Source organism: Mycobacterium gordonae (genome assembly GCF_001417955.2).
Taxonomy (GTDB): domain Bacteria; phylum Actinomycetota; class Actinomycetes; order Mycobacteriales; family Mycobacteriaceae; genus Mycobacterium; species Mycobacterium gordonae_B.
Map to the genome: position 1 here is coordinate 57672 of NZ_LKTM01000361.1, position 115343 is coordinate 173014.

The following is a 115343-nucleotide window of genomic DNA, read 5'->3' on the forward strand; positions in this document are numbered from 1 at the left end:
CCGCCGGCTTCTACGACACCCTGCGTCTGGACAGCGTCAAGGCCGACCCGGTCAAGGGCCTGTACTTCGACCAGGAATGGGCGTCGATGCCCGGCGTCATGCCGGTCGCCTCCGGTGGTATCCACGCAGGTCAGATGCACCAGCTGATCCACTACCTGGGCGAGGACGTGGTGCTGCAGTTCGGCGGCGGCACGATCGGCCACCCGATGGGCATCGCCGCCGGCGCCGAGGCCAACCGGGTCGCGCTGGAAGCCATGATCAAAGCCCGCAACGAGGGCCGCGACTACTACCAAGAAGGCCCCGAAATCCTGAAGAAGGCGGCCTCGCGCAACCGCGCGCTGGACACCGCACTGGCCACCTGGGGCGACATCACCTTCAATTACGAATCCACCGACACCCCCGACGTCGTCGCGACACCGACCCGGGTCTAAAGGAGCTCAGCCATGCGAATCACCCAGGGCACCTTCTCGTATCTGCCCGACTTCACCGACGAGGAGATCACCGCCCAGATCAATTACGCGCTCGACCACGAGTGGCCGCTGTCGGTGGAGTTCACCGACGACCCGCACCCGCGCAACATCTACTGGGAGATGTGGGGCCTGCCGATGTTCGACCTCAAGGACGCCGCAGGCGTGCTGCTCGAGGTCAACGCCTGCCGGGCGGCCAACCCGAACAGCTACATCCGCCTCAACGCCTATGACGCGAGCTTGGGCCGGCAGACGACGGCACTGTCGTTCATCGTCAACCGGCCGGCCGACGAGCCCGGATTCCGGCTGGACCGTGCCGAGCGGGCCAACCGCCAGATCGGCTACAGCACGTTCGCCTACGCCACCGAGCGACCAAGCGGGCAGAGGTACGAGTCGTCATGACCGCGTTCGGCTACCGGCCGGCGCCCGTCGAACCGGACCCCGAACCCGAGCCGGAGATCCTGGACCCGGATGCCGTCGTCGACCTGGCGGCGGCCCGGGCCAGCTCCGGGGTGGACGAGGTGCTGTCCGGGCTGGACCGCGAGCTGGTCGGCCTGGAGCCGGTGAAGACCCGCATCGCCGAGATCGCGGCGCTGTTGCTGGTCGACCGCATGCGGGAGAGGTTCGGTGTCCAGGCGGCCCAGCCGACTTTGCACATGTGCTTCACCGGCAACCCGGGCACCGGCAAGACCACCGTGGCCACCCGAATGGCCGACCTGCTGCACCGGCTCGGTTACCTGCGCCGCGGTCATCTGGTGAGCGTCACCCGCGACGACCTGGTCGGTGAATACGTGGGCCATACCGCGCCGAAGACCAAGGACGTCATCAAGCGGGCAATGGGCGGGGTCCTGTTCATCGACGAGGCGTACTACCTCTACAAAGTCGAGAACGAGCGGGACTACGGTGGCGAAGCCATCGAGATCCTGCTGCAGGTGATGGAGAACAACCGCGACGACCTGGTGGTGATCCTGGCCGGCTACGCCGACAAGATGGACCAGTTCTTCTCCGCCAACCCCGGCATGCAGAGCCGCATCGCCCACCACATCACCTTCCCGGACTACACCGTCGGCGAACTCGAGGACATCGCCGGGCTGATGGTCGACGGGCTGGGGTACCGGTTTTCCGACGAGGCCCGTGCGGTGCTGCATCAATATCTGCACCGCCGCCGGGACCAGCCGTGGTTCGCCAACGCGCGCAGCGTGCGCAACGCGCTGGAACGAGCGCGGCTGCGCCACGCGCGCCGATTGCTGGCCAATGCGGACACGCCGGTCGGCTTGGCCGAGCTGACCACGATCGAGGCGGTAGACCTGTTGGCCAGCCGGGTGTTCGAGACACGGGAGAGCGCATGACCACCAACGCACGTTTGCGGGCCCTCGTCGAAGTGGCCGATACCGGCTCGGTACGCGGGGCCGCCGAACGCCTGGTGGTCACCGAGTCGTCGATCTCCTCAGCGCTGCGCGCGTTGAGTCAGGACATCGGCATCACGCTGGTCGACCGGCACGGTCGGGGAGTCCGGTTGACGCCCGCGGGCTTGCGCTATGTGGAGTACGCCCGCCGCATCCTGGGCCTGCACGACGAGGCAATCCTTGCCGCCCGCGGCGAGGCGGATCCGGAGAACGGATCGATCCGGCTGGCCGCGGTCACGTCGGCGGGGGAGTTGCTGATCCCGGCCGCGCTGGCGTCGTTTCGCGCCGAACACCCCGGGGTGGTACTGCACGTCGAGGTGGCCGCGCGCAGCGCGCTCTGGCCGATGCTGTCCCGGCACGAAGTGGACCTGGTGTTTGCCGGACGCCCGCCCGAGGATCTGCGCAAGAAGGTGCGGGTTCGCGCCATCAGCCCCAACACGCTGATCGTGGTCGGCTGTCCGTCGGTTGCCGACGGGTTCGTCCCGGCGGCGGCCACCTGGTTGCTGCGCGAGCAGGGGTCGGGCACCCGCTCGACCCTGATGACGTTGTTGGAGGATCTCGACGTCGCGCCGCCGCAGCTGGTGCTGGGCTCGCACGGCGCGGTGGTGTCGGCGGCCGTCGCCGGCCTGGGCGTGACTCTGGTGTCACGGCAGGCGGTGCAGCGCGAGTTGGACTCCGGCGCGCTCGTCGAGTTGCCGGTGCCGGGTACGCCGATCAAGCGGCCCTGGCACGTGGTCAGCCAGCCGACGCCGCCGATGGCCACCGAGCTGCTGATTCAGCATCTGGTGTCGCACCCCGAACTGGGCTGGCGGCAGGTCAGCGCGGTGCGGCGGGCGTCATAGCCTGGCCCCGGCCCTTGCCCCGGCCCTTGCCGCGCGACACTGACACCACGCACACGACACGCCGCGGCGGGTATGCGTGGTGTCAGTCTGGCGGCGCGTGGGGCAGTACAGCTCAGCGCCGCAGCGTCTCCGACGGCGCCTCACCCCACCGCTTGCGGTACTCCACGGCGAAACTGCCCAGGTGGTTGAACCCCCAGCGCTCCGCGACCGCGGTCACCGTCACGCCGTCCGACGGCATGGCGTCCATCAGCTCCTCGTGAACCCGCTCCAGTCGGCGCTCCCGGACGTAGGTCATCGGCGTCATGTTCAGCTCCTCGCGGAACCCCTGTTGGATCGACCGGACGCTCATGTGCACCGCCTTGGCGAGGTCGTCCATGGTGATGCGCTCGGCCAGGTGGTCGTCGATGTAGTTCATCGCGTCGTGCACCACCGCCCGGCGCGGATCGGGCTGCACCGGCTGCAGGAACTCCTCGTAGTAGTTGGACGGCTGTAACTGCAGCAGCGTGCTCATCACCAGCTCCTCGATCGCGCCGATGCCCTGTCCGCGCTGGATCAGCGAACCCGGGTGGAACACCTCGCTGTGGATCAGTTGCACCACCGTGTGCCAGCGCATCGCGGCTTCGCTCGCCAGGTCGAACTCCGGGTCGAACTCCAGCGGCTTGGTCAGACTGCGGCCCAGCAGCCGAGTGAGGTGCGCGGCCATCGCGCGCTGCTCGATCCGGATCAGCAGCTGGGGCGAGTCGTGGTCGAACTGGATGCGCAGGGCCTCGCCGGGACTGGTCACCAGCGCCCGGATGGTGTTGGACTCGAAGCTGTGCCCACGATGGTCGACCAGGGCGCGGCCGTTCATCGGCATGTGCACGCCGAAGTACTGGCCCAACGCCGGGATGTCGACGGTCGCGGCCACATGGACGTCGAGGTACAGCATGCTGACGTTGCGTAGCCGCACGCCGTGCATCGTCGCAGCAAACCCCTCGACGTCCTCGGGGCCCACATGCAAAGACAGCGGGGCCAACGCCTTGGCCATCAGCCGCACGGCCTCGGTCGGGTTTTCCGTATAGAAGATCTCGTTGTCCGCCAAGGCCGGCGGGACACCGCGCGAGCGCACCTTGCGGCGCACCGGATGAGCGGTCCGGCGGACGTCGATGTACCCGAGTCGGGTCAGCCGCGACATCGCTTCGAACCCCGGTAACCGGCAGGTAAATCCCCTGGCAGTGGCCACCGTGAACGTGAGGCGTTCACTAAAGAATCGGTGGCGATCATGCAAGCCTCTCGGTCGGCCAGCGCGCGCCAACGCGCTTAACTGTTCGCAATCCTGACAGCTGCTGCGCGAAAGCGATAGGCACAGTCCGAAGCGGCGGCTAGTTTGTGATCGAGGCCACAGTCCCTGTCGAATCGGGACGCAGCCCTCTCGATTCGCTTAGGAGGTTCCCATGTCGGCAAACGGTCAGGTTGTCGCCTTGTCGCCGGGCGACCAGCTGCGCGACCGGCTTGACGACCCCGCGATCGCCGCGTCGCTCAACAGCCTGCTGGACCACGCCGACCTGTTGGCGATCCTGGTGACCGGCCTCGACGGGTTCGTGCGACGCGGTGACCAGATCAGCGAGTCGGTGGCCTCGGCCGTCGGGGAGATCCGGGGTGCCTCGTTGACCGTGCCGGGCTTCGACCAGGTCAAGGCCGAGTTGGGGTCGGTGGACGTGCAAGCGCTGGCGGCGACTCTGGCCTCGCTGGCATCGGCGCTGGTGGCCGCCGCGCCCACGCTGAACAAGATCCTCAATTCGCCGCTGGTCGACCCGCAGGCCGCCGATGTCCTCGCCGAGTTGGGGGAGGCGCTCGTCGAAGGCAAGGCGGCCGCCGCCGCGGACCCGGGCGGTCCCAAGGGCCTGTTCGGGCTGTGGCGGGTCAGCAAGGACAAAGACATCAACCGGGGCCTGGGATTCCTGATTCAGGTAGCCCGGGCATTCGGCCGGCAATTGCCTAAATAAAAAAATACTTTCCAGGCCCAATATCAACGTGGTCGCGCCCTCGGCCGCAATTCGAGAGGAGTTCCTATGGCTTCCGTTTTATGGTTTCAGGGCGGGGCGTGTAGTGGCAATACCATGTCATTCCTCAATGCCGAAGAGCCCAATGTCGTCGATCTGATCGTCGATTTCGGGCTCGATCTGTTGTGGCACCCGTCGCTGGGCCTCGAACTCGGAAAGAACGCTCAGAAGGTGTTCTGGGACTGCGCCAAAGGCGAACGTCCGCTGGACATCTTCGTGTTCGAGGGCACCGTCATCGAGGCGCCCAACGGCACCGGCCGGATGGACATGTTCGCCGACCGCGCGATGAAGGACTGGGTCACCGACCTGGCCGCCGCGGCCCAGATCGTGGTAGCCATCGGTGACTGCGCCTGCTTCGGCGGCATCCCGGCCATGGAACCCAACCCGTCGGCGTCCACGGGCCTGCAGTTCCACAAGCGGGAGAAGGGCGGGTTCCTGGGCCCGGACTTCCGGTCCAAGATGGGCTTGCCGGTGATCAACATCCCGGGTTGCCCCGCCCACCCGGACTGGATCACTCAGATCATCGTCGCGCTGGCCACCGGCCGGGCCGGCGACATCACCCTCGACGAACTGCACCGGCCCGAGACGTTCTTCAAGACGTTTACCCAAACCGGTTGCACCCGAGTCCAATTCTTCGAGTACAAGCAGTCCACGATGTCGTTCGGCGAGGGCACCCGCACCGGTTGCCTGTTCTACGAGTTCGGCTGCCGCGGGCCGATGACCCACTCGCCGTGCAACCGCATCTTGTGGAACCGCCAGTCCTCGAAGACCCGGGCCGGCATGCCCTGCCTGGGCTGCACCGAACCGGAATTCCCGCACTTCGACCTGGCGCCGGGAACCGTGTTCAAGACCCAGAAGGTCAGCGGCATGATTCCCAAGGAAGTGCCCGAGGGTTCGGACCACCTCACCTACATGGCACACGCCGCGGCCGCCCGGATCGCGGCCCCGCAATGGTCCAAGGAAGACATGTTCGTGGTCTGACGACCAGCACGCCAACAGCCCTGGTAGTGCACGAAATCATTTGGGAGGATTCATGACCGCGCTCGACCTGTATGTCAGCCCGCTGGGCCGTGTCGAGGGAGACCTCGACGTCCGCGTCACCGTCGAAGACGGTGTCGTCACCTCGGCCTGGACCGAGGCGGCGATGTTCCGCGGCTTCGAAATCATCCTGCGGGGCAAGGACCCGCAGGCCGGCCTCATCGTCTGTCCGCGCATCTGTGGCATCTGCGGTGGCAGCCACCTGTACAAATCTGCGTACGCGCTGGACACCGCATGGCGAACGCACATGCCGCCCAACGCAACCCTGGTGCGCAACATCTGTCAGGCGTGCGAAACGCTGCAGTCCATTCCGCGCTACTTCTACGCGCTGTTCGCCATCGACCTGACCAACAAGAACTACGCCAAGTCCAAGCTGTACGACGAGGCGGTGCGCCGCTTCGCTCCCTATGTCGGCACGAGTTATCAACCCGGCGTGGTGCTTTCGAACAAGCCCGTCGAAGTTTATGCGATCTTCGGTGGCCAGTGGCCGCACTCCAGCTTCATGGTGCCCGGCGGGGTGATGTGCGCGCCCACGCTGTCCGACGTCACCCGCTCCATCTCGATCCTCGAGCACTGGAAGGACAACTGGCTGGAGGGCCGCTGGCTGGGCTGCAGCATCGACCGCTGGCTGGAGAACAAGACCTGGGAGGACGTGCTGGCCTGGGTGGACGAGAACGAGTCGCAGTACAACAGCGACTGCGGGTTTTTCATCCGCTACTGCCTGGACGTCGGCCTCGACAAGTACGGCGCCGGCGTGGGCAACTACATCTCCACCGGCACCTACTTCGACCCCTCGCTGTATGAGAACCCCACCATCGCCGGGCGCAACGCCGCGCTGATCGGCCGGTCCGGCGTGTACGCCAAAGGTCAGTGGCACGAGTTCGACCAGGCCAACGTCCGCGAGGACGTCACCCACTCGTTCTACGAGGGCAGCCGGCCGCTGCACCCGTTCGAAGGCGAGACCATCCCGATCGACCCTGAACAGGGCCGCAAGCAAGGCAAGTACAGCTGGGCCAAATCTCCCCGCTACGCGGTCGGCGACCTGGGCAACATCCCGCTGGAGGCCGGCCCGCTGGCACGCCGGATGGCCGCCGGCGGCCCCAACGCCGCCGCGCACCAGGACAACGACCCGCTGTTCGTCGACATGTACAACAAGATCGGGCCCAGCGTCATGGTCCGCCAGCTCGCCCGCATGCACGAAGGGCCGAAGTACTACAAGTGGACCCGTGAGTGGCTGGACCAGCTGAACCTCAAGGAGAGCTTCTACTCCAAGCCCGTCGAGCACGCCGAGGGCATGGGTTTCGGTTCCACCGAGGCTGCCCGCGGTGCGCTGTCGGACTGGATTGTGCTGGAAGACAACAAGATCAAGAACTACCAGGTGGTGACACCGACGGCCTGGAACATCGGGCCGCGGGACAGCTCGCAGGTGCTCGGCCCGATCGAGAGTGCTCTGGTGGGCTCGCCGATCGTCGACCCGGAGGACCCGGTGGAACTCGGTCACGTGGCGCGCAGCTTCGACTCGTGCCTGGTGTGCACCGTGCACGCCTACGACGGCAAGACGGGACGTGAACTGTCCAAGTTCGTCATCAACGGGATGGTGTGATCCTGACTGCTTACGACTGCGGACTAGGCGCCCCCGACGACACCCAGGACCTGGCACCCCCCGGGTGCGAAGTCCTGGTGGTCGGCTGCGGAAACCTGCTGCGCGGTGACGACGGCGTCGGGCCGGTGCTGGTCCGGCACTTGTGGGAGCGCGGGGTTCCGGGCGGGGCGAAGCTGGTCGACGGCGGCACCGCGGGCATGGATGTGGCATTCCAGATGCGCGGCGCCCGGCGGGTGGTGATCGTCGACGCCGCGGCCACCGGCTCGGCGCCCGGCACCGTCTTCAAGGTGCCCGGCGAAGAACTGGCGGACCTGCCGCCCCTGCAGGGCCTGCACACCCACTCGTTCCGGTGGGATCACGCCATCGCCTTCGCCCGCTGGGCGCTGGGCGACGACTGTCCGGCCGACATATCCGTCTACCTGATCGAGGTCGCCGGCGTGGAACTCGGCGCCGAGCTGTCCGAATCAGTACAGGCGGCAATGGAACTCGTCATCGACCGGATCGAGGCCGAGTATCTCGCCGACCTGCGGCCGGCGCCGGACACCGAAGTCACCGTCGAGTTCACCGCCGACGGCTACCTGCGTCTGGACGCGTCGCTGGCCGCCAGCCGGTTTCCGTCCGACGCGGTGGTCGCCGTGGTCCGCGACGGAGATCTCTGGTTGATCCCGCTGCGGGGCCCGCGCAGCGGCGGATTGCTGCTCAAACAGCGCAACCCCGCCGGCGACCGCTCGCTGCTCATCCGCGAAGTGATCGAAGGCAGGGTCGGCGTGACTGGTGCATTCTGGGACGATGCACAGAAGTCGCTGCGGATTCCCCTGGGTGAAGAACTGCGTGACGCGCCGGAGCCGCCGGGGTGATTCTGATGGCTGAGCGTCCGACCGTCGGGGGGCAACAGGAGGAGCCGGAGCGCCCGCCGACGGTAGTGCGCGCCGACAGCGCAGCCGACGAGGCGCTGGACGTTCAGACCGTAGTCGTGGAAGAAGACGGCCGGTGGGCCGTGGAGATCGTTGTGGTGTTCGCCGACGGCGTCGTGCGCCGCCGCATCGACACCCACCACACCAAGCGGCGCGCCGAGATATCGGCGAGCCTGATCAAGCGCGCCGCCGAGCGCAATATCCGAGGACCGATCAATGGGTGAACGTCATGACCACAGCGCCTGAACTGGCCCGGGGAGCGCTCGCTACCCGGCCGCAACCGCTCGGCGCCTTCCCGCTGCCGCTGGGCTATCTCTTGGTCCCACCGGGTGCCGACGATGTGCGAGCAGCACTGCTGGACGGGAATGAGCCGGAGGTGTGGCCGGAAGACCTTCGCGCGCTTGAGCTTGCGCATGCCGGCGACGTCGACGCCGCACTGAAAAACCTCACCGAGGACGATCCCGTCACCCGTTACAACCGGTTCGTGCTGAGCCCCGAGGGCGTCGACACCGACACGTTGCGCGCTGACCTGGGGGAGTTCGGTGTACTGGTCGACCTGGTGCTGTTCACCGTCGGGCACCGGGACACCCCGCCCGACGCCGACGGGACCACCGGTGAACTGGCCGCCGTCACCCTGTCCGCGCAGGCGAGTCAGGCGCTGGCCGAGGCCAACCCGCTCAAGGCCCGGGCCCTGCTGGAGCGCGCCGCGGAGGCCGCCGCGACGGTGTCGCGGTGTCTGGAGGGCACGATGATCGCGGCGGCCGGATCGATCTGCCGCGATCTCCGCGACCCGTCGGCCCAACAGCATCTCGAGCGCGCGCTGCGGCTCCTCGACGGAGCCGAGGGCCTGCGCGTCGCGCGCGCCGAGCTGCACCTCACCGTCGCCGGGATGATTCACGAACGCGCCCAGGACAATCCGGGCCTGCTCGCCCAGGCGATTCCGCATTACCACTCCACGCTGCAGCTGGTGCTGCGGGAAGAGGCGCCGCTGCTGTGGGCCTCTGCGCACGCCAACCTCGCGACCGCCTACCTCACCATGCCGATGGTGGAGGCCTCCGGACAGCTGCGCCTCGGCGTGGCGGCACAATCGCTGCGGTCCGCGCTGAAGGTCTACACCCGCGAGGAGTATCCCGAGCAGTGGGCCAGCGTCCAATTGAATCTGGCCAACTCCCTGGTCTACACGCCGTCGAAACACCAGGCCGAAAACCTCATGGAGGCAGTGGAACTCTACGAAGGCGTGCTCGCCGCACGGGGCCGGGAGACCGACCCGATGGGCCGGGCCAGGGTGCTGGCCAACCAGGGCAACGCGCTGGCTCACCTGGGAATCTTCGACCAGGCCAAGGCCAAACTGTACGAGGCGCGATTCCTGTTCGAGGAGCAGCAGGACGACGACTCCGTGCGGGCCGTGCGCGGCGTGCTGGACGAGATCGCCCGACAGGTCGCGCTGTCGCGCACCGGAGACGCACGATGACCACCGTGTTCGAGCCCGGTCTGGAGGAACTGGCCAAACGGGTCGACGACGCGGTCGCGGCTCTGGCCGACCTCGACCCCAAAGCACGCGCCGTCGCCGAGGAGCTGAAGTCCGCGCTGGAAGCGGTGCACCGCGCCGGTCTGGTGACCATCGTGCGCCGGATGCGTGAGGACGACGGGGCGCGGGCGGTGCTGTTCGAGTTGGTGGACGACCCGGTGGTGCACCTGCTGCTGTCGTTGCACGAGATCATCCGGCCGGACCCGGTCACCCACGCCAACCGGGTGCTGGTCGGCGTGCGCCCCCAATTGCAAAGCCACGGAGGCGATGTCACCCTGGTCCGGGTCGAGGACGGTACGGCCTACGTGCGGCTGGAAGGAGCCTGCAACGGCTGCTCGATGTCTTCGGTGACGCTGCGCAACCTGGTGCAGGAGGCGCTGGTCGAGGGCGTTCCGTCGATCACCGCCGTCGAAGTGCTGCCCAATGAGCCGTCACCGACGCTGATCCCGCTGGAGGCGCTGCGGATCGGTCCGTCCCGGGACGGCTGGGCCAGGCTGGGACCGGCCGCGGACGTGGCCGACGGCGACCTGACCGTGCGCAGCCTGACCACCGACGCCGGCGAGAGCGCGGACGTTCTGGTGATCAGCGTCGAGCACCGGCTGTCGGCTTACCGCAACGAATGTGCCCATGAGGCAATGCCTTTGGACAACGCGATCCTCGACCTGGACAACGGCACCCTCACCTGCCCGTGGCACGGCTTCTGCTACGACGCCTCCTCGGGTGAATGCCTCAGCGCGCCCGGAGCGCAACTCGAGCAACTGCCGCTGCGGATCGACAACGGAGACGTCTGGGTCCGAGTGGGCGGATGAGCCGCTACACCGTTCGGCACAATATCGCCGCACTACCACCGCGCGTCGACCCCGTCGCCACCACCGACCTCACCGGCGGGTGGTCACCGGAGGTGTGGCTGGGCGCACCCGCACCCGGCGGCCTGAGCCTTCCGGCGGCCAAACCCACAATGGCGTGGATGTATTCACCGCGCGGTGTGTTCCTGGGCGACGAGCACCTGGTGGTCGCGGACTCCGGTAATCACCGCGTACTGATCTGGCACGGAATCCCCGCCGACGACGAGCAACCGGCCGACGTCGTGCTGGGACAACCGGACGGCGAGACCGAAGGCCGCGCCGCCGGCGGCCGGGGACCCGAACGTGGCATGAATCTGCCCACCGGCGTGCTGGTGCACGACGGGCGGCTCATCGTCGCCGACGCCTGGCACCATCGAATCCTGATCTGGAACAACGTCCCGCGGGCCAACGATGTCGCACCGGACGTCGTCCTCGGGCAAGCCGACGCGTCTGCCGTGGAGCCCAACGCCGGGGCCGAATGCTCCGCCTCGTCCTTCTACTGGCCGTTCGGCATCGCGATCATCGGCGACACCTTCTGGGTCGCCGATACCGGCAACCGGCGGGTCCTCGGCTGGCACAACGGGATTCCCTCTCCGGGCCGGCCGGCCGACGTGGTGCTGGGCCAGCCGAGTGCGTCCCACCGGGAGGAGAACAGGGGAGCGGTGCCCGGTCCCGCCAGCTTCCGCTGGCCACATGACATCGCGGGACGCGAGGATTTGCTGCTGATCGCGGACGCCGGAAACCACCGCATCCTGGGGTGGTCGCCCGCACCCGACACAGACCGCCCCGCCGACATCCTGCTTGGGCAACCAGATTTCGCCAGTGCGGAGGAATGGCCGTACGGTCCCCACACCGGTGACCGGTTCCGGTTCCCCTATGCCATCGGCCTGGCCGATGATCGCCTGGCCGTCGCCGACACGGCCAACAACCGAATCCTGTTGTGGGACGGGGTTCCCGCTGATGGTCGTGCGGCCGATCATGTTCTGGCTCAGCCGGGTTTCGGCGCCAACGGCGAGAACCGCTGGACATCGGTGCAGCGCGACACGCTGTGCTGGCCCTACGGTCTGTCATTGCACGGTGACCGGCTGGCCGTCGCGGACTCCGGCAACAACCGCGTCGTGATCTGGCGGCGCCGGTGAGACCGCGAATCGTCCAGTCCGACGGTCAGATCGGGTTCTTCTGGGCCACTCCGGGAGGTAGGCGCACGTCCCTGCAGGCATTGGTGGTCGGGGACGACGAGGCCGACCGGTTGGTCGCCACCCACCTGGAAGCTCTCGATGACGCGTTGATCATCGCCGCGGAGCGGTTCGGCGAAATACTGGGCGGCGGGAGAGGTCCCGCGAACGCTGACGAGCGCGACGATCTGGTCGACTTGCACCGCACCCTGGACCGGCTGTGCTTCGAGTACGCCGCGGCCATCGAGTCGACCGGTGCGGCGCCGGACCTGCGGGCCGGAAAGATCATCGGGACGGCCGCCCTGTTCTCCATTTGTGCCCGCCAGCCGCTCGGCCTGTTGGGCCCGGCGCCCCTTGACGGCCAACTCGACGAGCCGACCCTGGGCGTGGTGGGCGGATTCGGCGAGCTGCAGCAGGTGGATCCGGACCGCCCCTGGCTGGGTGGCCGGTGGGTGGTGCGAACCGAAGCGGGACAACGTTTTCCGCTGACGCTGTCGATGCTCATGTTCGACAGCTCGGGGGTGAACAAGGATGCCGCCCGCAAGGAGCATCTGGAAGCTTTGCGGTCGGTCGTCGCGTCGGCGCAGCGCGCGGAGGCCGACCCGCTGGCCGTCACCTGTGCGGTGGACTGGCTGCTCTACGACTGGCTGATGGCGCACCGCGACGGACCGGACAGCGCCGAAATCGTCTTCCCGAAAGGACATGAAGCCGACGCCGGTGTCGTGGTTGCGGCGGCCGCCACTTCGGTGACAGCGCGGGCGACGTTTGACCCGGGCCTGGTGGGACTGGGCTGACCCCGGATCCCATTCACCTTGCAATTCCCCCGATTCGGGGTGAAGGCGATCCATCGCATCGCGCAGGCTATCCGGTGTGAACCTCTCTGTTGTGATCATGGTCGTGGTGGCCATCGCCGGTGCGTACGGGTGCGAGGTGCTGGTCGAGTTGGCCATCGCCGTCTTCGCCAAACCGAGGGACTGAGCGCGGTGGCCGTGTGGTGGTTGATCGCGCTGCCGCTGACCGGTGCGGCGGTGCTGTTGCTGGGTGGTCGACGCGTCGACGCGTGGGGACACCTGCTGGCATGTGCGATGGTCGCGGCCTCGTTCTGCTGCGGCGCAATACTTTTCGCCGACCTGTCACAGCGCCCGGCGCCGGACCGGGCCATCCACGAAACGCTGTTCACCTGGGTGCCCTCGCTGCGGGTCGACTTCGGGCTGCAGCTCGACGCCCTGAGCGCGTGTTTCGTGTTGTTGATCACCGGTGTGGGCGCATTGATCCACGTGTACTCGATCGGCTATATGCGCGAGGACCCCGGACGCCGTCGTTTCTTCGGCTACCTCAACCTCTTCGTGGCCGCGATGCTGCTGCTGGTGCTGGCCGACAACTACCTCGGGTTGTACTTCGGCTGGGAGGGCGTGGGTTTGGCGTCCTATCTGCTGATCGGCTTCTGGTCACACAACCCTGCGGCCGCGACCGCGGCCAAGAAGGCTTTCATCGTCAACCGGGTAGGCGATGTCGGACTGGCACTGGCCCTGATGATCATGTTCACCCAACTCGGAACACTCTCCTACGCTGGCGTTTTCGCCCGTGCATCGGGAGCGTCCGGGGCCACTGTGACCGCGATCGGATTGGCCCTGTTGCTGGCCGCCTGCGGCAAGAGCGCACAGGTGCCCCTGCAGTCCTGGCTCGGCGACGCGATGGAGGGCCCCACTCCGGTCAGCGCGCTGATCCACGCGGCCACCATGGTCACCGCCGGGGTGTATCTGATCGTGCGTTCCGGCCCGGTGTTCAACCAGTCGCCCACCGCACGGACGGCGGTGGTGGTCGTCGGGTCGGTCACCCTGCTGGTCGGCGCGATCATCGGCTGCGCCAAGGACGACATCAAGAAGGCCCTGGCCGCATCCACAATGTCGCAGATCGGCTACATGGTGCTGGCCGCCGGCCTGGGGCCGCCGGGATATGCGGTGGCGATCATGCACCTGTTGACGCACGGGTTCTTCAAAGCCGGACTGTTTCTGGGGGCCGGATCGGTGATGCACGGCATGAACGACGAGACCGACATGCGCCGCTACGGCGGTCTGCGCACGGCCATGCCGATCACGTTCGCGACCTTCGGGCTCGGCTATCTGGCGATCATTGGGGTGCCGCCATTCGCCGGCTTCTTCTCCAAAGACGCCATCATCGAGGCCGCCTTCGCCACCCATTGGGCGCTCGGCGCGGTGACACTGGTCGGCGCCGGCATCACCGCGTTCTACATGACCCGCGTGATGGTCATGACCTTCTTCGGTGAAAAGCGTTGGCAGCCCGGCGCGCATCCGCACGAAGCCCCGGCCGTCATGACCGCGCCGATGCTGGTGTTGGCCCTCGGTTCGCTGGGCGGCGGGGCGGCACTGGCCGTGGGTGGCACCTTGCAACGCTGGCTGCAACCCGTGACGAACCCCACCGACGGCGCGGAGCCACAGCACGCCATGTCCGGAGGGGCGCTTACCGCGCTGACCCTGACCGTGGTGGGCGCCGGAATCCTGGTCGCCGCACGCAATTACGTCGCCCAGCCGGTGCGGAGGACCGCTTCGGAATGGGCCTCGGGCGCGGTGATCGCCGCTCGCCAGGACCTGTTCGGCGACAGCGTCAACGAGGCGGCGTTCATGCGGCCGGGCCTGCGCCTGTCCCGGGCGATGGTCGACGTGGACCGGGTGGGCATCGACGGTGTCGTGGAGGGCGTAGCCCGGCTGATTGGTACGGCCTCGACCGGTGTCCGGCGGATGCAGACCGGGTTCGCCCGGTCGTACGCGCTGACGGTCTTCTTCGGAGCCGCCGCGTTGCTGCTGAGTGTCGCGTTGGTGGGTTCGACATGATCTTGACCGCATTATGGCTGGCGCCGCTAGCCGGAGCGATGATGGTGGCGGCGGTACCCGCCGGCCGGCCGCTGGCTGCCAAGTGCACCTCCCTCGGCGTCTCGGCCGGGGTGCTGGTGATCGTGGGCGTGCTGGTGGCGGGGTTCGATCCGGCGGACCCGCAGTACCAGTTCGTCGAAAATCAGTCCTGGATAAGGTCATTCGGTGCCGGCTACACCGTCGGGATCGACGGCGTCGCACTGGTGCTTATTCTGTTGACCACTGTCCTGATGCCCTTGCTGCTGCTTGCCGGCTGGAATGACGCCGTCCGGCCCAGCGGCTACCTGGCGCTGATGCTGGTCGTCGAGTCGATGATGCTGGTCGCCCTGGTGGCGTTGGATGTGCTGCTGTTCTTCGTGTTCTTCGAGGCCATGCTGATTCCGATGTACTTCCTCATCGGCCGGTACGGGGGAGCCGGGGCGCCGCGGGCAGCGCTGAAGTTCCTGCTGTACAACCTGTCCGGTGGACTGTTGATGCTGGTCGCGTTGATCGGCCTGAATCTGGTTTTCGGAACGTTCGATTCGCGCGCCATCGCCGCCGGGATGTCGTCGGGTGACATGACGGCCGATCCGGACGTCGTGCATCTGCTGTTTCTCGGGTTCCTGCTCGCGTTCGCCGTCAAGGCGCCGCTGTGGCCGCTGCACACCTGGCTACCCGCGGTGGCAGCGGAGTCGACGCCGGTGACCGCGGTGCTGATGATGGCCGTCGTCGACAAGATCGGCACGTTCGGGATGCTGCGGTACTGTGTGCGGCTCTTTCCCGACAGCGCGGTCCTGTTCCGGCCGTTCGTGATCGCGCTGGCCGTGGTCGCAATCATCTACGGCGCCCTGGTGGCGATCGGGCAGAGCGACATCATGCGCGTGATCGCCTACACCTCGATAAGCCACTTCGGCTTCATCGTGCTGGGCATTTTCGCGATGACGAGCCAAGGGCAGTCCGGCGCGACGCTCTACATGGTCAATCACGGGCTGGCCACCGCCGCGCTGTTCCTCATCGCCGGGTTCCTGGTGTCACGCCGGGGAACCCGGCTGATCGCCGACTATGGCGGGGTGCAGCAGGTCGCGCCGGTGCTGGCCGGGACTTTCCTGGTCGCCGGCATGGCGTCGCTGGCGCTGCCCGGCCTGGCGCCGTTTGTCAGCGAATTGCTGGTGCTTATCGGCACTTTCAGCCGGTATCCGCTTGTCGCCGTGCTGGCGGCGACCGGACTGGTGCTATCGGCGGTGTACATCCTCTGGCTCTACCAGCGGATCATGACGGGCCCCCGGAGAGACGCGGTGCGCGACCTGGTGCCCCGGGAGCTCAGTGTCGTGGTGCCGTTGCTGGCGATGCTGATAGTGCTGGGGGTGTACCCGAAGCCGGCGCTGGATGTGATCGACCCGGCGATCGCACACGCGGTCGCCGGCAAGTAGCCCGCATAGTCACATCCGTCACTTCAGCATCGGAAATGTGAGGCACAAAGCCGTCAGGAAAGTGATATCGCATGCGTCATCACATTTCGTAGCAGAGTGGGTCGACTCCGGCAGGGGCGGCTGTGACTGATGTGACTGACAGCGCCGCGCCGACCCGCGCCGGCGCTAGCGCGCCGCCGCCAGCAGCGCCCTGCGACGCTCCAGCAGCCGCAACACCATCGGGGTGAAGATCAGCTGCATGGCCAGATCCATCTTGCCGCCGGGGCACACGATGGTGTTGGGCCGGGACATGAACGAATCATGCAGCATGGCAAGCAGATACGGAAAATCGATACCGTGCGGGTCGCGGAAGCGGATGATCAGCATCGACTCGTCGGCGGTCGGGATGGACCGGGCGATGAACGGATTCGAGGTGTCCACCACCGGCACCCGCTGAAAGTTGACGTCGGTGTGCGAGAACTGGGTGCACATGTAGTTCACGTAGTCGGGCATCCGGCGCAGGATGGTGTCGGTCACCGCCTCAGAGGTGTAACCGCGGGACACCTTGTCGCGGTGCAACTTCTGGATCCACTCCAGGTTGATCACCGGCACCACGCCGATCCGCAGGTCGGCATGTGCGGCGACATCGACCTCGTCGGTGACGATCGCGCCGTGCAGCCCCTCATAGAACAACATGTCGGTGTCCTCGGGGATCTCCTCCCACGGGGTGAAGGTACCGGGCTGCTGCCCGAACGGCTCGGCTTCCTTCTCGTCGTGCAGGTAGCGGCGCACCTTGCCGGTTCCGGTCTCGCCGTAGGTCGCAAAGAGGTCCTGCAACTCCTCGAAGAGATTCGCCTCCGGCCCGAAGTGGCTGAAGGTATGGTCGCCGCGGGCATGCGCGTCGGCGATCGCCGCCTTCATCGCCACCCGGTCATACCGGTGAAAGCTGTCGCCCTCGACGAACGCCACATTGATGTCTTCCCGGCGGAAGATCTGGTCGAAAGTCCGCATGACGGAGGTGGTTCCGGCTCCCGAGGAGCCGGTGACGGAGATTATCGGGTGCAGGCGTGACATGTGTGTTCTCCTTCCGGCTCAGCCGGCCACGACGCGGTAGAGGCCCCGCACGCCGTACAGCGGCGAGCTGGACGGCCGGACATAGTCTTTGCGGTGGTATTCCTCGATCAGCTCGACCTCGTCGGCCGCGCCGAAGATCAGCGGCACCCGCTGGTGCAATCCGGTCGGAACCACGTCCATCAGCCGCGCACGGCCCGTGCTGGCCAGACCGCCGGCCTGCTCGACCAGAAACGCGATGGGGTTGGCCTCGTACAGCAGTCGCAGGCGTCCCGGCTTGGCCGGGTCCTTGGCGTCACGCGGGTAGAGGAACACCCCGCCGCGGGTCAGGATCCGATGGGTCTCAGCGACCAGCGATGCGACCCAGCGCATATTGAAGTCCTTGCCGCGCGGCCCCGTGCGGCCCGCCAGGCATTCGTCGATGTAACGCTGCACCGCCGGCTCCCAGAACCGCCGGTTCGACGCGTTGATCGCGAATTCGCCGGTCGTGCTCGGAATCCGGATGTCAGCACGGGTCAGAATGAATTCACCGAGCGCCGGGTCCAACGTGAACGCGTGCACGCCGGTGCCCACCGTGAGCACCAGCATCGTCGACGGGCCGTAGATCGCATAACCCGCGCACACCTGCTGTGAGCCGGGCTGCAGAAAGTCCTCGACGGCTGGGTCGGCACCCGGCTCGGGAGCACGCAGAATCGAAAAGATGCTTCCCACTGAGACATTTACGTCGATGTTGGACGAACCATCGAGCGGGTCGAAGATCAGCAGGTACTTTCCGCGCGGGTAGTGCGCCGGCAGTTGGTAGGGCTCGGCCAGCTCCTCGGAAGCCATCCCGGCCACCTGCCCGCCCCATTCGGTGGCCCGCAGGAAGTAGTCGTTGGCCAGCACATCGAGCTTCTGCTGGACTTCGCCCTGCACATTCACCACGTCAGCGGCGCCCAGCACGCCACCGAGTTCGCCCTGGGCCACCCGGGTCGAGATGGCCTTGCAGGCCAGGGCGACGTCGAGGATCAACGAGTTCAGTTCACCGCTGGCATCTGGGTGACGGCGTCTCTCCTCGATGAGGAACTTCACCAGCGTCGTGTGGTGGGTGAGCATGCGCGGTACCTCCAACGGGCAGCAAAAGACCTCGTCACATGGTCTGATCGGGGCGCCCACAGCTCATCCCCCGGTTGGGTGGTCCGCTGGGGGTATCCGCGCGCGTCCTCTGCCGGGCACACCGAAGCTGCCCTAATGTCACTCCCGTGACCGTGTGTGCCGTGGTGTACAGCGACGACAACAGCCTGCGCCGCTACGTCGTCGGTTCTCTGGGCAGCGCAACGCGCCTGGCATTCGTGGACTCATATCCGGCGCTGCTGGCCCGCATGACCCTGGGTGGCGTCGACCTGCTGATCCTTGACGGTGACGCCACACCGGCCGGCGGCATCGATGTCGCGCGGCAAGTCAAGGACCGGATCGGCGACTGCCCACCGATTCTGCTGGTGGTAGCTCGCGCCGCCGACGCCTGGTTGGCCCTGATGTCCAAAGCCGACGCGACAGTGGGGCCGGGCCGCGACCCGCTCGCACTGGCCGCGGCCGTCAGGCGGTTGGTGACACGTTCGGGCCCTCGACCCGCAGCCTGAAAATCTCTCCGCGCCAGAGTATTCCGGAAGAGATCGGCGCAAAGGCCTGCCGACGACGCGCGCTGTGTGACAAGTTCGCCGCGCGCACGGCCGCGACGAGTGAGCCGTTTCCGGTGACCAGACCTCGCTCGGTGGGTAGCGTGACATCGAGGTTGGTTGCCACCCAACGGTGAAAAATCTACTCCGACAATAGTTCCGGCCTCAGCAGCATGCGGGCCAGGGCGTCGGCCAGCCACTTCTCGTATTGGTCTGGTGACCGACCCAAATCAACGGTAAACAGGGAAAACAGGTAGGGCGCCATGATGGTGACCAGGATGTCGGCAGCGTCGTCTTTGGTCAGGCTCGGGCGCAGCGCCGGCCCCAGTTGCTCCACCCATGACGCACAGTCAGCGCGTATCTCGTGAGTCACCCTCATGCGCAGTTCGTCCAGGCCCGCCTGCAGCATCACCTGTATCAACGGTGCCACCCGTTGGTGCAGCTCCCGGGCGAAGTGCGCTGCGGTCGCGAAGAACATGCGCTTCGGCACGCTGGACATATCGGGGAGCGGCGGCATTCGATCAACCAAAGTTTCGGGCCCGTAGTCACCCAGGACTGCGACGTCGATTGCCTTCGAGAGCACACCGGCCTTCGATCCGAATGCCGCGTAGACCGTTTGCGGCGAGACGCCTGCAGCTTGCGCGATCTGGTCGATAGACGTCGCGGCGAAACCCTTTTCCACGAAGAGAGCCGTCCCCGCCGTGACGATCCGGCGTTGACGAGCCTCGGCATCGGCCTGCCGACGGCTGTTGTCATATGTTCGCCGCGATTCGCGTTCAGACGTTGACACCCGCATCCCAACTTCCATATAGTTGACTCTATTCAATGTAGTTAACTCTGGCTAAAGATTACTACAGGAGGGTGAGCGCCATGCAAACCACGCGCGTACCACCGGTTCGGTTGGTGAAACTGGTTGACCGCCTGCGGTATAGCTTCTATCGATTGCATCAGCGACTTGCGCCACGCCCAGTCGTGATGATTGAGCTCATTCTGGCGGGCTGGGTCTCGCAGGCGATAGAAGCAGCCGCCGAACTGGGTATCGCGGACGCGCTCGCAGAGGGCCCGCTGCGGCCCGACGATCTTGCTGCAAAGGTTGGTGGCGACCCCGACGCGGTAAGCCGACTTCTGCGGGCGCTGGAAAGTCGTGGCATATTTCGTCGGCACCCAAGTGGGGCTTATGGCCTCACGCCGCTCGCGGACACGCTGCGGACAGACGCTCCGGGGTCGATGGCTGCGGCAGCCAAGTTCTACGGATCGCCGCAGCATCGCGAACACTGGAGCATGCTTGCAGAGTCCATCAGAACCGGCAGGGCGAGCATTCCACGCCTTCGCGGCAAGGAATTTTTCGACTACCTCGGCGACAATCCTTACCTGGCAGAGCTTTTCAACGGTGCCATGACCAGTATTTCGGAGATGGCTGAGTTCCCCGTGGTTGCCGCCTACGACTTCACCCCATACCAAACGATCATGGATGTCGGCGGCGGACACGGCCGATTGCTGGCCGCAATCCTGGCGGCAGCGCCGACCGCTCGCGGTGTGCTGCTGGAAATCCCCGAAGTTGCGGCCGGGGCACTACCACTGTTGCGAAAACTGGGCGTGGCAGAGCGGGTTCGCATCGAGACAGGGTCGTTCTTCGATGGCATCCCGGCAGGGGCCAACCTGTACTTCCTGAAGAACATCATTCACGACTGGCCCGATGACAAGGCTGAGGCTATCTTGCGCAACCTGCGTACCGCGGGCGGAGTGGACTGCACCGTTGTCCTGGTCGAACTCGTGATACCGGAGCACAATCGCGAATTCGTCGGCAAGTGGGTTGACCTCGAGATGCTCTTGGGTACGGATGGCAGCCGCGAACGCACTGCGGAGGAGTACCGGACGTTGCTCGCGAGCGCTGGATTCAGGATGACGCGGGTGATTCCGACCGCTTCGCCGTTCAGTCTCGTGGAGGCCAAGGCGTGCTGATAAACAGGGAGGCCGCCAGTCGTTGCGCGTGCGAGCCGGAGTAGCGGCCAGCCACGCTGACCGCTAGGTTGTCGCCCGGTCATTCGTGGCCGCCTGGTCGACACGCTCGACCCGCAGCGAGTCGCTGTCGGCGTTGATTCCGCTGAGGTCCGCTGCGACGTAGGTCGGTCGTTGCGCGGGCGGCGCGGCCAATGCCTCGGCCGCCGTCGTCACTCCGCTGAGCACCAGCAGGCTGGGCAGCCCGGCCGAGTTGGCGCCGGCGATGTCGGTGTCCAGCCGGTCACCGACCACCAACGGCCGGTGAAAGTCGCCCCGTGACAGCGCGTTCCGGAAGATCGGTGCATACGGTTTCCCGACCACGCGCGGGGTGCGGCCGGTAGCCGCGCGCAACGCCGCGATCAGCGAGCCGTTTCCGGGGACGAGGCCGCGCTCGGAGGGCAACGTGAGATCCGGGTTGGTCGCCACCCAGGGTGTGCCGGCGCGGATCGCCAGCGCCGCCTCGGCAAGGTCGTTCCAGCAGATGTCCGGCGAGAACCCCTGCACGACGGCGACCGGGTCGTCCCCCCATCGACGCACCGGTCGCAGGCCGACGCCGGCCACCTCGGCGGCCAACGCCTCTGAGCCGACTACCAGCACCGCTGCGCCAGAATTCAATTCGCTGCCCAAAGCCTCTGCGGCGCACTGGCCACTGGTGATGACGTCGTCGGCGTCTGCGGCGAACCCCAACCGGCACAGATGATCTGCAACCTGGACAGCGCTACGCGATGCGTTATTCGTCAGAAACAACGCGCGCGAGGTCAGGCCGGAGAGTGCCTCAACGGCGCCGGCGATCGGTCGCGAACCCCGGAACAGCGTGCCGTCGAGATCCAGCAAGAGGCAGTCGTGCAGGGCGGCCAGTGTCACCTGTTTCTCCCGAGGTCCCGGACAATTCCGAGAATCTACGGCCCAATCGCACGCGAAATCATCCCCCCGGCGGGGGAGCCTCAGCGGAAGACCGTCTCACTCAGCATGCGCCGGCACCAGGTGCGGTAGTGCTCAACGGACCACCCGTGCGCGAGTACTACGCAGATAGGTGTCGACATTGGCGATCACCCCGACCGTTTGGACCAGATCGTCGAAGGGCACATCGGCACGCAACCATCCTCGGTTCCCTTCGGCGCGGCCACATTGATCAGCACCCCGCCCGCCCGGCGGCGGTAGCCCACCGGTATTTCGAATGTCTTGCCCGAGCGGTGGCCCTCGTAGCGGATCACGACAAGACCGCGGCGAACCACGCCCCCGATTACCGGCGCATTGATGAGCGCGACGGCCAGAGCGTTGACGGTCCGGCCCAATGCCGAGTCGGACATTCCGGCAGCCATCGGGCGCTCGGCCGAAACCACCCCGTCACATCCCGTACCCGCGGATCACGGCAGATTCCCGTCTCGCTAAATTCAGGACCGGTCGCCCTTTCCCGGGCCGAGTACGTCTCAGGAGGAATCTCATGAACGCGCAGGTCGAGCAGCTGGAATTCCAGGCAGAAGCCCGGCAACTGCTGGATTTGATGGTCCATTCGGTCTACTCCAACAAGGACTCGTTCCTGCGGGAGCTGATCTCCAACGCCTCCGACGCGCTGGACAAGCTGCGCATCGAGGCGCTCCGCAACAAAGAGCTCGAGGTGGACACGTCCGACCTGCACATCGAACTCGAGATCGACAAGGAAGCCAGAACGCTCACCATCCGCGACAACGGGATCGGCATGACGCGCGCGGAGGTGGTGGATCTGATTGGGACGCTGGCCAAGTCAGGCACCGCGGAGTTGCGCAAACAACTCAAGGACGCCAAGGACGCTCAAGCGTCCGAGGAACTCATCGGCCAGTTCGGCATCGGCTTCTACTCGTCGTTCATGGTGGCCGACAAGGTCGAACTGCTGACCCATAAGGCCGGCGAGAGTGAAGCCACCAGGTGGGAATCCAGCGGCGAGGGCACCTACACGATCGAAGCGGTCGAGGGTGCCCCGCAGGGCACGTCGGTCACCCTGCATCTCAAGCCCGAGGATGCCGAGGACGAACTGCACGACTACACCTCGGAGTGGAAGCTCAAGAGCCTGGTCAAGCAGTATTCGGACTTCATCGCGTGGCCCATCCGCATGGAGGTGGAGCGACACATCCAGGTCCCGGTAGAAGAAGGCTCCGAGGAGACCAACGAAGAGGTCGTCGTCGAGACCGAAACCCTCAACTCGATGAAGGCCCTGTGGGCCAGGCCGAAGGACGAGGTCTCCGAGGAGGAGTACAAGGAGTTCTACAAGCACATCGCGCACGCCTGGGATGACCCGCTCGAGGTCATTGCGATGAAGGCCGAAGGCACCTTCGAATACCAGGCGCTGCTGTTCCTCCCGTCGCAGGCGCCTTTCGACCTGTTCAACCAGGACGCCAAAGTCGGCGTGCAGCTCTACGTCAAGCGCGTGTTCATCATGGCCGACTGCGAAGAGCTGATGCCGGTCTATCTGCGCTTCGTCAAGGGTGTCGTCGACGCACAAGACTTGTCGCTCAACGTTTCCCGCGAGATCCTGCAGAAGGACCGGCAGATCAACGCGATCCGCCGGCGGCTGACCAAGAAGGTGTTGTCGACGATCAAGGAGATCCAGGCGGAGCGGCCGGACGATTACCGCACCTTCTGGACACAGTTCGGCAAGGTCCTCAAGGAGGGCCTGATGTCGGACTTCGACAACCAGGAAGCCCTGTTGTCCATCTCCTCGTTCGCCTCCACCCACAGCGAGGAGGAACCCACCACTCTGGCCCAGTACGTCGAGCGGATGAAGGAAGGCCAGACGCAGATCTTCTACGCCACTGGTGCGTCCCGTCAGCTCCTGGAGAAGTCGCCGCACCTGGAGGCGTTCAAGGCCAAGGGTTACGAGGTGCTGCTGCTCACCGACCCGGTCGACGAGGTCTGGGTGGGCGTGGTCAACGAGTTCGACGGCAAGCAGTTGCAGTCGGTGGCCAAGGGTGAAGTGGATCTGGACTCCGGCGAGGAGACCTCGGAGGCGGAGCGCGAAGAGCAGCAGAAAGAGTTCGCCGACCTGCTCACCTGGCTCAAGGAGACGCTGAGCGAGCACGTCAAGGAGGTGCGGTTGTCCACCCGGCTGACGGACTCGCCGGCCTGTCTGATCACCGACGCCTTCGGCATCACCCCCGCTCTGGCCCGCCTGTACCAGGCGTCCGGGCAGGACGTTCCGGTCGGCAAACGGACCCTGGAACTGAATCCGAACCACCCGCTGGTCACCGGTCTGCGGCAGGCTCATGCCGACCGCCCGGACGACACCTCGGTCGGCGAGACGGCCGAATTGCTCTACGGCATAGCACTGCTGGCCGAGGGTGGGTCGCTGGACGACCCGGCGCGCTTTGCCGGGCTGTTGGCCGACCGGCTGACGCGTACCGTGTAGGTCGCCGACACGCCTGCCGCCAAACTGACGCTGCGCACACGGGCCGCGGCGTGTCGTGTGCGCACGTTCAGTGTCGCTGTGCGGATCTGGTGCGGGATCGGCGATTGAAAGCCGGCCGGAACGGATATCCGCATCTCATGACTGTGTTTCGGGCCATCGATCCGCACGGTGTGATCGTCGCGACCAGGAATTTCGACAGTGCCGAGGACGCGCACCGGTGGTTTGCTGATACGGTCTCCGGCCGCTATCAGCTGGGATGGCGTATGGAGGTGTGCGACGACGGGCAATGGGCCGGCTTCGACGACACCGGCGGCTTCACCGCCCCGTTGAGCCGCCGCCGCGTCTCCCGCTGACCTATCGGCCGAGTTTCTCGCGTACCAGGTCGGTGAGGAAGCGTCCGGTGGACGCCGGCTTGAACGCGCGTGCCGCTGCGGTGAGCGCGTCGCGGGACTCGGTGGGCAGCTCGACCTCGGCTGCCGCCACGTTGAATTCCAACTGTTCCACGCTGGACGCGCCGGGAATGGCGACCACGCCCGGCAGACTGATCAACCAGGCCAGCGCCACCTGTGCGGGCTGGGCGCCGACGTCGGCCGCGACGTCCCGCAGCGTTTGAAGCAGCGGTTCGATGCGGCGCAGGTTTTCGGTGCCGAACAGCGGGTTGACCGCGCGAACTCCGCCCGGACGGTTGTCGACGCCGTACTTGCCGCCCAGCAGGCCCTGAGCCAGCGGGCTGTAGGCGATCACGATGCGGTTCTCGCGTTCGGCGAAAGGAACCATGTGGTCCAGAGCGCGCGGGTGAGCCAGCGAGAAGTGCACCTGGTTACTGATGACCGGGCGCCCGAGCGCTTCGTCGGCCTGCTGCCAGCGGGACAGTGAGTAGTTCGAGACACCCGCGGCGCCGATCTTGCCTTCGTCGAGCAGATCACGCATACCGGGCATGATCACCGAGTCCGGGACCACCGGATTGGGCTGGTGGACCTGGTACAGCGGAATGCGCTCCAGTTGCAGGCGCCGCGCGCTGGCACGTTCACGCTGCTTGATGATCGCCGGGAACGGTGCGACCGGGAAGATCTTGCTGGCGACCGCTACCTCGGCGCGCTCATCGCCCAGCGCTTCGCCCAGGATCCGTTCGCTCTTGCCCAGGCCGTACACCTCGGCGGTGTCGAACAGGGTGACGCCGAGGGCGCGGGCGCGCTGCACGATGTCGCGCGCGGCTCCGGAGGCGTAGTTGTCCCCGTAACCCCACTCGCGCGAGCCGAACTGCCACGTGCCCAGTCCGATGCGACTGACCTGGCCGACACCCTCGACCTGAACGTATTTCATAGGCTCACCGTATACGGGCCCTGCCCGGCGTGCGGCCGTGGTAGAACTTCGTGGGTCGACCCGACGAAGGGGAAACCTGTGAGCCGAATATTCGGCAGTATCAACCAGCTTGGCTATGTGGTGCGCGACATCCAGGCCGCCATGGACCGCTGGATTCGGCACGGCGTGGGTCCGTGGTTCTACATCGAGAACGTCATGCCGGAGGACTTCCGGTATCGCGGAACGGATTCCGACTTGAGAATGAGTGTGGCCCTGGCCAACTCGGGGGACCTGCAGCTGGAGCTGATCCAGCAACGCAACGACGCGCCGTCGATGTACAAGGACTTCCTCGACTCCGGCCGGGAGGGGGCCCAACACATCGCCTACTGGACCACCGACTACCAGGCCCTGTACGACCGTGTGCTGACGGCCGGCTACGCGGTGGGCCAGGAAGGCGACATCGGCGGCCGGTTCGCCTATCTGGACACCGAGCAGGAGCAGGGCACCGTCATCGAGATCAGTGACATCAGCGGGCCCAAGGGTCACCTGTTCGCCTATATCCGGGAGGTGGCCACCGAATGGGATGGCGCAGAACCGATCCGGGTGCTCGGATGAAAGTTCACCATCTGAACTGCGGCACCATGAACACGCCGGGGGCCCGCATGGTGTGCCACGTTCTGCTGCTGGAGCTGGACAACGCACTTGCCCTGGTGGACACCGGATTCGGCGTGCAGGACTGCCGCGATCCCGGTCGTGTCGGGCTGTTTCGTCATGCCATCCGGCCGGTGTTCCAGACGAGCGAAACGGCGATAAACCAGATCGTGGGACTTGGGTTCCAGCCGTCCGACGTTCGTCATATCGTGTTGACCCACTTCGATTTTGACCACATCGGCGGGCTCGCGGACTTTCCCGACGCGAACGTGCACGTGACTGCGGCCGAGGCGTGTGGCGCCGTGCATGCCCCTTCGCTGCGCGAACGGCTCCGGTACCGCAGTGTGCAGTGGGCCCACGGGCCCAAGCTGATTGAGTACGACGCGACGGGCGAGTCGTGGCGCGGGTTCGCCTGCGCCAAACCTCTCGACGCGATCGGCGAAGGCGTGGTGCTGGTGCCCATGCCGGGTCACACCCGCGGGCACGCCGCGGTGGCCGTCCAAAACGGTGAGCAGGCCGGTGAGCGTTGGGTGTTGCACTGCGGGGACGCCTTCTACCATTCCGGCACTCTGGACCGGTCGGGTGTGCCGTTGATGCTGCGCACCTACGAAGGGATGTTCGCCTTCGATCGCCGGCAACTGCGCGACAACCAGGAGCGACTGGCCGAACTCTACGAACGCGGCGAACCCGGGTTGACCATCGTGTGTGCGCACGATCCCGGACTTTTCGAGCAGGCTCGCCGCTGAGTCCGTTGAACAATGACATGCTCCATAAACGGTAACCCCGTTCTCGTCGGGTTCCGGTGGTGTGACATGCTCGGCGGCGGAGGTCGCTATGGCAAGAACAGTGGTGATTGGAGCCTCGAGCGGGCTGGGACGCTGCATCGGTGTCGGCTTGGCCCGGCGCGGAGACCAGGTTGCGCTGCTTGCCCGGCGTCGCGAGCGGATCGAGGCTGCCGCGCAGGAAGCGGGACCGGGCGCGTTCGCCGTCGAGTGTGACGTCACCGACCAGTCGTCGGCCCGGTCCGGCATCGACGCGGCCGCCGAAGCGCTGGGCGGTATCGACAACCTCGTATATTCACCCGCGATCAGTCCGCTGGTCCCGCTGGCCGAGACCGATGCCCAGACCTGGCGGCGCATCTTCGACACGAACGTCATCGGGGCGTCGCTGGCGACGGCGGCGGCGGTGCCGCATCTGTCGGTATCAGGCGGCAAGGTGATCTATCTGTCGTCCGACGCAGGTACATTCGGGCCGCCCTGGCCCGGTCTGGGCGCCTACGGGGTCAGCAAGGCGGCGCTGGAACGGCTGGTCGAGGCGTGGCGGGCCGAGCATCCCGGCATCGGCTTCACCAATCTGATCGTCGGCGAGTGCGCGGGCGGCGAAGGTGACGCGCAGACGGGGATGAACGCCGGGTGGGACCGCGACCTGGCGATGCAGGCGTATCCGTTGTGGGTGTCGCGCGGCTGTATGCCGGGCAAGCTGATGCCGGTTGAGGACCTCGTCGAGGTGGTCCACACCATCCTGCGCACCAGCGCTTCGACGTCGATGCCGGTCGTGGTCGCCAGAGGCGCGCCCGCCGCCGCAGCAGCGGTGCTCGAGCACGGTAAGCGGCCTTAACTCCCCGGACCGACCACGAAGCAGCGGCCGCTGCTGCTGTCGAACAGCACTTCGGCGACGGTGGACTTGTCGATTGCCGGAAACTCGAATCGGTGCACCTGCTGGCCGGCTTCGATTGCGGCGACCTGGGTTTCGGTGCTGCCGTCCTTTTTGCGGACCACCGCGGTGACCTGGTCCGGCGTCGACATGTTCTGCGGCTCATGGAAATACCAGACCTCGATGCCGGTGCCCGAGGAGATGGCCTGCCAGCCGTCGGAGTAGAAGCACGCCGGGTTCCCGTCGGCGTCCGGCGGCGGTGGCGGGCAGATGGAGAGCCCGACGCAGTCCGGCGCGCTGGTGGACGCCGTGGTGGACGGTGGTGTCGGCGCGGCGGGCTTGGTGGCGGACACCATGGGAGTGGCCGGCTTGGCGGAGGTGCCGGAGGAGGTGGCCGGTGCGGCTTGTGGGGACCCGCATGCCGTCAACCAGCAGCTTGCGAGGACGGCCAGCAGCCCGATCATCTTCGTCATCGACGGATCATAGGGCCGCTGCCCGCTCAGCCGCTCAGATTCCGCGGATGAATGAAGATGCCTTCGGCGGACACCATGACGCCCGCGGCGCCGCTGATCTGACCGACCGCAAACGTCTTGACGCCCTCCACCCGGTCCACCCACGCGTCCGCCCGCAACGGCTCCAGCAGCGGGGTTCGTTGGTGGTACCGCAACGTCAACGTCCCGGTGTAGGCCGGCCGACCGGGCCGGTGCGCGGTGGCTCCGAGGATGTGATCGAGGATCATCGCCGAGACACCGCCGTGCACGTGGCCCATGGGACCTTCGAACGCGGCGCCGAGATTGAACTCCGTCCACACCGATCCGTCGTCTTCATGGTGGACGACCAGCGGGGGAGCTGATGGATTGCGAACGCCGACAACGACATTCCCTGAGGCAATGCCCTGACCGTCATCGATTCCGCGTTGGCCGAACGTCCCGGGCATCAATTCGGCGCTGAGTTCCGCTGTGACGCTGTCGATCTTGGCGGCCGCGGCGGCGATGACCTCGTGGTCCACCTCGGTGCGTATCGTCGCGTCGATCAACCGCCGCACCGACGCCGCCAGTGCCTCGTACACCGGCAACGAATCAGTCATCGACTCAAACGAATCCACCATGTCCGTCACCCTAGAGCAGTCACTGATGTCCCATTGAGCGGTCCGTCGTCAGGCAACGCCGACCTGCGGGTTGTTAATCTGGCGGCGTGAACGCGCCCAGCGACAAGGTGAAGTCGGCACTCGCTGCCACCAGTTGGGCCCTGCTCGGCATGATGTCCTACGAAGAGGAAGTCTCGGGCTACGACCTCAAGAAATGGATCGATTGGAGCGTCGACCTCTACTACTGGAGTCCGTCCTACAGCCAGATCTACACCGAGCTGAAGAAGCTGGAGGGCCTCGGGCTGGTGACCTCGCGCGTGGAACGCGACGAAGGCACCCGCAGCCGCCGGCTCTACAGGATCACCGAGGCGGGCATGGCCGCCATCATTGACTGGACCAACAACGCGCCCCTGGATCCGCCAGTGCTCAAGCACAGCATGCTGTTGCGGATCACGTTCGGCCATCTCAGCAACCCGGCCCGGCTCAAGGAACTGCTGCAGGAGTACGTGGCGTACGTCGAGGCCCGGCACCGCAAGGCCGTGGAGGACGCCGAGGGTGCCGAGGCCGAGCCGGGCTGGGCGTACTCGGTGATCGCCCTGCGTTGGGCCGCAAAGCATTACGCTGCCGAACGGGAGTTCGCCCTGGAGCTGATGAAAGAGATCGACGAGACCGATGCGATCCTCGCGAAGGCCGGCAAGGGCAGTTTCGGCAAGCCGCGCCCCGCTCCGGGTTACTGGCGTGAGGTGGAGAGGCAGATCGAGGCCAAACGCACAACCGAGTGACTAGCTCGCCGCGTCGTGCGCCGCAATGTATCCGTACACCAGGCCCTGCGCGATCGTCGCGCCCGCGCCCGGGTAGGTCGTTCCGAACGCATTGGCCGCGGTGTTCCCGATGGCATAGAGCCCGGCGATGACGCTGCCGTCTTCGCGCAGGACCCGGGCCCGCTCGTCGGCCCGTAGCCCGCCGCAGGTCCCCAGGTCGCTGAGCACCATCCGCACCGCGTAGAAGGGTCCGTTGAGCAACGGGCGCAGGTTGGGATTGGGCTTGACGGTGGGGTCGCCGTAGTACCGGTCATAGGCGCTGCGCCCCCGCCGAAACTCGGGATCGATTCCGGCAGCGGCGTTGTCGTTGAACCGCGTCATCGTCTGCGTGAATTCTGACACCGGAACGCCGATCTGCGCGCCCAGATCCGGCAGGTTGTCGGCGCGGGCGGCGATGCCGGCCGCATACCAGGCCTGCGGTACCCGCATCCGCGGAAATAGCTCTGCGCCAAAGACATAGCTATTACGGTACTGCTGGTCGAAGATGATCCACATCGCCTCGACGGCGTTACCGGACCGCTCCAGCTCCAGCAGTCGCTGACCGAACGTCATGTAATCGGAAGCCTCGTTGGCGAACCGGCGACCATGCTGGTTGACGATCAGCGAGCCCGGCAGTGAACGTTCGGCCAGCATCACCGCGGGCGGCTTGCCGGGCAACGGGGCGATGGCCGGGAACCACCACGCCTGATCCATCAGACCGATGTCGGCCCCGGCCTCCTGGCCCACCCGTATCCCGTCGCCGGTGTTGGAGTCGGCACCCAGGCTCAGGTTGGCACCCAGCGACTCCGACTGGAACTTCCACCGCATATCCATGCTGTGGTCGAAGCCGCCCGTGGCCAGCACCACCCCGCGGCGCGCCGTCACGGTCACGTCGTGGCCGGTGTGTTCGACCACCGCGCCGGTCACCCGGTCGCCGTCAATCACCAAATGCCGCAGCGTGGTGTCGGTCCATATCGGGATGCGGGCTTGCAGCACACCGGCGAACAGGCCCGCGGTCAGGCCCTGCCCGCCCGCTGCGTAGCGCCGTCCGATCAGTAACCCGCCGGCCCCCTGGGCGATGCGTTTGGCGAACGTCGGAATTCCCTTGCGCGGCACCCGGGCGACCAAATTCATCCAGCGATAGTCGGCACCCGTCGTCGGGATGGCGAACGCGGCTTCCAGCACACCGGGCCGCAACCGGCTGCGGTACTCACCGAGCTTCGCGGTGTCGAACGGATAGCACTCACAGGTACGGCCCTCCGCGCTACCCCCAGGCTCCTCCGGGTGGTAATCGGAGTACTCACGGGCCCAGAAGAACCGCAACGGTGTGGTGCGGCGCAACATCTCGACCGTCGCCGACAGGTTCTGGACGAACCCGGCCGATCGCTGCGGCGGCGCCGACCCCGCGACCACCGCGTCCAGGTAAGTGGCGGCCCTGGCCGGTGAGTCGCCCGCAGCGGCCTCGCGCAACACCGGACCGGCGGGCAACCACAGGGCGCCGCCGGAGCGGGCGGTGGACCCGCCGACGTAAGACGACTTCTCCACGATCAGCACCGAGAGCCCAAGCTCCCGTGCGGCCAGTGCCGCCGCCAGCCCGGTGCCCGAGCCGACCACCAGCAGGTCGACGCTTGTGTCGATTACGGGTAGACCCGACGGGATCGTGGTGCTGTGCTGGCTCACGCCTGATAACGGTAGGCCGGTGCGGCGCCGTCGCGGAATACTTCTCCTGGTCAGTGGAACGACTGAGGGACGGGCGGTGGGAGAAGCGTTCAATGGTCGGTATGGGGACGCAATCCGAGGCCGGGGAAATTCGGTTCATCGAGGCACAGGCCGCGCCGGCCAGGTTCGCCCGCGGCTGGCACTGCCTGGGCCTGATCAGGGACTTCGGCGACGGTAAACCACACGCGGTCAACGCATTCGGTCAGAAACTCGTCGTCTTCCGCAGCGGGGACGGCAAGATCAATGTGCTCGACGGGTACTGCCGCCACATGGGCGGGGACCTGACGAAGGGTGAGGTCAAGGGCGACGCGATCGCGTGCCCGTTTCACGACTGGCGCTGGGGCGGTGACGGCCGCTGCACAAAGGTGCCCTATGCCAAGCGCATGCCGCGGCTGGCGCGTACCGCGACATGGACCACGCTGGACCAGGACGGCATGTTGTTCGTCTGGAATGACCCCGAACACAACCCGCCGCCGCCGGAGGTCACCATCCCGCGCATCGAGGGCGTCGCCAGCGACGAGTGGACCGACTGGCACTGGTACACCACGGTTGTCGAGAGCAACTGCCGCGAGATCATCGACAACGTCGTTAACATGGCGCACTTCTTCTACATCCACGGGTCGCTGCCCACCTACTTCAAGAACATCTTCGAAGGGCATGTCGCCACGCAGTACATGAACGGTGAGGGCCGGCCCGACATGGGCAGCGAGGGTGCGAAGATGCTCGGCACCACCTCGGTCGCGTCGTACTTCGGCCCGTCGTTCATGATCGACGACCTGACCTACCATTATGCGGCCGGCGACCAGCAGACGGTCCTCATCAACTGTCACTATCCGATCGATGCCAATTCCTTTGTGCTGCAATACGGCATCATCGTCAGGAAATCGAAGAGCCTGCCCGCCGAGGAGGCCGTCAAGGCCGCCACCCGGCTCGGCGACTACGTCAAGCTGGGCTTCGAGCAGGACGTCCAGATCTGGCGGCACAAGGCCCGTATCGACAATCCGCTGCTGGTCGAGGAGGACGGGCCGGTCTACCAACTTCGGCGCTGGTATGACCAGTTCTACGTCGACGTCGGCGACGTGCAGCCAGACATGGTGGACCGCTTCGAGTTCGAACTGAACACCAGTAGGCCCTATCAAGCGTGGATGAAGCAGATCGAGGCGAACATGGCGGCGAAGGCGGCCTCGGTGTCATGAGCCGGGCCGAGCGGGCCGACAACCGTCTTGCGGACATGCCGATGGCGCCAGTGGACTGTCATCGGTGTGGTGGGCAGGTGTTGGTCCGCAAGAGCAGCTGGAACCAGACCAGCGTGCAGTGGAACGCCCGGGCCAGCACGTCATGCCTGGAACGTGCGCAGGCTCTGGCGGATCAGCACCGGGGGTTGTTCCTGGCGTGTTCGGCGTTGCGTGAGTCCATCGAGGCCGCCGTGGCGGCCGGAAGACTGGCCGTCGTAGATACCGGTTAGGGTTGCTGGCGATGCGAATCGCGGTGACCGGCGGCACCGGCTATGTCGGCGCCCATATCGTGCACGCGTTGCTGGCCGCGGGCCACACCGTGCAGCTACTGGCCGAGCCCGGCTGGTCCAACGACCTGCTGCTGCACCGGTTGCAGTCGGTCGGGGAGGTGTCGGTGCTGCGCGGGGACCTGCGTGCACCGGAGGTTCCCGACGGGCTGTTGGACGGTTGCGACGCCGTCATCCACGGCGCCGGGGTGGTAGGGACCGACGACCGCCACGAGCAGTTGATGTGGGATATCAACGCCTATGCCGGCGAACGGATCATGCTGCGCGCTGTCGCGCTGGGGCTGGACCCGGTGGTGTTGCTGTCCAGCTACAGCGCGCTGTTTCCGCCGCCGGGGCCGGTGATCGGTCCCGATTCCCCCACCGCACAGGGCAAATCCGCCTACGCACGCACCAAGTCCTACGCCGACCGGGTGGCGCGGCGGTTGCAGCGTGACGGCGCTCCCGTCGTGGTCACCTATCCGTCCAGTGTCGTCGGGCCGGCGATGTACACCGCGCCGGGCATCACCGAGCAGGGCTGGGGCACTATCGTCCGGTTCGGGGTAGCGCCCAAGGTCGCGCATGCGGGGATGATGATGATTGATGTCCGCGATGTCGCCGATGTGCACGAACGGTTGATGCGGCCGGGGCGGGGTCCGAAGCGTTACCTGTGTGGCGGCCAGTTGCTGACGTTCGACGACATGATCGCAGCGATCGAGCGCGGCAGTGGACGCCGTGTCCGGCGGATTCCGCTGAGCCCCAGTGCGTTTCGACTGGTGGGCAGGCTGTCCGATCTTGCCGCGTCGGTGCTGCCGCTGGGCAGCGGCTTCAGTTACGAAGCAGCGCAACTGATCACCGCCGCGATACCGACCGACGATTCCGAGACGCTGCGGGATCTCGGGCTCACCTGGCGGTCGGCTCGGGACGCGATCGTGGCGACTTTTGCCCAGCCACTAGTCTGACCGCATGAGCGGTCGAATTGCGGTGGTGACGGGAGCAAGCCGCGGTGCCGGACGTGGCATCGCCGCCGCATTGGCCGCCAAGGGCTGGCGGGTGTACGCGACCGCTCGCAGTATCTCCGAGGCGCCGCCGGGTGGCGTCGCGGTTCGGGTGGACCACGCCGACGACGACGCCGTGGCGGGGCTTTTCGAGCGGGTGGGCACCGCTGAAGGCCGGCTGGATTTGCTGGTCAACAACGCCGCCGTCGTATCCGATGAACTGGTCAACCCGAAGCCATTCTGGGAGAAGCCGCTTGCGCTGGCGGATGTGCTGGATGTGGGGTTGCGCTCGTCTTACGTCGCATCGTGGTACGCGGCTCCATTGCTGGTGGCCGGCGGGCGGGGCTTGATCGCCTTCACTTCCTCCCCGGGATCTGTGTGCTACATGCACGGTGCGGCCTACGGGGCGCAGAAGGCCGGGGTCGACAAGATGGCCGCCGACATGGCCGTGGACTTCCGGGGCACCGGAGTTGCGACGGCGTCGATCTGGATGGGCATCCTGCTGACCGAGAAGCTGCGCGGTGCGTTCGCTGGTAATCCCGAGGCGCTGGCAAAGACCGCTGAGCATGCCGAAACACCCGAATTCACCGGCATTTTGATCGACGCGCTGTTCCACGATCCGGCGTTGCCCGAACTGAGCGGCCAGACGTTCATCGGTGCCGAACTGGCCGAGCGCTACGGGATCACGGATGAGGGTGGGCGTCGGCCGCCGTCGCATCGCCACCTTGGTGTTCCGCGTGAGCCGAGCACGGTCGTCATCAGGTAATCAGACATCACACTCGTCACTCAGGCACCGGGAACGCGAGGCATGATGCCGGTTAAAAAGTGATAGCGCATGCGATATCACGTCCCTAACCGGTGATCAGACCCCATAGTCCGCCAGCACTGGCATACAGGGCCGAGTCCGTCACCTTCTCGTCCCAGTACCGCAGGGAACCGAACTCCGAACGCCAGGCCAGCGCGGCACGGGTGAACTCGTGCAGCCGATGCTCACGGGTGGTGCCGATCGCGCCGTGCACTTGATGGGCATTCCGCACCACCACCGACGTCGCGTGTCCGGCGCAGGAACGAGCAACGGCGACAAGGAATTCCAGGTCGTCAGCCGACCATTGGCTGGTGACTCCGAGGGTGAGTGCCGCTTCGGTGGCCGCCCGCGCGAGGGCGGCCTCGGCGGCGACATCGGAGATCAAGTTCTGCACCGCCTGGAATTTGGCCAGTGGGCGGCCGAACTGGATGCGGGAGCTCACATGCTCGATGCACAACTGCAGTATCCGGTCCAGCGCGGCGCACACCTGGATCGATCGCACCAATCCTGACTTCAGCCTCAGCTGGTTGATCAGGGCCAGGGTGACTGGTGTGCCTTGCAGGGCGGCGAGGTCGGCGCTCACCGCGTCGCGCGGCTCGTCGATCATGTTGGCACCCGGGGTGATTGTGACGTCTCCGGCCGCGACGTCGGCGACACGGAATCCGCCCTCGGCCCGCCAGACCAGTACTACGCGCTCGGCCGCGGATGCCCAGGGCACGTCGGTCGCGTGTCCCTGCTTGTCGAGCATGCACACCGTACGCACCGCATCGTCGACCGGTTCCCCGGCGGCTTCCAGCAGCCAGCAGGCCAATAAATCGTGCTCGGCCAACGGGATTCGTACCCCGTGCCGGGCGGCGGCGGCGAGCAGCTCCGCGGCCTCGAACCACCCGGCGCCGCTGCCGCCCTGCTCTTCGGCACCGGTGAGCCGCACCAACCCGAGCTCACCGAGCTGCTGCCAAAGATCGGCCCCGGGGGATTGCTTCTCGCGGTGCTCCGCGAAGACGGCGTCCATCATCTCGACGAGGTCGGCATCCACGGCCGGTCCGGAGTTCATCGCATGCCCAATCCACGCGCCATGACTCCGCGCAGTACCTCGTTGGTGCCGCCCCGCAGGGTGAAGCCCGGCCGCTGATCGAGGGCAGTGCGAACCAGCTCGGCAAAGATCGTGTCGGGGGAGTCCTGCATGTCCGCGAACTCGGCGATGTCGCCCTCGGTGGTGGTGCCCAGAACCTTGACCACCGCGGCGGGGACATCCGCGGCTTCGTGCCGTTCCAGTGCCCCGGCCACCGCGGTGGACATGTGATGCAGGCCGGCGACGCGTGCGACCAGTCGGCCCAGGTTGGGGTCGCGGGGGATGGCGTTGGCCGCCATCCGGTCGGCGCAGGCAGCCAGCAGGACGAAGGTGGACAGGAACCGCTCGGGGCCGCTGCGTTCGAACGCGAGTTCCGACGTCACCTGTCGCCAGCCGTCGCCGATCTCGCCGAACACCATGTCGTCGGGCACGAACGCCCCGTCGAAGATCACCTCGTTGAAGTGGTGCGCGCCGTTCATCGAGATGATCGGCCGGATCTGGATGCCGGGTCCGTGCAGGTCGACGAGGAACTGGCTCAGGCCGGCGTGCCGGTGCTGCGCGTCCACCGGAGCCGTGCGGGCCAGCGCGATGAAGGCGTGCGCGAGGTGGGCGCCGGAGGTCCAGACCTTGGTGCCGGACAGTGACCAGCCACCGTCGACGCGCTCGGCCCGGGTGCGCACGCTGGCCAGGTCGGAGCCGGAGTCCGGTTCGCTCATGCCGATCGCGAAGAAGCATTCGCCGCGCACAATTCGTGGGAGGAAGTGTTGCTTCTGAGTCTCGGTGCCGTACTTGAGCAACGACGGCACGATCTGGCGGTCGGCGATCCAGTGCGCGGCCACCGGCGCACCGGCGGCCAGCAGTTCCTCGGTGACGACGAAGCGCTCCAGGAAGGACCGGCCGTGTCCGCCGTACTCGACCGGCACGGTCATGCCCAGCCAACCTTGCGCCGCCAGCGCCGCGGTGAACTTCTCGTCCCACCGCGACAGCCAGGCGTCGACGGACGGTGTGAACGTGCCGGCGGCGAGTTGTTCGGCGACGAACGTGCGGACCTCGTCGCGGAGCGCGCCGGTCGCCTCGTCTTCGATTCCGGCGGGTGGGACCAGTCGGGGCGCGGCCATCAGGTCGTCCGCCACTTTGCGATGCGCTGTTCGTGCTCCGGGTCCCGGTGGGCCAGCGGCTGCATGGCCGCGGCCATCCCCAAGGTCGACTCCAGCGAGCCGGTGCGCGATTCCTGCAGCAGCCGCTTGGCCATCCGCAGGGCGTGTGACGGGTTCTTGGCGATGCGTTCGGCGAGTTCCTGTGCGGCGGCGAGAAGCTCGTCGTGCGGCACCACGCGGCTGACCAGACCCCACTCGAGAGCCGTTGCGGCGTCGACCCGGTCGCCGGTGAGGGTCATCTCGGCGGCGCGCTGGTAGCCGATGATCCGCTGCAGAAACCAGGTGCCGCCGTCGCCGGGGATGAGCCCGAGTTGCACGAAGCTTTCGGCGAAAGACGCACGCTCTGAGGCGATTCGGATATCACACATCATGGCCAGGTCGCATCCGGCGCCGATGGCGGCGCCGTTGACGGCAGCGATCAACGGGACTTCGAGTCGTGACAGTGCGCGCGGGATCCGCTGGATGCCGTCGATGTAGGCGTAGCGCTGGTCGAGTGCGCTCAGGCCGAACATGCCGGACTGGTCGGCCATCTCTTTGACGTTGCCGCCGGCCGAGAAGATCTTGCCCTCGCCGGTCAGGATGACGGCGCGGATTGCGGTGTCGGCGTTGGCGTGGTCGACCGCGTCTTCGAACGCCGCGATGACGTCCTTACCGGTGATCGCGTTTCCGACGCTCGGCAGGTTGATCTTCCATGTCTGGATCGGTCCGGCACCGCTGATTTCCAGAGGATTGCTCATGCAGGCCACTGTAGGGAGTCCGCGCCAGCGGGTGGTCGCGCGGGTGAAGTCCGCGTCCATGGGTGGCGACGTCAATCGGGTTCGTCGTCATCGGGGGCGAACAGTTTCTCCGGATGGTGGAACGTGTTTATTCGCGGTTGGCCGTGATCCAGATGGGCGGGCGGGAGCCATTCGGTGTCGCTGTTGGCGTTTTTGCGGGTGGTCCAGCCTTTTTCGGCGAGGCGGTTATCGATGCCGCAGGCCAGGGTGAGGTCGTGGATGTCGGTGACGTGGGTGTTTGTCCAGCCGCTGGCATGGTGCACCTGGGCGTGGTAGCCGGGGACGTCGCAGCCCGGGCGGGTGCAGCCGCCGTCTTTGGCCAGCAGCATCAGTCGCTGGGCGAGGTTGGCAAACCGCTTGGCGTGGAACAGGGCCAGCGGTTTGGCGCCGTCGAAGACCGCGAGATAGTGATGCGAGGTGGCGGCCCAGCCGATCAGGGTGGGCAGCGGGATGCGGGTGCCGCCGCCGGTGCGGGCGCGCCCGGCCCCGGCTTCGAGGTCCTTGAGGGTGGTGGTGACGATGATGGAGACCGGTAGGCCGTTGTGGGTGCCCAACTCGCCGGAGGCGAAGAGTTCGCGGATGGCGGTGATGATGGCGTCGTGGTTGCGTTGGGGTTGGCTGCGGGTGTCGGTGTCTCCGTCGGGGATGCCGGCGCCGGGGGCGGCGAGTTTGGCCCAGGCGGCTTCGAGCAGTGCCCGTAGTTCGGGGGTGATCAGGCCGCTGAGCCGGGACATGCCGTCGTATTGCTGGGGGCCCAGGGTGAGGCCGCGTGTGCGGGCGCGTTCTTCTTCGGTGTAGTCGCCGTCGGGGTGCAGCAGCGCCATGAGTTCGTGGGCGTATTTGGCGACTTGGTCGGGGCGGAAGTCACAGGCTTTGCCGGCCAGGTCTTTTTCGGCGGCCTCCCAGGTCCCTACATCCACCGTGCTGGGCAGGTGGGCGATGAAGTCGCGGATCACCTTGATGTGGGCGTCGCCGATCAGGCCCCGGCGTTGAGCCTGCGCGGTCGCGGTCAGCAGCGGCGCCAGCTGCTCTCCCGTGAGGGCGCGGCGCGGGCCGAGGTCGTCGGCTTCGGCGATGCGGCGGTTGGCGTCGGCTTTGGTGATGCGCAGGCGCTCGGCCAAGGCTGCGGGGAGTTTGCCGCCGAGTTCTTCCTCGGTCGCTTGGGTTTTGAGGTGGTTGATCAACGTGTGCTGGGGTGTGCGCATCCGGCGGTGCACCTTTTCCAGGCGCTCCATGCCGCGCAGGAACTCTGTGGTGGTGAGCGCGTCGAATGTCAAGTCGCACAGGCGATCAACAGCGGCGTCGAGTGCGTTGAAGGCCTCGATGATCTCCTCGCGCGTACTCGATGCCATACCCCCGATGTTAGGAAAGGGCACTGACAACTTTTCGCGCCAAACCCGCTCAGAAGCGGCGTATTTCGCCCACAGCAGAACCGCGATGCCGAGAGTGCGCACAATCCCGCTCGGCCCGGCGTGTTGGAGCATTCGATGCACGCTCACGCCCGAAACGTGTTGATATCAGCGGCGATATCACTTTCCACGGACTGGTGCCACCCAGCTCACGATGCGCGACCGCCCAATCCACAGCGGCGCAGATCATCCCGCCTAACCGACCACCGCCGCCAGCTGTGCGCACACCCGCTCCCGCGCTTCGCGCGCAAGATCCAGCGTCGGAATGGACATGAAGCCGTGTATCGCGCCCTCAAGGTAAATCTGCGTCACCGGGACTCCGGCCGATTCGAGCCCCGCAGCGTAGGCAAGTGCCTCATCCCGCAGCGGATCATGACCGGCGATCACCAACACGGCCGGCGGCAGTCGGCGCAGATCACCGTGGACCGGTGCGACGTAAGGGTGCGCCCGATCGGCGACGCGCGGCACGTACTGGTCCCAGTACCACCGCATGGCCGGCTTCGGGTTGTAAAAGCCACGGCCGAACAGGCGGTAGGACTCGGTGTCGAAGTCAGCCGCGAGCACGGGATAGATCAGCATTTGTGCCGTCAGCTCAGGGCCATCGCGATCACGCGACATCAAAGCGGTCACCGCGGCGAGGTTCCCGCCCGCGCTGTCACCTCCGACCACCAGCCGGCCGGGGTCTCCGCCAAAGATCCCGTTGGCCGCCATACTGGCAATCGCATACACATCCTCGGCCGCCGCCGGCCACGGATGCTCCGGCGCCAGCCGGTAACCCACCGAAACCACCACGGCTGGAATCAGATTCGCGATGCTGCGGCACAGTCCGTCGTGGCTGTCCAGGTCACAGAACACGAACCCGCCGCCGTGCGCATAGATCAGGACGGGCAGCTCGTCGCCGACAGGTCGGTAGATCCGCACCGCAATATCCCCACCGGGTCCGGGAACCACGTCGTCGATAATTGCGGCGACCGGCTCCGGATCGTCCGGCAGCACCAGTCGGGAACGGATGACCGCCCGCGCCTGCGCACCCGTCATCGTGTGCACCGGAGGGAAACCGGCGTCCAGCGTGTCGAGCAGCGCCGCGACCTGAGGGTCGAGCTTCACGCGTACTGCAGCGCGGGACGCAGCGGACGCAACGGCTGCAACGTCGGCGCCACTGAGTCGCCCTCGAGGTTGCGCCAGATGCCCATCGCGGTCATGCGTACCGGCGCCGTGAGGCGTTGGTCGAATCGCATGCGGTTCATTGGGCCGCATACCGAGACCGCGGCGACAGCTTCGCCAGTAACGCCGATAGGTGCTGCGACACAACCGAACCCGAGCAGCGACTCCTCTCGCTCGAACGCGACACCGTGCGCGCGCACCTTCGCCAGTTCGGCCGCCAACTGCGAACTATGGGAGATCGAGTACCTGGTCCTGCGGACACCCAGATCGACCTGGGAAGCGTCGTCGCGGTACGCGAGCACGGCCTTTCCCACCGCGGTGCAGTGCGCGGGCTGACGGCCGCCGACCCGGGTGGGAAGCCCGTTGCAGACCCTGTCGCCGATCTTGTCCAGGTAGACCACGTCTGAGCCGTCGAGCACCGCAAGGTGCACGACAAGTCCGGTGGCACGGTGCAATTCACCCAGGAGCGGCTTGGCCGCACGCACCAGGCGGTCCTGGTGGACGGCCAGCGATCCCAGCTCGACCAGGCGCATGCCCAGTTCGTAGTCGCGTCCGCTGCGACGCAGCCAACGCAATTGCACCAGCCGCTCGAGCATCCGGTGTGCCGAAGACCGGGGCAGGCCGGTCCGCCGCACGATCTGCGCGAGCGTGAGCCGCCCCGGCCCCTCGAATGCGTCGAGGACAAGAGAAATGCGGTCGATGACGGCGCTGGGGGTGGTGGTGTCGACGCTGGCTGTCATGGATCCTCCGGTGCGCTCGTTATAGTCCTAATAGGAATATGCCTACTTGTATCACACCGCTGTGGCCCCTGTCACTCACCTCTCCTGCCGAGCAGACGCAAAATCGCACATTTCCGCTGGGAAATGTGCGATTTCGCGTCTGCTCGCGGGGGGTTGCCCCGCCTAGATCAGTGCACGCAGCGGCCCCATCGGAGGCTCGACGCCGAACGAGCTCAGCGCGGCGGCATGGTAGGTGGAGCCCGGCACATGGATCGCGTGCATCTGACCGACATGCACGTCGCGCCAGTAACGCTGCAGCGGCTTGTCCATCCGCGAGGCGTTGCCGCCGGACCGGGCGAAGATCTCGTCAACGGCCGACACCGCGCGCCACACCGCGCGCACCTGGGTGCGGCGTCCGGCCGCGCGGTCGGCGAACGACACCTCTTTCCCGGCGGCGACCATGTCGTAGATCCGGTCGGCATTGGCGAGGAGTTCCTGGCGGGCGGCGTTGATGTCGGCGGCGGCTTCCCCGATCGCGTACATGACGTAGGGGTCGTCCTTGATCGCGGTCCCGGTGGCCCCGACCCGCTCGCGTTGGTAGTCCAGGTGGGCGGCCAGTGCGCCCTCGGTAATGCCGATAGTCGCCGCCGAGATGCCCAGCGGGAACATCGTCGACCACGGCATCAGGTACAGCGGTTCGGTCATGCCGGCCTCGCGCTGGGCGGTGCCGTCCATCACCTTCGTCGCGTCCATGGTCCGGTAGCCGGGCACGAACGCGTCTTTGACGATGACGTCCTTGGAGCCGGTGCCGCGCAGCCCCACCACGTTCCACGAGTCGTCGACGATCTCGTAGTCCTTGCGCGGCAGGATCATGTGCAGCATCCGGGGCGGCATCAGCGGCAAGCCCTGCGCGTCACCGAGCATCGCGCCCAGGATGATCCAGTCGCAGTGGTCGGTGCCCGAGCTGAACTGCCAGCGGCCGTTGAAGACATATCCACCATCTACCGGCCGGGCCACGCCCTGCGGCGCATAGGGCGAGGCCATCCAGGTGTCGACGTCGTCGGCCCAGATCTCGGCGGCGACCTTCGGGTCCGCATACGCCAGCTGGTACGGGTGCACACCCACCACGCCGACGATCCAGCCAGCGGCCGGGTCCAGCGCCGCCGTCGCCATCGTCGTCTCGGCGAACTCCCGGGGGTGCACCTCGAACCCCTGGTACTGCTTGGTTTGCAGCAACCGGATCAACCCGGCCGCCTTCATCATCTTGACCGTGTCGTCGGTGAGCCGGCCGATGCGCTCCGCCTCCGGCGCCTGCTCGCGCAGTTGGTCCGCCATCTCCACGACCCGGTCGAGTACCCGCTCGCTCATGCTGTCGTCCTAACGTTCTGTGGGGCTGTCTTCTGGTCTACCGCAGTCGGTGCCCAAAATCGCCCCTACGGCCCGATGACCGGGATTCTGCTATCGACGGATGGCCGAGACGCCTTAACGTGGGTCCCTGTGAGTGCTGAGCAAGCGACGGATGTTGTGGTGGTGGGTGCCGGATTCGCCGGTCTGTACGCACTGCACAAGTTTCGCACCCAGGGGCTGCGGGTCCGGGTGATCGAGGCCGCCCCCGAGCTTGGCGGCACCTGGTACTACAACCGTTACCCCGGCGCCCGTTGCGACGTCGAGAGCGTCGACTACTGCTACTCGTTCTCCGAGGAGCTGCAGCAGGAGTGGCACTGGACCGAGAAGTACGCGACCCAGCCCGAGATTCTGCGCTACCTGAATTGGGTTGCCGACAAACTCGACCTGCGCCGCGACATCGAGTTCCAGACCCGAGTCATCTCGGCCAGCTTCGATGAGGACGCGCTGAACTGGACCATCAGCACCCACAGCGGAAACCAGCTCACGACGCGGTTCGTGGTGATGGCGACCGGCCCGCTGTCGGATGCCATGACGCCGCAGTTCCCCGGACTCGACACGTTCGCGGGCGAGATTTACCACACCGCGCACTGGCCGCACGACCCCGTCGACTTCACCGGCAAGCGGGTCGCCGTCATCGGCACCGGATCCTCAGGCATTCAGTCGATTCCGATCATCGCCCAGCAGGCCGCGCACCTGACCGTTTTCCAGCGCACCCCGAATTTCAGCGTCCCGGCCGGCAACCGGCCGCTGTCCGCGCAGGAACTAGACGAGATCAAGCGCGGCTACCCGGAGCGCCGCCGCCTGTCGTGGCGCAGCGGTGGGGGATCACCGCACATCACCGCGGCCAAGCCGGCGATGGAGCACAGCGCTGAAGAGCGGCGTGCCGCGTTCGAAAAGCGTTGGCAACTGGGCGGAGTGCTGTACTCCAAGACGTTTCCCGATCAGACCATCGACCCTGCTGCCAACGAAGCGGCCCGCGAGTTCTATGAGGAGAAGGTCCGCGCGGTCATCAGCGACCCGGCGGTTGCCGACCTGCTGATCCCGACCGACCACCCGATCGGGACCAAGCGAATATGCACCGACAGCAACTACTTTCAGACCTTCAACCAACCCAACGTCACGCTGGTCAGCGTGCGGGCCACCCCGATCGAATCGGTGGACAGCAGCGGTATCAACACCACCGACCAGCATTACGACCTCGACATGATCGTTTTCGCAACCGGTTTCGACGCACTCACCGGGGCGCTGGCCAAGATCGACATCGTCGGAAGGGACGGCGCCAGACTGCGCGACCGGTGGGCGCACGGGCCGCGCAGTTATCTCGGCCTGGGCATCGACGGCTTCCCCAACCTGTTCGTGATCTCGGGCCCCGGGGCACCGGCCGTCCTGGCCAATATGGTGTTACACGCCGAGGCGCAGGTGAATTGGATCGCCGACGCGATCGAATACCTGGACGCCCGCGGTTATGCCGCAATCGAAGCCGGCGCCGAAGCGGTCGACAGCTGGGGCGCCGAATGCGCGCGACTGGCCGATGCGACGCTGTTCACTAAAGCGGACTCGTGGTACATGGGGGCGAACGTGCCTGGGAAGCCAAGGGGTTTCATGTTGTTCATCGGCGGCTTCGCCACCTACAACCAGATCTGCGCGGAGGTCGCCGCCGCCGGCTACAAAGGGTTCGAGCTCGTCAAGAAACTTGGTACGACATGACCGATGCGGCGCGGTACGGGCCGTGGGCGGTGATCGTGGGTGGCTCCGAGGGCGTCGGCGCGGAGTTCGCCGCGCAGTTGGCGCATGACGGGTTCGACCTGGTGCTTATCGCGCGCAAACCTGGACCGCTCGAAGAGACCGCGCGCCGCTGCCGTGACCTCGGAGTTCAGGTGCACACCATCGCCGTGGATCTGCTTGAGCCCGAATCGGTCTCACGTATCGCCACCGACACCGCCGACCTCGAGGTGGGGCTGCTGATCTACAACGCCGGCGCCAACACCTGCCGGGAACAGTTCCTGGACGCTGACCTCACGGCGATCCAACAGGTGATCGACCTCAACGTGACCCGGATGCTGGAGCTGGTCCAGCATTTCGGACGTCTCATGCGGGATCGGCGCCGCGGTGGCGTCATCCTGGTCGGCTCGCTGGCGAGCACGTACGGGTCGATGCAGCAGTCGGCCTACGCCGGCGTCAAAGCCTTCGGCCGGCTTTTCGCCGAGAGTCTCTGGCTCGAACTCCGCGAGTACGACGTCGACGTGCTGGAGTTGATCCTGGGCGTCACCCGCACGCCGGCGATGGAGCGCGCCGGGTTGAATTTCGACGTGCCCGGCCTGGCGGTGTCCGAGCCCGCGGACGTGGCCCGTCAGGGACTGGCGAACCTGGCGAACGGCCCGGTGCTCGTCGCCGGTGACAACGCCGCGGCATTCCGATGGGGCAATGGACCCGACCGGGCCGCGATAGTCCTTGGCGCGCACCACCGAGTCCAGGCCCTGCTGGGGGAGAAACAATGACCGACATCACCGACCTGCTCGGCCGCATCCAGCGACTGGAGGACGAGCGCGACATCGCCCGGCTGATCGCCTCCTACGGCCCGGCGGTCGACGCCGGTGACTCCGGCGCGACCGCGCGCCTGTGGGCGGAAGACGGTGTCTATGACGTCGACCTGATGCGCATGGAGAGCCGCGACGAGGTGCGCGCGATGGTCGACTCCAAGGCGCATCAGAAGATGGTGGCGCACGGGTGCAGCCACTTCCTGGGCCCGGCTGTGGTGACGGTGGACGGCGACACCGCAGTGGCGGTGTGCGAGTCGCTGGTGCTGGTGCGAGACGGCGACGGATACCGCGTATGGCGTTCTACCGCAAACCATTTCGCGTTGCGGCGGATCGACGGGCAGTGGCGGATCAGCGTCCGCACCAGCCGCGTGCTGGACGGCAACCCCGAGGCACACGCCTTGCTGGTCCGGGACCTTTAGAGGCGCGAAAGAAACGCCAGGACGGTGCTCTCGAACGCCGCCTTCGCCTCGATCATCGCCCAGTGCCCGCAGTTGGGAAACACATGCAGCTCCGCGTTGGGGATGGTGCGCATCGGGATGATCGCCATGTCCAGGGGGCTCACCCGGTCGTCGCGCCCCCACGTCAGCAGCGTGGGGGCGGCCACCTTGTGCATGACCGCCCACGGCATCGGCCGGTCGGTCGCACCCATCGCCGCGATCATCGCCGCGTATGCGGCCTTGCCGTACATGCGACGGGCGGAGGCCAGCGTCTCGGGGTCGGTGGCCAGGTGCCAGCGCTCCTCGATCAGTTCCTCGGTGACCAGCGACTGGTCGTAGACCATCGACTTGAGCCAGTCGACCAGCCGTTGCCGGGTGGGGTCCTCGGTGAACTCCTGCAGCAGCCGGATGCCCTCGCTCGGACCGGGGCTGAAGGTGTTGGTGCCGATGCCTCCGATCGTGACCAACCGGTCGATGCGGTCGGGGTAACGGATGGCGAAGTTGATGCCGACGCCGCCGCCCATCGAGTTGCCGACGATGTGCACGCGGGCCACCCCGAGTGCGTCCAGGAACGGCGCCACGACCCCCTGGGCGGTGATCATCGGGTGACCGCCGAAGTCGTCGGTGACGCCGAAGCCGGGGAATTCCAGGATCAGGCACCGGAAGTGCCTGGCGAACGTCGGCAGCACCCCACGAAAGTTGCGCCAGCCACTGACACCGGGACCCGATCCGTGCAGGAACAACACCACCGGTCCGGTGCCGCCGGAGTCGTAGTAACGCAAAGTGCCTACCGGAGTGTCGATTTCACGCAGGTTGTGCTCGGCTGATTCACCACTGTTGGACACGGCGTTCACTGTGCCACGTCCACACGGTGAGCGGCAGAGGGTTTGCCGCGCAAAGGGTAAATAATCGACGGGTGAGCATTAGGAAATTCCGGTGGATGGCACTGCAGCGCCAAGTCTGATAGCGCGCTTACGCCTGGTGTTCGGGCCGCTCTTGACCGTGTTCGTCGTCAGCGCCCTGGCGCTCGGCGGCGCCGCCTGGCTGGCGGGCTGGCACACTGTCGCCGACGCGTGCTGGATCGCCGGCACCATTGCCGCGACCGGACCGGCACTGTTCTGGGTCTTGGTGGCGTTGCGCAGGGGCCGGGTCGGCGTCGACGTCATCGCGGTGCTGTCGCTGGTCGGCACGCTGTGGGTGCGCGAGTATCTGGCCGGCGCGCTGATCGCGGTGATGTTCGCCGGCGGCCGGGCGCTGGACTCCGCGGCCGAGCGCCGGGCGACTCGCGACCTGCGGGCGTTGCTGGACCGCGCGCCGCGTTTCGCCCGGCGGCGGGTCGGGACGCAGATCAGCATGATCGACCTGGCCGAGGTAGCGGTCGGGGACGTGCTGGTGGTCGGACCCGGCGAGGTGGTGCCGGTGGACGGGCGGGTCACCGACGAGGTCGCGGTCCTCGACGAGTCCGCGCTGACCGGTGAGCCGCAGCTGGTCGAGCGTGCGACCGGTGACACGGTGCGCAGTGGTGTGGTCAACGCCGGCAACGCTTTCGAGTTCGAGGCCCGCGCCACCGCCGCCGACAGCACCTACGCGGGAATCGTGCGGCTGGCGCAGCAGGCCGGCGCGCTCAACGCGCCCATCGTCCGGTTGGCCGACCGTTTCGCGGTCTGGTTCCTTCCCCTGACCCTGGTGGTGGCCGGTGCCGCGTGGCTGGCCAGTGGGTCAGCGGTGCGCGCCGTCGCGGTGCTGGTCGTGGCGACCCCGTGTCCGTTGCTGCTTGCCGCGCCGGTGGCGATCGTCTCGGGGTTGTCCCGGGCTTCGCGGGCCGGGGTGGTGATCCGGGGTGGGGGAGCCCTGGAAAACCTGGGTCACGCCAAGACTCTGGTGATGGACAAGACCGGCACCCTGACGATGGGACGCCCGACCGTGGTCGACGTGGTGGCCGGACCGGGGCGGGACGCTGCCGAGATCCTGCGGTTGAGCGCCTCGGTGGATCAGTTCTCTCCCCACGTGCTCGCCGAGGCCATCGTCACCGAGGCTCTGAGCAGGAAGCTGGAGCTGTCAGTACCCGCCGACATGGTCGAGCAGCCGGGGCAGGGCGTGACCGCGACGGTGGACGGGCATCGCGTGATGGTCGGCAAGGTGCCCGCGGGCGAGCTGGCCGGCGGATGGACCACATCGGTGATCAGTCGCGCCCGGCTGGACGGAGCCGGGATCGCGTGGGTCAGCGTCGACGGCGCCGCCGCGGGAGCGGTGTTACTGCGGGATCCGCTGCGCAGGCACGCGCCGCGGACGGTGCGCCGGTTGCGCGAGGCCGGACTCGAGCGGCTGCTCATGCTCACCGGAGACCGCGCCGAACCCACTCGCGACGTCGCCAACATTCTGGGACTGGACGAGGTTCGTGCCGACCAGACGCCCGAGGACAAATTCGCCGCCGTTCGCGAGGAGAGCGAACGCGCGGTGACGGTGATGGTCGGCGACGGAATCAATGACGCGCCGGCACTGGCCGCGGCCACCGTCGGCGTGGCGATGGGCGCGCGGGGAGCCACCGCGTCCTCGGAGGCCGCCGACATCGTGCTGACCACGGACCGCCTGGACCGGCTCGCCGACGCGATGGACATCGCCCGCTGGTCCCGCCGCATAGCCGTGCAGAGTGCCGTCGTCGGCATGAGCCTGTCGCTGATCGCGATGGTGATCGCCGCGCTGGGCTGGCTGCCCCCGGCCGCGGGTGCGCTGCTGCAGGAGGGCATCGACGTCGCGGTGATTCTCAATGCGCTGCGGGCCCTGCGCGGCAACCCGGCCAACGACGTGCAGGTGGACCCGCAGACCGAGCAGATGCTGCTCCGCTTCGCCGCTGAGCACGACGCCTTGCGGGACACCATCGGCCTGCTGCGCGACAGCGCCAATCGGCTGGCGAGCGGGACGGACGCTCTTCCGCTGGAGTCTCTGGCCGCCGTGCACACCCTGCTTGTCGACCGGATCCTGCCGCACGAAGAGGCCGAAGAGACCGAGCTGTACCCGGCCCTGGCCGGCCCACTCGGCAGCAGCGAGGCGACCGCCACGATGAGCCGCACCCACGCGGAGATCAAACGACTTGCCGATCGCATCGGCACGCACCTGGCCCAGGCGCAGGCGGCTGGGGCGATACAGCCCGACCAGGTCGACGACCTGTTGGCGTGCCTGTACGGGCTCTACACCCTGCTGCGGCTGCACTTCGTCCAGGAGGAGGAGAATTACTTCACTCTTGCTGAGGACGAGTCCGCTCCGGAGAAGTGAATCGCTTTACGCGGCGTGTCGCAGATTCCGTGGCGCCGCTTCGGCTTTCGGCTCCGGTGCCGCCGGAACCGGGCGCCACCCGACGTAGGTCAGGTACAGGCCGGCCACCGCGAGCAGGACGCTTGCCGTCATCCACATGCCGTCCATGCCGATCGTCGCGTCGGCCGCTGCCTTGAAGGCCTTCGGGAAAGCCAGCAACAACATTCCGCGCAAGGTCATCGCCCAGCCCAGCACCGACACGATGATCGCCGCCGCGCCCCGCCAGTACGGGTGCAGTCCCACGGTGATCAGGCCGCAGATGAGGACCAGGGCGCCGGTCACCCAGAACCATACCGGGCTGGACTCGAAACCGGTTAGCAGCGTGCGCATTTCGGATCCACGTGCCACCGTCGTGATGCCGATGATGGCGAAGAAGGGGCCGAGCACGCGGGCGAACTCGCGCGTGCGTGGCTGCAACTGTGAAGTGCTCATTGCAATACCTCCGATTGGAGACGCTCGTCTCCATACCACCATCTGAGCACTTCGGCCGGTCCAGCGGGAGGGACCGAAGTCCTGAATCGGCCGGGACATTCGTCCAGCTTGGTGACTTAAGCCTCACGACCGGCACCGCCCGGGCGGCTAGCGTTCTCCAGGGGTAAGGGAGTACGGAATGAAAGTCAGGCAGCGCGGTCGTCGTGCCACCGCCGCGCTCGCGTCCGAACGCATCATCCTGCGGACGGACCGGCGTGCGGCGCGGTTGGCCAGTTCGCTGCTGCTGGGCTGCGTGCTGACTTGGCTGACAATATTGACGCTGCACGAACACCCGGGCGCGAATTGGCATGCGGTGGGCCGGTTCGGCTGGTCGCTCGCGCTGCTGGCCGCCGTCGTCCTGATCGCACGCGGGGTATTCCTCGGGCGACCGGTCACCCCGCGGCACACCGTGGGCGCGGCCGCGCTGCTGTCGGCCGGCACCTTCGCGCACTTCCTGGACTTCGGCGGCTGGGGCAATGTGCTGGTCGGTGCCAGCGGGCTGGCGCTGATGTGGCCGACTTCGGCTGAGCCGCAACCGGAGTTGCTGCAGCGGGTGTGGGCGCTGGTCGATGCCACACCGAACGATCCGTTGGCGCCCTTCGCAATGCATTCGCTGAAAAGCTACTACTTCAACGCCGCGGGCACGGCGACGATCGCTTACCGCACCCGGCTGGGGTTCGCCGTCGTCAGCGGTGATCCGATCGGCGACAGCGCGCAATTCGAGCAATTGGCAACCCAATTCGCTGTCCTGTGCCGGTCTCGCGGCTGGCGGATCGTCGTGTTGGCAGGTGCGCAGCGAAACCTTGGTCTGTGGACCAGGGAGCTGATCGGTCAGGCGATGCTGGCGGTCCCGATCGGGCGCGACGTGGTGGTCGACGTCCGGCACTTCAGCCTGGCCGGTCGCCGGAACCGCAATGTGCGTCAGGCCGTGCAGCGCACCCACAATCGCGGTGTGACCACCGAGATCGTCGACGAACGCGATCTGGACGCCGGCCTGGTCGCCGAACTCAGTGAGGTGCTCTACGCCTCGCACGGCGGGGTGCGCACCGAGCGCGGGTTCTGCATGAACCTCGACGGCGCGCTGCAGGGCCGTTGCCCCGGCGTCAAACTCGCCATCGCCCGCGACAGCGCCGGGCGGGTGGTCGCCTTTCACCGCTACGCGAGCGCCGGTGCCGGCTCGGAGATCAGCCTGGATGCGCCGTACCGTCGCCCGGACGCTCCCAACGGGATCGACGAGCGGCTCAGCGTGGACATGATCGCGGCGGCGAAAAGCAATCATGCACAGCGTCTTTCGCTGGCCTTCGCGGCGTTCCCGGAAGTATTCGACGCGGCCGACCCTACTCTTCCGCAGCGCCTCGCCTACCGGTTGATCCATCTTCTGGACCCGCTGATCCGGCTGGAATCGCTCTACCGTTACCTGCGAAAGTTCCACGCGCTCAACGAGCGTCGGTATGTGGTGCTGTGCACGCACCACATACCGAGCGCGCTGGTGGTGCTGTTGTCGCTGGAGTTCACACCCCGGCGCCGCCGGTTACGGCCGGCGCATCACCGTGCTGAGGCCGGCGCGTGAGTCTCGACGTAGCCGACCACGTCTGACAGGGTGCGCAATGACGCGTAGTCGGACTCCGGTATGTCGACGTTGAATCGCTTGTGGATGCCTAGCAGGAAGTTCAGCCAGTCCATCGAGTCCAGGTCGACCTGGTCGCGCAGCAGGTCGTCATCGGTGATGTCGTCGGCATCCACTTCCGGGGCGATGGTGGTCAGGACCGACAGGACCACGCCGCGAGTGTCTTCGTTCATTGTCATTCTTCACTTCTCCAGTACGTCGGGTTGTTGCAGCAGTTCGTTGATCGCGGCCAGGAACATGGCGCCGCGGTGTCCGTCACTGGCCCGGTGGTCGGCGGCCAGGGTGCCCTGTACGGCATTGACCACCCGGATACCGCCGTCGATCACGCACACCTTCTGCGTGGTCTTGCCGAAGCCGACCAAGGCGACCTGCGGCGGGTAGATCACCCCGAACACGGTGTCGACGCCCTGATCGCCGAGGTTGGTGACGGTGATGGTGGGGTCGGACATCTCGGAGCTGCGCAGGGACCCGGCCCGCGCCCGCGCTACCAGGTCGGTGAGGTCGTTCATCAGCTCGTCGAGCTTCTTCTCGGCCACGTCGTGGATGGCGGGTGCCACCAGACCGCCGCCGCGCAACGAGATGGCGACACCGACATGCACGGCGGGCGCGGGCTGGAAGCCGTCTTCCCGCCAGAAGCCGCTGAACTCCTTGAAGCGCTGCGCGGCCAGCGCGACGGCCTTGAGTTGCAGGACGGCCGGCAGTACGCGTTCGGTGATGGGCCGCTGCGCATTTCGGGCGGTGAGCCAGGTCAGCGCGGTGTCCATCAGGATCTCGTCGGCCAGGTAGTAGTGCGGTATCTCACGCTTGGACCTGCTCATGGCGGCCGCGATCGACTGCCGCATCGCGGCGCCCCGCTCGGCCATCGACATGCGTTCGCCGGCGGGTTTCGGTGCCGGCTTCTTGACCGGTTGCCTTGTGGCGGCAGCGTGTTCGACGTCGACGATCGTCACCGCGCCCCCTGGGCCGGTGCCACTGACCCCGTCGAGGTCGACGTTCAGGTTGGCCGCCAGCCGCCGCGCGGCGGGGGAGACCCAGCGGCGGTGCTGTGGCCCGGACGGTCGCGCCGGCGCCGGCCTCCCGGACGGCGACGCCGCCGCGGCCGGCTTCGGCGCCTTGCGCGGTGCCTTCGCGGCGCTTTTGCGGGGTTCCTTCTTCTCCGGTTTCTCGGCGGCCGCCGGGACGGTCGCCGCAGCGGTCACCGGGGCGGTCGCCGGGGCGGGCGCAGCGGCCGTCTCGCCCGCCGCCAGCAGGGTGGCCAGAACCGTCCCCACTTCCACTGTTTCGCCGACCGGGACCACCAACTCGTCGATGATGCCTTCCTGCCAGCACTCGATCTCCACCGCGGCCTTGGTGGTTTCGATGACGGCGACGACCTGGCCGCGCGTGACCTTGTCTCCCGGCTTGACCAGCCACTCGTTGAGCGTGCCTTCGTCCATGTCGGAGCCCAGCGCGGGCATTTTGAACTCGATCATCATCGATCCCCGAACAGTTCGTGCACGGCGGCGACGATCTTGTGCGGCTGCGGAAGTGCAGCTTCCTCAAGGTGTTTCGCGTACGGGATCGGGACCTCTTCGCTACACACCCGGCCCACCGGCGCGTCCAGATCGTAGAAGGCGCCCTCCATGATCACCGCGGAGATCTCGCCCGCCAGGCTGCCGCTGCGCCACGCCTCGTCGATGGCGACGGCGCGGTGAGTCTTGCGGACCGATTCCAGGATGGTGTCGGTGTCCAGCGGCCGCAGCACCCGCAGATCCACCACCTCGCAGTCGATTCCGGCCAGGGACAGCTCGTTGGCCGCGTCCAGTGCCTTGCCCACGCATCCGCCGTACGCGATCAACGTGACATCGTCGCCTTCCCGGCGTACCGCTGCCCGACTGATGTCCGTCGGCTCCAGCGTGTCGATATCGGTGGAGGTGTTGTAGAGCTGGACATGTTCGAAGATGATGACCGGATCCGGGTCGGCCAGCGCCGGTCCGAGCATGCCGTAGGCGTCCTCGACCGTCGCCGGCGCCAGAACCTTGATCCCCGGGATGTGGGCGTACCACGGTTCGAGACTGTGCGAATGCTGCGCGGCGAGTTGCCGTCCGGCCCCGGTGGCCATCCGCACCACGATCGGCACCGAGAACTGGCCGCCGGACATATGCCGCAGCGCCGCGGCGGTATTGACGATCTGGTCGAGCGCCAGCAGGCTGAAGTTCACCGTCATGACTTCGACGATCGGCCGTAACCCGTTGAGGGCGGCGCCGATACCGATGCCGACGAAGCCGAGTTCGGACAGCGGGGTGTCCCGGACCCGCTCCTCGCCGAATTCTTCCAGTAGCCCTTTGGACGCCGCGTAGGTTCCGCCGTAGCGCCCGACATCCTCACCCATCAGAACCACGTGCGAGTCGTCACGCAGGGCGTCGCGGATCGCGTCGTGAACGGCGGTGCGGTAGGTGGTTTTCATCGGGCCGCCGCCACCGGGGTGAGCACGTCACGGGCCAGGTCGGCTATGTCTTCCCGGGTTCCCGCGTCGGCGTAGGCAACCGCGTCGGCGATCTCCGCGGCGGCCGACTCCTCGATGTCACGGACGTCGTTGTCGGTCAGCAGTCCGTCGGCCTTCCGTCGCTGCACGAATAGATCGATGGGGTCTCGCTCGCGCCACTGCTCGACCTCGGCCTTGGTCCGGTACAAGTCCGGGTCGAACATCGAGTGAGGGCGGAACCGGTAGGTGCGGAACTCGATGAAGAACGGGCCGCCGGTGCTGCGCACGTGCTCGACACCTTTGCGGGCGGCCTCGTAACACGCCTCGACATCCATCCCGTCAACGGCCAGCGCATCGACGCGGTAGGCGGCCGCCTTCGCGGTCAGGTCGGTCTGCGACTGGGCCCGATCCAGTGCGGTGCCCATCGCGTAAAGGTTGTTCTCGCACAGGAACAACACCGGCAGGTTCCACAACACGGCCATGTTCAACGACTCGTGGAAAGCGCCCTCGGCGACCGCTCCGTCGCCGAAGTAACACGCGGTCACGCGCTTGCGCTTCAGCTGGGCGTCGGCGAGCGCGATGCCGACCGCCAGCGGCAGTCCGCCGGCGACGATCGCGTTGCCGCCGTAGAAGTGCCGGGAGGCGTCGAAGAGATGCATCGATCCGCCGCGACCACGGGAGCAGCCCTCCTGCTTGCCGAACATCTCGGCCATGATCCGGGTCATCGGGATGCCGCGCAGCAGTGCGTGCGCATGCTCGCGGTAGGTCGCCACCACCGCGTCGTCGTCGGTCAGTGCGCGCAGGGATCCCGCGGCCACCGCCTCCTCACCGACGTAGAGGTGCAGAAAGCCGCGAATCTTGGCCGCACTGTACAGTTCCGCGCATTTCTCTTCCATCCGGCGCACCCGCACCATGTCTGACAACAGCGCGTGCGTCAGGTCCTTTTCCGTCACAGCGACGCTCCTTGAGGTTGGTTATGTGGTTGTTCGATCGTCGACGTGTCCCCTTCGGGCAACCCGAGTTCACGGGCCTTCAGCAGGCGGCGCATGATCTTGCCGCTGCTCGTGTGCGGCAGGGAGTCGGCGAACTCGATCTCCTTGGGCGCCACGGCAGGTCCGAGGCGTTTGCGGGCATGACCGAGCAGCTGCAACCGGAGTTCCTCGCTCGGCGCGTACCCGTCCTTGAGCGTGACGAAGGCTTTGATGACGGAGCCGACCGTTGGGTCGGGCTTGCCGATGACGGCCGCCTCGGCCACCGCCGGGTGATCGGTCAGCGCGCTTTCGACCTCGAACGGGCCGATCAGGTGCCCGGCGGACTTGATCACGTCGTCTTTGCGCCCGATGAACCAGAAGTAGCCGTCGGCATCCCGTTTGGCCAGGTCACCGGTGAGATAAAGCCCGTCGCTGAAGCACTTTCGGTATCTCTCTTCGGCGTGCAGGTAGCCGCGGAACATCGACGGCCAACCGGGTTTGAGTGCAAGCTCGCCCTCGACGTCGGGTTCATCGATAACGGTGACGCTGCCTTCATCGCTAACGGTGTCGTTGTCGCGCACGATGCACGCCTCGACGCCGGGCAGCGGCCGGCCCATCGAGCCGGGCTTGATGTCGAAGGCCGGGGTGTTGGCGATCATGATGCCGCCGGTCTCGGTCTGCCACCAGTTGTCGTGAATCGGTAGGCCCAGTACCTCTTTACCCCACCACACGGCTTCGGGGTTGAGTGGCTCGCCGACGCTGGCGATGAACCGCAGATGCGGAAAGCTGAAGCGGGCGGGCAGTTCTGGACCGGCCTTGATCAGCATCCTGATGCCGGTGGGCGCGGTGTACCAGACCGACACCTGTTCGTCCTGCAGGATCCGGTACCAACGTTCGGCGTCGAATTCGGTCTGGTCGACGATGGAGGTCACCCCGTGCAGCAGCGGGCTGATGATCCCGTACGAGGTACCGGTGACCCAGCCGGGATCCGCTGTGCACCAATAGATGTCGTCGGGATGAAGGTCGAGTGCGTACAGTCCCGTGACGTAGTGCATGGCGACGGCGCCATGCACGTGAATGGCGCCTTTCGGGGTGCCGGTGGTCCCGCTGGTGAAGTGCAGCAGCGCCGGGTCTTCAGCGGTGGTGGGCTCGACCGGGGCGTGCTTGTCGGCGAGGTTCATGCAATGCCAGAAGTCCAGCGTTCCCGAGGGCGGCTCGCCGTGCGTGCCGTCGTCGACCACGATGACGTGTCGCACCGAGGTGAGCCGGCTGTGGATCTTGGCGATCTTGCGCTGATAGAGCGCCCTGGTGGTGACCAGCACGTCGGCCTGTCCGATATCCACCCGCGTGGCAATCGGTTCCGGCCCGAAGGCGGAGAACAGCGGTGAGACGACGCTGCCGTTGCGCAGCGCACCCAGCATGGTGATGTACAGCTCGGGGATGCGGCCCATGATGGCGAAGACCCGGTCGCCCTTGCCGATGCCCAGGGCGCGCAGCACGCCGGTGAATCGGGTCACCCGGTCGCTCAACTCGGCATAGGTCAGTTCGTGCGACCCGTCCTCGGTGAGAAAGCGAAGTGCGGTGTGCGTGCTCTCCGGTCCGCTCGCGTGCCGGTCGACGGCGGCGTAGGCGATGTTGCATCTACCCTCGCCCATGCCTTCGCACAGCCGTGGCACATCGGACCATTGGAAGTGCGCCCGGGCCTGCTCGTAGTCGGCGAGATTGGGTGAGACGCGGTAGTCGCGGGGGGTCTTGTGAATCACATCCATGTGCGGGTCCTGATCCCCAGGGGTCTGGCTCCTCAAAGCCTCTTGCGCAGACACCGGGCGCAATAGGGGACAAGGTCACTGATCACCGTGGCCGGACGTCGCTTGCCCGTGCCCTATGGCGTGACGATGGTGACCAAGGACCCTGGCACCGGAGTGTCTGCATGGCGCACGGTCGTGAATGCAAGACGTCGTACTCAGAGCGGAAAGGTGGGTGCGATGACGCGAACGCTGGTCGAAACTGCGGTGATCACGAACGCAGTGGAGTTGGCGTGCCACGCTCCTTCACTGCACAACACCCAGCCGTGGCGGTGGGTGGTCAGGGGCGCGACCGTCGACCTGTTCGTCGACCCGTCCCGCATGGTGACCTCGACCGACGCCTCCGGCCGGGAGGCCGTCCTCAGCTGTGGCGCCGTCCTCGACCATCTTCGGGTGGCGATGGCCGCCGTCGGCTGGGACACCCACGTCGACCGCTTCCCGAACCCGAACAATCTCGATCACCTGGTTTCGGCCGACTTCACGCCGATGGCATACGTGGGCCGGGCCCGCCGCGACCGCGCCGAGGCGATCACGGTCCGTCGCACCGACCGGCGCCCGTTCCGCGCGCCCAACGACTGGCCGTCACTGCAGCCGCTGCTGCGCAACTGTGTGGACCAGGACCTGGTGGGGCTTGAGGTGCTGAGCGACGACGCGCGCCCCCGGCTGGCCGAGGCCACCCGGCTCAGCGAGGCCCTGCGCCGCTACGACGACAGCTACCAGAACGAATTGAGTTGGTGGACAGCGCCTTCCAGAGAATATGACGGTATACCGCCGGCCGCTCTGGTGACGGGTGCCGAGGCGCGCGGCGTCGGTGTGAACCGGGAGTTCCCCACCGGCGCCGACAGCGAGCACGCCAGCAGACACGATCAGGCGAAGATCGTGCTGTTGTCGACGGCTGACAACACCCGCGCGGACGCGCTCAACTGTGGCGAAGCCCTCTCCTCGGTGCTGCTGGAATGCACTGTGGCGGGCCTGGCGACGTGCCCGATCACGCACGCCACGGAACTGCAGCCCGGTCGTGACATCCTTCGCGAGCTCACCGGCGGACGCGCGGCCGTCCCCCAGGTTCTGATCCGGGTCGGCATCTCACCGTCGGGTCCGATCCCGGCGGCGACCCCGCGGCGTCCGCTGGATGAGGTGCTCGAGGTCGTCGACTGACGCGGAAAGCGGCTCAGTAAATGGCCTATGTCAACCTCATGCCGGGACTTCGGTCCCTACCGACCGCGCCCGGGGATTGGTCGAATGAGGCATTGCTATTGGGGGCAATGTGAAATCTAGGAGGGCGTCATGACAAGTGCAGCCGAAGCCGGCCGGCCCGCACCACGGCGGGTGTTTCGCGACCGCCGCGAAGCCGGCCAGGTGCTGGCGAACCTGCTGAGCGCCTACCGCGACAACCCGAACGTGATCGTCCTCGGCCTGGCCCGCGGGGGATTGCCGGTGGCCTGGGAGGTGGCGGCGGCGCTGCGCGCCCCGCTGGACGCCTTCATCGTCCGCAAGCTCGGCGCGCCCGGCCATGAAGAGTTCGCCGTCGGCGCGCTGGCCAGCGGTGGCCGGGTGGTGGTGAACGACGATGTGTTGCGCGGGTTGCGCGTCACGTCCGCGCAGTTGCGCGACATCGTCGAGCGGGAGGGCCGCGAGCTGGTCCGGCGCGAGGCCGCCTACCGCGGGGGCCGCCCACCGGTGCAGGTGACCGGCCGGACGGTGATTCTCGTCGACGACGGATTGGCCACCGGCGCAAGCATGTTCGCCGCCGTACAGGCTCTGCGCGACGCCGAGCCGGCGCACATCGTGATCGCCGTGCCCGCCGCCCCGGAATCGACCTGCCGGGAATTCGAGGATCTGGTCGACGAGGTGGTCTGCGCCTCGATGCCGACACCGTTTCTCGCTGTGGGGGAGTCGTTCTGGGACTTCCGTCAGGTCAGCGACGAAGAGGTGCGCGAGCTGCTGGCCAAGCCCACCACGGGGCTTGCGTTGATCAAGCCCGCCGCACCGACAGCGGCCGAGATGATCGCCGACGTGGCGGTCGATGCGCCGCAGGGCATTCCGCCGCGCGAGATCCTCGAGCAGGTCATCGGCGACGCGCGCGTCGTCCTGATCGGTGAGAGTTCGCACGGCACCCACGAGTTCTACGAGGCGCGTGCGGAGATCACCAAGTGGCTGATCGAGGAGAAGGGCTTCTGCGCCGTTGCGGCCGAAGCCGACTGGCCTGACGCCTACCGGCTGAACCGTTACGTCCGCGGCCTGGGCAAGGACACGACGGCCGAGGCGGCGCTGAGCGGGTTCGAGCGCTTCCCGGCATGGATGTGGCGCAACACGGTCTGTCGTGACTTCGCCGACTGGCTGCGCGCATACAACCAGCGCGCGCCGCGGCAGGCCGGGTTCTACGGGCTTGATCTGTACTCCCTGCACCGGTCGATGCACGAGGTGATCAGCTACCTCGACACGGTGGATTCCGCGGCGGCGGCGCGGGCCCGGGTCCGGTACGCGTGCTTCGACCACCCCGCGGGCGACGATGGACAGGCATACGGTTATAAGGCGGCGTTCGGTGCGGGACCCAAATGTGAGCGCCAGGCGATCGAGCAGTTGGTCGAGTTGCAGCGCAATGCGCTCGACTATCTGCGCGCCGACGGCCTGCTCGCGGAGGACGAACTGTTCTACGCCCAGCAGAACGCGCAGACGGTCCGCGACGCCGAGGTCTACTACCGCTCGATGTTCAGCGGCCGGGTCTCCTCGTGGAACCTGCGGGACAAGCACATGGCGCAGACTTTGGAAGCCCTGCTCAACCACCTGGACCGGCACGGCGATGGTCACCCCGCGCGAATCGTGGTGTGGGCGCACAACTCCCATGTCGGTGACGCCACCGCCACCGAGGTGTGGGCCGACGGCCAGCTCACGCTGGGGCAACTGGCACGGCAGCGGTATCACGGCGAGGCACGCCTGATCGGGCTGAGCACCTACACGGGTACGGTCACGGCCGCCAGCGAGTGGGGCGGAATCGCCGAACGCAAGGTGGTCCGGCCGGCGCTTCCCGGCAGCGTCGAGGACCTGTTCCACCAGACCGGCAAGGACGCCTTCCTGGTGTCCTCGCGGATCAACCAGAAGGCAGCCGAGCCGATGTCGGCCGTTCGCCTCGGCCGCGCCATCGGCGTGATCTACCAGCCCGCCACCGAGCGGCAGAGCCACTACTTCCACGTCCGGCCCGACGACCAGTTCGATGCCATGATTCACATCGACACCACCCGTGCGCTGGAGCCACTCGAGACGACGAGCGTGTGGATTGCCGGCGAGACGCCGGAGACCTATCCCAGCGGTCTCTAGTCCCACCAAAGTCCGACGAGCGGAGTTCACAATGCACGCCGGTTTCGCACCGGGGCTACCGCGGATCGTCACGTTGACGATGAATCCCGCGCTCGACATCACCACCAGCGTGGAGGTGGTGCAACCCACCAGCAAGTTACGTTGCAGCGCAACGCGTTACGACCCGGGTGGGGGCGGCGTGAACGTGGCGCGGATCGCCCACGTGCTCGGCGGGTCGGCCTTCGCGGTGTTGCCCGCGGGAGGCTCCCACGGCGGAATGCTGACCAGGTTGCTCAGCGATGCGGGGGTTCCCTTCGGTGAGATCCCGATCGCCGGGGCCACCCGGGAGAGTTTCACCGTCAACGAGACCAGCACCGGACGGCAGTTCCGGTTCGTCCTGCCCGGACCGGTGCTGACCCCGGCCGAACAGGCCAGGTGCCTGCAGGAGCTGCGGATGGCAGCGCGGTCCGCCGACTTCGTGGTGGCCAGCGGGAGCCTGCCGCCCGGCGTTCCCGCCGACTTCTATCAGCGGGTGGCCGACGTCGCGCGCGACGTGGGCGCCCGGCTCGTCCTGGACACCTCCGGTGGTGGACTGCGGGGTGTCTCGTCCGGGATCTACCTGCTCAAGGCGAGTGTGCGGGAGTTACGCGAATGCGTGGGGCGCGAATTGGCCACCGAGCCGGAACAGATCGTCGCCGCGCGTGAACTCGTGGACAGCGGACGCGCGGAGGTTGTCGTGGTGTCGTTGGGGTCATCGGGTGCGATGCTGGCCACCCGGCAGACCTGCCAGCGCTTTGCGGCGGTGCCCATGGAGGCCGGCAGCGGCGTGGGTGCCGGTGACGCGATGGTGGCGGCGATCGCCGTCGGTCTGACCCGCGGGTGGCCGTTGGCCAAGTCGGTGCGCCTGGGGATCGCCGCCGGCGCGGCGATGCTGCTGACGCCCGGAACCGCGGTATGCGAGCGCTCGGACGTGGAACGGCTTTTCGAGTTGACCGGCGAGCCGGTGGAGGTGGGCGACGGCCCGTCGGGGACGAAGGGCAGTGCAAACTCAGGCCAAACGACCCCTGCGGAAACGGCTGATCGCGCCATAGATTGATGGTGAGCGAAAGTCAGGAGCCGACATGAACCAGCTGGACGCGAAGTCGGTGGTGGTGGGTGTCAACGGTTCGCAAGCCGCGGTCAACGCGGCCAAGTGGGCGATCGACGAGGCGCTGAGCCGGCAGATGCCGCTTCGCCTGGTGTATGTGATCACCGGCGGGGACGTGGGGCAGGCTTCCGAGTGGGAGCTCGAACGCGCCGAAATGGTGCTGTCGCAGGCGGAGAGCGCGGTACTCAGCGCCGCGCAGGCCCAGGGAAAGCCGGTCGAGATCGAGACCGCCATCCGCTCCGGAGACCCGGCACAGGCCCTGATCGACACGTCTCAGGACGCGGCCCTGGTGTGTGTGGGTACCTCCCGTCGCGGCTGGGCCGCTGACGGGCTCCTGGGCCCGACGGCCGCCGCGCTGGTCACCCACGCGCACTGTCCGGTAGCGGTGATCCGCACCAACCCTGACGGGTCGCCCACCCAGGTGGGGGTGATCGCCGTCGTCCTCAACGACGACCCCGACAACGACGAAGTGGTCCGGCTGGCGATGGAGGAAGGGCGACGCCGGCACGCGATCGTGCGGCAGATCGACCGCCGCCTGGACAGCTGGGTCCGCCGCTACCCCGACGTGCCGGTGCAGATCGTGGCGTCCGGAACCGGCGCCCGAGTGGTGGACGAGAACCACAGTCGGGCAATTGATCTCGCGATTGTCGGCGAGTCCGAGGCGGCTGAACTACCGGGCCTGGCGATCCCGAACTGCCATCCGATCCTCGGGTATCCGGACTGTTCGGTATTGCTGGTCCGGCACTAAAGGTCTAACCGACCTCGATCGTGCTGCCCGGCAACAGCCGGTGAATCCGGCCTCGGCACTCGACGTCAATCGGCCCGGCGCCGCCGGATTCCGCGGTCAGCGTGGCACTGCGCCCGCTGAGTTCCAGATGCAGGCGGTGACCGCGGTAGACGAACGGAAACTCGATCGGCCCAAGGCCTTCCGGCCACTGCGGGCTGAGGATCAGCCGGTCGTCCCGGGTTTCCAGGCCGGTGAAGCACCGCTGCAGCAGATCGATGCTGCCCGCCATGGCCGCCAAGTGGATCCCTTCGGCGGTGGTGCCGCCCTGGATGTCGGTGATGTCGGAATCGAGCACCTGCTGGAAGTACTCGAGGGCGTTGGCGCGGTTGGCGCGGGCCAGGACCCAGGAGTGCACGACCGCGCTCAATGTCGACCCGTCGGAGGTCCGGGCCAGGTAGTAGTCGACCGTCTTGGGAATCTGCGCGGGCGCGAAGTGGTAGCCGAGCCTGCCGAACAGGCCGAGCAACTCTTCGGATGACAGCAGGTAGAACAACATCAACGCGTCGGCCTGCTTGGACGCTTTGTAGTTGTTGACGCTGTCGTTCTCGGCTTCGAGAATGCGGTCGAGTCGCTGGATGTTGTCGTACCGCTGGCGGTAACCCTCCCAATCCAGCTCGGCCAGTTCGGAATAGCCTTCGAACTGACTGATGACGCCATCGTGGAACGGCACGAACATGCGACGGCTCACGTGGTCCCAGCGCTCCCGCTCCTGGGTCGTCAGGCCGAGCTTCGCGACGAGTTCGAGGCGGTCGCGCAGTGGCAACAGGTCCAGCGCCTCCATCGCCCGCACGATGACCCAGACCGCCATCACGTTGGTGTAGGCGTTGTTGTCGATCCCGTCGTATTCCCGCCCGGGATAGCCGGAATGGAACTCATCGGGCCCGATGATGCCGCGGATCGTGTAGCGGCCCAGGCTGGCGTCGAACTTGGCCAGGCCCACCCAGAAACGCGCGATCTCGACCAGCATCTCGGTGCCGTAGTCCACCAGGAACTGGCGGTCGCCGCTGACCTGATAGTTCTGCCAGGTGTTGTAGGCGACGGCGAGCCCGACGTGGTGTGCCCGGGCACTGGCGTCGGGAAGCCAGCGACCCGACTGCGGATTGAGATGGACTTCCTGACTTACTTCGCGTCCGTCGCTGCCCGACTGCCACGGAAACATGGCGCCCAGATGGCCGGCGCGGCGCGCCGCGCGGCGAGCTTCCGGGAGGCGCCGGTACCGGTACAGCAGCAACGAGCGGGACACGTTCGCCATCCGCAGGCTCAGCACCGGGGAGATGAAAAGTGCGTCCCAGAACACATGTCCGCGGTAGGCCTCACCGTGCAGTCCCCGGGCCGGGACGCCGGCGTCGAGTTCGGCGGTGTGCGGCGAGAGGGTCTGCAGCACGTGCACCAGATGCAGACGCAGGATCCGCAGCGCGCCCTCCCGGTCGGAAAGGCCGATGTTGCACTGCTCCCACAGCCTCGCCCACGCCCGCGCGTGCGCCTGGTGCAACTCGTCATAACGCCCGGCGGCGTCCAGGCTTTCGGCCGCGGCGCCGACCGGTTCGGCGATGGCGGCGTCCCGGCCGGTGAAGATGGTCACGATCTTTTCCAGCGTCACCGGCCGGCCCGCCGACACCGCGACTTCGATGTGTTGGCCGCCGCGATTGTGCTCGCGGATGGTCTCCGAGCGCGCGTCGGCCGGAGTGTCGCCGTGCCACGCACTGCTGCGGGCGGCCAGCGCGATCGCGATGCGCGATTGCGAGGTCTCGGTGCGCAGAACCACGCCGTTGGGCGCGATCTCGTCGATCACCGCTTCGGACAGGTGCGCGCTGGACAGCGGCTTGTAGCGCTCCACCATGGTGTTGCGTACGGTGGCGTCCACCAGCGATTCGAATTCGACCGTGCCGGACCAGTTCTCGGGGTGGACCGTGGTCTTCATGGCCAGCAGGTGGGGATCGTGCATCGACGCGAAGCGCTGCTGTTCCAGTGTCGTGATCCGGCCGGCGCCGTCGGTGAACCGGACCCGCCGGGACAGCGTGGCATGGCGTAGGTCGAACACCTGCCGGTAGGACAGAATTTCGGCCTGGTCGATGTCGAACCAGGGTCCACCGTCGATGCGCAAGGTGAGGGACAGCCAATTGGGCAGGTTGACCAGGCTCTCGTTCTCGATGGTCCGGCCCGCGATCTGGTCGGCGAGGATGTTGTAGACGCCGGTCGCGTAGGTGCCGGGGTAATGGTGCTGCGACGCGGTGGCTTCGGCGGCGCAGCCCCGGGTGGCGACGTAGCCGTTGCCCACGGTGCACAGCGTTTCGCGCAACCGCTCGCTCGCCGGGTCGTAGTGGTCGTAGACGAGTTCCCACGCATGGTGCGGAGCCTGCGACTCCTCTTTCAGGTCATCGGCCAGTCGTTGCAGGAATTCGGCTACTGCAGCCGGGTTTTCGAGGCTGAAGCTCGCGGACGACGGCCGGTCGCCGCCCTCGAGGTGACGTACCGCGATGCCCATGCCGTCGAAGCGAATCGCGTCGAACGCGTCCTCGTCGCTGATGTCGTCGCCGATGAAGATCGGCAGGGCGGTGGTGGATGTCGAATCCTCCTGCGCCGCCAGGTGTTCCAGGATCCAGTGCAGCGCTCTGCCCTTGTCCCAGGCGACGTTCGGGCGCAACTCCACCAACTTTCGTCCGGTGGTGACGCGCAGCCCCGTCGCACGCCCGAGCCGGCGCACCGCCGCGATCACCTGATCGACGGCCTGCGGATCGGTGTTGCGGTAGTGCACGGCCACCGCATAGCGTTTGCGTTCCACGATGGTGCCGGGGATGTCTTTGAGTTCTTCGGCCAAATGTGTTGCCGCACGGACCAAGACGCCGATCGACGCCGCGGCGTCGGTGTTCCGGTGCAGCGTGCCGTCCGGCGCGACGAGTTCGAAACCGTGACTGCCGGCGAACCACAACCCGTCGACGTCGACCTTGTGGCGAAGGTCGGCCAGGTCCCGGCCGCTGATCACCGCCACCGGGCACTGCCGGCTCAATGCCCGCAACGCCTCGGCGGCGCCGGGCACCAGCTTCGCCGAATCCGGCTGGCCGACGATGTCGGCCAGGGTGCCGTCGAAGTCGACGAACGTCACGGGCTGGCGCGCGGTGACGAGTTCCTTGAGCTGGCTGTAGACCTGCAGGGCGTCGGTGATGGCCGAGATCACCGCGTCCACGTTGCGCACCGAGATCTCGGCAAGGTCCGCGATGACCGCGTCGGCCCCGTGCGCCGTGAGTTCCTCGCCGCCGTGGTCGAGCCCGATCACCAGGCTGAAACCTGCGGCGCAGGCGTCTTCGACCGCCGCGGGATCGTGCTCGATGACCGCGCAGCGGTCGGGGCGGACCTTCAGCCGGGCCGCGGTCCGGGTCAGCACCGACGAGTCCTGCTCGTCGGCGAGCTCGACCGCGTCGACATCGACCAGTTGATCGATGACGCCGTTCGACAGTTGTGCCCCGCCACGGTTGGTCGAGTAGACGGCCGTACCGATGCCGGCGTCGCGTAGCCGGCGCAGCAACGGTCCGGTCGAATCGGAGGCCTGAAAGCCACCGGAAACCGCCGCGGAGACTAACCCGTCGAGGTTCAGGATCACTGCATCGTGGTAGCGCCGGTCAATGGTCGCGGGCCATTCGGTCACGTCAGTGACGATGCCACAGGGTGGCCCCCGATTGGCCGCCGAAAAGGCAATGAAGGTCGCACGTCCCTGTACTTGGTGACTAAAGCCCCACGACCCAGGTCGGTTCGGGCAATAGCGTTTTCGGTAACGGAGGGAGAACGGAATGGACGCGATGGCTGACCGCCACGGCATCCTCGTCGGGGTGGACGGATCGGAACCATCGAACGCTGCGGTGGTGTGGGCCGCGCATGAGGCGGCGCTGCGCCACGTTCCCCTGACGCTGGTCCACATGGTGACCGCGGCAGTCCCGATGTACCCGGAGATGCCGCTGTCGATGGGCATGGGCATATGGCGGGATGAGGACGGCCGGCGGGTGCTCAAACACGCCGTCAAGGTGGCCGAAGACATCGTCGGTGCGGCCACCCGGCCGGTGCCGATCTCCACCGAACTGAAGTGCTCGCCACCGGTTCCGACTCTGGTTCAGCTGTCCGCGCAGGCGGAAATGCTGGTAGTGGGCAGCCACGGGCGCTCGGCGTTGGGGCGCGGACTGCTCGGGTCGGTGAGCTCGTCGGTGGTGCGACGCGCGAATTGCCCCGTAGCGGTGATCCGCGACGAAGACACCCGGACGGGAGCCCCGGTCGTCGTGGGGATCGACGGGTCGCCGGCGTCCGAACTGGCGACGGCGATCGCGTTCGAGGAAGCCTCCCGGCGCGGGGCCGAGCTCAGAGCGGTCCATGCGTGGAGCGACATCGAAGCGGTCGAACTGCCCGGCCTGGACTGGACGATCTTCAAAGAGGACGCGGATCTCATCCTGGCCGAGCGCCTGGCGGGATGGCAGGAGCAGTTCCCGGATGTGACGGTGCACCGCGTGGTGGTGTGTGACCGGCCAGCCCGACAGCTGATCGAGCAGGCGGAGTCGGCGCAGCTCGTGGTGGTGGGCAGCCATGGCCGCGGCTCGGTGGGCGCCATTCTGCTGGGGTCGGTCAGCAACGCGGTGCTGCACTCCACCAGCACGCCCGTTATCGTCGCGCGACCGGTGCAGGCCCCGTCCCGGCGACTGACAGTCTGAAGTCATGGAGTTTGCGATCACCGCCGAACGGTCAGCCGATGCCACTACAGCCCCGTTTCTGGATGTCCGGGAGACGCACACCGGCGTGGTGGTGCTCGCCGGAGACCGGGCGTACAAGGCCAAAAAGCCGGTGCTGACCGATTTCGTCGATTTTCGCACCACCGAGCAGCGCGAGCATGCCTGCCGGCGGGAGGTCGAGTTGAACCGCCGCTTGTCGCCCGAGGCCTATCTGGGGGTGGCCCATCTGTCCGATCCGGCCGGAGGCGCCGATGAGCCGATCGTGGTCATGCGCCGCTATCGGGATCAGGATCGGCTGGCATTTCTGGTCACCGGCACCGGGCCCGGCGAATCAGCCGAGAGCCTGCTGGACGCTGTCGCCGCCGTGCTGGCGGAGTTCCACAAGGGGGCCGAGCGCAGCCCGCTGATCAGCACCCAAGGCGAGGCCGGCGCGGTGGACCAGCGTTGGCGGGCCAACCTCAAGGAACTGCACCAGTTCACCGCGATTCCCGGTGTGACGCGGGAAGTCATCGACCGTATCGAACGTCTTGCCGCGCAATACATCGCCGGCCGGGGGCATCTGTTCGCGAGCCGGATCGACCAGGACAACATCGTTGACGGCCACGGCGACCTGCTCGCCGACGACATCTTCTTCGTCGAAGGCCGCCCGGCACTGCTGGACTGCCTCGAATTCGACGACCAACTGCGTCATCTCGACCGGATCGACGACGCCGCCTTCCTGGCCATGGACCTGGAATTCCTGGGGCGTAAAGACCTCGGCGACTACTTCCTGGCCCGCTACGTCGCGCTGACCGGCGACAAAGCGCCGTCCTCGCTGCATCACTTCTACATCGCTTACCGCGCGGGGGTACGGGCCAAGGTCGATTGTGTGCGGTTCCTGCAGGGCAGGGCGGAGTCGGCCGACGACGCCGCCCGGCACCTCGAGATCGCCGCGGATCACCTCGCCGCCGGAGCCGTCCGGCTGGCACTCATCGGCGGAAACCCCGGCAGCGGGAAGTCCACCGTGGCCCGGGGACTCGCCGAACAGGTCGGCGCGCATGTCATCTCCACCGACGATGTGCGCCGGGAACTGCGGGATTCGGGCGCCATTTCCGGGAGTCCGGGGGTGCTGGACTCCGGTCTCTACAGCCCCGACAATGTGGCCGCTGTCTACGAAACCGTTTTGCGGCGGGCCCGCATCCACCTGGGTGAGGGGCAGTCGGTGATCCTCGACGGAACGTGGCAGGACCCGGGTCTGCGCGCGCAGGCCCGCCGGATGGCCGCCGAAACCCATTCGCGTGCAGTGGAAATCATGTGCGCCGTGCCGGTGGAGACGACGGCGGGCCGAATCGAACAGCGGGCGGCGGGAAACTCCGACGCCACCCCGGACATCGCCGCGGCGCTGGCTGCCCGCCGCGACGCCTGGGAGTCAGCAGTCCGGCTGGACACCTCTCAGCCGCTGAAAGTTTCGGTGGCACAGGCATGTAACGCCTGGCGCCAGGCGACCGACGTCAATCTTCTGCACTGAAAGGAACGCGCATGACCACAACCGACAGCTACGTCGCCGATATCTCGGCGCTGCGTTTGACCGACGCCGAGGAGGCCGGTGGTAAGGGCGCCAACATGGGCGAACTGGTCGCCGCCGGCCTGCCGGTTCCACCGGGGTTCGTCCTGCTGCGCGGCGGCTACCAGGCGGCGATGCGGGCCGGCGAGGTAGATGCCGAACTCGCCGCGCTGCACCGCGAAGCGCTGGCGCAGGTCGACAACAGCGCCCGGTTGGCCGAGCTGTGCCAGCGGATGCAGAAACTGGTGAGCAAGGCGGGCGTCAGTGACGACGTCCGCGCGCAGCTGCTCGACTCCTATGCCAAGTTGGGATCCAACTGCGTTGTGGCTGTTCGCTCTTCGGCAACAGGTGAGGACGGCGCCGACGCATCATTCGCCGGGATGAACCGGACGCTGACCAATATCACCGGTGGCGAAGACTTGATCGACGCCGTCACGCAGTGCTGGGCGTCGCTGTTCAGCCCACGCGTCATCACCTACCGGTCCAGCCGCGGATTCACCGCCGACCCGGCCATGGCCGTCGTCATCCAGCAGATGGTCGCCTCGGAGAAGTCCGGCGTCGCGTTCAGCGCCGACCCCAGCACGGGGGAGCGCGACCACCTCGTCATCGAGGCCGCGCTGGGTCTCGGCGAGGTCGTGGTGTCCGGGAAGGTCCAGCCCGACACCTACGTCGTCGACAAGAAGACCCTGCAGGTGCGCGACTTCTCGATCGGGTACCAGGCTTTCAAGATCGAACGTGGTGCCGATGGGCACGACGTCATCGTCGACCTGACGCCCGAACAGGCGCAGGCGCGCGTTCTCGACGACGACGCGCTGCGCCGGGTCGCCGAACTCGTGGTCGCCACCGAGAACCACCACGGCTGCCCTCAGGACGTTGAATGGGCGATCGCCGACGGCAAGACCTGGTTGGTGCAGGCCAGGCCCATCACCATGCTGTACGACCACGAATCGGAGGATTCCGGCGAATCCGGTGTGTTGGTGCGGGGGCTGCCGGCGGCCCCCGGGGCGGCGTCCGGGCGGGTCCGGGTGCTGCGCACGCCTCAGGAAGGTAACCGGCTGCAGGACAACGAGATTCTGGTCGCGCCGATGACCAACCCGGACTGGCTGCCGGCGATCCGCCGTGCGGCGGCGCTGGTGACCGAGACCGGCGGCATGACCTGTCACGCGGCCATCGTCGCGCGCGAACTGCGGGTGCCCTGCGTGGTCGGCGCCCGCGACGCGACGACGATCCTGCACGACGGCCACATGGTCACCGTCGACGGCGCCCGCGGCACCGTCACCGCCGGAGCTGCCGCCGCACCAGCGCAGGTGACGGCGGCCACGCCCGCCCCGATCACCACGGTCAGTGAAACCACCGGCACCAAGATCTACGTCAACCTGGCGATCCCGGACACCGCCGAGGCGGTTGCCGCGCAGGATGTCGACGGAGTCGGCCTGCTGAGGGCCGAATTCCTGCTCACACAGGCTCTTTCGGGACGGCACCCGCGCGATCTGATCGCGCGTGGCGAGCAGGCCGGCCTGGTGGACGCGATGGTGGCCTCGATCGGCCGCATCGCCGCCGCGTTCGGCCACCGGCCGGTGGTCTACCGCGCCACCGACTTCCGCAGCAACGAATTCCGCGGATTGCAGGGCGGCGAGGCCTACGAGCCGGTCGAGCACAACCCGATGATCGGCTACCGGGGCTGCTACCGCTACGTCAACGAGCCCGACCTGTTCGCCCTGGAACTGGAGGCACTGGCGCGGGTGCGGGAACGCAACCCCAACGTGCACCTGATGATTCCGTTCGTCCGGACGCGGTGGGAGCTGGAATCCTGCCTGGCGCAGGTGGATGCGAGCCCACTGGGCAAGCAGCGCGGCCTGCACCGGTGGGTGATGGCCGAAGTGCCGTCGGTGATGTTCTGGTTGCCCGAGTACATCGCGATGGGCATCGACGGGGTGTCGATCGGCAGCAACGACCTCACCCAGCTGGTTCTGGGGGTCGACCGCGACTCCGACATCTGCGCCGAGCTGTTCGACGAATCCGATGGCGCGGTACTCGATGCGATCGGACGGATCATCTCGACGGCCCGCAAGCACGGCATCACCTCGTCGCTGTGCGGCCAGGCGCCGTCGACCAACCCGGCCTTCGCCGAACACCTGGTCCGGATGGGCATCACCTCGGTGTCGGTCAACCCGGATGCGGCTGCGGCCACCCGGCGCACCGTCGCGGCCGCCGAACGCCGGCTGTTGCTGGAATCGGTGCGCGGTTGACGAGCTAACCGTCCCGCACGCAAGGAGGTACCGCCATGACACGGCACTGGCTGGTGATGGAGACCGACGGGCAGGGCGCCCGGGCGCCCTATGTCTCGCGACTGGCGGGCGCCGGCCGGCACCTTCCCGAGACCCGCTTGACCACAGACGATTTGATGGCATCCACCCGCCATCACACCCACATCGACCTGGAGAAGCTGACCGGTATCCGCGAGCGCCGGGTGTCCACCGGCGAGGAGGATTCGCTGTCCCTGGCCACCTCGGCGGCGCTGAACTGCCTGGCCACGGCACAACAGGATCCCGCGGATATCGATGTGGTGATCAGTTGCAGCATCACGAAATTCCGCGACGGGCTCACCCAATGGCTGGAGCCCACCATGAGCGGTGCGGTGGCCCGCAACGTCGGGGCAAAGCGGGCGATGACCTTCGACGTGTCCAACGCGTGTGCCGGAATGCTCACCGGTGTAACGATTCTCAACAACTGGATCCGGCAGGGCATCGTACGGCGCGGACTGGTCGTAAGCGGCGAATACATCTCGCAGCTCAGCCAGAACGCGGCCAGGCACATCCGCAACATCATGAGCAAGGAACTGGCGTGCCTGACGCTCGGTGACGCCGGTGCGGCCCTCTTGCTGGAACGGGCCCCGGCCGGCTCCGCGGGTATCGAACTCGCCGGGTTCACCACGGTCGCCGACTACAGCCGGCTGTGCCTGGCCTATCCGCAGGGCCATGACCCGGGGGCGCGGATGTTCACCAACTCACGCGCCATTCAGAAGGCCGCGATCGCCAACACCCCGTTGTTGCTGCACGAAGTGCTGGACACGGTGGGCATTTCGATTCACGACATCGACCACGTCATCACCCACCAGACGTCTGCCCGCGCCATCCGCAAGGGCATGACGCGGATGAAGGAGTCGTTCGGTGACAGCCCGCAGCACGATGCGGTGATCACCGTCGACCGGTACGGCAACACCGCCTCGACAACGCACACGGTGGCGCTGGTGGAGGAACTGGAGGCCGGACGGATCGTGGCCGGCGAGCGGGTAGCGCTGCTGGCGCTGGCTTCCGGCCTGGAGATCGGCGTGGTCTTGTTGACCCTGGACGAGGATTTGGTGAGCCGCTATGGGCACAGTGATTGATCGGGTCGACGTCGCGCGTCCACGGCTGCGTGGCCGGCACAGCGCTCTGCATCTGGCCGTCGCTGCGGCGAAAGACTGTCTGAGGCACGCCGGATGCGAACCGCACGAACTCGATCTGGTGGTCAATGCGGGCATCTACCGCGACAAGAACCTGGGTGAGCCGGCGCTGGCCGCACTGATCCAGGACGATATCGGGGCCAACCCGGAGGATCCGCACGGAAACGACGGCCACGGAAATGACGCCCACGGCACCTTCTCCTTCGACGTGGCGAACGGCGCGTGCGGCGTGCTGACCGCTCTGCAGATCGTCGACGGGTTCCTGCGGACCGGAAGCGTGCAGCGCGCGTTGGTGGTGACCAGTGACGCCGACCCCGGTCACGGAATGAGCGAGAACTTCCCGTTCTCCGCTACCGGGGCGGCACTGCTGTGCGGCTGGACCGATGCCGACTACGGTTTGAGCGACGTGTCCTGGGCCAATGCCGGCGATACGACCGATGATGTCGAGACATCCTCTGCAACAGTCGGATTCGCCGACGGACGCAATGTCCTGCGGTTCCGCCAGTCGCCCGACGCGGACGATCGTTTCGCGGCGGTGGCCGCCGAGGCGGCGCGGTCCTGCCTCGAGCGGCAGGGCGTGCAGCTGGCCGAGGTCGACCTGATCATCGCCGCTCCGGCGCGCCCGCGATACCGGGAGGCGCTGCGCACACTGCTGGGGTTGCCCGCCGAAAAAGTATGCGTCGCAGACGATCACCGCATGCATACCGCGGCGCTCGCTGCGGCGTTCAAGCAGCGGAGCGCGCAACCGGGCAGCCAGATGCTGTTCGTGGCCGCAGGCGCGGGTGTCGTGGCCGGTGCGGCACTCTATCGCCCACCCCCCGCGCACTAGCCGTTCACCCTGGCAGGACCCGATGTTCACATAGTCGAGGACTTAAGGCCCACGACTGAGCGGCGTTCGCGCAATAGCGTTTTCGTGAGTCGAGCGCTAGGAGAAGGAAATGACGACATCGAAGTTGGGCCTCGTCGTCGGAGTCGACGGGTCGTCGGCGTCGAACGCAGCGGTGGCATGGGCCGCCCGCGACGCGGCGATGCGGAACGTCCCGCTGACCTTGGTCCATATGCTCAGCACGTACGTGCCGACGTTTCCGCAGATTCCGCTGCCCGGCGGCGTCGCGGTCTGGCAGGAAGAAGACGCGCGGCTGGTGCTCGAGGAAGCTGCCAAGCTGGCGCGGGAATCGGCCGGCGGCTCCGTCGTCATCGGCACCGAGCTCAAATCGTCGCCGCCCATACCGACGCTGGTGCAACTGTCCGAAGACGCCGACATGGTCGTCGTAGGCAGCCACGGGCGCGGTGCGGTCGGCCGGGCGCTACTGGGTTCGGTCAGCTCGGGGGTGCTGCGCGGCGCGGCCTGCCCGGTCGCCATCATCCCCGCCGATGAACCCGACATCCGCGAGGACGCCCCCGTGCTGGTGGGCATCGACGGGTCCCCGGCTTCTGAGCTCGCCACGGCCATCGCGTTCGACGAGGCATCGCGTCGCGGCGTCGATCTGCGAGCGGTGCACGCGTGGAGCGACGTCGAGATCCTCGACCTCGGCGGCCTGGACTGGCCCGCGCTCCAGGAGGAGTCGGAGCAGATCCTCGCCGAGCGCCTCGCCGGCTGGCAGGAACGCTATCCCGACGTGGCCGTGCAGCGACTCGTGGTGTGTGACCGGCCGGCCCGCGAGCTGGTCAACCAGTCGAAGTCCGCGCAGCTGGTGGTCCTGGGCAGCCGTGGCCGGGGCGGCATCGCCAGAGTGCTGCTCGGCTCGGTGAGCAACGCGGTGGTGCACTCGGTGCACACGCCGATCATCGTGGCCCGCGCGGTCGATTAAGAAGCCAGAGCGCTGCGTTCGCGGCGCCGGACCGCCCGGGTGCTCAACAGCGTGCCCCATGCGCGAGCAGCGTTGTGGCGCATGGCATCAGGATCGCCAGTGGTGAGAAACACCTTACCGGCGGGCTCCGTCGCCCCGGCCGCTTCGGGATAGCGGTAGGCGATCGCCGTGGCCAGGTGCTCGGCCGGATCGATCAGCCGCGCGTCGGGCAGGGCGGCCGCGAACCACCGACTCGCCGCGGGGTAGTGCGTGCAGGCCAGCACCAGCGCCTGCACCCGTCGCAACGGGGCGACGATGTCGGCCAGGTCGGCATGGAACTGCGCGGAGCCGGTGCGGCCCGCCTCGATGTGCGCGGACAACGGCTGCGCCACCCTGGCCAGCACCTCCCGGCCCGGTCGGGCCAACCCGCGCTGATAGTGCCCGGCGTCAATGGTGCGCTGTCCGCCCACCACCCCGATCGAGGTGAGGTCTTCGGGCACGGAGGCCAGTCCGTGGGCGATGATTCCCTCGACAAGCACCGGCGCCGCCCCCAGCTCGGCCACCACCGTGCTGGCCGCGTTGCAGGCCAGCACCACCTCCGTCGCGCCGCGCTCGGCCAGCGCGGTGACCACCCGCATCAGCCGGTCGGTCAGCTCGTCGGCACTCATCCGTCCGTAGGGGGTGGCTCCAGCGTCGGACCAGTACACCACCGGCAGTCCGGGGACCAATCGGTCCAAGGCGTTGACCAGGCCTACGCCGCCGATGCCCCAGTCGATGATGCCCAGGCAGGCTTCGGTATCCATGGCGGTCACGGGTAGGACAGCGGGGTGGTCTGCCCCTTGGCCAGTGGACCGGAATCGAACGCCACCACGCGGGCCGACCTGGTGGTGGTCAAGGTCTGCAGCTCCCGCTCGGGAAAGCGACTGCCGAAATACCAGCGGTATTCGTGTTCAGCGCGGATCGGGTTGTGCTGCAGCATGTTCCGCCATTCCGGGTGGTTGGTCAGGGTGGCCAGGTCGTGGGCGAACTGCGGACGCCGGCGACGGCTGCGCAGGTGCGCGACGGCCGACCGGGCCAGTACGTGCAGTTCGCGGATGCGCACCGGTCGCTCCACCATGTCGACGACCCACAGCCGGCCGCCGGGGGCCAGCACCCGGCGGATCTCGGCCATCACCGGGTCCCAGTCCAGGTAGCGGAAGGACAGGAAGGAGATCACCACGTCGACGTGGTTGTCGGGCACGTCGAGCACAGGCCCGTTCACCATGCCGAAGCGCAGCCGGGACCGGTCGCGGCTGCGTTCGCGAGCCCGCGCGAGCATCCCGGCGGAACTGTCCACGCCGACGGCGAAGTCGATATCGCCGTTGTCATCCAGTGCCCGCAGCAAAGCCCCGTTGCCGCAACCGATTTCCAGCACGCGCACCCGGCGCCCGAGGTCGGCGTGGACAGCGGCCAGCCGGCCGGCCACCCACTTCCATTCGGCCTCCCGGACACGGATGTCGGCGTAGGCGCGGTCGTAGAGATCGGCGACACGATCGTAGGAGCGTTCGTGTTGTGTTGCGGCGGGGCTGCTTTCGACCATCGGTTCGGCGGCGCAACCCAGGTACTTGCGCACGCTGCCGGTCAACCCGTGCGATTTCCGGCCCGGAGCGGCGATCAGATAAAGACTCGGGCGAGCCGTCGGTCGACGGCCCGCCCACGCAAACCGGTCCTTGCGTGCGGACACGGTCGTGTAGTTGTGGTTGCCGAAGGCGGTGACGCCGAAGACGTCGGCGAAGAACGGCGTGAACCAGCGCGCCGTCCGGCAGGCGTGGAAGTACGCCTGGCCGTCCGGGGCGAAGAGGATCGTCATATCCCGCCACTCATGCGGGGAGAACTGTTCGGGCCAGTCCGTCGACCCGAACATCGGGCCGTACATTCCCGAGTGGCAGATCAGGTGCAGCTGGCTGACCACCCGGCCGGACGCGGCGAACCCGGCCAGTTCGGCGGTGAAGTCGGCCTTGCGGTGCAGACCGGAGACCACCACCTCCGCCTCGGGGTGCGCGGCGGCCAGTTCGCGGCCCATGGTGGCCGCGGCCACGGCGAATTCCGCCGATCCGCCGCGGTATCTGGTGGTGTGAGCCACCCAGATCAGCGGCTTGTGCGGCGCGAGAGCGGCAAACGGGATGCGCGGGTGCTCACCCGAGGGAATCCAGGCACCGTAGTTGCCGACAAGTTCGAGCACCTCGGCCCGTTCCAGGTCGAAAACCCGCATGCCGGCCGGCGGCGGGCTGTAGAGATGGAGCGACAGCCCGCCCGACGGGGCGGACATGTCGTGAATGACATCCGGTGAGATCGGAATGGCGCCACCCTGTTGGCGCGCAAACTGTTCGGTGACAGCCAACCCTGTTCCCGCCCAGCCGAACCGGCGTTCGCTGAACTCGCCTTCGACCGCGATCACGAAACCCCCCGCGCCGCCGTGGTCATGCGGCGCGCACCCGTGGCCCGGACGCCAGCGGGCCAGCATGATCTCGACCTGATCGTCGACCCGCAGGATCGAACGCGAATACGGCTCACCGTCACCGGGTTCGCCGGCCAGGGCCGACAGCGCCGGACCGGCCGCCGCGGCGCGGGCCGACAGTTCGGCGTCCGGCGCCTCACCGCGCACCGCGACGGCTGCCAACGCGTCCAGCAGTGGAGCAAGCTCCGCGAGGTAATTGCGCGTGGCAGCCGTCAGTCGGTGCGCGGTGTCGGTCATGTTCTTCCCCCTTTGACGAGCCTGGCCGGGGTAGCCGCCGTGCTGGTGTCGGTTTGGTAACCACACGGTCTCGCCGGGCTCTTGGAGGATTCTTGGAGGATTCTTGGAGCCGGGGTCGAGCCCGGGTCAGCGCTCCCCGACCGCGTGGGCGTCGAGCGGATTGCGCCGGTCGACGATCAGCGGGTCGGCGTTGGTGAACGGGAAGTCGGGCAGGTCGTCGACGTGGGTGTTGAACGTCGCCGCGAGCACTTCGCGTGAATAGGCGCTGACCGATGCCCGGTAGCCGATGTCAGCGGGAGTGGGCTGGTCGAAGAAGATGCAGAAGTGCATCTCCGGGGCGTCGAAGACCTCGATGTGGTGCGGGTAGGCGCGGGGGATGAAGTACACGTCGCCCTGGCGCAGGTACCACGTGTCCAACTCACCGCCCGGCCCCATCACGGTCATGCGCGCCGCGCCCTGATTGACGTAGCCCATCTCCGCGGTGACCGGGTGCCAGTGCGGCTCACGCATCCCGTCCTCGCGGATGCGCAGGGAGTACATCGACAGGTCCTTGAGGGCCGGCCAGTATTGCAGCCGCGCGGTCCTGGCGGAGCCCACCGCGATGCCCACCGGCGGGGCCATCGCCTCCACGGCGAATTTGTGCGGGTCGTTGAAGAACGCCGACGCCGGCACGTCCGGCGCCCCGGAGCGTGCCGCCAGTGCCCGGTCCGTCGTGCTGCGGCGCAGCGCCGCGAAGTCCGAGGCCGGCAGGTCGTAGGTGTTGCCCAGCACCGCGTCGGTCATCGCGCCGAATGCGGCGCCCAGGCCGAAGTCCTCGGGCCGTTCGCTGCGGAACGCGATGATGAATTCGGCGACGTCGGTGCCGATGTTCTCGATGTGGTGCAGCGAGCCCGAGTCGATGTGGAACATCTCACCGGCGCGCACCACGAAAGAGCTGAATTGGCTGCCGGTGTCGAGCACCGAGACCAGGGCGGTGCCCGAAACGCAGTAGGTGAGCTCGTTGGCGTTGGCGTGCCAGTGCGGTGTCCGCATGGCGCCCGGGTTGATCAGCAACCGCTTGATCGACATGCCCCGCAGGATCGGGAAGTTGTCGGCCGTCAGCCGCTGAATCGAACCCAGGTCGGACTCTTCCACGACCTCGCCGTTGATCAGTGATGCGACGTGTGTGCTTGTCTGCGTAAGCATTTCGTCCTCCTCTTGATTTCGCCGTAATGTGCTGCCTTCAGCATCCCGGCGAGGCCGGCGCGCCGTCCAACACCCGTTTTCGATGCGTTGATCGGCGGTGGTTATCAAGCGGCCTCGAGCGCGGTGTCAGACTCTTGCCATGTCCGACATCGAATTCACCTCGGCGGCAGCGATCGTGCCGGTACGGCACCTCGACGCGGCACTCGACCGATACCGCCGGCTCGGGTTCGACGCCCGTGGCTACGAGGGTCCGGAACGCTACGGCTTCGTCGACCGGGGTTCCGTTCAGCTGCATCTCACCGAATGGTCCGAGCATGACCCGTTGACCACGTCGTCCAGCGTGTACTTCTACGTCAGCGACGCCGACGCCCTCTACGCCGAATGGAAAGCCCTGCCAGATCTCGGCGGTCGGCTGCACCCGCCGCACGACACGCCTTACGGGCTAAGGGAATTCGCCTACGTCGACCCGGACGGCACCCAGCATCGCGTCGGCTCTCCGCTCTAACTGGTGCGGTAGACCTTGATCGCCGCCGTGATCATCGGGAACTGCAGCGGCAGGCGGGCCAGCGCCAGGATGCGCATCGGCCACGGCTTGCCCCACCACAGCCGAACCATGTTGAGGTTGCCCGGGTACACCCCGATGAACAGCGCGGCCGCTGCGGCCGCCGCGGGTCGCCGGGTGCCGCGCGGTAGCAGCAGCGCCCCGATCACCAGCTCGGCCACCCCCGAGGCGTAGGTGTAAAACCGCGCGCTGAACGGCAATTCGGCCGGGATGATGTCGTCGAACGGCTTGGGTGCGACAAAGTGCAGGGTGCCCACGCCGAGCAACATCGCCGCAAGCCGGTAGGCCGTGGTCTGGGCGGGGGCGCGTTCGGCGAGCGATTCGGTGGTCATGGCGCTAATCATGCCCTGAGCGTTCCCTGTCGTGGCGCTGCCACGGCGTGCACATCAGACCTGGCCGGCGCGTTACCATCCCGGAGTGTCTACTCGGCCGGGGGGAGCGGAGCGGCGTGTGGCCGGCTGGCAGCGGGCGCTGCGATGGGCCGCGTGGCTGACGTTCCTGGGCCTCGCGGTTGCCAACTCCGACCGGGCCGCCTTCGGGGCCGTGGAATTCCTGAGCCTTGCGGTGGCGGTCGGCGTCAGCATCTGGTGCCTGGCCCGGCCGCTGGGTGGCCCCAAAGTGGAGATCGACGACGCGGCACAGGTATTTGGCACGTTCGTGTCCCGGACCAGCTGGGGGCTGGTGCTGCTCGGCGCGTTGCTCACCATCGGTGGCGTCGGCGCTATCGGCGCGATCGTCTACGACCTGACCAGCGGCCGCGCCACGGTACGCGACGTGCTGCACGACATGGCGATCTTCGTCGAAGGCTGGACGGCCGAGCTCCTCACCAACTCCGCCTACGACGCGGAACTGGAGAAGACCCACGCGTATGCGCTGTTCGTGTTGATCGTGCCCGGGTTGCTGCTCGTCAGCGCCAACCTCGTTCCGTTCATACGGCGCGGCCGCGAGTTCCGGGTTGAGCCCGATGCCATTTCGGTCCGCGACAAGCAGGGATGGTCGCCGCTGCTGGACTACGAATACTCCGCAATCGCCGCAGACGGAACCACGATCCGCTACACGCCGGCCTCCGATGCGGCGGCGCCCGTCGTCCTCCCGCAGGCCCGGGTTTTCTGCCGGGAGAACGGTGCGCGGTTGCACCGCGAGGTCAGCGGCCAGTTGTTCGCGCAACGGCTGGCGCGGCGCGGCTTCACCATCGAAGACGTCGATGCCAAGCACGGTCGTTTCCGTGCCCGGCGCGGCGTTTAGCATGAAACCCCATGGTTCAGATTCACGTGCAGCGAACGATTGCCGCACCCTTGGAACAAGTCTTCGACTGGCTGGCCGATCCGGCCAATCTGGTTGCGGCGCCGCTGGTTTTGAAGTCCGCATGGACGAAGGACACCAAGGGGCCCGGTGTCGGCGCCGTTCGTGAGGTACTGGGCACCGGCATGTGGTTCCGGGAGGACATCACCGCCTATGACCGCCCGAACAGCTACACCTACCTGATCGTGCGGTCGGTCCCGGCCTTCAATCATGACGGCGGCACCCTGACGTTCACCTCGTCCGGGGACGGCACCCACGTCGACTGGCTCACCAATTACACCCACCCGGGCTATGCGGGAGGCAAGTTGATGGAGAAGGTCAGCCGACCGCTGCTGCGATGGAACTTCCTCGCCATCCTGGCAGCTTGCGACAAAGCGCTTGTGAGTCAGCTGTGAAAGTGCATTTTCGGTTGGAAAAACTCGAAACCTCGCGGGGATGCGGTGTAGGACTACCCCTACCTGCCCAATGCGATTGCCGAGGGGTCAGCCGTATTGGCAGGACAGCTCGGGAGCGCCAGTGAGCGCCCAACGCGCCCAGGGGCGCACTTTTGTGGTGACCGGCGCCGCGTCGGGCATCGGCCTGGCGACCGCCCGGCGACTGCTGGACGAAGGCGGCACCGTCATCGGCGCCGATCTGGCGTCGCCGCCGGAACTGGGTCCGCGATTCCACTTCGTGACCGCCGACGTCAGCGACGAGACCGCGGTCGCCGCGATCTTTGCCGCAGTACCCGACCGTTTAGACGGGGTGGTGCACTCCGCCGGGGTGGCCGGCGGCGGTCCGGTACACCTGCTTCCGCAGTCCGAATGGGACCGGGTCATCAGGATCAACCTCACCGCCACGTTCCTGGTGGCCAAAGCCGCGTTGGCCAGAATGATCGGGCAACCCCGGGAAGCCGGCGAACGCGGCTCCATCGTGACACTGGCCAGCGTCGAGGGCCTGGAAGGCACCGCCGGCGGCAGTTCGTATAACGCGGCCAAGGGGGGCGTCGTGCTGCTGACCAAGAACATCGCACTCGACTACGGGCCGAGCGGCATCCGGGCCAATGCGATCTGCCCCGGTTTCATCGAAACACCGCTTGCTGAAAGTGTTTTCGGCATCCCCGGGATGGAGGGCCCGCGGGCGGCGATCACCAGGGAACACGCCCTGCAGCGGCTGGGCCGACCCGAGGAGGTGGCGGCGATGGCAGCTTTTCTGTTGTCCACCGACGCCTCGTTCGTGTCGGGCCAGGCCATCGCGGTCGACGGCGGCTACCTGGCCGGCCGCGACCATGAGGTGGTCAAGTTGTTCGGCCTGCCCGACTGATCAGTCGCCCTTCGGGCCCTTCGGCTTCTTGCCGGGTTTGCCGGGGGGCGCCTGCGGCGGCGGCGCTGGTTCCGGCGTGCTGGCAATCGCCGACGTCTCGGTCGTCGGCGGCGGCAGCGGCGTCGTCGTGCCGACCGGCGCCGGTGGTGGTGCGGAGAAGGGTGCGCCGAGCGCCATCAGCATGATCACCAGCAGGAGCACGGCGACGATAGCGGCAGCCCACAGCTTGCGACTTACCCGTGTCGGCTCGGATTCCACCGGGATATACGCGGAGGTGCCCGCCGGCGTGGGCATGACCCGCGTGCGATTGGGTATCGGTGCCGGGCGGGGAGCTGGGGCGTTCAGTGCCTCGCGCATGGCGCCCGCCTGGTAGAACCGCGCGGCTGGGTTGCGTGTCATCGCCCGCTCGAACACCGCCGCCAGCTCCGGTCGCACATCGGGGCGCAGCGCGGCGATCGGCGGTGGCGTTTCATGCAAGATCGCGTTCGCCAGCGCCGGGAACGCCTGCTGAGGGAACGGCCTGCGCCCGGTCAGAGCCTCGTAGCCCACCACGCCGACGGCATAAAGATCGTCGGCCGGTGTGGCCGGCTTCCCGGCCAGCCGGTCCGGGCTCAGGTACGCCATGGTGCCGACGACATGGCCCGTCATGGTGTGCGCGCCACCGGCCGTCTTGGCGATGCCGAAATCCGCGAGCTTGGCTTCGCCGGCGGCGGTGAACAGGATGTTGCCGGGCTTGACGTCGCGGTGCAGAATTCCGGCGTCGTGTGCCGAGGCGAGCGCGGCGAGCACAGAGTTGAGCACCGTCTTGACGAACGGTTGCGGGAGCGGGCCGCGCGCGATGTGGTCGGCCAGCGACACGCCGGGCAGCCGCTCCATCACGATGAACGGCAGCCCCTGGTGTTCGCCGACATCGTGGACGATCACGATGTTCGAACTGCTGAGAGCGGCGGTCGCCCGCGCCTCCGTCTCGAATCGCAGCCGGGTGTCAGGCCCCTCCTCGTCGCCCGGACCCGATTGCAGCAGCTTGATCGCCACTGGGCGGCTCAGCTTGAGGTCCCAACCTTCGCGGACTTCGGACATGCCGCCACGGCCCAGGACCTTGCCCAGTTCGTAGCGACCACTGAGTACGCCGAGCGGCTGAGTCAGCGTTTCGCGATACTCCATCGTCATTTCTCTTCTCAAATAACCACGGATGTTCGCGCCGAAACTTGTGGCGTACGGTCGACGTGTCGTTAGTCGGGGCCCGGCAGTGGTCGGCATTCGCGATGGGAAATCACCAATGACGTCGACAACCGAGGTAGGTGGTCAGGTCGTCTCACTCGCCCGCGGCATGCGGGATCTGGTGCGGGCCGAGGCGGGTGAATCCGAACAGCTGCGCACCCTGACCGGCGCCGTGGTCGAGGAGATGTGGGACTGCGGGCTGATGACCGCGCTGAGCCCTGCCGAGGCCGGTGGCATCGAGCCCTCGCTCGCCGAGATGATCGATACCTGGATCGAAATGGCTTGGCAGGACGGCTCTTTCGGATGGATCGGGATCGCCAACCTGCCGTCCAGATTTGCCGCGGCCAGCTACCTCGACGACGAAGGTTTCGCCGAGGTGTTCACCGCGCACGACAACCACGTCACCATGGGCGGCCAGTTCTTCCCCAACGGGCAGGGCGTCGTCGTCGACGGCGGGTACCGGCTGAGCGGATCATGGAGCTTCGGCTCGGGCACCGGCCATTCGCAGTACGTGGCCGCCGGTTTCTTCCCGATGGACAACGGCGAGATGCGCTGGGTCAGCGAGGGCATTCCCGACATGCAGGTGGCCCTGGTGCCCCGGGAGGAGATTCAGTTCAACGACGGTTGGCACGTACAGGGCCTCAAGGGCACGGGTTCCTACGACTACAGCGCCCAGGACGTGTTCGTACCGGGCAGCAGGACGTTCGGGCTCTTCGACCGCCGGCCCTACCGGGGGAAGTCGCCGGCCGCGCACATGGGATTGATGCCGGTGACCGCCGCCGGTCATGCCTCGTGGGCGCTGGGGGTGGCCAAGAGCATGCTCGACGACGTCGCGGAACTGGCCGCGACCAAATACCGGATGAGCGACATGGCGTCGTTGGCCAGCCGCCCGACCTTTCAGAAGGGTCTGGCACACCATGTGTCGGCCTGGCGGGCGGCCCGGCTGCTGGTGCTGGACGCGTTCGGCGCCGCTGAGGCCGCCGTCGCGGACGGCGACGAACTCAGTCCGATGCTGCGGGCGGACATGCGTGCCGCCGCCGTCTTCGCCACCGACATATCGCGCGAGTGCGCGGAGTGGGCGCATCTGGTGGCGGGGACCAGCTCGATCCGCGAAGGCAGTCGTCTGGAACGGGCCTTCCGTGACATCTACACCGGTACGCAGCACGCCTTCATCAGCGAGAAGGTCGCCATGGACTCGGCGCAGATCTGGCTCGGCATCATCGAGGACCAGTTCGGGCTCTGAGTATCGGCCCCTGTTGCGCCGAGCGTGACCTGAGGGCGCAAAAAGGCCCGAATTCTCGCCCTGGGTTCACGCTGGGCGCACGGGTTCACCGCCAGGTCAGGATGCGTTCGGCGAGTTCCGGTCCGCTGTCCTCCTGAATGAAGTGGCTGGCGTTGATCCGGGCGTGCGGCTGCCCCTTCGCGCCGGGGATGTGCTCGATGAGCGGACGGTCGGCCTTTCCGAGGATCGGGTCTCGATCTCCGAAGATGGCCAGGCACGGCTTCTCCCACCGGCCCAGCGCGTCCCAGGCGGCCCGGTTGGCGGGTATCGCGGGATCCTCGGGCGAGGTCGGCACCAGCTGCGGGAACGCGCGGGCGCCGGCCTGGTACTTCTTGCCGGGGAACGGCGCGTCGTAACCGGCGCGCACGCGGGCCGGAACCTTGCGGACGGTGCCGACCGCGACGATGCGGCCCGCCGACAGCATCGGGGTGTAACGGGCGAACGCGCGCCAGATGTAGAACGCGGGCGGTGTTCGCCGGGTCGCGGTGGGCAGGAACCCGTTGGCCACCACCAGTCGCGCGATGCGGTCGCTCTGCTCGGCGGCGATGCGCAGCCCGATCAGCGATCCCCAGTCCTGTACGACCAGCGTCACCTCGCGCAGGTCGAGCTTCTCGAACCACGACGTCACCCACTCCACGTGCCGCAGATAGGTGTAATCCGCTCTGTTCGCCGGCTTGTCGGACTTTCCGAACCCGATCAGATCCGGTGCCAGCACGCGGTGCCCCGCGCCGGACAACGGCGGGACCATGGTGCGATACAGGTAGCTCCAGGTGGGTTCGCCGTGCACCAGCACGATGGGGGAGCCTGTCGGCGGCCCCTCATCGACGTAGTGCATGCGCAGCGACGGGGTGTCGCTGGCCGTGACGTCGACGTAGTGCGGCGCGAACGGGTAGCCCTCCAGATTCTCGAAGCGGGAGTCCGGGGTTCGCAGGACGTCCATGGCGTTGCTCCTTTGCGTTGACCGCGCGTGTTCACCACCGGTGATATCGCACCATGCGTAGCCGGGTAAAGTCGGTTAACGTAGCCAACATTTCCCCGGACAGGTGAGGGACCCGCTTGCCATGAATGACCATGCACTGGCCGCCCAGTTGGCCTCCGAAGCCGGCCGGCTGCTGCTCGGGGTTCGCGCGGAGTTCGCCGAAGCCGACCCAAGCGAGCGTAAAGCCGCGGGGGACAAGCGATCTCACGACTTTCTAATGGAGGCGCTGGGCCGGCAGCGCCCTGAGGACGCGGTGTTGTCCGAGGAGGGCGCCGACGACCCGGTGCGGTTGCGCAGCGAGCGGGTGTGGATCGTCGACCCGCTGGACGGCACCAGGGAATTCTCCGAGCTCGACCGCGAGGACTGGGCGGTGCATGTCGCGCTGTGGGAGTCCGGCGAGCTCGTCGCCGGCGCGGTCGCGCTGCCCGCGCAGGGGGTCACCCTGGCGACACCGGACGTCCTGCCGCCGCCCGAGGCTTCGGACAAGCCGCGCATCGTGGTGTCGCGCACTCGCCCGCCCGCGATCGCGCTGGCCGTCCGCGACGCGCTGGACGGGCAGTTGGTCGAAATGGGCTCGGCGGGAGCCAAAGTGGCGTCCATCGTGCAGGGTTTGTCAGACGTCTACGTGCACGCCGGCGGCCAGTACGAGTGGGACTCGGCCGCACCGGTCGCGGTCGCGCGGGCCGCGGGACTGCACACCTCCCGCATCGACGGGTCGCCGCTGGTGTACAACCGGTCCGACCCCAAGCTGCCCGACTTGGTGGTGTGTCGCCCCGAACTCGCCGAGTCGGTGCTGGCCGTCACCCGCCGGTCCTGAGCGGCGCTCTGCGGATTGCGAAGGAAGGCAACGGGTTCCGGTCAGGGTGACGACCGCGGCGGCGACGACGACCGTGACCCAGGGCAGCGCCGACGGCAGGTGCGCCAAGGCGGCCAGTGCGGAACCGGCGCCGCATACGGCTATTCCCATGGCCTGGCCGACCTGACGTGCGGTCGCGGCGAAGGCGCCGCTGGCACCCGCGTACTCGACCGGCAGCTCGGACATGGCCAGTGCGTTGGTCGGGGTGTTGGCCATCCCCATCCCCGCGCCGAGAACGGCGGCGACGGCGCTGACCAACGCGGTGCCGGCACTGATGGCGACGAGCACGGCGACGGCGGCGCTGGATGCCAGCATGAGTAGCCCGGCGGCGATGACGGCCTGAAACGGCCCGGACCGAGCCATGATGGCCGGTGAAATCCGGGCGCCCAGCGCGTATCCCACCGCCAGCGGGACCAGGGCCGCGCCGGCTGTCAACACCGAAAGATGCCGGCTTGCCTGAAAATAACTGGTCGCCAGCAGAAAGATGGCGCCGCCGACGCAGAAGTAGTTGCCGATCGCCACCGACATCGCGGCCCGGAATTCGCGAGAGTGGTAGGCCTGCTGCGGGATTGGGAAGCGGCCGACCCGTCGGCGCCGTATCGCCAGGCAGGCCGACACCATGGTCACACCGACGAACAGACTGGCGGCCATGGCCAGATGGCGCTGCCCGACGGCGATGAAACCGCCGATCATTCCGAACATCACCACACCCAGTGCAGCGATGCCCGTCCAGTCGTGGCTCGGGGAATTGCGCACCGGAGTGGACGGCAGGAACGCGACAGCCAGCACCGCGAAGACCGCGGCCAGGAGCGCGGTTGCCAGGGGCAGTATGCGCCAGCCCATGGTTCCGGAAATGAACCCTCCGGCCAGTGGCCCGCTGGCCATACCGAGACCGACGACCGTGCCCCAGGCGCCGGTGAATCGCTGCAGTTCCCGCGGAGTGCGAGCGAGCACCCGGACCATGGCCAACCCGACCGGCACCAGGATCGACGCGCCGACTCCCGCCACCACCCGCGCCGCGATCAGCGCAATGGCGTTGGGCGACATGGCCGTAAGAACCGATCCAACGATGTAGACGAGCAGTCCGGCCACCAGCAGATTGCGTTTGTCGAGTCGATCGCCGAGGGCGCCGGCCACGAAATAGAGGGCGGCCAGTGTCAGGATGAAACCGTTCAGGACCCATTGGCCCTGGGCGAGGGTGGCCGGCAGAGTGTCGCGAATCTGCGTCAAAGCCACCTGATACGCGGTGGTGTCGATGTTGATGATGAACGTCGACAGACTGCAGACGGCGACCGCGAGGCCCCGATGACGGATGCTGATCATGATGCGGTAGCTCCCACCGGTTGGCCCTCGACGGTGCGGGACAGGGTGTCAAAGCCCATGCGCCGCCGCACCGTGCACTTGTCAGCGAGCACTTCGGACCCGCAACTTTCCACCATTGCCTTCACCTGATGGGCCAGTCCGAGGTTGTCGGTCAAGGTCACTTCGCCGGCGGGCGTGACGATGTAAGGGGTGTCTTCCATACCCGACCGGATCACGTCGACCTCGCTGTCGGCCTGAGCGGCATAGCAGGCCAGCCGTTCCATCGGACCCGCGAGTTGCCCTTTACGCGAACCGAATTCGAGTGCCTTGACATGCGCCTGCGCGTGCTGCGGCAGGACGGCGGCACCCGCGGAGATGGTGACGTTGCGGACCCGTCGGCCGGACAGGTCGTATTCCAGCGACTTGGCCAGCGACACCGCCCGGCGGAATTCGGCATAGTTCTCCGGGAAAGGGAAGCGCGGTGAGAAGCCGAACAGCAGTGTGATGTTGAGCTGACCTTCGGAGCCCAGTCCGATCAAGGGATTTTCGGTGGCAAAGCGGGTCATGGCGTAACTGCGGTCCAGCTGGACCCATTCCACCTCGTGCAGCAGGTGTAGCCGACGACGTGCGTCTATGGCTTTGCGGTACACCTCGAACTGGGTGTGCGGCGAGGTGCTGCCGTAGTTGGCGCCCCCGGAGGTGGAATGCACGTCGAGCCCGGCTTCGCTGTCCCGCGTCGACGGGACATGATGACGGACCAGGCGCGCGAACTCGGGCCGCGATGCCGCCTCGATGCCGATGCCGTGGCCGTTGCGCTCCATGTCGAGAACGACCTGCAGCTCCACAGCGGCCTGACTGGTCACGAAGTGGGCGCCGCCGAGGTGCAGCGGCAACGCCGCCTGACTGATGCGCTCCCACTCCCCATGCCGCTGGATAGCCTCTTTGACTTCGACTCCGTTGCGGCTGGCGCCGAAGCTGATCAGCATTCCCGGCAGCCGGTCCTGAACCGCGAGGCTCACCTCCCAGTAGAGCGAGTTGGCGGTGCTCTGCTCCTGCGTCACCGGGTTACGCGCGTGGTAGTGGTAGTAGCGGACGCCGATGTCGAACAGTGCGGCAGCCTCAGCGACGAGTTGGCCCACGTCGGACTTGATGGTCTGCCCTTGGGAAACCAGATCGATGAACGGGTTACCGGTCTTGGCATGGTTGCGCGGAGTGAACTTCGCGCCCGTTACCGCTGACCCGAGGATGATGTCGCCTCGCATCGGAATCTCCTTAATATTCAGGTAGTAGCTACTGGTTGCCGGAGTGCTCGATTCGTCAGATCTTGGCGAGGATTCCGGACACGACGCTGCCGCCCGCGATCATTGCGATGGCCACGGCGACGCCGATCGATCCGGTGATCAGCCCCACGACTCCCGCGGTGACGACGAAACCGGGCAGCCAGTCGATGATCTGCAATACCGAGGGCACATCCGCTTCCTCGCCGTTGTCGAGGGCGAACATCGCCGAGGCGTAGTCCGGATAGAACTCGGTGAACGCGACGGCGAAGAAGATGGCCGCCAGTTGCAGGATCCAGCCCGTCCAGAAGTTCTCGGGGTCGTGCAGGATCCAGTTGCCGGCCAGGCCGATTCCGGCGGCGAAGGTGAACGCACCCGCCCATACGCCGGTGATCACGTTGTTGATCCGCTTGAACAGTGGGCTGTGCCAATGCTCCTCAGGTGTGCTGTCTTTGGCGTAGGCCAGCGTGAACGGCCGGCCGATTAGCAGAGTCAGCCACGCGAACATCGCCAGCGCGACGTTGGTCAGCTCGCCGGACCACATCTCCAGAAACCGGATCACCGCCGCGTCGGCGAACAGGCCGACCACGGCCAGCGTCGCGAAAACCACCGCGCCGAAGACTTCCAGTGCGTGAGTCTTCACGCCGCGAAGCAGCCCGACCAGCATCACCAGCACCGAGAAGCCGAGTGCGGACAGCACCGCGATCTCGAAGTGGCCCGGCGTGGCGAGGATGGACAGCAGCGCCCACGGCGCAATGCCGGCGAACGGTGACGTGAGGAACCCATCCAGGATGCGCGTGATGCGGTTCGTGCTCTCCTGCGACGGCTGCGCGCCGCGGTTGACGTGTGCTGGCTGTGTCATGGTCAGCTCCTTGATCTTGACATTCCTAAATTGACATGTCGATACTGACATGACGGTCAGTGACATGTCAATTGTGGAAGGTTAAGATGGGTCTCGTGAGTTTGCGACATGCTGCGCTGGGCCTGCTGTCCCAGGAGCCGGGAAGCGGCTATGACCTGCTAAAACGGTTCAAAGAGTCGATGGACAACATGTGGCCGGCAACGCAGAGCCAGCTGTACGGCGAGCTCAACAAACTCGCCGCCGCGGGGCTGATCACCGTGTCCGACCTGGGGCCACGGGGCCGCAAGGAGTATGCGATCACGGATGCGGGGCGTGCGGAGCTGCATCGGTGGATGTTGTCGCCGGAGGAGGATCCGCCGATCCGCAACGCCGCATTGTTGCGGGTTTACCTGCTCGGCGAACTGAAGCCGGATGAGGCACGTGAGTACCTGCAGTCGTTGCTGTCACTGTCCGAGCGCGAGCATGCGCACTATGCCTCGATCCTCGAGGCGCACGACTGGACGGCCGACGACGCCTTCTTCGCCCGTGCCGCGCTCGAGCAAGGGCTGCGCTGGACGCAGCACGAGATCGAATGGGCTAACTGGGTGATCGACGGCCTGAACAAGCGCGGACTCAAGTCCTAGACAGGGCATCGCCCAACGTCCAGACCGCGACACCCAGCAGCACAACATCTTTGAGTAGAAACTGACCCGGCTGGGCCGTCAGCACAGGCACACCCGCCGCATGCGCGGCGACCAACCCTGGCGCGGTGAACAGGAAACTCAATGTGCCCAGGAATAATACGATTGCCAGGGCGCTGCCCACCGCTGAAGTTCTCGGCCACACCGGGCGGACCGCAATAAGCACTGCCGCAACGATTTCCAACGATCCCAACGTCCGCGCGACCGTCGCCACGCCGGCGTAGTCGTAGATCCAGCTCATCAACGGGCTGTGCTCGATCAGCACGCGGGATTCCATCTTCACGTACTTGCCGAACCCGATCCAGGCCAACACCAGTACCAGTCCGTAGCGACTGATCAGCGCGCCGACATGTTCGACCCGGGAGCCGCGGTAGGTGGAGTGCACGCTGTCGTAGACGGAGTACGGGTGCCGCGGGTTCAACGTTCGGCGGCGTCCCGGTCGGTTAGCGATTGCTGCATCCGTAGTACGGCCTCGGTCAGAATCGCCTGGGAGGTGGCGAAGTTCAGGCGCACGTGTCCGGCGCCGCCGGTGCCGAACACGTGGCCGGAGCTGAGGGCTACCCGAGCGTGATCACGGAACCAGCGGGCCGGTCCGGACAGGTCTGATACCACCTTGATGCCCTCGACGTGCTCGTCGTCGAAGCCGAGTTCGCGGCAGTCCAACCATGCCAGATAGGTGCCCTGCGGGCGCAGCAGCCGGACGCCGGGAAGATGTTTCTGCACTAAATGTTCCAGTAGCGTGCGGTTTTCGTCGAGGCCGAGCAACAGCGCGTCGAGCCAGTCCCCGGCGTCGCGGAAGGCCGCGGTGTGGGCGATGAGGCCCAGATGACTGGCGCCGTGGCCGACTTCTTCTGGCATGCGCCGCAATTCGGCCGCGGACTCCGGACCCGCGATGGCCAGCGCTGCCTTGAGCCCGGCGAGATTCCACGCCTTGGACGCCGACGTCAGTGCCAACGCGTTCTCGGCTCCGGGGACGCTGAGGTACGGCGTGAAATGGGCGCCCGGCAAAACAAGCGGCGCGTGTATCTCGTCGGCAACGACTCTGATGTCGTACTGTCTGGCCAGTTCGGCTATGGTTTGCAGTTCCTCGGCGGTGTGCACGGCGCCCGTCGGGTTGTGCGGATTGCACAGCAGATAGCCGACTTTGCCGTTCGGACCGGCCTGGGTGCGGGTCCGGATGAAGGCATCTTTCAGCGCGTCGAAATCGATTCGCCCGTCGGCGCCCAGCGGGGCTTCGGCGACGGTCCGGCCGTCATGAGAGACGAACGCGTAAAACGGCGCGTAGACAGGCGAGTTGACGATGACGGTATCGCCACGATCGGTGACCAGGCGCAGCATCTCGACGACACCCAGCATCACGTCGGGCACCACCCGGGTGCGGCCGACCGACAGACCGTCCCATTGCCAACGCCGCGTGGCGAATTCGCTGACCGCCTGCGCGTAGCCCTTGCCGTGCGGGTAGCCGGTGTCGCCGGCGTCGACGGCGCGGTGAATGGCCTGGGCCACCTCGGGTGCGAGATTGACGTCCATCTCGGCGACCCACAGCGGCAGCACATCTTCCGGGTACGCGCGCCACTTCATGCTGGTGCGGCGGCGCAGCTGTTCCAGCCCCACCTCCTCGAGCGGGTTCCCTTCCCTGCGCGAGAAGTCGCAAACTCGCACTGTTTCGTCGCCCATCATGCGATTTTGCGTCTGCTCGGCGGCGGTGTCCACAGGGGTGACTGGCCGGTTGGAAGTGGTCTGAGCATGCTCACGCTGTGCTTGCCGACGCGATAGCGCTCCTGGAGCAGTGCGGGGGAGTTGCCACAACCGCTCAGGTCTTGACGGTGATGACTCGCCAGCAACTCGACGTTGCGGTGAAAGCGGGCCGCATACACAAGGTCTGGCACGGGATCTACGCAGCCCAGGACCCAAATCTGTTGGAGCGCTTGAGCGCACTGGATCTCTTCGCCGGACGGCGGGTGGTCGTGTGTATGGGGACTGCGGCCGGCTCGTACGGGTTCGATACGGAAAACACCTTGAAGATTCACGTGCTGGACCCCGGCATTCGCATGCGTCCCACTGTCGGCCTGATGGTTCATCAGCGTACCGGGGCGCGGCTGCAACGGATCTCCGATCGCCTGGCAACGGCACCGGCTTGGACGGCGGTTGAGGTCGCCCGGGAGTTGCGGCGTCCGCGGGCGTTGGCGACGCTGGATGCCGCATTGCGTTCGAGGTATTGCAGTCGCGAAGACCTCGAGTGCGCGGTTGCCGAGCAGAAGGGCCGCCGCGGCATCGTCGCCGTGCGCGGCCTGTTGCCCTTTGCGGACGGACGCGCCGAGTCAGCGATGGAAAGCGAGGCCCGGCTGGTCATGATCGACTACGGGTTACCGCTTCCCGAACTTCAGTACGAGATCCGTGGCGTCGACGGCGAGCTCTTCCGCGTCGACTTCGCCTGGCCCGAGCTGCGGCTGGCCGCCGAGTACGAAAGCATCGGCTGGCATTCGGGCCGCGTCGCGATGCTCAGGGACAAGGAGAGGTGGGGCCTGGTCCAAGAGGTCGGATGGACGATCATCCCGATCGTGGTCGACGACGTCCGGCTGTATCCGGCGCGCCTCGCCGAGCGGATCCGCAGCCACCTCAACCGCGCGGCGTAGCGTCGGCCGGCGAGCAGTCGCAAACTCGCACATTTTGCGGACAAAACGTGCGAGTTTGCGACTGCTCGCGCAGCCCGCGTTACCCCGCAGGGCTCGGGGAGTGCCATTGATCGGAACAAAGGTTAGGTTATGGTGCAGTGGTGTCAACGCGCGTCGTCGTATGGTCCACCGGGGGTGTCGGGTCCAACGCGATCGAGGCCGTCCGGATTAGGCCCGATCTGGAACTCGTTGGCGTGTGGGTGCATTCACCGGACAAGGTGGGCAGGGACGCGGGCGAGCTCGCCGGCGGCGAGCCGCTGGGACTCCGTGCGACCGATGACGCGGAGGAGTTGATCGCATTAAAACCCGATTGCGTGATCTACGCCGCCAGCGGTCCCGAGCGCGACGCCGCCGCGATACCGGACTACCTGCGACTGCTGTCCGCCGGCATCAATGTGGTGTCGACGTCGTCGACGAGTTTGGTGTACCCGCCGTCGTACTTTTCTCCGCAGTGGCGCGATGAGCTGCAGCAGGCGGCGCTCGCCGGTGGGGCGTCGTTCTATGCCTCGGGTATTTTTCCCGGCTTCGCCTCCGACCAACTCGCTTTGCTGCTGACCACCCAGTCCAGGAGCATCCGTCGTATCACGGTCAGCGAGGTGTCGCTGAATGACCACTATCCGGTCGCCGATGTGATGGTGAACGGCATGGGTTTCGGCCGCCCGCTGGATTTCGAGCCGATGCTCAAGACGCCCGGGTTCATCGAATTGGCTTGGAAAGCACCGCTATACCTGATCGCCGAAGGACTGCAGGTCGAGATCGAAGAGGTGCGTGGCACCCTGGACCGCCAGCTGACCGCTCGCGATATCGAGGTCGCGTTCGGCACCATTCCCGCGGGCGCCTGCGGCGCCGTGCGGACGCGCGCCGCCGCGGTGGTCAACGGCCGGGAAGTGATCGTGATCGAGCACGTGATCCGGATGGCGCGCGATGTCGCACCCGACTGGCCGGCTTCGGACAGCGACGCCACCTATCGCGTCGACATCGAGGGCGATCCCGACGTGCACTGCGTGCTGACGCTCGGCGCGGCCGAAGGGCATGGTGCCGGGCATGCGGCGATGTCGGCCACCGCCATGCGCGTGGTCAATGCCCTCCCGTATGTCGTCGAGGCGCCACCCGGTCTGCTCAGTTCGCTGGATCTGCCGCCGACCCTGCCGCGGCATGTGGTCGCTTAACCCCCGCCCAGCAGACGCAAAGTCGCCCTGGAACGCCTGTTCCAGGGCGACTTTGCGTCTGCTTGCCGAACTCAGGCGAGCTGGACGCGGCCGGTGATCAGGTCCATGATCGCCTTGCCCGGGGCGAACGACCCGGTGATCGACGCCATGGCGTGACCCTGGTCGACGTTCAGCGTGATCCCGTTGACCGACGCCGCGGCATCACTGTTGAGCATGATCATGGCCTTGCCGATGTCCTCGGGCGTCAGCGTCGCGCTGCCGGTGTCATCGCGATAGTCCTGGGCGAAGGTCAGCCACAGGTCGGCGTTCGCCCGCGCCAGCGGGGTGTCGGTCGGCCCCGGGCAGACGGCGTTGATCCGCACACCCTTCTTCTGGAACGGATAACCCTGCCACGCGACGTAACCGTTGATCGCCTTCTTGCTGAACCCGTAGTGGATGATGCCCTGCGGTTCGCGCTCCGCACACCAGTCGTGGGCGGACTTGTAGTCCGGCGCGGCCAGGAAGTCCTGCACGAGTTCCAGGTCGTTCTCCCAGCCCATTCCGGCGACCGACGAGATGAAGCAGATGGCCGCGCCACGGGGGAGCAGGTCCTTATCGAACAGCCGCTCGATCAGATGCCGGTGCCCGATGAAGTTGACCCGCATCAGTTTTGGCCCGTCAGCCACACCGGCGGCGGAGAACAACTTGTGCACCGGCCCGTCCAGCTCGTCGACCGCACGGTCGATCGAGTCCGGGTCACTGAGGTCGAGTGAGATCACGCGATCGACGTCGAAGTCCAGGGGCGCGAAGTCCATCACGGTCACGTGCGCTCCGAGCGACTTCGCGATCTGTGCCGCCGCCGCGCCCATCCCGGTCGCGCCGCCGACCACCAGGACGCGCTTGCCCTCGTAGCCCAATAAGTCTGACGCCGTTGTCATCTTCAGCCCCTTATTCCCTGGTGGTTCGTGCCACGACGTTACAGTATCCGGACAAGATGTAAGTTTCAATCGCGGTGGTTGACCGTTGTCGCGGATCCCACGTAGCCTACGTGGGACAAATTTTAGGTCAGGCGGAATCAGCTGTGTTCACCCTGCGCTTCGACATGCGGGCTCCGGCTTTCGGGGCCGATCCGGCGGCCTTGTACGCCGCCGCGCCGGAGATGTGTGCGTGGGCCGAAAGCCACGGCTGGCCGCCGTGATGTGCGAACATAACGGGTCGCAGGACGGCTACCTGCCGTCGCCACTGCTCCTGGCGTCGGCGGTGGGCGGCACGGACGCAACGGCTGGCATTGAGCCTGACCCTGATTCTGCCGTTCTACGATCCGGTGCGGCTGGCCGAGGACATCGCGGTGCTCGACATCCTCAGCGCCGGGCGGGCCTCCTACATCATGGCGCCGGGCTACCGGCCGGAGGAAGAGGCGATTTCGCGGGTGCGTGCCCGCGAGATGCTGGCCATGTCACCGTTGGGTGGCGGGTTGCCGCCGGATATCGCGTGGCCGTATCTCGAGCGGGTGGGAAAGGTTGTGCTCCCGGAGGCTTCCGGGTCTGCCGAGGGCGCCCTCGGCGAATTGCTGTCGAATAAGAAGGGGTGATTGATGACTGAGGCCAGTACCACCGAGATCTATTACGACCCTTTTGATTTCGATATCGACGACAATCCGTACCCGATCTGGAAGCGGATGCGCGACGAAGTTCCGTTGTATTACAACGAGAAATACAACTTCTACGCGCTGAGCCGCTACGAGGACGTAGCTCCGGAACTGACGAACTGGGAGACGTACCGCTCGGGCCGCGGTACCACCATGGACATCATCATGAGCGGGATCCAGGTGCCGCCCGGGGTCATCCTGTTCGAGGACCCACCCCTGCATGACCTGCACCGCCGTTTGCTGTCCAGGGTTTTCACGCCGCGGCGGATGGAGGCGATCGAACCGCTGACCCGCGACTTCTGCGTGCGTGCACTCGACCCGCTGGTTGGTACCGGCCGGTTCGACTTCATCGAGAACCTCGGCTCGACGATCCCGATGCGCACCATCGGCTACCTGTTGGGCATTCCGGAGGAGAGCCAGGCGCATATCCGGGACCGTGGTGGACGCGCCATCAACCTCACCGAGGGCACCTTCCGGGCCGTCGAGGAAGACCTCTTCGAGAAGAGCTACGAGGTGTTCTCCGACTACATCGACTGGCGGACCGAACATCCCTCCGACGACCTGATGACGCAACTGCTCAACGCCGAGATCGAGGACAACGGGGTGACCCGGCGCCTGGATCGCACCGAGGTGCTGATGTACACCAGCATGATCGCCGGCGCCGGCAATGAGACGACCACCCGGTTGATCGGGTTCATCGGCCAGTTGCTGGCCGAGCACCCCGACCAGCGCCGCGAGATCGTCGCCGACCCATCGCTGATCCCGATGGCCATCGAGGAGGTGTTGCGTTACGAGGCGCCGTCCCCGGTGCAGGCGCGCTACGTCGCCCATGACGTCGAGTGTCGTGGCACGCTGATTTCGGAGGGGTCAATCATGTTGTTGCTCAACGGATCGGCCAACCGCGACGAGCGCCGGTATGTCGACGGGGAGCGGTTCGACATCCACCGCGGCGGCGCACACCTTAGTTTCGGGCACGGTCTGCACTTCTGTCTGGGCTCGGCGCTGGCCCGCATGCAGGCGCGGGTGGCGCTCGAAGAAGTGATCAAACGCTGGCCCGAATGGGACGTCGACTACGACAACGCCGTCAAGGCGCACACCAGCAGTGTGCGGGGCTGGGCGAAACTGCCTGTCATCACGGGGTAATGTCGGCCGGTGTCCGCCAACCGGTTGCCAGCCGCCGAGCTGATCGTGGTAGCGCTCGCCGTTGCGGCAGTGGGATGCAGCCATTCGAGCCCGGCACCGAGGACCAGCAACGCGGTCAAGGTGACGATGTCCAACAACGGCGGCAGCAATCGCTGCGTGCTGGACACCACGACCGTTCCGGCCGGCCCGGTCACCTTCACGGTGTCCAACGCGAGTGCACTGGGCATCTCCCACGTGGAACTGCTCAAAGACCAGCGTGTCATCGGCGAGAAGGAGAGCGTGGACCCCGGGGAGGAGCCTGTGTCCTTCACCGTCAGCCTGGACGGTGGCGCCTACCAGATCTATTGTCCCGCAGCGGAGATCGAATACCAGACCCTGACGGTGACGGGACGCCTGCCGGCACCGGCCACCGGACCGGTCGCGGCCACCTTCGCCCGCAGCGCCAAGGACTTCGCGCCGTACGTCGTCAATGAAATGGGTCACCTCAACGAAGCGGTGAAGGCACTCGATGCGGCCGTGCAGTCAGGCAACGTCGACGGCGCCAAAGCGGCCTACGCGCAGGCGCGTCCGTTCTACGAACACATCCAGTCAAGCGTGAACGGTTATCTGCTACCGGGTTTCACCGTCGGTGACAACAGGGGGAACCTCGATTACCTGATCGACATGCAGGAGGCCACCCCGGTCGACCCCAAGGTCGGCTGGACAGGCTTCCACGCCATCGAGCGGGACCTGTGGCAGGCCGGTGCGGTCACCGCCGCCACCAAGGCGCTGAGCACCGAATTGGTCAGCAACATAAACACATTGACCACCACGGTCACCACCGTGCAATTCCGGCCCGAGGATGTGGCCAACGGCGCCGCCGATCTGATCGAGGACGTCTACAACACCAAGATCACCGGCGAGGAAGAAGCGTTCAGCCACCTCGATTTCGTCGACTTCGCCGCCAACGTCGAAGGCGCACAACACGCCTACGCTCTACTGCGCTCGGGCTTGAACGACATCGACAGCGGCCTGGTGCAGCAGATCGACCAGCAATTCCAGGACGTCCTGGCCATGTTGGAGCACTACCGCGACCCGACGAAGCCGGGCGGCTACCGGATCTACACGGCCGACGTGCGCGAGCGCGACACTCCCAAGCTGACCGCCGTGATTCAGCCGCTGCATCAGAGCCTGTCCGCCATCGCGCAGAAGGTCGTCACGGCTAACTGACCGATCTAAGCCTGATCCACCAGGACCGTGCCCTCGGGCCGGTCCCCGAGCGTCTGCAGTTGCAGCGCAAGGCTTTCGCCCTGCGCGGTCAGCCGCACGATCTGCGCCAACTCCGCGGGTGCGTCGCACTGCATGTAGTGGTCGGCGCCCGGCACCACCCAGTAGCGGCTGCGGCCCGGCATGCCGCGCAGATACTTCTGCCACACATGGTTCGCGACCCGCAGCGGGGCCACCGTGTCGTGCAGGCCCCACACCACCGTCACGTTGACCGGAAGGGTGGAAAGCCGCTCGAGCCAGTTCTTTTCATCCGCGGCGCGCTCATGCAGATACTGAATGGTGTCCGGCAGCACCCGCATCCCGTCGTTGAATGCGAAGCACTTTGCCAGGGCGGCGATCTCGGGGTTGTCCGGGGTGCGCCGCGGCATGAACGTGGTGAACCCGAGGCCGGCGGCCAGCAATTCCGGCGTCGTCTCCGCCGCGGTGGCCCGGGCCGTCTTATCGTTGAGCAGCGCGGTCTGGAATGCGGTGAGGTTCGACAGCGGCAGGTAGATGTTGCCGTTGGTGAGGATCAGATCCTTTGGTAATGCCGACTTTTCGGCGAGCAGGCCCACCGCGATCATGCCGACGCTGCAGCCGCGGTCGTGCGTGATCATGTGGTAGTCGGTCAGTTTCCACACCTCGGTGATGGCGTGTACGAGCAGACGCGCATCGTCGTAGAGGGAGTAGACGTAGGGTTGGGGCGGCTTGTCGGACACGCCGTAACCGGGGAAATCCAGCGCGAAGATCTCGAACTCGTCTTTAAGCTCACGCGCCAGCGGGAAGTAGTCGATGCTGGATGTCGGAAAACCGTGCACGCATACCAGCGCCGGTTTGCCCGGCGTGCCGTAGCGGCGCAGGAACACCGTGACCGATTGCCCGTCGTTGGCTTCGGTGGTTGAGCGCCAGCGCAATTCCGTTCCGCCGTTGTTCCATTCCACGAAGATGTCCATCGCTGCGGCCTTTCTAGGTTTGCGGGAACGTCACGACGGCCAGCAGAACCGGTAACTGGTTGCCCTTGAGTTGAGGGGTCGCCAACATGTCCGGGCCGAAGAACGAGCCGCTCAGGTAGTTGTCGGCATTCCACACCTGGGCTGGGTTGACCTGGCCCTGATAACTGAAACCCTCGATCACGTAGGGCTGGCCGTCGGCCTCGAACAGCGAAGGGCCGTTCATCAGTTGAAAGTGCAGGTGCGGAGCGTTGGAGTTGCCGGTGTTGCCCAGCTTGGCGATCTGCTGGCCCTTCTTCACCTTGTCCCCGGGTTTCACCAGCAACGAGCCCTGGATGAGGTGGGCGTACATGGCGTAGAGGCCGTCGCCGATGTCCAGGATGATGTGGTTGCCGTCGACGTTGTCGACGGTCAGCTTGGCGGCCAGGACGGGGTCGGAGGCCGGCAGGATGCCCGGCACGTTGGCTTCGACGTTATCGAGGGTGGACACCACGGTGCCGTCGGCCACCGCGTAGATCTCCGACCCGTAGTCGATGAAGCTCTCGTTTTTGGTCTGATCGCCCGCATAGAAGTTGCCCTGGTCGTTCATCCGCATCCAGTCGATCGCGAAGCGCTGACTGTTGTTCAGCTTCATGTTCAGCGGCAGGATGGCGTCGCGGTGCGCCCAGCCCGGGTCGCAGCAGCCGTTGAACGCCACCCAGTTGTTGCCCTTCAACGGCGCGGCGATGATGCGCGGCATACCGGCGGAGATGTTGAACGGCGCGCCCAGGGTGTCGAAGGGGCCCGGCTCTTTCGAGGCCGGATTGGCGACGCCGTTGCCGTGGAACCGCAGCATCACCGCCTTCGGGAAGTCGGACAGGTTGTCCTGGCGGAAATCGATGAGCAGCGACCGCGAGGTACCCGGTGCGATGGTGAAGTCGGGCGCCGGGGCGGCGGGCAGCACGCGCAGCCGGTTGCAGTTGCCGTAGTTGCAAGCGGGATCGACCAATTGGGTGCCGGAGAACGTGGCGAGGACCTTGTTGGGGTCCTTTCCGTCGACCACGTCGACGGCGTCCAGCGTGGCGGGCTGCGCGCTGGAGTTGGTGACCTGCATGTCGAACGCCAGGTGATACTTGTCGTCGGAGCCGGGGAACGGGAATGTCGGCCGGCTGATCGGAGCGACCGTCAACGGTGTGAACGCGTTGGGCACCGTGACGCCGTTCAGCGGGTCCGCGGCGACGGGTGCACTGGTGGCGGCGGGTTGCTTTGGCGATGACGAACACCCGGCGAGGACGAGCACGCAACCAAGGACCGCCAAACTCCGCCGTTTCGCCATCGGGTGAGCATAGTATTCCCGCTCGGCATTTCGGCTGCTTACCATGCTGGGCATGTTCAACACGCGGGTGATCGGGCTTGCGGAATACCGGATCAGCGCCGGGCAGCCCGGCGTGCTCACCGCCCGCTACCTCACTGCCGGGTCCCGGTCGCTGGGCTCCGGGCGCGCCGTCGGGGACACCACGGCCGGCTTTGCGGGTCACTACCGCGTCCAATACTTCGATGGCGCAGGCACATTCGCCGGAGATCTCGATTTGCAGATTCAGCGCGCCGGGGAAGGCTATCGCCTGACCTGGCGGCACCGCCCGGAGAATGTGCGGCTCCCGGTGGCTGTCGGGGAGGTGGTCTACGAGGGCATCGGCTTTCTGACGAGCGAGGACACCATGGCCATCACCTACTGGATGGCGGAAAAGCCGACGTCGGCGATCGAGCTTCGGCCCTTGTTGTGAGGGAACGGATGACATCGTCGCGTAACGGCGGGAAATCGCTAGCCCAAAAATACGATAACGATTCTCTGAGTGCAGGCCGTGTCGCGCGAAAATCATTCGTGAAGTGCACCAGCCACGCCCATGAGATAGGGGGATCGTGCTCAGACGGTTCCGCGCTGCTCTGGTTGTGGCCGTCGCGTTCTGTGTCGGAGGTGGGTTGGCGACGGCTGATCCCGGAGGTCTGCGGACCGTGGTGACGTCCGCTTGCGAGCAACGGACACTGGTGCTGTCGGCGTTCCCCGCCGAAGCCGACGCGGTGCTGGCCCATACCCTGCTCGAGCCGAATCCCGTTGGGGTGTATGACAGGCAGTACTACTACCGCGGTTCGATCGCGGGCAAGAAGGTGCTGGTGGCGATGACGCGTATCGGCCTGGTGAACGCGACCACGGTCACCGAGGCCGCGCTCAGCCGCTTCACCTGCGCATCGGGCATTTCGATTGGCGCTGTGGTGTTTTCGGGGGTTGCCGGCGGAGCCGGGCGGACCAGCGTCGGAGACGTGGCGATACCGGCGCAGTGGACACTGGACAACGGTGCCACGTACCAGCCCGTGGATCCCGGCATGCTGGCGGCGGCTCAGACGCTGACCGTCCAGCTCAGCAACGTCAACAACCTGGGCAATCCGATGTGCCTGTGCCGGCACGTGCCCACCGTCAAGCTGAACGAGCTGCCCCGCCAGCCGCAACTGTTCGTCGGTGGGAACGGCTACAGCCACGACGCCAACAACGGGCAGGCGTTTCCGTGTGTCCCCAACGCCGGTGACGTCTTCGGATGTCAGCCCTGCAGTCCGCCCGGCCGCTCGCTGCTCTACACCGGCAACTTTTTCCAGGCCATCGGACCGTGGCTGGCCAAAGGGTTGCTGAGCAACTTGAACATTCAGACCGCCGATAACCCGGCCTACGATGCGGTGGACCAGGAGACGGCCGCGTCATTGGCGGTCGCGACGGCACACGGGGTGCCGTTCCTGGGCATCCGTGGGATGTCGGATGGGCCGGGCGATCCGCTTGGCCTGCCCGGGTTTCCGTTTCAGTTCTTCTTCTACAAGCAGATCGCCGCGGAGAACGCCGCGCGGGTGGTAGAGGCATTCATGGCGAGCTGGGCGGGTCCGTGACGCGCCGATGTTCCTGGTGTGAACTGCCCGCCTCGCAGCGACAACTATTCCGCCCCGCGCGCCACCGGCCGCGCGGGATCCGAGCACCACTCCGACCATGACCCGGGATACAACGCCACTTGCCGGCCCGCGGCCGCGAACGCGGCGACCACCACGGCGGCGGTGACACCGGACCCGCAGTAGACCCCGACGGCACCGTCGGGCAACAGGCGATCCTCGGCGGCCAACGTGCCGTCCTGCGTCAACACCCTCCCGAACGGCAGGTTCTTGGCGCCGGGAATGTGACCGGCCACCGGGTCCAGGGGTTCGGTCTCACCGCGGTAGCGCTCGGGCGCCCGGGCATCGAACAGAGCCACGTCCGCCGTCTGGTCCGCGGTCAGCGTGGGTTGCGCACCGGCATACAAATCGTCATGTGCCACAGTCACATTGCCCGGCCGTGGCTCGACTGGGCCAGTCTCCAGGCTGCCGCCCGACGAGCGCCAGGCTTCCAGTCCGCCGTCCAGGATGCGCACGTTCTCCAGGCCCGCCGCGGTCAGAACCCACCACGCCCGCGCCGACCCGACCCGGTTCCAGTCGTCGTACACCACGACGAGCTGCTCCGCGCGAACGCCCGAGCGCCGCAACGCTTCTTGCAATCGATCACCGGAAGGCAGGGGATGCCGGCCCCGTCCGGTCACCGTATGGTCGCTCAGGTCGTCCTCCAGCGACACGTACACCGCGCCGGGCAGGTGCCCGCCCAAATAGGCCGGGTGGCCGTCGGGAGCGTCGAGCCGCCACCGCACGTCGAGAACCGTGACCGGTTCGCCGGACTGAAGCAGGCGGGCCAGCTCGGCGGCCGTGATGAGAACTTGGTCGCGCGTCGTCACCCGTTCACCCTATCCTCGACTGATGGTGCGATGGTCCCTCGCGTACTGGGCAGCGGGTGCGCTGGCGCTGAGTCTGGCGACGGCAGGCCCGGCCGGTGCCGTGCCCAACACGAACTGCACGCTCACCACTCCGGTGCGGGAAATCCAGCACGTGTCCGAGCTGCCGGCCGAGCTGCGTGGCCTGCTGCCGCCGATCGCCGACATCGGTGCGCCCTTCAACAGCACCGATTCGGTCAATGACCCGAACCTGCCGTTCCGGCGGCTGATTCGCGCCGGCAGCCGCGGCAGCGACTGGTTCGTCTGGTACGAGCACGGCGGGATCGGCTACTTCTGGCAGGCCGTGGTCGCGCGCGTCACGCCGGGTGGTCAGCCGACCGTATTGGCCAATGCGGGAACGATTTCCGACACGCTGTGTTCGTTGACCGACGGCGTCTACACCGGCCAGGTGCCGCCCTATCCGCCGGGCGCGTGGGAAGCCGGCGACTTCTAGGCCGGCCAGGCGTCCCACCTGATCATGCTGCGCAGCGGGCCGGCGAACAGCGGCCGCACGGCTCCCGATCGCCAACGCTCCTCGATCACCGGCGCCAGGGCCGCGCTCACAGCCAGCGGGTCGTCATCGAGATAGACCACGGTCACGTAGTGCGGTTCGGTGCGCCACCCGCGGGGCGCGGGCGTACAGACGGAGCCGTACGTCCACACGCCGGCCACGCCGGCGCCGGCGAGCAGGGCCGGATAGTGCTCGGCGCGCAGCCATTTCAGCCAGGCATCGGGCCGCTCGCCCACCGGTTCTTCGAGGATCAGCAGCACGCCGCGGTGCGGCCGGAACGGCACCACTTCGGCCGACACCAGTGCCTGCGGTGCCGAATCCCATTGCAGCAGAGAAAGACCGGAGATCTGCAGCAGCGGACGCATGGCCGGCATGCGGCCGTTCTCCCGCAGCACGCGGCCGAGTTCGACAAAGTCGCGCAGCGTTTCGGCGACGGGTTCACCGACCAGGTAGTGGACGACGTTGCCGATCTCGCCCAGCGGTCCGTGCGCGGCGATCCGGTGCATGGGATAGTCGCCGTCGGCGATCCAGCGCAAACCGTGCACGATGCCGGGCAGCTGATACTGCTCGGGCATGTGGTCGAGTAGATGCCAGCGCAGATATCCGTCGTCGGCGGGCGCCGCGGCGGTGAGGCTGAAGACGCCTGCCCTGACCCGGTTCATCCGGCGTTCAGTTCGGCGAGTGCGTGCAGGTTCTCCAGGTAGTGCTGCAGGGAATCGTGCCGGAAGGTGGCGCTGACGATGGTGGCGCCGTGTGCCAGCGTCTCGGCGATCAGGTCGCGGGCCCGATCGGGTTCGTTGAGTGGATCCAACCGGTGCGCCGGTCCCAGCACCACGTCGAAGTCCGGCGGAAGGTCGCAGCGGTCCAGCCATTCTCGCGCCTGCGGCAGGCTCACGGTGAACGGTGCCCAGCCGTCGGTCAGGTTGACGGCCCGGCGCAGCGACCGCAGCGTGCGGCCGCCGATCCACAACGGCACCCGCGGTTGCACCGCACACGGGTCGACGACCATGCCGTCGAATGAATAGAACTCGCCGTGGTAGGCGGGCACGGCCACCGACAGCGCCGCACGAAGCGCCCGCAACGCGTCGTCTCCGCGCACGCCGCGGTCGTCGAACGGGGCGCCGATCAAGTCGAACTCCTCTTTGAGCGAGCCGACGCCGACACCGAGGATGAGGCGGCCGTTGCTGACCTTGTCCAGGGTGCCGTAGCGCTTGGCGATCTCCAGCGGATGGTGGTAACCCAGCACCAACACGTTGGTGGCCAACCGGATCCGCTGGGTACGGGCCGCCAGAAAACCGAACGTGGCCAGCGGGTCCCAGTAACGCGCGCCGCGGCGGGCCTGCTCGGCGGCGGGCAGCGCGATGTGTTCACTGCAGGTCAGATGGTGATAGCCGAGCCGATCCGCCGCTTCGGCGACCCGCGCGATGTCCTCGATCGACGCATCGACCTCCCAGTCGGCGCTCACCCCGGGGAACATCGTCACCACGGGCGTGGAGATGGACAACTTTGCGGGCAGCGTGCTCATCGCGCTAGATTCTAACAGTGCTCGAATTGATTCGAACATGGCTCGAATGACGGCGCGGCGCGCCTACGGCGAGCTGGACCGCACCCAGGTGGTGTCCTCGCTGCACACCCTGGCGCGGCGCGTCGGGGTGCAGCAGGTGACGATGCGCGAGCTGGCGGCCGAACTCGGCGCCGCGGTGCCATCGGTCTACTACCACGTGCCGGGCAAACAGGCCGCGCTGGACCTGCTCGCCGAGTCGGTGCTGTCCGGCATCCCGGTGCCCGAAGCCGGACCGTGGGACACCCGGCTGGCCGAACTGTATTGCGCGGCGCGCGAAGTCATGCTCGGCGTGCCCGGGATAGCGAGCATCCTGCAGACCCGGGGCGGAGGGGAGCGGGCCCGCCGCCTGGACCGGCTCAGCCGCTCGCTACTGGCCGAAGCGGGGCTCGCCAAATCCGTTGCCGCGGCGGCACACACAGTGCTCTACACCTACCTGCTGGGCTCGGTGAGCCTGGACGAAGCCCGCGGCAAACCGTCATCCACCAAGCGTTTTCGGGCCGGCCTGGACGTGATCATTGCCGGCATCAAGGCATCCGAGGGGGAGTCATGACCGTTCCAAAGCTGGGGTCACTGGTGGTCGAGAACCAGCAGACACAGGCCGATCGCGACGCCGCGGCGGTGCTGAACCCCGACACGTTCGTCGCCGGCGCCCCGTTCGACGCGATGACCCGGTTGCGCGCCGACGCGCCGGTGCACCCGGTACAGATGTCCGGCCTGCCCCGGGCGTGGCTGTTGACCAAACACGCCGACGTGCGACTGGTCAGCCGCGACACCGACACCTTCACCAGCAGTCGGGGCAACACCCTGGTCGAGGTCGAGGCAGGGCCCACCTCGGCGATGCTGCCGGGCATCGACCCGCCGCGACACGTGCACTATCGCAAGCTGATCAACCAAGGCTTCACGGCCCGTAACGTGCTGCGGCTGGAGCCGCACATGCGTCAGGTCGCCCGCAACATCGTCGCCGACATCACCGAGAAGGGTGAATTCGACGCCGTGCCGGACATTTCCGCGGAGATGTCGCTACAGGTGATCGCCGATGTCCTGGGGGTGCCGGCCGAAGACCGGATGGAGGTGTTCCGGTGGAGCAACGCGATCGGCACGCTGGGCATCGAAGACCCCGACTACGCGCCCACGCCGGAGGCGCTGGGGCAGGCGGCCGCCGAGATGTTCCGCTACTGCGGCGAACTGGTCAAGCACCGGCGCACGCACGGCCTGACCGACGACATTCTGTCGGCCCTGCTGGCCGCCGAGGTGGACGGCGAGAAGCTCAACCGCGATCAGCTCAACGAATTCTTCCTGCTGCTGGCCATCGCCGGCAACGAAACCACCCGAAACACCCTCAGCCACGGCATCTTAGCGCTGTCGCAGCACCCCGGGCAGCAGTCGCTGCTGGCCCGCGACCCCGATGCCGTCAAGCCGGCGGTCGAGGAACTGCTGCGCTGGGCGAGCCCGGTGATGCACTTCCGCCGCACCGTCACCCGAGACGTCGAGATCCGCGGGCAGCGGATCCCCGCCGGTGACTGGGTGCTGATGCACTATCTGTCGGCCAACCGCGACGAGGAGGTGTTCGACCGCGCCGATGAATTCGACGTCACCCGAACGGATGCCGGGCACGCGGCGTTCGGCGGCGGGGGAGTGCACTTCTGCCTCGGCGCCCAGCTCGCCCGGCTGGAGCTGCGGGTCATGCTCGAGGAGCTGTATCCGAATGTGCCAGGGCTGAGCGTGACCGGCGAGCCGGACCGGCTGCGGTCGTCGTTCTTCCATGGCATCAAACGACTTCCGTGCAGTACCGGCTAGCTGCCTTCCGCCTTGGTTATCTGATCGCCGATATCGTCCGCGGATAACTGCGCCTGCAGGAACGCGCCGGAGGTCGGCAGGCTGAGGTGCAGCTGGGATGCTCCGCTGACGGCGACGTCGCCGCGCTCCAGGGTGAAGTCGAGGACGTGGCCGCCGGCGGTGCGGTCGTCGTTGAGGAAGTGCAGGTGATAGCCCGCGACGGAAATGCCTTGTTCGAAGTCGGGGGTGCGAAAGCCGACCAGGGTGCCCGAGACGTCGGTGAACCGGGTTTCGGCCTGGCCTTCGGTCGCTTCAGTCAGCGGTGGATACGGCTGCTGCTGTTCCATCACGGTGCGGGTGTGCAGGTCGGCGAAATGGCCGGTGACCCGGATCGCGTAGATCAGGTTGGCGCTGGTGATCCGCTGGTCGATGGCGGCGATCACCACGGCGCGGTTGGTGCGTTCGGTGATCGCGATGCCGAAGTCGCGGTGGAACCGGGTGATCGCTGCGAAGGGTGTGCGGTCGGTTTGCGCTGCGCGAGTGGCGGTTCCGTCCGCGCGCAACCGGTAGCAGACCCCGTCGAGGATCACCATCTCGCCGTCGAGGTGATTGAAGGTGCCCAGCCCGAAGTCACCGTGCTGCAGGATGTCGGCCACGGTGGCCTCACCGTCGTACACGCCGTCGAGCAGGGCGCCGATGGTGGAGTACTGGTACACCTCGGCATCATGGCCGAGAAGGGCTGTGGCCCAACGGCGGAAGTGCTCGCGTGCGGTGCTCATTCGAACGTGTCGTCGTGCAGGTGGGCGGCCAGGTCGACGTTGTGGCTGTAGTCGACCGGGACGTCGATTAGCGAGGGGCCGGGTTCGGCCAGCGCCTGTCGCAGGACCGAGCCGAATTCTTCGAGGCTGTTTACCCGGTAGCCGTGGGCGCCGAACGCCTTGGCGTAGGAGACCACGTCGTAATCGCCGAGCTGCACGCCGGACTTGCGGCCGTACTTGAGCTCTTCCTGGAAGCCCACCATGTCGTAGCTGTTGTCGCGGAAAATGATGTGGGTGAACGTCAAACCGAGCCGGGTGGCGGTCTCGAGTTCCTGGGCGGAGAACAGGAACCCGCCGTCGCCGGACACCGAGACGACGGGCGTGCCCGGCCGGACCAGACAGGCGGCCATCGCCCAGGGCAGCGCGACCCCGAGAGTCTGCTGGCCGTTGGAGAACAGCAGTCGGCGCGGCTCGTAGACCCGGAAGTGCCGGGCCATGTAGATGTAGACCGAGCCGATGTCGCAGGCGATGGTCGCGGTGTCGTCGAGCTCTTCGCGCAGCCGCAGCACCACCGCGACCGGGTTCAGGCCCGGGCCGTGCGGCGGCTGGTCACGTGCGGCATTGTCGATGTGCGCCAACGCGTTCCGCTGGACGTCAATCTCGTTCTGGTAGTCGCTGGTTGGCGTGAACCCGGTCAGCGAGTCCGTCAACGCGGTGAGCGTCGCCGCGATATCGCCGCGCAGTTCCACCGTCGGCAGGTAGTGGTTGTCGACGTCGGCGGGAATGGAGTCGATGTGCACGATCGTGCGGTCGACATTGTTGTTCCACAGCACCGGGTCGTATTCCACTGCGTCGTAACCGATGGTTGCGATGACGTCGGCGTGGGCCACGATGACGTCGCCGGGCTGGTTGCGGAACAGTCCCACCCGGCCCAGGAAGCAGTCCTCCAGCTCGCGGGAGATGACGCCGGCGGCCTGGAATGTCTCCACGACGGGCAGTCCGGTCGCGGCCACCAAAGCCCTTAGTGCGGTGCAGGTTTTGGGATCGGCGCCGCGGATGCCGACCAGCAGCGCTGGCCGCTGTGCGGTGCGGATCAGCTCGGCCGCCCGCGTCACCAACTCCGAGGGGGCCGCCGCGAGCGGGGGAATCGGCAACGCTGCGGTGATCCCCGCTTCGGTCGGGGCGGCCAGCACGTCGGCGGGCAGGACAACCGCTGCGGCGCCACAGGGTTCGGTCAGCGCGGCGCGGAATGCGGACACGGCGGCCTCGGCGGCGTTGTCGGGATGGTCGATCTCGCCGGTGTACTTGGTGACCGTCCGCAACAGCGCGGCGGCATCCATCGACTGGTGGGTGCGCTTGAGCCGGTCCTCGCGCTGCACCGCGCCGCACAGCGCCACTACGGGATCCTGTTCGGTGTTGGCGGTGAGCAGGCCCGTGGCCAGATTGGCGGTGCCCGGCCCGGAGGTGACCAGCACGACGCCGGGAGTGCCGGTGAGCCGGCCGACGGCGGCGGCCATGAACGCGGCGTTCTGTTCGTGCCGGCACACCACCACGTCGGGGCCGCCGTCGAGTAGCGCGTCGTACACCGCGTCGATTTTCGCGCCCGGCACCCCGAAGACGTACGGCACACCGTGCGCGGACAGCACGTCGACGATCTTCTGAGCGCTACGCACGGAAGTCACGCCAAGGACGCTACCCGAACCAGCGGCGCAGCGCTCCGCCCAGTGCATCGGCTGATGCGAATTCGCCTGTCGCCCAAGCGATATGACAGGATCCTATTCCACGTCGGCCGGACCGAGCAGCCGCACCTCTTCCAGGTCCATGGTCTCCTGGATCTCACGCAGCACGATGTCGTCGATCTGGCGCTGGTTGCGCAGTTCGGTGATGGCCTGGCGTTTGCGTTCCAGCACCCGCAGGTGCACCTCGCGGATCTTGTCCCGCGCCTCGGTCAGGTGGTTGCTGTCGTCGGAGTCGTCGCCGTCGGCTTCGGCCAGCCGGGCCTTCTCTTCGTATTCCTTCTGCAGGCGGGCCATGATCTTGGGCCCGACTCCGACCTCGGCGGCGACCTGCGGCAGCGCTTCCAGCGCGACTTCGGCGCCGCGGGTGCGGGCCAGTTGTACTTCCTCGGCGCGGGCGACGTCTTCGGGCAGCCGCGCCCACCGGACCACCAGGGGCAGCGTGCTGCCCTGGATGAGGACTGTCGTCAGGATGACGACGGTGACCACGAAGATGATCAGGTTGCGGTCGGGAAACGGTGCGCCGGTATGGGTTTCCAGCGGCACTGCGAGCGCCGCGGCCAGCGAGACCGCACCGCGGAAACCGGCCCAGCTGGTGACGCTGCGCTGGCGGAAGGGGACGTGACGGGTGTCGCGGTGCGCGGATTTGTCGATGGCCAGCCCCAGGACGGTGGTCAGCTCGACCCACAGGAACCGTGTCGCGATCACCACACCGCACACCGCGAACGCCAGATAGACGGCGTGCCGGATACCGCCGTGGACGTCGGCGATTCCGCGCATGGCGTTCGGGATCTGGACGCCGACGAACACCCACAGCGAGCCGTTGAGCAGGAATGTGGTGATGTCCCAGAACGCGAAGGACTGCAATCGGGAGCGGGCCCGGATGACCCGCGGGCTGACGTAGGTGAGCATTAGCGCGGACACCAGCACCGCGACCACACCGCTGCAGTGCGTCGTCTCGGCGAGCAGGAACGCGGCGAACGGTGTGAGCAGGCTCAGCGCGCCCTCCTCCAGCGGTGCGTCGATGCGGCGGCGCAGCAGCGTCACCAGCCCGCCGACGATCAGCCCGGCGAGGATGCCGCCGAGGTAGGAGTAGACGAACTTCAGCGTAAGGGCCAGCGGACCGACCTCGCCGCCACCGACCGCGACCGACACCGTCACCCCGAACAGCACCAGCGCGGTGCCGTCGTTGATGAGGCTCTCGCCGCGCAGCACGGTCAGCGACCGGCGCGGCAGTTTCTTCGCCAGACCGGCGACGGCAGCCGCGTCGGTCGGTGACAGGACGGCGCCCAATACCGCGGCCGCATGCGATTCCATGCCCATGGCGCGGGCCGCCGTGGACACCGCAAAGGCCGTGGCGATGACCAGGCCGATGCTGGTCATCACGATGACCCGCATGTTGTTCTTGATCTCGCGGAAGCTGGTGTTCAGGCTTTCCCAGTACAGGATCGCCGGCAGGAACAGCAGCAGCACCAGCTCGCCCTCGATGTGGACGTGCGCGAAGCGGGGGATCAGCCCGAGCAGCGCCCCGAGGAAGATGAGCAGGACCGGGGGACCGACCCGGAACCGGCGGCCCAGGAGCGTGCCCAGGACCACGGTGGTAACGAGCGCAACGATGAGGACAAGCGCAAACACCTGTCCCATCTTTGCGCAGGATTAAACAGTCGGCCCGACTGGTGCTGCTTCAATTGCAGTCGCAGCAGTCTCCGCAGTCGCAGCAGCAGCTGTCGCCCTCGCAGCAGGTGTCGCAGCAGCAGTCGCATTCGCACTCGCAGCAGCAGGCGTCGGTGCAGCTGTCCCAGCACCCTCGCTTGGGCTTGGGCTGCATTTCCGGCGGCAGTTCCTCGGGCGCTCCGGGGTAGTTGCCGAAAGCCTGCGGGCCGAAGTTGATTCCGTCCTGCTGACCGTGCGGGGTGCCGTCGGGGTAGTTGCCTTTGGGGTCGAAGGTGCGCGACACGGAGCGCCGGAGCTCTTTGGTCAGCAGGCGCTTCGGCAGCCGGCCGTCGGTGAAGTCGACGTCGGCCAGCGCGAGCTGGATGCCGAGCACCGCGTCGTCGCACAGCGTGCGGGCCTCGGCGAGCGTTGTGCCGGTGGCGGCCAACGGATTCCACTTGCCACGTGCCACATCGTCGCGGTAGTCCTCGACGGCGTCCAGCAGATGCGCGACCCGTCCGAACAGCTGCCCGATCTCGCGCAGGGGCGCCTCGTTGGCCGGGCGGCCGGCCAGCACGGCGGTGTGGGCGAAGGCCGCGGCGACGGCGGTCTCGGTGGGTTCGGTGACAGCGAGCAGGGAGCTGCCGGGGCCCGCCGATGCTTCCAGTTCGGCCTGACGGTCCATCGCGGCGACCAGTACGCCGGCGTCGAAGCCCAACTCGTGACCGGCGTCGGTGCCGCGGCGCACCCAGCGTTCGGCGATGCGCCGCGCGGTGGGACGCACCGCGGCCACTCCGACCAGGCCGTCGCGGTCGTCGACGTGGTCGCGGACCTTGGCGGCGGCCAGTGCCAGCGACACCACGGCGGCCAGTCGCACGCACTCGCCGGTCGCCACGTCCGCGCGCTTCATGCCGCGCAACGGGCAGGGCCCGGCCGTGCGGCGCGTCGGCTTTGCCGCCGACTGCGCTTCGACCAACAGCGAGACGATCAGGCCGTCATAGTTGGTTGCGATTCGCGCGGCCTGACCGTAGTCGTCGCGCAACGCCAGACACAGGCCGCAGAGCTGGGCGCGCCAAGCCGCGGTGAGTTCGCCGCCGAGCCGATGACGGCAGGGCCGAATGATGCCAAACACGCATTGAAAGTACCGGACTGTTTGCTGGTGTGCGGGTATTGCCGCTTGTTTCGGGTGTGCGTGTACGGCGCGATTTCGGCGAATTATGGGTGGCAGGCGCACGCTCGAAGCAGTCAGCGCACACTCGGTCCGCGGAGGACTATGGTGCACTGATGAAGGTCAAGCAGCTGGCCGTCCTCGTCTTGTTTCTGGTGCTCGTGGGGTGTTCGAGCCCGAGCAAGGCGGCGACCAAAACCATCGACGTCCCCATCGACGACGTGCTCAATCAGAGCTCGATCACCCGCGATGTCACGCTCGCGGTCGGTGACACGCTCAAGGTTTCGCTGGGGGCCAACCACACCACCCCCTACCGCTGGACAGACGACCCGAAGATCGGTGACGCCGCGCTGCTCAAGCAGGCCAGTCACGAGTATGTGCGGGGCAACACCGACCGGATGGGCGCACCCGGCACCGAGGTGTGGACGTTCACGGCTTTGAAGTCCGGCAAGACGACAATCGTCGCCAAATACGGCAGCGTCGTCGGGGATGCCGCGCCGACGTGCACCTTCACCGCGAACGTGACGGTGCAGTAGTGCTGCGCTGGCCGAGGTTCTCCAATGTGCCGGGGGACTTGCGGGCCGAGCTCGAGGCGGAGGGCATCATCTTCCTGGCAGCGCGGGTGCCGGTGCGGCGCAGCTTCAGCGGTCACGTGCCGGGCGTCTACTCGGCCGCGGGTGTGGCGCGCTACCGCGGCATGTTCGCGTTCACCGAGCGGCGGATCGTCGCCACGTTTCCGACGGGCGCGGACCCGAATCTGCGATCCATCGATTGCCCGTGGGACACCGAGCCTGGGCCGGCCATTGCGACGATCTCGGGGCATGGCCTGTCGATCGAGATCGATCTGCGCCAGGTCGACCACGCCTTCAGCGGAACGATGAAACTGAGCTATCGGCGCGAGATTCCCGACGAGGTGCTGCAGCGGCTGCCGGCCGCGACGGTGAAGTACCGGCTGGAGCCGATGTTCGTGTACCGCGCGGCCGGGGTGCGTCCCCGCGTATAGAGAGGAGCCCAGCGATGAGCACGGTTGATTTCCACTTCGATCCGATGTGTCCGTTCGCCTACCAGACCTCGGTCTGGATCCGGAACGTTCGCGAGCAGGTGGGCATCACCATCGACTGGCGGTTCTTCAGCCTCGAAGAGGTCAACCGCGTCGAGGGCAAGAAGCACCCGTGGGAACGGGACTGGTCTTACGGCTGGTCGCTGATGCGGATCGGGGCGCTGTTGCGCCGCACCGACATGGCATTGCTGGACCGCTGGTATGCCGCGATCGGTCACGAGCTGCACGATCTGGGCGGCAAGCCGCACGACCCCGCGGTGGCGCGCCGGCTGCTTGGTGAAATCGGTTGTGACGCTGAGGTTCTGGATGCTGCTTTAGCGGACCCATCGACCCACGACGACGTCCGTGCCGAGCACCAACGAGTCGTCGACGCCGGCGGGTACGGGGTGCCGACGTTGTTCCTGGACGGCCAGTGCCTGTTCGGTCCGGTGCTGGTGGACCCGCCGGCCGGCGCGGACGCGCTGAAGCTCTGGGATGTCGTCACGGGCATGGCCTCTTTGCCGCACGTGTACGAGTTGCAGCGGCCCAAGTCGGCAGCCGACGCCGAACTGATCGGGCGCAGCCTGCGCCCGTATCTGGACGGGCGCGACTGGGTGAGCATCAACCGGGGCGAAGTGGTGGACGTCGACAAGTTGGCGGGGCGGGCCTAAACCCTGGCGATACGGATTTTCTAAATCGCTGAGGCCTTTAGTCCCTTATCTCCGCATTCTTGTCCTCGTAGCATCTGCGCTGGGGCGACGCGATTCCACTCGGGCATGGCCGCATCGGGGCGGCCAGGAATCGGGTCAGGAGGTCAACCATGGTCAATTTTCCGATGTTGCCACCGGAAATCAATTCTCTGCTGATGTTCAGCGGCGCGGGTTCTGCGCCGATGGTGGACGCGGCGGCGGCTTGGAACGGATTGGCCGAGGAGTTGGGCACGGCGGCGGATTCGTTCTCCTCGGTGACTTCAGGCCTGACCGGTCAGGCATGGCAGGGCCCGGCCGCGGCGGCAATGACCGCCGCGGCCGCGCCGTATGCCGGGTGGCTGAGCGCGGCGTCGGCGAGTGCTGCAGGTGCGGCGGCGCAGGCTCAGGCGGTGGTTGGCGCGTTCGAGGCCGCGCAGTTGGCGACGGTGCATCCGCTGCTGGTGGAGGCCAACCGCAGCGCGTTCGTGCAACTGGTTCGCTCGAATTTTCTGGGCATCTTCGGGCCGGCGATCGCTGCTTTCGAGTCCGACTATGAGGCGATGTGGGCCGCCGACGTCACCGCCATGACCGAATACCACGCAAGCGCAGCAGCGGCCGCCGCCGGGTTGAACCCGTTCGAGCAGTTGCTGCAGGCTCTGCCGTTCAACCTCGGCATCGGGAACAGACCGGGCACTAACGGCAATATCGGCAACGGCAACAACGGCAACGCCAACCTCGGTAGCGGCAACACGGGAAGCGGAAACCTCGGCGGCGGAAACGGCCGGGTTGGGCTGGCGGCCAATGGGAACATCGGCAGCGGGAACCTCGGCAATAACAACTTCGGCAGCGGCAACCGGGGCAACGACAACATCGGCTTCGGAAACCTCGGCAACCCCGCGACCAGCACCAACCCGGGCGCGAACTTCGGCTTTGGGAATTTCGGCAACGGAAACTTCGGAATCGGAAACCGGGGCGACCTCAACGTCGGCGCGGGCAACACCGGCACCGGCAACGTCGGCTTCGGTCTCACCGGCAACAAGTTGGTCGGTGTCGGGGGTATCTACTACGACTCGGCGACGGCCCAGTTCGTGTTCAACGGCCTGAATTCGGGCGCCGGAAATATCGGCTTCGGTAACTCGGGCACCCACAACATCGGTTTCTTCAACTCCGGTGACGGCAATGTCGGCATTTTCAACTCCGGTTTCAACACCATTCCTGCCGATGTGGGCAAGATTCAAGGCATCGGCATCGGACAATCCGGCTTCGGCAACATCGGCATCGGGAACACCGGCAACGGCAACTTCGGGCTGGGTAACTCGGGGGCGTTGGACACCGGCTTCTTCAACGCGGGTCAGGTGAATACCGGCTGGGGGAATGGCGGCGGCACCGCACTCGGCGGCAACACCGGATTCTGGAATTCGGGAAGCACTAACACGGGTTGGGGAAATTCGGGAAGTGCGAATACCGGCTTGTGGAACTCCGGCAGCCTGAACACCGGCGTGGGTAGCGTGACCGACCAACCCGGCCCGAACTCGGGCTTCGGCAACACCGGTACCGGCTCGTCGGGCTTCTTCAATACGGCTGCGGGAGGCACCGGATTCAACGGACGAAACTCGGGCTTCTTCAACTCGGCCAGCGGCGGCAGCCTCGGGGACGGGCAGCTATCCGGGTTCTTCAACACAGCGGTGACGAGCGCCGCCAACCCCAACACCGCCAGCCTGGTCACCGGCTTGCTGAACACCGGCAACCGGGTCGCGGGTCTGTTCAGCATCGTGTCGCTGTTGAGGCAACTAGGCGCGTAGCGGGTCGCCTCAGACCATCGCGGTCGGCGGGATCTTGAGCCCAATTGCCAAGGCGCCGGCCAGTTCTCGGCCGGTGTCGTAGTCGAAGATCACGTGTCCGCTGATCACGTCGACGTCGCGCTTGGCCCGTTGCAGCGGGTTGTCGAGGAAGTGGGCGCTGGCGCCCGATGCTTCGAGCAGATCCGCGATGACGCCGCGGGATTCCTTGACGATGTGTGCGGCGGCCAGGCGTGCGTCGGCGCGCACCGCGCGGGGCACGTTGTTGCCGCTGGCCAGGATGTCGTCGATGCGGCCGGTGGTGTCCTGCAGTAGGCCGTGCAGGGCGCGCAGCCGGACGCGGGCCTGGCCGAGGCGGGCCTGGGCGGCGGGCTTGTCCTTCTGGCTGGTGCCCTCGTAGGCGATGACGCGTTCGCTGAGGCGCTGCGTGTAGATCTCCGTGACGCGTTCAGCGGCGCCGAGGGCCGGCATGGCGGCGGAGAGCGCGAGTGCGGGCACCAGGGGCCAGCGGTAGACGTCCGCGTCGTGCAGCCGGGCGCCGGGCGTGGTGCCGGCGTAGATGTCGGTGATCTTGACCAGGCGGTGCTCGGGGACGAAGACGTGGTCGGCGACGATGTCGTTGGATCCGGTGGCGCACATGCCGTCGGTGTGCCAGACGTCGACGATGCTGATGTCGTCGGCCGGGATGAGCGCGAGCGCCGGGTAGATGCTGTCGTCCGGGCCGCAGAGTGCGCCGACGATGGTCCAGTTGCCGTGCATCACGCCGGTGGCCCAGGACCAGCGTCCGCTCAGGGTGACCCCGCCGTCAGCGGGTGTGCCGCGGCCGGTGGGGGCCAGCGGGGCCGAGGCGAAAAAGGGCTTGGTCGCGAAGCCTTCGGCCTGGGCCTGCTCGTCGAACAGGGACAGCATCCAGGTGTGCAGGGTGTAGAACGCGGCGGTCCAGGCGGTGGAGGCGCAACCGTGGGCCATTCGGCGGACCGGGTCGAAAATGGCTGCGAATTCGGCTTGTTGGCCGCCGTAGCCTTTGGGCTTGAGGAGCTCGGTGAAGCCGGACTCGCGGAGTTCGTCGACGGTGGCGTCGGGGAGCCGGCGCAGCCGTTCGGCTTCCTGGGCGCGCTGCTGGAGGCGGTCGACGAAATCGTCATTGATAGCCGTCATAGTTTCACCATACCTTTGGGTATGGTCGTGCTTACGGGCGGAGCAGGAAGTCCAGGAATTTCTCGCGCTGCTGCTTTTCCGGTGTGCCGACCGACAGATGCAGCAGGCCGATGCCGGCGGCGAAGGTGGTTCCGGCGCGCAGCGCGGCTTCGTCGGCATCAAATCCGAAGTCGCGGAAGGCGCGTCGCACCTGCTTGAACAGCCGGCCGTCGGCGGCGCGGATGGCGGCGGCGATGTCTTCGTCGGATCGCGCCCACTCGCGCATAGCGCGTTCCAGAGTCCAGTGGGTTGGCTTGATGAGCAGCGCGATCATCTGGGACAACCGTTCGCGTGGTTCGGTGTCGCCGAGTTGCTCGATCTCGCGCAGTTCGTCGTCCTTGAGCCGGGTCCAGGATTCGATTAGGGCCTTGCGGTAGGCCGCCATGTCGGCGAAATGCCAGTAGAAGCTGCCCTTGGTGACGTTCAGGCGCGCGCAGAGCCGGTCGAGTTTGAGGGCATTGAGGCCTTCGTCGGCCAC

General features: G+C 67.0%; 108 protein-coding genes and 3 pseudogenes (2 of these 111 cut by a window edge). 63 read left to right on the forward strand and 48 right to left on the reverse strand.

All coding sequences use genetic code 11. The features are described 5' to 3' along the window. The 4 genes in view from AO501_RS28870 to AO501_RS28885 are tightly spaced (at most 12 nt apart) and all read left to right on the forward strand, a layout consistent with a single transcriptional unit that may run on beyond the window. Positions 1-431, forward strand: the 3' end of a protein-coding gene (locus AO501_RS28870) for a form I ribulose bisphosphate carboxylase large subunit (RefSeq protein WP_055580992.1). 1000 nt of this gene lie to the left of the window's left edge; only the last 431 of its 1431 coding nucleotides appear in the window; its start codon lies off the left edge, out of view; its stop codon occupies positions 429-431. Positions 432-443: 12 nt separating this feature from the next. Then, positions 444-869 carry a ribulose bisphosphate carboxylase small subunit gene (locus AO501_RS28875; protein WP_055580993.1) on the forward strand — a complete coding sequence of 142 codons (426 nt, stop codon included), beginning with the start codon at positions 444-446 and terminating at the stop codon, positions 867-869. Further along, entirely contained in the window at positions 866-1816 is a 951-nt protein-coding gene (gene cbbX / locus AO501_RS28880) for a CbbX protein (protein ID WP_055580994.1), read from the forward strand. Before AO501_RS28875 ends, cbbX begins: the two co-directional genes overlap by 4 nt. Next, positions 1813-2715 (forward strand): LysR family transcriptional regulator, encoded by a 903-nt coding sequence (locus tag AO501_RS28885; protein ID WP_055580995.1) that lies wholly within the window; start codon positions 1813-1815, stop codon positions 2713-2715. Before cbbX ends, AO501_RS28885 begins: the two co-directional genes overlap by 4 nt. A gap of 112 nt (positions 2716-2827) precedes the next feature. Here the strand turns inward: AO501_RS28885 and AO501_RS28890 are convergent, their stop codons facing one another. Next, positions 2828-3889 carry an AraC family transcriptional regulator gene (locus AO501_RS28890; RefSeq protein WP_055580996.1) on the reverse strand — a complete coding sequence of 354 codons (1062 nt, stop codon included), beginning with the start codon at positions 3887-3889 and terminating at the stop codon, positions 2828-2830. Between the two features lie 259 nt (positions 3890-4148). Between AO501_RS28890 and AO501_RS28895 the strand changes: the two genes are divergently transcribed. The 11 genes from AO501_RS28895 (at position 4149) to AO501_RS28945 (ending at position 16160) form a co-directional block, all read left to right on the forward strand. Further along, positions 4149-4700, forward strand: coding sequence for a DUF1641 domain-containing protein (locus tag AO501_RS28895; RefSeq protein WP_055580997.1), 552 nt, complete (start codon positions 4149-4151; stop codon positions 4698-4700). A gap of 66 nt (positions 4701-4766) precedes the next feature. Then, complete coding sequence (locus AO501_RS28900) at positions 4767-5738, forward strand: hydrogenase (RefSeq protein ID WP_055580998.1); 972 nt, start codon at positions 4767-4769, stop codon at positions 5736-5738. Positions 5739-5790: 52 nt separating this feature from the next. Then, positions 5791-7398 carry a nickel-dependent hydrogenase large subunit gene (locus AO501_RS28905; protein WP_055580999.1) on the forward strand — a complete coding sequence of 536 codons (1608 nt, stop codon included), beginning with the start codon at positions 5791-5793 and terminating at the stop codon, positions 7396-7398. A 77-nt stretch (positions 7399-7475) separates the two neighbouring features. Next, complete coding sequence (locus AO501_RS28910; RefSeq protein ID WP_055581089.1) at positions 7476-8255, forward strand: hydrogenase maturation protease; 780 nt, start codon at positions 7476-7478, stop codon at positions 8253-8255. Positions 8256-8260: 5 nt separating this feature from the next. Further along, positions 8261-8536, forward strand: coding sequence for a hypothetical protein (locus tag AO501_RS28915; RefSeq protein ID WP_055581090.1), 276 nt, complete (start codon positions 8261-8263; stop codon positions 8534-8536). Positions 8537-8541: 5 nt separating this feature from the next. Continuing rightward, complete coding sequence (locus AO501_RS28920) at positions 8542-9783, forward strand: hypothetical protein (RefSeq protein ID WP_055581091.1); 1242 nt, start codon at positions 8542-8544, stop codon at positions 9781-9783. After that, positions 9780-10649, forward strand: a complete 870-nt coding sequence (locus AO501_RS28925; protein WP_055581000.1) for a NifU family protein — start codon at positions 9780-9782, stop codon at positions 10647-10649. The genes AO501_RS28920 and AO501_RS28925 overlap by 4 nt, the downstream gene beginning before the upstream one ends. After that, complete coding sequence (locus tag AO501_RS28930; RefSeq protein WP_055581001.1) at positions 10646-11824, forward strand: NHL repeat-containing protein; 1179 nt, start codon at positions 10646-10648, stop codon at positions 11822-11824. The genes AO501_RS28925 and AO501_RS28930 overlap by 4 nt, the downstream gene beginning before the upstream one ends. Further along, positions 11821-12654 carry a hypothetical protein gene (locus AO501_RS28935; protein ID WP_055581002.1) on the forward strand — a complete coding sequence of 278 codons (834 nt, stop codon included), beginning with the start codon at positions 11821-11823 and terminating at the stop codon, positions 12652-12654. The genes AO501_RS28930 and AO501_RS28935 overlap by 4 nt, the downstream gene beginning before the upstream one ends. Positions 12655-12849: 195 nt before the next feature. Next, positions 12850-14712 (forward strand): NADH-quinone oxidoreductase subunit L, encoded by a 1863-nt coding sequence (nuoL, locus tag AO501_RS28940; protein WP_055581092.1) that lies wholly within the window; start codon positions 12850-12852, stop codon positions 14710-14712. Next, a complete protein-coding gene (locus AO501_RS28945; RefSeq protein WP_055581003.1) occupies positions 14709-16160 on the forward strand; it encodes an NADH-quinone oxidoreductase subunit M in 1452 nt (483 codons plus the stop codon). Before nuoL ends, AO501_RS28945 begins: the two co-directional genes overlap by 4 nt. Positions 16161-16325: 165 nt before the next feature. Here AO501_RS28945 and AO501_RS28950 read toward each other — a convergent pair whose 3' ends face one another. Together AO501_RS28950 and AO501_RS28955 are read right to left on the reverse strand one after the other, a co-directional pair. After that, a complete protein-coding gene (locus AO501_RS28950; RefSeq protein ID WP_055581004.1) occupies positions 16326-17213 on the reverse strand; it encodes a phosphoribulokinase in 888 nt (295 codons plus the stop codon). An 18-nt stretch (positions 17214-17231) separates the two neighbouring features. Continuing rightward, positions 17232-18305: a class 1 fructose-bisphosphatase gene (locus tag AO501_RS28955; RefSeq protein WP_055581005.1), complete on the reverse strand. Its 1074-nt coding sequence runs from the start codon at positions 18303-18305 to the stop codon at positions 17232-17234. A 146-nt stretch (positions 18306-18451) separates the two neighbouring features. Between AO501_RS28955 and AO501_RS28960 the strand changes: the two genes are divergently transcribed. Further along, positions 18452-18829, forward strand: coding sequence for a response regulator transcription factor (locus tag AO501_RS28960; RefSeq protein ID WP_055581006.1), 378 nt, complete (start codon positions 18452-18454; stop codon positions 18827-18829). Between the two features lie 178 nt (positions 18830-19007). Here AO501_RS28960 and AO501_RS28965 read toward each other — a convergent pair whose 3' ends face one another. Further along, a complete protein-coding gene (locus tag AO501_RS28965; protein ID WP_231752643.1) occupies positions 19008-19673 on the reverse strand; it encodes a TetR/AcrR family transcriptional regulator in 666 nt (221 codons plus the stop codon). A gap of 95 nt (positions 19674-19768) precedes the next feature. On the opposite strand from AO501_RS28965, the gene AO501_RS28970 reads away from it, so the two are divergent. Continuing rightward, complete coding sequence (locus AO501_RS28970; RefSeq protein WP_419775690.1) at positions 19769-20827, forward strand: methyltransferase; 1059 nt, start codon at positions 19769-19771, stop codon at positions 20825-20827. Positions 20828-20935: 108 nt separating this feature from the next. On the opposite strand, the pseudogene AO501_RS28975 reads toward AO501_RS28970, so the two are convergent. Together AO501_RS28975 and AO501_RS28980 are read right to left on the reverse strand one after the other, a co-directional pair. Beyond that, positions 20936-21730, reverse strand: a pseudogene (locus AO501_RS28975) (HAD-IIA family hydrolase); the annotation flags it as partial. 185 nt (positions 21731-21915) lie between these two features. After that, the gene (locus AO501_RS28980) at positions 21916-22188 is read right to left on the reverse strand and encodes a hypothetical protein (protein WP_055581010.1); all 273 of its coding nucleotides are present in this window, start codon (positions 22186-22188) and stop codon (positions 21916-21918) included. A 122-nt stretch (positions 22189-22310) separates the two neighbouring features. Between AO501_RS28980 and htpG the strand changes: the two genes are divergently transcribed. Then, positions 22311-24248, forward strand: a complete 1938-nt coding sequence (gene htpG, locus AO501_RS28985) for a molecular chaperone HtpG (protein WP_055581011.1) — start codon at positions 22311-22313, stop codon at positions 24246-24248. 137 nt (positions 24249-24385) lie between these two features. Then, on the forward strand, positions 24386-24601 hold the full coding sequence (locus tag AO501_RS28990) for a hypothetical protein (RefSeq protein WP_055581012.1): 216 nt from the start codon (positions 24386-24388) through the stop codon (positions 24599-24601). A gap of 1 nt (position 24602) precedes the next feature. Here the strand turns inward: AO501_RS28990 and AO501_RS28995 are convergent, their stop codons facing one another. Beyond that, positions 24603-25571, reverse strand: coding sequence for an aldo/keto reductase (locus tag AO501_RS28995; protein ID WP_055581013.1), 969 nt, complete (start codon positions 25569-25571; stop codon positions 24603-24605). Between the two features lie 78 nt (positions 25572-25649). Here AO501_RS28995 and AO501_RS29000 point away from each other — a divergent pair, with 78 nt between their 5' ends. The 3 genes from AO501_RS29000 (at position 25650) to AO501_RS29010 (ending at position 27818) form a co-directional block, all read left to right on the forward strand. After that, the gene (locus AO501_RS29000; protein ID WP_055581014.1) at positions 25650-26165 is read left to right on the forward strand and encodes a VOC family protein; all 516 of its coding nucleotides are present in this window, start codon (positions 25650-25652) and stop codon (positions 26163-26165) included. Next, positions 26162-26947 carry an MBL fold metallo-hydrolase gene (locus tag AO501_RS29005; RefSeq protein WP_055581015.1) on the forward strand — a complete coding sequence of 262 codons (786 nt, stop codon included), beginning with the start codon at positions 26162-26164 and terminating at the stop codon, positions 26945-26947. The genes AO501_RS29000 and AO501_RS29005 overlap by 4 nt, the downstream gene beginning before the upstream one ends. Before the next feature lie 100 nt (positions 26948-27047). Beyond that, the gene (locus tag AO501_RS29010; RefSeq protein WP_197419970.1) at positions 27048-27818 is read left to right on the forward strand and encodes an SDR family oxidoreductase; all 771 of its coding nucleotides are present in this window, start codon (positions 27048-27050) and stop codon (positions 27816-27818) included. Here AO501_RS29010 and AO501_RS29015 read toward each other — a convergent pair. After that, positions 27815-28327 (reverse strand): hypothetical protein, encoded by a 513-nt coding sequence (locus AO501_RS29015; protein ID WP_055581017.1) that lies wholly within the window; start codon positions 28325-28327, stop codon positions 27815-27817. The two genes, AO501_RS29010 and AO501_RS29015, sit on opposite strands and share 4 nt — an antisense overlap. A 26-nt stretch (positions 28328-28353) precedes the next feature. After that, positions 28354-28962 carry a PaaI family thioesterase gene (locus AO501_RS29020; RefSeq protein WP_055581018.1) on the reverse strand — a complete coding sequence of 203 codons (609 nt, stop codon included), beginning with the start codon at positions 28960-28962 and terminating at the stop codon, positions 28354-28356. 149 nt (positions 28963-29111) lie between these two features. On the opposite strand from AO501_RS29020, the gene AO501_RS29025 reads away from it, so the two are divergent. Further along, a complete protein-coding gene (locus AO501_RS29025; protein ID WP_156452849.1) occupies positions 29112-29723 on the forward strand; it encodes a PadR family transcriptional regulator in 612 nt (203 codons plus the stop codon). Here the strand turns inward: AO501_RS29025 and AO501_RS29030 are convergent, their stop codons facing one another. Then, complete coding sequence (locus AO501_RS29030; protein ID WP_082658907.1) at positions 29724-31421, reverse strand: 3-ketosteroid-delta-1-dehydrogenase; 1698 nt, start codon at positions 31419-31421, stop codon at positions 29724-29726. It lies immediately after the preceding gene. A 101-nt stretch (positions 31422-31522) separates the two neighbouring features. On the opposite strand from AO501_RS29030, the gene AO501_RS29035 reads away from it, so the two are divergent. The 4 genes from AO501_RS29035 to AO501_RS29050 are packed head-to-tail and all read left to right on the forward strand — an operon-like array spanning position 31523 to position 34722. Next, positions 31523-32656, forward strand: coding sequence for a Rieske 2Fe-2S domain-containing protein (locus AO501_RS29035; protein ID WP_055581020.1), 1134 nt, complete (start codon positions 31523-31525; stop codon positions 32654-32656). Beyond that, positions 32653-32925 carry a hypothetical protein gene (locus AO501_RS29040; RefSeq protein WP_055581021.1) on the forward strand — a complete coding sequence of 91 codons (273 nt, stop codon included), beginning with the start codon at positions 32653-32655 and terminating at the stop codon, positions 32923-32925. Before AO501_RS29035 ends, AO501_RS29040 begins: the two co-directional genes overlap by 4 nt. Positions 32926-32936: 11 nt before the next feature. Then, positions 32937-33920 carry an NAD-dependent epimerase/dehydratase family protein gene (locus AO501_RS29045; protein ID WP_055581094.1) on the forward strand — a complete coding sequence of 328 codons (984 nt, stop codon included), beginning with the start codon at positions 32937-32939 and terminating at the stop codon, positions 33918-33920. Between the two features lie 4 nt (positions 33921-33924). After that, complete coding sequence (locus AO501_RS29050) at positions 33925-34722, forward strand: SDR family NAD(P)-dependent oxidoreductase (RefSeq protein ID WP_055581022.1); 798 nt, start codon at positions 33925-33927, stop codon at positions 34720-34722. Positions 34723-34807: 85 nt separating this feature from the next. On the opposite strand, the gene AO501_RS29055 is transcribed toward AO501_RS29050, so the two are convergent. The 7 genes from AO501_RS29055 to AO501_RS29085 all read right to left on the reverse strand — a co-directional run bounded on the left by AO501_RS29055 (position 34808) and on the right by AO501_RS29085 (position 42426). Then, positions 34808-35815, reverse strand: coding sequence for an acyl-CoA dehydrogenase family protein (locus AO501_RS29055; RefSeq protein ID WP_055581023.1), 1008 nt, complete (start codon positions 35813-35815; stop codon positions 34808-34810). Further along, positions 35812-36951, reverse strand: a complete 1140-nt coding sequence (locus AO501_RS29060; RefSeq protein WP_055581095.1) for an acyl-CoA dehydrogenase family protein — start codon at positions 36949-36951, stop codon at positions 35812-35814. Before AO501_RS29060 ends, AO501_RS29055 begins: the two co-directional genes overlap by 4 nt. Continuing rightward, positions 36951-37727 (reverse strand): crotonase/enoyl-CoA hydratase family protein, encoded by a 777-nt coding sequence (locus AO501_RS29065; protein WP_055581096.1) that lies wholly within the window; start codon positions 37725-37727, stop codon positions 36951-36953. Before AO501_RS29065 ends, AO501_RS29060 begins: the two co-directional genes overlap by 1 nt. Before the next feature lie 71 nt (positions 37728-37798). Further along, positions 37799-39118, reverse strand: coding sequence for an HNH endonuclease signature motif containing protein (locus AO501_RS29070; protein WP_055581097.1), 1320 nt, complete (start codon positions 39116-39118; stop codon positions 37799-37801). A 252-nt stretch (positions 39119-39370) separates the two neighbouring features. Continuing rightward, entirely contained in the window at positions 39371-40282 is a 912-nt protein-coding gene (locus AO501_RS29075) for an alpha/beta hydrolase (RefSeq protein WP_055581024.1), read from the reverse strand. Next, complete coding sequence (locus tag AO501_RS29080) at positions 40279-41079, reverse strand: IclR family transcriptional regulator (RefSeq protein ID WP_055581025.1); 801 nt, start codon at positions 41077-41079, stop codon at positions 40279-40281. Before AO501_RS29080 ends, AO501_RS29075 begins: the two co-directional genes overlap by 4 nt. Positions 41080-41241: 162 nt before the next feature. After that, on the reverse strand, positions 41242-42426 hold the full coding sequence (locus AO501_RS29085) for an acyl-CoA dehydrogenase family protein (protein ID WP_055581026.1): 1185 nt from the start codon (positions 42424-42426) through the stop codon (positions 41242-41244). Positions 42427-42582: 156 nt separating this feature from the next. On the opposite strand from AO501_RS29085, the gene AO501_RS29090 reads away from it, so the two are divergent. Genes AO501_RS29090 through AO501_RS29100 form a run of 3 tightly spaced genes read left to right on the forward strand, consistent with a single transcriptional unit; the run spans position 42583 to position 45424 of the window. After that, positions 42583-44172, forward strand: coding sequence for a flavin-containing monooxygenase (locus tag AO501_RS29090; RefSeq protein WP_231752654.1), 1590 nt, complete (start codon positions 42583-42585; stop codon positions 44170-44172). Then, complete coding sequence (locus AO501_RS29095) at positions 44169-44963, forward strand: SDR family NAD(P)-dependent oxidoreductase (protein ID WP_055581028.1); 795 nt, start codon at positions 44169-44171, stop codon at positions 44961-44963. Before AO501_RS29090 ends, AO501_RS29095 begins: the two co-directional genes overlap by 4 nt. Next, on the forward strand, positions 44960-45424 hold the full coding sequence (locus AO501_RS29100; protein ID WP_055581029.1) for a nuclear transport factor 2 family protein: 465 nt from the start codon (positions 44960-44962) through the stop codon (positions 45422-45424). Before AO501_RS29095 ends, AO501_RS29100 begins: the two co-directional genes overlap by 4 nt. Here the strand turns inward: AO501_RS29100 and AO501_RS29105 are convergent. After that, complete coding sequence (locus AO501_RS29105) at positions 45421-46287, reverse strand: alpha/beta fold hydrolase (protein ID WP_055581098.1); 867 nt, start codon at positions 46285-46287, stop codon at positions 45421-45423. The genes AO501_RS29100 and AO501_RS29105 overlap by 4 nt on opposite strands. Positions 46288-46378: 91 nt before the next feature. Between AO501_RS29105 and AO501_RS29110 the strand changes: the two genes are divergently transcribed. After that, entirely contained in the window at positions 46379-48715 is a 2337-nt protein-coding gene (locus tag AO501_RS29110) for a heavy metal translocating P-type ATPase (RefSeq protein WP_371934951.1), read from the forward strand. A gap of 6 nt (positions 48716-48721) precedes the next feature. On the opposite strand, the gene AO501_RS29115 is transcribed toward AO501_RS29110, so the two are convergent. Next, entirely contained in the window at positions 48722-49186 is a 465-nt protein-coding gene (locus AO501_RS29115) for a hypothetical protein (protein ID WP_055581030.1), read from the reverse strand. A gap of 178 nt (positions 49187-49364) precedes the next feature. On the opposite strand from AO501_RS29115, the gene AO501_RS29120 reads away from it, so the two are divergent. Next, positions 49365-50795, forward strand: coding sequence for a bifunctional lysylphosphatidylglycerol flippase/synthetase MprF (locus tag AO501_RS29120; RefSeq protein ID WP_156452840.1), 1431 nt, complete (start codon positions 49365-49367; stop codon positions 50793-50795). On the opposite strand, the gene AO501_RS29125 is transcribed toward AO501_RS29120, so the two are convergent. The 5 genes from AO501_RS29125 to acsA are packed head-to-tail and all read right to left on the reverse strand — an operon-like array spanning position 50771 to position 56056. Next, positions 50771-51031, reverse strand: a complete 261-nt coding sequence (locus AO501_RS29125; RefSeq protein ID WP_055581031.1) for a phosphopantetheine-binding protein — start codon at positions 51029-51031, stop codon at positions 50771-50773. The two genes, AO501_RS29120 and AO501_RS29125, sit on opposite strands and share 25 nt — an antisense overlap. 3 nt (positions 51032-51034) lie before the next feature. Continuing rightward, on the reverse strand, positions 51035-52324 hold the full coding sequence (locus tag AO501_RS29130) for a dihydrolipoamide acetyltransferase family protein (RefSeq protein ID WP_055581032.1): 1290 nt from the start codon (positions 52322-52324) through the stop codon (positions 51035-51037). After that, positions 52324-53298, reverse strand: coding sequence for an alpha-ketoacid dehydrogenase subunit beta (locus AO501_RS29135; RefSeq protein WP_055581033.1), 975 nt, complete (start codon positions 53296-53298; stop codon positions 52324-52326). Before AO501_RS29135 ends, AO501_RS29130 begins: the two co-directional genes overlap by 1 nt. Then, positions 53295-54269, reverse strand: a complete 975-nt coding sequence (gene pdhA, locus AO501_RS29140) for a pyruvate dehydrogenase (acetyl-transferring) E1 component subunit alpha (protein WP_082658909.1) — start codon at positions 54267-54269, stop codon at positions 53295-53297. Before pdhA ends, AO501_RS29135 begins: the two co-directional genes overlap by 4 nt. Then, positions 54266-56056, reverse strand: a complete 1791-nt coding sequence (gene acsA / locus AO501_RS29145) for an acetate--CoA ligase (protein WP_055581034.1) — start codon at positions 56054-56056, stop codon at positions 54266-54268. Before acsA ends, pdhA begins: the two co-directional genes overlap by 4 nt. A gap of 216 nt (positions 56057-56272) precedes the next feature. Between acsA and AO501_RS29150 the strand changes: the two genes are divergently transcribed. The 4 genes from AO501_RS29150 (at position 56273) to AO501_RS29165 (ending at position 61284) form a co-directional block, all read left to right on the forward strand. Then, a complete protein-coding gene (locus AO501_RS29150) occupies positions 56273-57250 on the forward strand; it encodes an Acg family FMN-binding oxidoreductase (protein ID WP_055581035.1) in 978 nt (325 codons plus the stop codon). 129 nt (positions 57251-57379) lie between these two features. Further along, complete coding sequence (locus AO501_RS29155; protein WP_082658910.1) at positions 57380-59410, forward strand: erythromycin esterase family protein; 2031 nt, start codon at positions 57380-57382, stop codon at positions 59408-59410. Positions 59411-59441: 31 nt separating this feature from the next. Continuing rightward, positions 59442-60485, forward strand: a complete 1044-nt coding sequence (locus AO501_RS29160; protein WP_055581036.1) for a 1-phosphofructokinase family hexose kinase — start codon at positions 59442-59444, stop codon at positions 60483-60485. Between the two features lie 25 nt (positions 60486-60510). After that, positions 60511-61284 (forward strand): universal stress protein, encoded by a 774-nt coding sequence (locus tag AO501_RS29165; RefSeq protein ID WP_055581037.1) that lies wholly within the window; start codon positions 60511-60513, stop codon positions 61282-61284. A gap of 4 nt (positions 61285-61288) precedes the next feature. On the opposite strand, the gene otsB is transcribed toward AO501_RS29165, so the two are convergent. Beyond that, a complete protein-coding gene (gene otsB / locus AO501_RS29170; protein ID WP_231752644.1) occupies positions 61289-64966 on the reverse strand; it encodes a trehalose-phosphatase in 3678 nt (1225 codons plus the stop codon). 142 nt (positions 64967-65108) lie between these two features. Here otsB and AO501_RS29175 point away from each other — a divergent pair, with 142 nt between their 5' ends. The 6 genes from AO501_RS29175 to AO501_RS29200 all read left to right on the forward strand — a co-directional run bounded on the left by AO501_RS29175 (position 65109) and on the right by AO501_RS29200 (position 72831). After that, entirely contained in the window at positions 65109-66014 is a 906-nt protein-coding gene (locus AO501_RS29175; protein ID WP_055581104.1) for a universal stress protein, read from the forward strand. A gap of 4 nt (positions 66015-66018) precedes the next feature. Continuing rightward, positions 66019-67539 carry an AAA family ATPase gene (locus AO501_RS29180; RefSeq protein WP_055581038.1) on the forward strand — a complete coding sequence of 507 codons (1521 nt, stop codon included), beginning with the start codon at positions 66019-66021 and terminating at the stop codon, positions 67537-67539. An 11-nt stretch (positions 67540-67550) separates the two neighbouring features. Further along, the gene (gene ppsA / locus AO501_RS29185) at positions 67551-69824 is read left to right on the forward strand and encodes a phosphoenolpyruvate synthase (protein WP_055581039.1); all 2274 of its coding nucleotides are present in this window, start codon (positions 67551-67553) and stop codon (positions 69822-69824) included. 35 nt (positions 69825-69859) lie between these two features. Further along, positions 69860-70963, forward strand: a complete 1104-nt coding sequence (locus tag AO501_RS29190) for a 3-oxoacyl-ACP synthase III family protein (RefSeq protein WP_055581040.1) — start codon at positions 69860-69862, stop codon at positions 70961-70963. Beyond that, positions 70947-71849 (forward strand): 3-oxoacyl-[acyl-carrier-protein] synthase III C-terminal domain-containing protein, encoded by a 903-nt coding sequence (locus tag AO501_RS29195; protein ID WP_055581041.1) that lies wholly within the window; start codon positions 70947-70949, stop codon positions 71847-71849. The genes AO501_RS29190 and AO501_RS29195 overlap by 17 nt, the downstream gene beginning before the upstream one ends. 109 nt (positions 71850-71958) lie before the next feature. Continuing rightward, positions 71959-72831, forward strand: a complete 873-nt coding sequence (locus tag AO501_RS29200; protein ID WP_055581042.1) for a universal stress protein — start codon at positions 71959-71961, stop codon at positions 72829-72831. Here AO501_RS29200 and AO501_RS29205 read toward each other — a convergent pair. The 3 genes from AO501_RS29205 to AO501_RS29215 form a co-directional block, all read right to left on the reverse strand. Continuing rightward, complete coding sequence (locus AO501_RS29205; RefSeq protein ID WP_156452842.1) at positions 72828-73613, reverse strand: glutamate racemase; 786 nt, start codon at positions 73611-73613, stop codon at positions 72828-72830. The genes AO501_RS29200 and AO501_RS29205 overlap by 4 nt on opposite strands. Before the next feature lie 5 nt (positions 73614-73618). Next, entirely contained in the window at positions 73619-75544 is a 1926-nt protein-coding gene (locus AO501_RS29210) for a methyltransferase domain-containing protein (protein WP_055581044.1), read from the reverse strand. 126 nt (positions 75545-75670) lie between these two features. Beyond that, a complete protein-coding gene (locus AO501_RS29215; RefSeq protein WP_055581045.1) occupies positions 75671-76729 on the reverse strand; it encodes a cupin domain-containing protein in 1059 nt (352 codons plus the stop codon). A gap of 148 nt (positions 76730-76877) precedes the next feature. Here AO501_RS29215 and AO501_RS29220 point away from each other — a divergent pair, with 148 nt between their 5' ends. Further along, positions 76878-77234 (forward strand): bleomycin resistance protein, encoded by a 357-nt coding sequence (locus AO501_RS29220; protein ID WP_197419971.1) that lies wholly within the window; start codon positions 76878-76880, stop codon positions 77232-77234. Here the strand turns inward: AO501_RS29220 and AO501_RS29225 are convergent. After that, positions 77231-77623 carry a MauE/DoxX family redox-associated membrane protein gene (locus AO501_RS29225; protein WP_055581047.1) on the reverse strand — a complete coding sequence of 131 codons (393 nt, stop codon included), beginning with the start codon at positions 77621-77623 and terminating at the stop codon, positions 77231-77233. The two genes, AO501_RS29220 and AO501_RS29225, sit on opposite strands and share 4 nt — an antisense overlap. Before the next feature lie 85 nt (positions 77624-77708). Here AO501_RS29225 and AO501_RS29230 point away from each other — a divergent pair, with 85 nt between their 5' ends. The 3 genes from AO501_RS29230 (at position 77709) to AO501_RS29240 (ending at position 79895) form a co-directional block, all read left to right on the forward strand. Continuing rightward, entirely contained in the window at positions 77709-78536 is an 828-nt protein-coding gene (locus tag AO501_RS29230; protein ID WP_156452843.1) for a hypothetical protein, read from the forward strand. A gap of 11 nt (positions 78537-78547) precedes the next feature. After that, positions 78548-78988, forward strand: coding sequence for an SRPBCC family protein (locus AO501_RS29235; protein WP_055581049.1), 441 nt, complete (start codon positions 78548-78550; stop codon positions 78986-78988). 121 nt (positions 78989-79109) lie between these two features. Next, entirely contained in the window at positions 79110-79895 is a 786-nt protein-coding gene (locus tag AO501_RS29240) for an SDR family NAD(P)-dependent oxidoreductase (protein WP_055581050.1), read from the forward strand. Here the strand turns inward: AO501_RS29240 and AO501_RS29245 are convergent, their stop codons facing one another. Further along, the gene (locus AO501_RS29245; RefSeq protein ID WP_231752645.1) at positions 79896-81155 is read right to left on the reverse strand and encodes a serine/threonine-protein kinase; all 1260 of its coding nucleotides are present in this window, start codon (positions 81153-81155) and stop codon (positions 79896-79898) included. A gap of 19 nt (positions 81156-81174) precedes the next feature. Here AO501_RS29245 and AO501_RS29250 point away from each other — a divergent pair, with 19 nt between their 5' ends. Continuing rightward, entirely contained in the window at positions 81175-82359 is a 1185-nt protein-coding gene (locus tag AO501_RS29250) for an acyl-CoA dehydrogenase family protein (RefSeq protein WP_055581051.1), read from the forward strand. 85 nt (positions 82360-82444) lie between these two features. On the opposite strand, the gene AO501_RS29255 is transcribed toward AO501_RS29250, so the two are convergent. Then, entirely contained in the window at positions 82445-83338 is an 894-nt protein-coding gene (locus AO501_RS29255) for a haloalkane dehalogenase (RefSeq protein ID WP_055581052.1), read from the reverse strand. Between the two features lie 121 nt (positions 83339-83459). Here AO501_RS29255 and AO501_RS36465 point away from each other — a divergent pair, with 121 nt between their 5' ends. Then, a complete protein-coding gene (locus tag AO501_RS36465; RefSeq protein WP_082658912.1) occupies positions 83460-84194 on the forward strand; it encodes a 3'(2'),5'-bisphosphate nucleotidase CysQ in 735 nt (244 codons plus the stop codon). Between the two features lie 156 nt (positions 84195-84350). Here the strand turns inward: AO501_RS36465 and AO501_RS39755 are convergent. The 3 genes and pseudogenes from AO501_RS39755 to AO501_RS29275 form a co-directional block, all read right to left on the reverse strand. After that, positions 84351-85556, reverse strand: a pseudogene (locus AO501_RS39755) (MFS transporter); the annotation flags it as partial. Next, positions 85553-86797 (reverse strand): hypothetical protein, encoded by a 1245-nt coding sequence (locus tag AO501_RS29270; RefSeq protein WP_055581055.1) that lies wholly within the window; start codon positions 86795-86797, stop codon positions 85553-85555. The gene AO501_RS29270 and the pseudogene AO501_RS39755, both read right to left, overlap by 4 nt. Positions 86798-86852: 55 nt before the next feature. Then, complete coding sequence (locus tag AO501_RS29275) at positions 86853-87674, reverse strand: hypothetical protein (protein ID WP_231752646.1); 822 nt, start codon at positions 87672-87674, stop codon at positions 86853-86855. A 95-nt stretch (positions 87675-87769) separates the two neighbouring features. Between AO501_RS29275 and AO501_RS29280 the strand changes: the two genes are divergently transcribed. After that, positions 87770-88297 carry a PadR family transcriptional regulator gene (locus tag AO501_RS29280; protein ID WP_055581107.1) on the forward strand — a complete coding sequence of 176 codons (528 nt, stop codon included), beginning with the start codon at positions 87770-87772 and terminating at the stop codon, positions 88295-88297. On the opposite strand, the gene AO501_RS29285 is transcribed toward AO501_RS29280, so the two are convergent. Continuing rightward, on the reverse strand, positions 88287-88739 hold the full coding sequence (locus tag AO501_RS29285) for a DUF417 family protein (RefSeq protein ID WP_055581108.1): 453 nt from the start codon (positions 88737-88739) through the stop codon (positions 88287-88289). The genes AO501_RS29280 and AO501_RS29285 overlap by 11 nt on opposite strands. A gap of 32 nt (positions 88740-88771) precedes the next feature. Next, positions 88772-90031 carry a MalY/PatB family protein gene (locus AO501_RS29290; RefSeq protein WP_055581109.1) on the reverse strand — a complete coding sequence of 420 codons (1260 nt, stop codon included), beginning with the start codon at positions 90029-90031 and terminating at the stop codon, positions 88772-88774. A gap of 80 nt (positions 90032-90111) precedes the next feature. Here AO501_RS29290 and AO501_RS29295 point away from each other — a divergent pair, with 80 nt between their 5' ends. Both AO501_RS29295 and AO501_RS29300 read left to right on the forward strand, forming a co-directional pair. Further along, on the forward strand, positions 90112-90990 hold the full coding sequence (locus AO501_RS29295; RefSeq protein ID WP_055581056.1) for a hypothetical protein: 879 nt from the start codon (positions 90112-90114) through the stop codon (positions 90988-90990). A gap of 140 nt (positions 90991-91130) precedes the next feature. Beyond that, the gene (locus tag AO501_RS29300) at positions 91131-92198 is read left to right on the forward strand and encodes a dihydrodipicolinate reductase (RefSeq protein ID WP_231752647.1); all 1068 of its coding nucleotides are present in this window, start codon (positions 91131-91133) and stop codon (positions 92196-92198) included. 71 nt (positions 92199-92269) lie between these two features. Here AO501_RS29300 and AO501_RS29305 read toward each other — a convergent pair whose 3' ends face one another. Beyond that, positions 92270-93115 (reverse strand): SDR family oxidoreductase, encoded by an 846-nt coding sequence (locus AO501_RS29305; protein WP_055581058.1) that lies wholly within the window; start codon positions 93113-93115, stop codon positions 92270-92272. 143 nt (positions 93116-93258) lie between these two features. Here AO501_RS29305 and AO501_RS36470 point away from each other — a divergent pair. From AO501_RS36470 to efeO, 3 genes and pseudogenes are all read left to right on the forward strand, one after another. Next, positions 93259-93597, forward strand: a pseudogene (locus AO501_RS36470) (LLM class flavin-dependent oxidoreductase); the annotation flags it as partial. Between the two features lie 174 nt (positions 93598-93771). Next, complete coding sequence (locus AO501_RS29315) at positions 93772-94968, forward strand: cytochrome P450 (protein ID WP_055581060.1); 1197 nt, start codon at positions 93772-93774, stop codon at positions 94966-94968. A 69-nt stretch (positions 94969-95037) separates the two neighbouring features. Then, a complete protein-coding gene (gene efeO / locus AO501_RS29320; protein ID WP_231752655.1) occupies positions 95038-96177 on the forward strand; it encodes an iron uptake system protein EfeO in 1140 nt (379 codons plus the stop codon). A gap of 5 nt (positions 96178-96182) precedes the next feature. Here efeO and AO501_RS29325 read toward each other — a convergent pair whose 3' ends face one another. Together AO501_RS29325 and AO501_RS29330 are read right to left on the reverse strand one after the other, a co-directional pair. After that, entirely contained in the window at positions 96183-97166 is a 984-nt protein-coding gene (locus AO501_RS29325; protein WP_055581061.1) for an alpha/beta fold hydrolase, read from the reverse strand. A gap of 13 nt (positions 97167-97179) precedes the next feature. Continuing rightward, entirely contained in the window at positions 97180-98478 is a 1299-nt protein-coding gene (locus tag AO501_RS29330; protein WP_055581111.1) for a M23 family metallopeptidase, read from the reverse strand. Positions 98479-98530: 52 nt separating this feature from the next. On the opposite strand from AO501_RS29330, the gene AO501_RS29335 reads away from it, so the two are divergent. Continuing rightward, a complete protein-coding gene (locus AO501_RS29335; RefSeq protein ID WP_231752648.1) occupies positions 98531-98926 on the forward strand; it encodes a hypothetical protein in 396 nt (131 codons plus the stop codon). Between the two features lie 136 nt (positions 98927-99062). Continuing rightward, a complete protein-coding gene (locus AO501_RS29340; protein ID WP_231752649.1) occupies positions 99063-100073 on the forward strand; it encodes a hypothetical protein in 1011 nt (336 codons plus the stop codon). Positions 100074-100117: 44 nt separating this feature from the next. Here the strand turns inward: AO501_RS29340 and AO501_RS29350 are convergent, their stop codons facing one another. Then, entirely contained in the window at positions 100118-100939 is an 822-nt protein-coding gene (locus AO501_RS29350) for a sulfurtransferase (RefSeq protein ID WP_055581063.1), read from the reverse strand. 22 nt (positions 100940-100961) lie between these two features. On the opposite strand from AO501_RS29350, the gene AO501_RS29355 reads away from it, so the two are divergent. Continuing rightward, the gene (locus AO501_RS29355) at positions 100962-101429 is read left to right on the forward strand and encodes a hypothetical protein (RefSeq protein ID WP_231752650.1); all 468 of its coding nucleotides are present in this window, start codon (positions 100962-100964) and stop codon (positions 101427-101429) included. Here AO501_RS29355 and AO501_RS29360 read toward each other — a convergent pair. Next, positions 101426-102148: a hypothetical protein gene (locus AO501_RS29360; protein WP_055581064.1), complete on the reverse strand. Its 723-nt coding sequence runs from the start codon at positions 102146-102148 to the stop codon at positions 101426-101428. The genes AO501_RS29355 and AO501_RS29360 overlap by 4 nt on opposite strands. Next, entirely contained in the window at positions 102145-103011 is an 867-nt protein-coding gene (locus AO501_RS29365) for a TIGR03619 family F420-dependent LLM class oxidoreductase (RefSeq protein WP_055581065.1), read from the reverse strand. Before AO501_RS29365 ends, AO501_RS29360 begins: the two co-directional genes overlap by 4 nt. Positions 103012-103057: 46 nt before the next feature. Here AO501_RS29365 and AO501_RS29370 point away from each other — a divergent pair, with 46 nt between their 5' ends. Together AO501_RS29370 and AO501_RS29375 are read left to right on the forward strand one after the other, a co-directional pair. Then, entirely contained in the window at positions 103058-103600 is a 543-nt protein-coding gene (locus AO501_RS29370; RefSeq protein WP_055581066.1) for a TetR/AcrR family transcriptional regulator, read from the forward strand. Next, positions 103597-104847 (forward strand): cytochrome P450, encoded by a 1251-nt coding sequence (locus AO501_RS29375; RefSeq protein WP_055581067.1) that lies wholly within the window; start codon positions 103597-103599, stop codon positions 104845-104847. Before AO501_RS29370 ends, AO501_RS29375 begins: the two co-directional genes overlap by 4 nt. Here AO501_RS29375 and budA read toward each other — a convergent pair. From budA to AO501_RS29395, 4 genes are all read right to left on the reverse strand, one after another. Further along, positions 104844-105605, reverse strand: a complete 762-nt coding sequence (budA, locus tag AO501_RS29380) for an acetolactate decarboxylase (protein WP_082658914.1) — start codon at positions 105603-105605, stop codon at positions 104844-104846. The genes AO501_RS29375 and budA overlap by 4 nt on opposite strands. Next, positions 105602-107266 carry an acetolactate synthase AlsS gene (alsS, locus tag AO501_RS29385; protein WP_231752651.1) on the reverse strand — a complete coding sequence of 555 codons (1665 nt, stop codon included), beginning with the start codon at positions 107264-107266 and terminating at the stop codon, positions 105602-105604. Before alsS ends, budA begins: the two co-directional genes overlap by 4 nt. Before the next feature lie 93 nt (positions 107267-107359). Next, entirely contained in the window at positions 107360-108955 is a 1596-nt protein-coding gene (locus AO501_RS29390) for a Na+/H+ antiporter (protein WP_055581115.1), read from the reverse strand. Positions 108956-109004: 49 nt separating this feature from the next. Further along, positions 109005-110105 (reverse strand): DUF5685 family protein, encoded by a 1101-nt coding sequence (locus tag AO501_RS29395; RefSeq protein ID WP_055581069.1) that lies wholly within the window; start codon positions 110103-110105, stop codon positions 109005-109007. Positions 110106-110257: 152 nt separating this feature from the next. On the opposite strand from AO501_RS29395, the gene AO501_RS29400 reads away from it, so the two are divergent. The 4 genes from AO501_RS29400 to AO501_RS29415 all read left to right on the forward strand — a co-directional run bounded on the left by AO501_RS29400 (position 110258) and on the right by AO501_RS29415 (position 113671). Further along, a complete protein-coding gene (locus tag AO501_RS29400; RefSeq protein ID WP_055581116.1) occupies positions 110258-110677 on the forward strand; it encodes a protease inhibitor I42 family protein in 420 nt (139 codons plus the stop codon). A gap of 26 nt (positions 110678-110703) precedes the next feature. After that, positions 110704-111144: a hypothetical protein gene (locus AO501_RS29405; protein ID WP_156452845.1), complete on the forward strand. Its 441-nt coding sequence runs from the start codon at positions 110704-110706 to the stop codon at positions 111142-111144. Positions 111145-111158: 14 nt separating this feature from the next. Beyond that, positions 111159-111851 (forward strand): DsbA family oxidoreductase, encoded by a 693-nt coding sequence (locus AO501_RS29410; RefSeq protein WP_055581071.1) that lies wholly within the window; start codon positions 111159-111161, stop codon positions 111849-111851. 149 nt (positions 111852-112000) lie between these two features. Beyond that, positions 112001-113671, forward strand: coding sequence for a PPE family protein (locus tag AO501_RS29415; RefSeq protein ID WP_055581072.1), 1671 nt, complete (start codon positions 112001-112003; stop codon positions 113669-113671). Between the two features lie 9 nt (positions 113672-113680). On the opposite strand, the gene AO501_RS29420 is transcribed toward AO501_RS29415, so the two are convergent. Together AO501_RS29420 and AO501_RS29425 are read right to left on the reverse strand one after the other, a co-directional pair. Then, positions 113681-114826, reverse strand: coding sequence for an acyl-CoA dehydrogenase family protein (locus AO501_RS29420; protein WP_055581073.1), 1146 nt, complete (start codon positions 114824-114826; stop codon positions 113681-113683). Between the two features lie 31 nt (positions 114827-114857). Continuing rightward, positions 114858-115343: the 3' portion of a TetR/AcrR family transcriptional regulator gene (locus tag AO501_RS29425; RefSeq protein ID WP_055581074.1), read on the reverse strand. 57 nt of this gene lie beyond the right edge of the window; only the last 486 of its 543 coding nucleotides appear in the window; the start codon falls outside the window, past its right edge — the gene reads right to left on this strand; its stop codon occupies positions 114858-114860.

Coding starts and splice junctions, on each gene's coding strand:
- AO501_RS28995 (WP_055581013.1), bottom strand. CDS start 25,571: ATGAAATACGTTCAGGTCGAGGGTGTCGGCCAGGTCAGTCGCATCGGA.
- AO501_RS28945 (WP_055581003.1), top strand. CDS start 14,709: ATGATCTTGACCGCATTATGGCTGGCGCCGCTAGCCGGAGCGATGATG.
- AO501_RS29400 (WP_055581116.1), top strand. CDS start 110,258: ATGAAGGTCAAGCAGCTGGCCGTCCTCGTCTTGTTTCTGGTGCTCGTG.
- cbbX (WP_055580994.1), top strand. CDS start 866: ATGACCGCGTTCGGCTACCGGCCGGCGCCCGTCGAACCGGACCCCGAA.
- AO501_RS29275 (WP_231752646.1), bottom strand. CDS start 87,674: ATGACACAGCCAGCACACGTCAACCGCGGCGCGCAGCCGTCGCAGGAG.
- AO501_RS28980 (WP_055581010.1), bottom strand. CDS start 22,188: ATGGCTGCCGGAATGTCCGACTCGGCATTGGGCCGGACCGTCAACGCT.
- AO501_RS29150 (WP_055581035.1), top strand. CDS start 56,273: ATGACGCGAACGCTGGTCGAAACTGCGGTGATCACGAACGCAGTGGAG.
- htpG (WP_055581011.1), top strand. CDS start 22,311: ATGAACGCGCAGGTCGAGCAGCTGGAATTCCAGGCAGAAGCCCGGCAA.
- AO501_RS29040 (WP_055581021.1), top strand. CDS start 32,653: ATGAGCCGGGCCGAGCGGGCCGACAACCGTCTTGCGGACATGCCGATG.
- AO501_RS29085 (WP_055581026.1), bottom strand. CDS start 42,426: ATGAGCGAGCGGGTACTCGACCGGGTCGTGGAGATGGCGGACCAACTG.
- AO501_RS29305 (WP_055581058.1), bottom strand. CDS start 93,115: ATGACAACGGCGTCAGACTTATTGGGCTACGAGGGCAAGCGCGTCCTG.
- AO501_RS29060 (WP_055581095.1), bottom strand. CDS start 36,951: ATGGCCGCGCCCCGACTGGTCCCACCCGCCGGAATCGAAGACGAGGCG.
- AO501_RS29415 (WP_055581072.1), top strand. CDS start 112,001: ATGGTCAATTTTCCGATGTTGCCACCGGAAATCAATTCTCTGCTGATG.
- AO501_RS29080 (WP_055581025.1), bottom strand. CDS start 41,079: ATGACAGCCAGCGTCGACACCACCACCCCCAGCGCCGTCATCGACCGC.
- AO501_RS29335 (WP_231752648.1), top strand. CDS start 98,531: ATGTTCAACACGCGGGTGATCGGGCTTGCGGAATACCGGATCAGCGCC.
- AO501_RS29160 (WP_055581036.1), top strand. CDS start 59,442: ATGCACGCCGGTTTCGCACCGGGGCTACCGCGGATCGTCACGTTGACG.
- AO501_RS28885 (WP_055580995.1), top strand. CDS start 1,813: ATGACCACCAACGCACGTTTGCGGGCCCTCGTCGAAGTGGCCGATACC.
- AO501_RS29200 (WP_055581042.1), top strand. CDS start 71,959: ATGACGACATCGAAGTTGGGCCTCGTCGTCGGAGTCGACGGGTCGTCG.
- AO501_RS28955 (WP_055581005.1), bottom strand. CDS start 18,305: ATGCTCACCCACCACACGACGCTGGTGAAGTTCCTCATCGAGGAGAGA.
- AO501_RS29055 (WP_055581023.1), bottom strand. CDS start 35,815: ATGAACTCCGGACCGGCCGTGGATGCCGACCTCGTCGAGATGATGGAC.
- AO501_RS28925 (WP_055581000.1), top strand. CDS start 9,780: ATGACCACCGTGTTCGAGCCCGGTCTGGAGGAACTGGCCAAACGGGTC.
- AO501_RS28900 (WP_055580998.1), top strand. CDS start 4,767: ATGGCTTCCGTTTTATGGTTTCAGGGCGGGGCGTGTAGTGGCAATACC.
- AO501_RS29360 (WP_055581064.1), bottom strand. CDS start 102,148: ATGAACCGGGTCAGGGCAGGCGTCTTCAGCCTCACCGCCGCGGCGCCC.
- AO501_RS29130 (WP_055581032.1), bottom strand. CDS start 52,324: ATGATCGAGTTCAAAATGCCCGCGCTGGGCTCCGACATGGACGAAGGC.
- AO501_RS28950 (WP_055581004.1), bottom strand. CDS start 17,213: ATGTCACGCCTGCACCCGATAATCTCCGTCACCGGCTCCTCGGGAGCC.
- AO501_RS29125 (WP_055581031.1), bottom strand. CDS start 51,031: ATGACAATGAACGAAGACACTCGCGGCGTGGTCCTGTCGGTCCTGACC.
- AO501_RS29355 (WP_231752650.1), top strand. CDS start 100,962: ATGGTGCGATGGTCCCTCGCGTACTGGGCAGCGGGTGCGCTGGCGCTG.
- AO501_RS29330 (WP_055581111.1), bottom strand. CDS start 98,478: ATGGCGAAACGGCGGAGTTTGGCGGTCCTTGGTTGCGTGCTCGTCCTC.
- budA (WP_082658914.1), bottom strand. CDS start 105,605: ATGAGCACCGCACGCGAGCACTTCCGCCGTTGGGCCACAGCCCTTCTC.
- AO501_RS29255 (WP_055581052.1), bottom strand. CDS start 83,338: ATGGACGTCCTGCGAACCCCGGACTCCCGCTTCGAGAATCTGGAGGGC.
- AO501_RS29190 (WP_055581040.1), top strand. CDS start 69,860: ATGACACGGCACTGGCTGGTGATGGAGACCGACGGGCAGGGCGCCCGG.
- AO501_RS29205 (WP_156452842.1), bottom strand. CDS start 73,613: ATGGATACCGAAGCCTGCCTGGGCATCATCGACTGGGGCATCGGCGGC.
- AO501_RS29375 (WP_055581067.1), top strand. CDS start 103,597: ATGACCGTTCCAAAGCTGGGGTCACTGGTGGTCGAGAACCAGCAGACA.
- AO501_RS29370 (WP_055581066.1), top strand. CDS start 103,058: ATGACGGCGCGGCGCGCCTACGGCGAGCTGGACCGCACCCAGGTGGTG.
- AO501_RS29225 (WP_055581047.1), bottom strand. CDS start 77,623: ATGACCACCGAATCGCTCGCCGAACGCGCCCCCGCCCAGACCACGGCC.
- AO501_RS28965 (WP_231752643.1), bottom strand. CDS start 19,673: ATGGAAGTTGGGATGCGGGTGTCAACGTCTGAACGCGAATCGCGGCGA.
- AO501_RS29195 (WP_055581041.1), top strand. CDS start 70,947: ATGGGCACAGTGATTGATCGGGTCGACGTCGCGCGTCCACGGCTGCGT.
- AO501_RS29235 (WP_055581049.1), top strand. CDS start 78,548: ATGGTTCAGATTCACGTGCAGCGAACGATTGCCGCACCCTTGGAACAA.
- AO501_RS28875 (WP_055580993.1), top strand. CDS start 444: ATGCGAATCACCCAGGGCACCTTCTCGTATCTGCCCGACTTCACCGAC.
- AO501_RS28895 (WP_055580997.1), top strand. CDS start 4,149: ATGTCGGCAAACGGTCAGGTTGTCGCCTTGTCGCCGGGCGACCAGCTG.
- AO501_RS29020 (WP_055581018.1), bottom strand. CDS start 28,962: ATGGTGGATTCGTTTGAGTCGATGACTGATTCGTTGCCGGTGTACGAG.
- AO501_RS29135 (WP_055581033.1), bottom strand. CDS start 53,298: ATGAAAACCACCTACCGCACCGCCGTTCACGACGCGATCCGCGACGCC.
- AO501_RS29165 (WP_055581037.1), top strand. CDS start 60,511: ATGAACCAGCTGGACGCGAAGTCGGTGGTGGTGGGTGTCAACGGTTCG.
- acsA (WP_055581034.1), bottom strand. CDS start 56,056: ATGGATGTGATTCACAAGACCCCCCGCGACTACCGCGTCTCACCCAAT.
- AO501_RS29210 (WP_055581044.1), bottom strand. CDS start 75,544: ATGACCGACACCGCGCACCGACTGACGGCTGCCACGCGCAATTACCTC.
- AO501_RS29115 (WP_055581030.1), bottom strand. CDS start 49,186: ATGAGCACTTCACAGTTGCAGCCACGCACGCGCGAGTTCGCCCGCGTG.
- AO501_RS29180 (WP_055581038.1), top strand. CDS start 66,019: ATGGAGTTTGCGATCACCGCCGAACGGTCAGCCGATGCCACTACAGCC.
- AO501_RS28930 (WP_055581001.1), top strand. CDS start 10,646: ATGAGCCGCTACACCGTTCGGCACAATATCGCCGCACTACCACCGCGC.
- AO501_RS29065 (WP_055581096.1), bottom strand. CDS start 37,727: ATGAGCAATCCTCTGGAAATCAGCGGTGCCGGACCGATCCAGACATGG.
- AO501_RS29410 (WP_055581071.1), top strand. CDS start 111,159: ATGAGCACGGTTGATTTCCACTTCGATCCGATGTGTCCGTTCGCCTAC.
- AO501_RS29315 (WP_055581060.1), top strand. CDS start 93,772: ATGACTGAGGCCAGTACCACCGAGATCTATTACGACCCTTTTGATTTC.
- AO501_RS29325 (WP_055581061.1), bottom strand. CDS start 97,166: ATGGACATCTTCGTGGAATGGAACAACGGCGGAACGGAATTGCGCTGG.
- AO501_RS29005 (WP_055581015.1), top strand. CDS start 26,162: ATGAAAGTTCACCATCTGAACTGCGGCACCATGAACACGCCGGGGGCC.
- AO501_RS29050 (WP_055581022.1), top strand. CDS start 33,925: ATGAGCGGTCGAATTGCGGTGGTGACGGGAGCAAGCCGCGGTGCCGGA.
- AO501_RS29245 (WP_231752645.1), bottom strand. CDS start 81,155: ATGCCGACCACTGCCGGGCCCCGACTAACGACACGTCGACCGTACGCC.
- AO501_RS29045 (WP_055581094.1), top strand. CDS start 32,937: ATGCGAATCGCGGTGACCGGCGGCACCGGCTATGTCGGCGCCCATATC.
- AO501_RS29070 (WP_055581097.1), bottom strand. CDS start 39,118: ATGGCATCGAGTACGCGCGAGGAGATCATCGAGGCCTTCAACGCACTC.
- AO501_RS29365 (WP_055581065.1), bottom strand. CDS start 103,011: ATGAGCACGCTGCCCGCAAAGTTGTCCATCTCCACGCCCGTGGTGACG.
- AO501_RS29035 (WP_055581020.1), top strand. CDS start 31,523: ATGGGGACGCAATCCGAGGCCGGGGAAATTCGGTTCATCGAGGCACAG.
- AO501_RS29015 (WP_055581017.1), bottom strand. CDS start 28,327: ATGACGAAGATGATCGGGCTGCTGGCCGTCCTCGCAAGCTGCTGGTTG.
- AO501_RS28920 (WP_055581091.1), top strand. CDS start 8,542: ATGACCACAGCGCCTGAACTGGCCCGGGGAGCGCTCGCTACCCGGCCG.
- AO501_RS29290 (WP_055581109.1), bottom strand. CDS start 90,031: ATGGGCGACGAAACAGTGCGAGTTTGCGACTTCTCGCGCAGGGAAGGG.
- AO501_RS29175 (WP_055581104.1), top strand. CDS start 65,109: ATGGACGCGATGGCTGACCGCCACGGCATCCTCGTCGGGGTGGACGGA.
- AO501_RS29270 (WP_055581055.1), bottom strand. CDS start 86,797: ATGCGAGGCGACATCATCCTCGGGTCAGCGGTAACGGGCGCGAAGTTC.
- AO501_RS28915 (WP_055581090.1), top strand. CDS start 8,261: ATGGCTGAGCGTCCGACCGTCGGGGGGCAACAGGAGGAGCCGGAGCGC.
- AO501_RS28905 (WP_055580999.1), top strand. CDS start 5,791: ATGACCGCGCTCGACCTGTATGTCAGCCCGCTGGGCCGTGTCGAGGGA.
- AO501_RS28890 (WP_055580996.1), bottom strand. CDS start 3,889: ATGTCGCGGCTGACCCGACTCGGGTACATCGACGTCCGCCGGACCGCT.
- AO501_RS29025 (WP_156452849.1), top strand. CDS start 29,112: ATGATGTCCTACGAAGAGGAAGTCTCGGGCTACGACCTCAAGAAATGG.
- AO501_RS29420 (WP_055581073.1), bottom strand. CDS start 114,826: ATGACGGCTATCAATGACGATTTCGTCGACCGCCTCCAGCAGCGCGCC.
- AO501_RS29095 (WP_055581028.1), top strand. CDS start 44,169: ATGACCGATGCGGCGCGGTACGGGCCGTGGGCGGTGATCGTGGGTGGC.
- AO501_RS29155 (WP_082658910.1), top strand. CDS start 57,380: ATGACAAGTGCAGCCGAAGCCGGCCGGCCCGCACCACGGCGGGTGTTT.
- AO501_RS29215 (WP_055581045.1), bottom strand. CDS start 76,729: ATGCTTACGCAGACAAGCACACACGTCGCATCACTGATCAACGGCGAG.
- AO501_RS36465 (WP_082658912.1), top strand. CDS start 83,460: ATGAATGACCATGCACTGGCCGCCCAGTTGGCCTCCGAAGCCGGCCGG.
- AO501_RS29120 (WP_156452840.1), top strand. CDS start 49,365: ATGAAAGTCAGGCAGCGCGGTCGTCGTGCCACCGCCGCGCTCGCGTCC.
- AO501_RS28990 (WP_055581012.1), top strand. CDS start 24,386: ATGACTGTGTTTCGGGCCATCGATCCGCACGGTGTGATCGTCGCGACC.
- AO501_RS29250 (WP_055581051.1), top strand. CDS start 81,175: ATGACGTCGACAACCGAGGTAGGTGGTCAGGTCGTCTCACTCGCCCGC.
- AO501_RS29100 (WP_055581029.1), top strand. CDS start 44,960: ATGACCGACATCACCGACCTGCTCGGCCGCATCCAGCGACTGGAGGAC.
- ppsA (WP_055581039.1), top strand. CDS start 67,551: ATGACCACAACCGACAGCTACGTCGCCGATATCTCGGCGCTGCGTTTG.